112 protein-coding genes and 1 pseudogene (1 of these 113 only partly in view) are annotated in these 108858 nt (G+C 62.7%); 58 read left to right on the top strand and 55 right to left on the bottom strand.

Annotated features, from left to right (window positions below; genetic code table 11):
- The first annotated feature begins 12 nt into the window (after window positions 1–12).
- The 3 genes from AC1DX6_RS10385 (at window position 13) to AC1DX6_RS10375 (ending at window position 2250) form a co-directional block, all read left to right on the top strand.
- Window positions 13–906, top strand: coding sequence for a branched-chain amino acid aminotransferase (locus AC1DX6_RS10385; RefSeq protein WP_477312853.1), 894 nt, complete (start codon window positions 13–15; stop codon window positions 904–906).
- Between the two features lie 145 nt (window positions 907–1051).
- Entirely contained in the window at window positions 1052–1369 is a 318-nt protein-coding gene (locus AC1DX6_RS10380; RefSeq protein ID WP_477312851.1) for a hypothetical protein, read from the top strand.
- 239 nt (window positions 1370–1608) lie between these two features.
- Window positions 1609–2250 (top strand): MBL fold metallo-hydrolase, encoded by a 642-nt coding sequence (locus tag AC1DX6_RS10375; protein ID WP_477312849.1) that lies wholly within the window; start codon window positions 1609–1611, stop codon window positions 2248–2250.
- Between the two features lie 89 nt (window positions 2251–2339).
- On the opposite strand, the gene AC1DX6_RS10370 is transcribed toward AC1DX6_RS10375, so the two are convergent.
- The 3 genes from AC1DX6_RS10370 to AC1DX6_RS10360 all read right to left on the bottom strand — a co-directional run bounded on the left by AC1DX6_RS10370 (window position 2340) and on the right by AC1DX6_RS10360 (window position 3727).
- Window positions 2340–2774 (bottom strand): BA14K family protein, encoded by a 435-nt coding sequence (locus AC1DX6_RS10370; RefSeq protein WP_477312847.1) that lies wholly within the window; start codon window positions 2772–2774, stop codon window positions 2340–2342.
- Window positions 2775–2961: 187 nt separating this feature from the next.
- Entirely contained in the window at window positions 2962–3174 is a 213-nt protein-coding gene (locus AC1DX6_RS10365; protein WP_013530020.1) for a cold-shock protein, read from the bottom strand.
- Window positions 3175–3514: 340 nt separating this feature from the next.
- Window positions 3515–3727: a cold-shock protein gene (locus tag AC1DX6_RS10360; RefSeq protein ID WP_006202520.1), complete on the bottom strand. Its 213-nt coding sequence runs from the start codon at window positions 3725–3727 to the stop codon at window positions 3515–3517.
- Window positions 3728–4221: 494 nt separating this feature from the next.
- Here AC1DX6_RS10360 and AC1DX6_RS10355 point away from each other — a divergent pair, with 494 nt between their 5' ends.
- The gene (locus tag AC1DX6_RS10355) at window positions 4222–4629 is read left to right on the top strand and encodes a Kazal-type serine protease inhibitor family protein (protein WP_477312845.1); all 408 of its coding nucleotides are present in this window, start codon (window positions 4222–4224) and stop codon (window positions 4627–4629) included.
- A gap of 19 nt (window positions 4630–4648) precedes the next feature.
- Here the strand turns inward: AC1DX6_RS10355 and AC1DX6_RS10350 are convergent, their stop codons facing one another.
- From AC1DX6_RS10350 to AC1DX6_RS10335, 4 genes are all read right to left on the bottom strand, one after another.
- The gene (locus AC1DX6_RS10350) at window positions 4649–4864 is read right to left on the bottom strand and encodes a hypothetical protein (protein ID WP_477312843.1); all 216 of its coding nucleotides are present in this window, start codon (window positions 4862–4864) and stop codon (window positions 4649–4651) included.
- 116 nt (window positions 4865–4980) lie between these two features.
- On the bottom strand, window positions 4981–5115 hold the full coding sequence (locus AC1DX6_RS10345; protein WP_477312841.1) for a hypothetical protein: 135 nt from the start codon (window positions 5113–5115) through the stop codon (window positions 4981–4983).
- Window positions 5116–5304: 189 nt separating this feature from the next.
- Entirely contained in the window at window positions 5305–5553 is a 249-nt protein-coding gene (locus AC1DX6_RS10340) for a hypothetical protein (RefSeq protein WP_477272730.1), read from the bottom strand.
- Window positions 5550–5816, bottom strand: coding sequence for a hypothetical protein (locus AC1DX6_RS10335; RefSeq protein ID WP_477312839.1), 267 nt, complete (start codon window positions 5814–5816; stop codon window positions 5550–5552). Before AC1DX6_RS10335 ends, AC1DX6_RS10340 begins: the two co-directional genes overlap by 4 nt.
- Window positions 5817–6184: 368 nt before the next feature.
- Between AC1DX6_RS10335 and AC1DX6_RS10330 the strand changes: the two genes are divergently transcribed.
- Window positions 6185–6367, top strand: a complete 183-nt coding sequence (locus tag AC1DX6_RS10330; RefSeq protein ID WP_477312837.1) for a hypothetical protein — start codon at window positions 6185–6187, stop codon at window positions 6365–6367.
- 174 nt (window positions 6368–6541) lie between these two features.
- A complete protein-coding gene (locus AC1DX6_RS10325; protein WP_477312835.1) occupies window positions 6542–8182 on the top strand; it encodes a tetratricopeptide repeat-containing sulfotransferase family protein in 1641 nt (546 codons plus the stop codon).
- 130 nt (window positions 8183–8312) lie between these two features.
- Here AC1DX6_RS10325 and AC1DX6_RS10320 read toward each other — a convergent pair whose 3' ends face one another.
- Window positions 8313–8666, bottom strand: a complete 354-nt coding sequence (locus tag AC1DX6_RS10320; RefSeq protein WP_477312833.1) for a DUF1428 domain-containing protein — start codon at window positions 8664–8666, stop codon at window positions 8313–8315.
- A 10-nt stretch (window positions 8667–8676) separates the two neighbouring features.
- Complete coding sequence (locus AC1DX6_RS10315) at window positions 8677–9105, bottom strand: VOC family protein (RefSeq protein ID WP_477312831.1); 429 nt, start codon at window positions 9103–9105, stop codon at window positions 8677–8679.
- A gap of 198 nt (window positions 9106–9303) precedes the next feature.
- Here AC1DX6_RS10315 and AC1DX6_RS10310 point away from each other — a divergent pair, with 198 nt between their 5' ends.
- On the top strand, window positions 9304–9918 hold the full coding sequence (locus AC1DX6_RS10310) for a glutathione S-transferase family protein (protein WP_477312829.1): 615 nt from the start codon (window positions 9304–9306) through the stop codon (window positions 9916–9918).
- 49 nt (window positions 9919–9967) lie between these two features.
- Here the strand turns inward: AC1DX6_RS10310 and AC1DX6_RS10305 are convergent, their stop codons facing one another.
- From AC1DX6_RS10305 to AC1DX6_RS10290, 4 genes are all read right to left on the bottom strand, one after another.
- The gene (locus AC1DX6_RS10305; protein ID WP_477312827.1) at window positions 9968–10141 is read right to left on the bottom strand and encodes a hypothetical protein; all 174 of its coding nucleotides are present in this window, start codon (window positions 10139–10141) and stop codon (window positions 9968–9970) included.
- A 152-nt stretch (window positions 10142–10293) separates the two neighbouring features.
- On the bottom strand, window positions 10294–11820 hold the full coding sequence (locus AC1DX6_RS10300) for an ABC-F family ATP-binding cassette domain-containing protein (RefSeq protein WP_477312825.1): 1527 nt from the start codon (window positions 11818–11820) through the stop codon (window positions 10294–10296).
- Between the two features lie 445 nt (window positions 11821–12265).
- Window positions 12266–15289 (bottom strand): excinuclease ABC subunit UvrB, encoded by a 3024-nt coding sequence (gene uvrB / locus AC1DX6_RS10295; protein WP_477312823.1) that lies wholly within the window; start codon window positions 15287–15289, stop codon window positions 12266–12268.
- Window positions 15290–15411: 122 nt separating this feature from the next.
- A complete protein-coding gene (locus AC1DX6_RS10290; RefSeq protein ID WP_477312821.1) occupies window positions 15412–16665 on the bottom strand; it encodes a hypothetical protein in 1254 nt (417 codons plus the stop codon).
- A gap of 161 nt (window positions 16666–16826) precedes the next feature.
- On the opposite strand from AC1DX6_RS10290, the gene AC1DX6_RS10285 reads away from it, so the two are divergent.
- Window positions 16827–17867 (top strand): CapA family protein, encoded by a 1041-nt coding sequence (locus tag AC1DX6_RS10285; protein WP_477312819.1) that lies wholly within the window; start codon window positions 16827–16829, stop codon window positions 17865–17867.
- Window positions 17868–17921: 54 nt separating this feature from the next.
- On the top strand, window positions 17922–18890 hold the full coding sequence (locus tag AC1DX6_RS10280) for a hypothetical protein (protein ID WP_477312817.1): 969 nt from the start codon (window positions 17922–17924) through the stop codon (window positions 18888–18890).
- A 13-nt stretch (window positions 18891–18903) separates the two neighbouring features.
- Here the strand turns inward: AC1DX6_RS10280 and AC1DX6_RS10275 are convergent, their stop codons facing one another.
- Entirely contained in the window at window positions 18904–19398 is a 495-nt protein-coding gene (locus AC1DX6_RS10275) for a YegJ family protein (RefSeq protein WP_477312815.1), read from the bottom strand.
- A 439-nt stretch (window positions 19399–19837) separates the two neighbouring features.
- Between AC1DX6_RS10275 and AC1DX6_RS10270 the strand changes: the two genes are divergently transcribed.
- The 3 genes from AC1DX6_RS10270 (at window position 19838) to AC1DX6_RS10260 (ending at window position 22525) form a co-directional block, all read left to right on the top strand.
- Window positions 19838–20080 (top strand): DUF1344 domain-containing protein, encoded by a 243-nt coding sequence (locus AC1DX6_RS10270; RefSeq protein ID WP_477312813.1) that lies wholly within the window; start codon window positions 19838–19840, stop codon window positions 20078–20080.
- 177 nt (window positions 20081–20257) lie between these two features.
- On the top strand, window positions 20258–21880 hold the full coding sequence (locus AC1DX6_RS10265) for an FAD-binding oxidoreductase (protein WP_477312811.1): 1623 nt from the start codon (window positions 20258–20260) through the stop codon (window positions 21878–21880).
- Window positions 21881–21919: 39 nt separating this feature from the next.
- Window positions 21920–22525: a hypothetical protein gene (locus AC1DX6_RS10260; protein ID WP_477312809.1), complete on the top strand. Its 606-nt coding sequence runs from the start codon at window positions 21920–21922 to the stop codon at window positions 22523–22525.
- Between the two features lie 13 nt (window positions 22526–22538).
- Here AC1DX6_RS10260 and AC1DX6_RS10255 read toward each other — a convergent pair whose 3' ends face one another.
- The 3 genes from AC1DX6_RS10255 to AC1DX6_RS10245 form a co-directional block, all read right to left on the bottom strand.
- Window positions 22539–23060 carry a hypothetical protein gene (locus AC1DX6_RS10255; RefSeq protein ID WP_477312807.1) on the bottom strand — a complete coding sequence of 174 codons (522 nt, stop codon included), beginning with the start codon at window positions 23058–23060 and terminating at the stop codon, window positions 22539–22541.
- A gap of 136 nt (window positions 23061–23196) precedes the next feature.
- Window positions 23197–24327 (bottom strand): hypothetical protein, encoded by a 1131-nt coding sequence (locus AC1DX6_RS10250; RefSeq protein ID WP_477312805.1) that lies wholly within the window; start codon window positions 24325–24327, stop codon window positions 23197–23199.
- A gap of 5 nt (window positions 24328–24332) precedes the next feature.
- The gene (locus AC1DX6_RS10245; RefSeq protein WP_477312803.1) at window positions 24333–24767 is read right to left on the bottom strand and encodes a hypothetical protein; all 435 of its coding nucleotides are present in this window, start codon (window positions 24765–24767) and stop codon (window positions 24333–24335) included.
- A gap of 712 nt (window positions 24768–25479) precedes the next feature.
- Here AC1DX6_RS10245 and AC1DX6_RS10240 point away from each other — a divergent pair.
- On the top strand, window positions 25480–26418 hold the full coding sequence (locus tag AC1DX6_RS10240; RefSeq protein ID WP_477312801.1) for a diacylglycerol/lipid kinase family protein: 939 nt from the start codon (window positions 25480–25482) through the stop codon (window positions 26416–26418).
- Between the two features lie 92 nt (window positions 26419–26510).
- Here AC1DX6_RS10240 and AC1DX6_RS10235 read toward each other — a convergent pair whose 3' ends face one another.
- From AC1DX6_RS10235 to AC1DX6_RS10225, 3 genes are read right to left on the bottom strand one after another with little or no spacing between them, the layout of a single operon-like run.
- Window positions 26511–27428 carry an NAD(P)-dependent oxidoreductase gene (locus AC1DX6_RS10235; RefSeq protein ID WP_477312799.1) on the bottom strand — a complete coding sequence of 306 codons (918 nt, stop codon included), beginning with the start codon at window positions 27426–27428 and terminating at the stop codon, window positions 26511–26513.
- Window positions 27425–28636, bottom strand: a complete 1212-nt coding sequence (locus AC1DX6_RS10230; protein WP_477312797.1) for a mandelate racemase/muconate lactonizing enzyme family protein — start codon at window positions 28634–28636, stop codon at window positions 27425–27427. The genes AC1DX6_RS10235 and AC1DX6_RS10230 overlap by 4 nt, the downstream gene beginning before the upstream one ends.
- Window positions 28633–30249, bottom strand: coding sequence for a GMC family oxidoreductase (locus AC1DX6_RS10225; protein WP_477312795.1), 1617 nt, complete (start codon window positions 30247–30249; stop codon window positions 28633–28635). The genes AC1DX6_RS10230 and AC1DX6_RS10225 overlap by 4 nt, the downstream gene beginning before the upstream one ends.
- Before the next feature lie 214 nt (window positions 30250–30463).
- On the opposite strand from AC1DX6_RS10225, the gene AC1DX6_RS10220 reads away from it, so the two are divergent.
- Together AC1DX6_RS10220 and AC1DX6_RS10215 are read left to right on the top strand one after the other, a co-directional pair.
- Entirely contained in the window at window positions 30464–30859 is a 396-nt protein-coding gene (locus AC1DX6_RS10220; RefSeq protein WP_477245391.1) for an acyl-CoA thioesterase, read from the top strand.
- A gap of 146 nt (window positions 30860–31005) precedes the next feature.
- Window positions 31006–31308 (top strand): hypothetical protein, encoded by a 303-nt coding sequence (locus tag AC1DX6_RS10215; RefSeq protein WP_477312793.1) that lies wholly within the window; start codon window positions 31006–31008, stop codon window positions 31306–31308.
- Between the two features lie 49 nt (window positions 31309–31357).
- Here AC1DX6_RS10215 and AC1DX6_RS10210 read toward each other — a convergent pair whose 3' ends face one another.
- Window positions 31358–31726 carry a winged helix-turn-helix transcriptional regulator gene (locus AC1DX6_RS10210; RefSeq protein WP_477312791.1) on the bottom strand — a complete coding sequence of 123 codons (369 nt, stop codon included), beginning with the start codon at window positions 31724–31726 and terminating at the stop codon, window positions 31358–31360.
- Window positions 31727–31816: 90 nt separating this feature from the next.
- On the opposite strand from AC1DX6_RS10210, the gene AC1DX6_RS10205 reads away from it, so the two are divergent.
- Both AC1DX6_RS10205 and AC1DX6_RS10200 read left to right on the top strand, forming a co-directional pair.
- Entirely contained in the window at window positions 31817–32422 is a 606-nt protein-coding gene (locus AC1DX6_RS10205; protein ID WP_477312789.1) for an NADPH-dependent FMN reductase, read from the top strand.
- 370 nt (window positions 32423–32792) lie between these two features.
- The gene (locus AC1DX6_RS10200) at window positions 32793–36167 is read left to right on the top strand and encodes an AAA family ATPase (RefSeq protein WP_477312787.1); all 3375 of its coding nucleotides are present in this window, start codon (window positions 32793–32795) and stop codon (window positions 36165–36167) included.
- 185 nt (window positions 36168–36352) lie between these two features.
- Here AC1DX6_RS10200 and AC1DX6_RS10195 read toward each other — a convergent pair whose 3' ends face one another.
- Window positions 36353–37663 (bottom strand): hemolysin family protein, encoded by a 1311-nt coding sequence (locus tag AC1DX6_RS10195; RefSeq protein ID WP_477312785.1) that lies wholly within the window; start codon window positions 37661–37663, stop codon window positions 36353–36355.
- 67 nt (window positions 37664–37730) lie between these two features.
- Complete coding sequence (locus AC1DX6_RS10190; protein WP_477312783.1) at window positions 37731–38438, bottom strand: LssY C-terminal domain-containing protein; 708 nt, start codon at window positions 38436–38438, stop codon at window positions 37731–37733.
- 113 nt (window positions 38439–38551) lie between these two features.
- On the opposite strand from AC1DX6_RS10190, the gene AC1DX6_RS10185 reads away from it, so the two are divergent.
- Entirely contained in the window at window positions 38552–39283 is a 732-nt protein-coding gene (locus AC1DX6_RS10185; RefSeq protein WP_477312781.1) for a gamma-glutamylcyclotransferase, read from the top strand.
- Here the strand turns inward: AC1DX6_RS10185 and AC1DX6_RS10180 are convergent.
- The 3 genes from AC1DX6_RS10180 to AC1DX6_RS10170 form a co-directional block, all read right to left on the bottom strand.
- On the bottom strand, window positions 39280–40089 hold the full coding sequence (locus AC1DX6_RS10180) for an extensin-like domain-containing protein (protein ID WP_477312779.1): 810 nt from the start codon (window positions 40087–40089) through the stop codon (window positions 39280–39282). The genes AC1DX6_RS10185 and AC1DX6_RS10180 overlap by 4 nt on opposite strands.
- A 118-nt stretch (window positions 40090–40207) precedes the next feature.
- On the bottom strand, window positions 40208–41347 hold the full coding sequence (locus AC1DX6_RS10175; RefSeq protein WP_477313681.1) for an extensin-like domain-containing protein: 1140 nt from the start codon (window positions 41345–41347) through the stop codon (window positions 40208–40210).
- A gap of 102 nt (window positions 41348–41449) precedes the next feature.
- On the bottom strand, window positions 41450–41875 hold the full coding sequence (locus AC1DX6_RS10170) for a DUF3775 domain-containing protein (protein ID WP_477312777.1): 426 nt from the start codon (window positions 41873–41875) through the stop codon (window positions 41450–41452).
- Window positions 41876–42101: 226 nt separating this feature from the next.
- On the opposite strand from AC1DX6_RS10170, the gene AC1DX6_RS10165 reads away from it, so the two are divergent.
- A complete protein-coding gene (locus AC1DX6_RS10165; RefSeq protein ID WP_477312775.1) occupies window positions 42102–42632 on the top strand; it encodes a tetratricopeptide repeat protein in 531 nt (176 codons plus the stop codon).
- Window position 42633: 1 nt separating this feature from the next.
- Here the strand turns inward: AC1DX6_RS10165 and AC1DX6_RS10160 are convergent, their stop codons facing one another.
- Window positions 42634–42906 (bottom strand): hypothetical protein, encoded by a 273-nt coding sequence (locus AC1DX6_RS10160; protein WP_477312773.1) that lies wholly within the window; start codon window positions 42904–42906, stop codon window positions 42634–42636.
- On the opposite strand from AC1DX6_RS10160, the gene greA reads away from it, so the two are divergent.
- Complete coding sequence (gene greA / locus AC1DX6_RS10155) at window positions 42905–43378, top strand: transcription elongation factor GreA (protein ID WP_095090920.1); 474 nt, start codon at window positions 42905–42907, stop codon at window positions 43376–43378. The two genes, AC1DX6_RS10160 and greA, sit on opposite strands and share 2 nt — an antisense overlap.
- Here the strand turns inward: greA and waaC are convergent.
- Genes waaC through rfaD form a run of 3 tightly spaced genes read right to left on the bottom strand, consistent with a single transcriptional unit; the run spans window position 43371 to window position 46281 of the window.
- The gene (gene waaC, locus AC1DX6_RS10150) at window positions 43371–44354 is read right to left on the bottom strand and encodes a lipopolysaccharide heptosyltransferase I (RefSeq protein WP_477312771.1); all 984 of its coding nucleotides are present in this window, start codon (window positions 44352–44354) and stop codon (window positions 43371–43373) included. The two genes, greA and waaC, sit on opposite strands and share 8 nt — an antisense overlap.
- On the bottom strand, window positions 44351–45358 hold the full coding sequence (gene waaF / locus AC1DX6_RS10145; RefSeq protein WP_477312769.1) for a lipopolysaccharide heptosyltransferase II: 1008 nt from the start codon (window positions 45356–45358) through the stop codon (window positions 44351–44353). Before waaF ends, waaC begins: the two co-directional genes overlap by 4 nt.
- Entirely contained in the window at window positions 45331–46281 is a 951-nt protein-coding gene (rfaD, locus tag AC1DX6_RS10140; RefSeq protein WP_477312767.1) for an ADP-glyceromanno-heptose 6-epimerase, read from the bottom strand. The genes waaF and rfaD overlap by 28 nt, the downstream gene beginning before the upstream one ends.
- 171 nt (window positions 46282–46452) lie before the next feature.
- On the opposite strand from rfaD, the gene AC1DX6_RS10135 reads away from it, so the two are divergent.
- The 4 genes from AC1DX6_RS10135 (at window position 46453) to AC1DX6_RS10120 (ending at window position 49904) form a co-directional block, all read left to right on the top strand.
- Window positions 46453–47085 (top strand): LysE family translocator, encoded by a 633-nt coding sequence (locus tag AC1DX6_RS10135; protein WP_477312765.1) that lies wholly within the window; start codon window positions 46453–46455, stop codon window positions 47083–47085.
- Window positions 47086–47181: 96 nt separating this feature from the next.
- Window positions 47182–48675 (top strand): D-glycero-beta-D-manno-heptose-7-phosphate kinase, encoded by a 1494-nt coding sequence (rfaE1, locus tag AC1DX6_RS10130; RefSeq protein ID WP_477312763.1) that lies wholly within the window; start codon window positions 47182–47184, stop codon window positions 48673–48675.
- A gap of 7 nt (window positions 48676–48682) precedes the next feature.
- A complete protein-coding gene (locus tag AC1DX6_RS10125) occupies window positions 48683–49255 on the top strand; it encodes a D-sedoheptulose-7-phosphate isomerase (RefSeq protein ID WP_477312761.1) in 573 nt (190 codons plus the stop codon).
- A complete protein-coding gene (locus AC1DX6_RS10120) occupies window positions 49248–49904 on the top strand; it encodes a D-glycero-alpha-D-manno-heptose-1,7-bisphosphate 7-phosphatase (protein WP_477312759.1) in 657 nt (218 codons plus the stop codon). Before AC1DX6_RS10125 ends, AC1DX6_RS10120 begins: the two co-directional genes overlap by 8 nt.
- On the opposite strand, the gene AC1DX6_RS10115 is transcribed toward AC1DX6_RS10120, so the two are convergent.
- Entirely contained in the window at window positions 49901–50380 is a 480-nt protein-coding gene (locus AC1DX6_RS10115) for an Lrp/AsnC family transcriptional regulator (protein WP_477312757.1), read from the bottom strand. The two genes, AC1DX6_RS10120 and AC1DX6_RS10115, sit on opposite strands and share 4 nt — an antisense overlap.
- Window positions 50381–50649: 269 nt before the next feature.
- Here AC1DX6_RS10115 and trxB point away from each other — a divergent pair, with 269 nt between their 5' ends.
- From trxB to AC1DX6_RS10100, 3 genes are all read left to right on the top strand, one after another.
- Window positions 50650–51624 carry a thioredoxin-disulfide reductase gene (gene trxB, locus AC1DX6_RS10110; RefSeq protein ID WP_477312755.1) on the top strand — a complete coding sequence of 325 codons (975 nt, stop codon included), beginning with the start codon at window positions 50650–50652 and terminating at the stop codon, window positions 51622–51624.
- A 78-nt stretch (window positions 51625–51702) separates the two neighbouring features.
- Window positions 51703–52599 (top strand): LysR family transcriptional regulator, encoded by an 897-nt coding sequence (locus AC1DX6_RS10105; protein WP_477312753.1) that lies wholly within the window; start codon window positions 51703–51705, stop codon window positions 52597–52599.
- Between the two features lie 198 nt (window positions 52600–52797).
- A complete protein-coding gene (locus AC1DX6_RS10100) occupies window positions 52798–53313 on the top strand; it encodes a hypothetical protein (RefSeq protein WP_477312751.1) in 516 nt (171 codons plus the stop codon).
- A gap of 58 nt (window positions 53314–53371) precedes the next feature.
- Here the strand turns inward: AC1DX6_RS10100 and AC1DX6_RS10095 are convergent, their stop codons facing one another.
- Both AC1DX6_RS10095 and AC1DX6_RS10090 read right to left on the bottom strand, forming a co-directional pair.
- Entirely contained in the window at window positions 53372–53875 is a 504-nt protein-coding gene (locus AC1DX6_RS10095; protein WP_477312749.1) for a methyltransferase family protein, read from the bottom strand.
- A 731-nt stretch (window positions 53876–54606) separates the two neighbouring features.
- Window positions 54607–56658: an elongation factor G gene (locus AC1DX6_RS10090; protein ID WP_477312747.1), complete on the bottom strand. Its 2052-nt coding sequence runs from the start codon at window positions 56656–56658 to the stop codon at window positions 54607–54609.
- A 268-nt stretch (window positions 56659–56926) separates the two neighbouring features.
- On the opposite strand from AC1DX6_RS10090, the gene AC1DX6_RS10085 reads away from it, so the two are divergent.
- Window positions 56927–57322, top strand: a complete 396-nt coding sequence (locus tag AC1DX6_RS10085; RefSeq protein WP_477312745.1) for a (R)-mandelonitrile lyase — start codon at window positions 56927–56929, stop codon at window positions 57320–57322.
- Window positions 57323–57401: 79 nt separating this feature from the next.
- Here the strand turns inward: AC1DX6_RS10085 and AC1DX6_RS10080 are convergent, their stop codons facing one another.
- The gene (locus AC1DX6_RS10080; protein WP_477312743.1) at window positions 57402–58604 is read right to left on the bottom strand and encodes a pyridoxal phosphate-dependent aminotransferase; all 1203 of its coding nucleotides are present in this window, start codon (window positions 58602–58604) and stop codon (window positions 57402–57404) included.
- 200 nt (window positions 58605–58804) lie between these two features.
- Between AC1DX6_RS10080 and AC1DX6_RS10075 the strand changes: the two genes are divergently transcribed.
- The 3 genes from AC1DX6_RS10075 (at window position 58805) to AC1DX6_RS10065 (ending at window position 61256) form a co-directional block, all read left to right on the top strand.
- The gene (locus AC1DX6_RS10075; RefSeq protein ID WP_477312741.1) at window positions 58805–59701 is read left to right on the top strand and encodes an EAL domain-containing protein; all 897 of its coding nucleotides are present in this window, start codon (window positions 58805–58807) and stop codon (window positions 59699–59701) included.
- On the top strand, window positions 59698–60558 hold the full coding sequence (locus AC1DX6_RS10070; protein WP_477312739.1) for an EAL domain-containing protein: 861 nt from the start codon (window positions 59698–59700) through the stop codon (window positions 60556–60558). Before AC1DX6_RS10075 ends, AC1DX6_RS10070 begins: the two co-directional genes overlap by 4 nt.
- An 86-nt stretch (window positions 60559–60644) precedes the next feature.
- The gene (locus tag AC1DX6_RS10065; RefSeq protein ID WP_477312737.1) at window positions 60645–61256 is read left to right on the top strand and encodes a glutathione S-transferase family protein; all 612 of its coding nucleotides are present in this window, start codon (window positions 60645–60647) and stop codon (window positions 61254–61256) included.
- 362 nt (window positions 61257–61618) lie between these two features.
- Here AC1DX6_RS10065 and AC1DX6_RS10060 read toward each other — a convergent pair whose 3' ends face one another.
- Window positions 61619–61831 carry a cold-shock protein gene (locus tag AC1DX6_RS10060; protein ID WP_112396569.1) on the bottom strand — a complete coding sequence of 71 codons (213 nt, stop codon included), beginning with the start codon at window positions 61829–61831 and terminating at the stop codon, window positions 61619–61621.
- A 52-nt stretch (window positions 61832–61883) separates the two neighbouring features.
- Between AC1DX6_RS10060 and AC1DX6_RS10055 the strand changes: the two genes are divergently transcribed.
- Both AC1DX6_RS10055 and AC1DX6_RS10050 read left to right on the top strand, forming a co-directional pair.
- Window positions 61884–62123, top strand: a complete 240-nt coding sequence (locus AC1DX6_RS10055) for a hypothetical protein (RefSeq protein ID WP_477312735.1) — start codon at window positions 61884–61886, stop codon at window positions 62121–62123.
- Entirely contained in the window at window positions 62120–62446 is a 327-nt protein-coding gene (locus AC1DX6_RS10050; RefSeq protein WP_477312733.1) for a hypothetical protein, read from the top strand. The genes AC1DX6_RS10055 and AC1DX6_RS10050 overlap by 4 nt, the downstream gene beginning before the upstream one ends.
- A gap of 48 nt (window positions 62447–62494) precedes the next feature.
- Here AC1DX6_RS10050 and AC1DX6_RS10045 read toward each other — a convergent pair whose 3' ends face one another.
- A complete protein-coding gene (locus AC1DX6_RS10045) occupies window positions 62495–63064 on the bottom strand; it encodes a methylated-DNA--[protein]-cysteine S-methyltransferase (protein WP_477312731.1) in 570 nt (189 codons plus the stop codon).
- Between the two features lie 178 nt (window positions 63065–63242).
- Here AC1DX6_RS10045 and AC1DX6_RS10040 point away from each other — a divergent pair, with 178 nt between their 5' ends.
- Both AC1DX6_RS10040 and AC1DX6_RS10035 read left to right on the top strand, forming a co-directional pair.
- A complete protein-coding gene (locus AC1DX6_RS10040; RefSeq protein WP_477312729.1) occupies window positions 63243–64199 on the top strand; it encodes a transglycosylase SLT domain-containing protein in 957 nt (318 codons plus the stop codon).
- Complete coding sequence (locus AC1DX6_RS10035) at window positions 64192–64680, top strand: GNAT family N-acetyltransferase (protein WP_477312727.1); 489 nt, start codon at window positions 64192–64194, stop codon at window positions 64678–64680. The genes AC1DX6_RS10040 and AC1DX6_RS10035 overlap by 8 nt, the downstream gene beginning before the upstream one ends.
- 244 nt (window positions 64681–64924) lie before the next feature.
- Here AC1DX6_RS10035 and AC1DX6_RS10030 read toward each other — a convergent pair whose 3' ends face one another.
- Window positions 64925–65269 (bottom strand): hypothetical protein, encoded by a 345-nt coding sequence (locus tag AC1DX6_RS10030; RefSeq protein ID WP_477312725.1) that lies wholly within the window; start codon window positions 65267–65269, stop codon window positions 64925–64927.
- A gap of 169 nt (window positions 65270–65438) precedes the next feature.
- Between AC1DX6_RS10030 and AC1DX6_RS10025 the strand changes: the two genes are divergently transcribed.
- From AC1DX6_RS10025 to AC1DX6_RS10005, 5 genes are all read left to right on the top strand, one after another.
- Window positions 65439–66182, top strand: a complete 744-nt coding sequence (locus tag AC1DX6_RS10025; RefSeq protein ID WP_477312723.1) for a DUF899 family protein — start codon at window positions 65439–65441, stop codon at window positions 66180–66182.
- A 326-nt stretch (window positions 66183–66508) separates the two neighbouring features.
- Window positions 66509–66973, top strand: a complete 465-nt coding sequence (locus AC1DX6_RS10020; RefSeq protein ID WP_477312721.1) for a cupin domain-containing protein — start codon at window positions 66509–66511, stop codon at window positions 66971–66973.
- Window positions 66974–67048: 75 nt separating this feature from the next.
- Window positions 67049–67441, top strand: coding sequence for a RidA family protein (locus AC1DX6_RS10015; protein WP_477312719.1), 393 nt, complete (start codon window positions 67049–67051; stop codon window positions 67439–67441).
- A gap of 242 nt (window positions 67442–67683) precedes the next feature.
- Window positions 67684–68076, top strand: a complete 393-nt coding sequence (locus tag AC1DX6_RS10010) for a RidA family protein (protein WP_477312717.1) — start codon at window positions 67684–67686, stop codon at window positions 68074–68076.
- 185 nt (window positions 68077–68261) lie between these two features.
- On the top strand, window positions 68262–69773 hold the full coding sequence (locus tag AC1DX6_RS10005) for an RNA-directed DNA polymerase (protein WP_477312715.1): 1512 nt from the start codon (window positions 68262–68264) through the stop codon (window positions 69771–69773).
- 52 nt (window positions 69774–69825) lie between these two features.
- On the opposite strand, the gene carB is transcribed toward AC1DX6_RS10005, so the two are convergent.
- From carB to AC1DX6_RS09985, 4 genes are all read right to left on the bottom strand, one after another.
- A complete protein-coding gene (gene carB, locus AC1DX6_RS10000; RefSeq protein WP_477312713.1) occupies window positions 69826–73329 on the bottom strand; it encodes a carbamoyl-phosphate synthase large subunit in 3504 nt (1167 codons plus the stop codon).
- Window positions 73330–73694: 365 nt separating this feature from the next.
- On the bottom strand, window positions 73695–74498 hold the full coding sequence (locus AC1DX6_RS09995) for an SH3 domain-containing protein (protein WP_477312711.1): 804 nt from the start codon (window positions 74496–74498) through the stop codon (window positions 73695–73697).
- Window positions 74499–74687: 189 nt separating this feature from the next.
- Entirely contained in the window at window positions 74688–75440 is a 753-nt protein-coding gene (locus AC1DX6_RS09990) for a metallophosphoesterase family protein (protein WP_477312709.1), read from the bottom strand.
- A gap of 28 nt (window positions 75441–75468) precedes the next feature.
- Entirely contained in the window at window positions 75469–75825 is a 357-nt protein-coding gene (locus AC1DX6_RS09985) for an ArsR/SmtB family transcription factor (protein ID WP_477312707.1), read from the bottom strand.
- Between the two features lie 192 nt (window positions 75826–76017).
- Here AC1DX6_RS09985 and AC1DX6_RS09980 point away from each other — a divergent pair, with 192 nt between their 5' ends.
- Window positions 76018–77196 carry an MFS transporter gene (locus tag AC1DX6_RS09980; RefSeq protein ID WP_477312705.1) on the top strand — a complete coding sequence of 393 codons (1179 nt, stop codon included), beginning with the start codon at window positions 76018–76020 and terminating at the stop codon, window positions 77194–77196.
- Window positions 77197–77229: 33 nt separating this feature from the next.
- Here AC1DX6_RS09980 and AC1DX6_RS09975 read toward each other — a convergent pair whose 3' ends face one another.
- Window positions 77230–77694, bottom strand: a complete 465-nt coding sequence (locus tag AC1DX6_RS09975; protein ID WP_477312703.1) for a MarR family winged helix-turn-helix transcriptional regulator — start codon at window positions 77692–77694, stop codon at window positions 77230–77232.
- 184 nt (window positions 77695–77878) lie between these two features.
- Here AC1DX6_RS09975 and AC1DX6_RS09970 point away from each other — a divergent pair, with 184 nt between their 5' ends.
- Window positions 77879–78673: an SDR family NAD(P)-dependent oxidoreductase gene (locus AC1DX6_RS09970; protein ID WP_477312701.1), complete on the top strand. Its 795-nt coding sequence runs from the start codon at window positions 77879–77881 to the stop codon at window positions 78671–78673.
- Window positions 78674–79068: 395 nt separating this feature from the next.
- Here the strand turns inward: AC1DX6_RS09970 and AC1DX6_RS09965 are convergent, their stop codons facing one another.
- Complete coding sequence (locus AC1DX6_RS09965; protein WP_477312699.1) at window positions 79069–79668, bottom strand: LysE family translocator; 600 nt, start codon at window positions 79666–79668, stop codon at window positions 79069–79071.
- 94 nt (window positions 79669–79762) lie between these two features.
- On the opposite strand from AC1DX6_RS09965, the gene AC1DX6_RS09960 reads away from it, so the two are divergent.
- Window positions 79763–80632, top strand: coding sequence for a LysR family transcriptional regulator (locus AC1DX6_RS09960; protein ID WP_477312697.1), 870 nt, complete (start codon window positions 79763–79765; stop codon window positions 80630–80632).
- 66 nt (window positions 80633–80698) lie between these two features.
- On the opposite strand, the gene AC1DX6_RS09955 is transcribed toward AC1DX6_RS09960, so the two are convergent.
- From AC1DX6_RS09955 to AC1DX6_RS09945, 3 genes are all read right to left on the bottom strand, one after another.
- A complete protein-coding gene (locus AC1DX6_RS09955) occupies window positions 80699–81349 on the bottom strand; it encodes a dihydrofolate reductase family protein (protein ID WP_477312695.1) in 651 nt (216 codons plus the stop codon).
- 117 nt (window positions 81350–81466) lie between these two features.
- Window positions 81467–82354, bottom strand: a complete 888-nt coding sequence (locus AC1DX6_RS09950; protein ID WP_477312693.1) for a protein-L-isoaspartate O-methyltransferase family protein — start codon at window positions 82352–82354, stop codon at window positions 81467–81469.
- An 86-nt stretch (window positions 82355–82440) separates the two neighbouring features.
- A complete protein-coding gene (locus AC1DX6_RS09945; protein WP_477312691.1) occupies window positions 82441–83808 on the bottom strand; it encodes an Nramp family divalent metal transporter in 1368 nt (455 codons plus the stop codon).
- Window positions 83809–84050: 242 nt separating this feature from the next.
- On the opposite strand from AC1DX6_RS09945, the gene mntR reads away from it, so the two are divergent.
- Window positions 84051–84503 (top strand): manganese-binding transcriptional regulator MntR, encoded by a 453-nt coding sequence (gene mntR, locus AC1DX6_RS09940; RefSeq protein WP_477313679.1) that lies wholly within the window; start codon window positions 84051–84053, stop codon window positions 84501–84503.
- A gap of 90 nt (window positions 84504–84593) precedes the next feature.
- Window positions 84594–84782 (top strand): hypothetical protein, encoded by a 189-nt coding sequence (locus tag AC1DX6_RS09935; RefSeq protein WP_097572777.1) that lies wholly within the window; start codon window positions 84594–84596, stop codon window positions 84780–84782.
- 16 nt (window positions 84783–84798) lie between these two features.
- On the opposite strand, the gene AC1DX6_RS09930 is transcribed toward AC1DX6_RS09935, so the two are convergent.
- Entirely contained in the window at window positions 84799–86853 is a 2055-nt protein-coding gene (locus AC1DX6_RS09930) for a hypothetical protein (protein WP_477312689.1), read from the bottom strand.
- 192 nt (window positions 86854–87045) lie between these two features.
- On the opposite strand from AC1DX6_RS09930, the gene ypfJ reads away from it, so the two are divergent.
- The 3 genes from ypfJ (at window position 87046) to AC1DX6_RS09915 (ending at window position 90370) form a co-directional block, all read left to right on the top strand.
- On the top strand, window positions 87046–87975 hold the full coding sequence (ypfJ, locus tag AC1DX6_RS09925) for a KPN_02809 family neutral zinc metallopeptidase (RefSeq protein ID WP_477312687.1): 930 nt from the start codon (window positions 87046–87048) through the stop codon (window positions 87973–87975).
- 212 nt (window positions 87976–88187) lie between these two features.
- Window positions 88188–89453: a TCR/Tet family MFS transporter gene (locus tag AC1DX6_RS09920; RefSeq protein WP_477312685.1), complete on the top strand. Its 1266-nt coding sequence runs from the start codon at window positions 88188–88190 to the stop codon at window positions 89451–89453.
- Window positions 89450–90370, top strand: coding sequence for an aldo/keto reductase (locus AC1DX6_RS09915; RefSeq protein ID WP_477312683.1), 921 nt, complete (start codon window positions 89450–89452; stop codon window positions 90368–90370). Before AC1DX6_RS09920 ends, AC1DX6_RS09915 begins: the two co-directional genes overlap by 4 nt.
- Window positions 90371–90373: 3 nt before the next feature.
- Here AC1DX6_RS09915 and carA read toward each other — a convergent pair whose 3' ends face one another.
- Complete coding sequence (carA, locus tag AC1DX6_RS09910) at window positions 90374–91573, bottom strand: glutamine-hydrolyzing carbamoyl-phosphate synthase small subunit (RefSeq protein WP_477312681.1); 1200 nt, start codon at window positions 91571–91573, stop codon at window positions 90374–90376.
- Between the two features lie 252 nt (window positions 91574–91825).
- Between carA and AC1DX6_RS09905 the strand changes: the two genes are divergently transcribed.
- Complete coding sequence (locus tag AC1DX6_RS09905) at window positions 91826–92275, top strand: GatB/YqeY domain-containing protein (protein ID WP_477312679.1); 450 nt, start codon at window positions 91826–91828, stop codon at window positions 92273–92275.
- A 54-nt stretch (window positions 92276–92329) separates the two neighbouring features.
- Here AC1DX6_RS09905 and AC1DX6_RS09900 read toward each other — a convergent pair whose 3' ends face one another.
- From AC1DX6_RS09900 to AC1DX6_RS09890, 3 genes are all read right to left on the bottom strand, one after another.
- Entirely contained in the window at window positions 92330–93511 is a 1182-nt protein-coding gene (locus tag AC1DX6_RS09900; RefSeq protein WP_477313677.1) for an MFS transporter, read from the bottom strand.
- Between the two features lie 128 nt (window positions 93512–93639).
- On the bottom strand, window positions 93640–93849 hold the full coding sequence (locus AC1DX6_RS09895; protein ID WP_477272597.1) for a DUF2061 domain-containing protein: 210 nt from the start codon (window positions 93847–93849) through the stop codon (window positions 93640–93642).
- A 98-nt stretch (window positions 93850–93947) separates the two neighbouring features.
- Window positions 93948–95612, bottom strand: a complete 1665-nt coding sequence (locus AC1DX6_RS09890) for a Na/Pi cotransporter family protein (protein WP_477312677.1) — start codon at window positions 95610–95612, stop codon at window positions 93948–93950.
- A gap of 385 nt (window positions 95613–95997) precedes the next feature.
- Here AC1DX6_RS09890 and AC1DX6_RS09885 point away from each other — a divergent pair, with 385 nt between their 5' ends.
- The 6 genes from AC1DX6_RS09885 to AC1DX6_RS09860 all read left to right on the top strand — a co-directional run bounded on the left by AC1DX6_RS09885 (window position 95998) and on the right by AC1DX6_RS09860 (window position 103051).
- Window positions 95998–96369 carry an RcnB family protein gene (locus AC1DX6_RS09885; RefSeq protein ID WP_477312675.1) on the top strand — a complete coding sequence of 124 codons (372 nt, stop codon included), beginning with the start codon at window positions 95998–96000 and terminating at the stop codon, window positions 96367–96369.
- 137 nt (window positions 96370–96506) lie between these two features.
- A complete protein-coding gene (dnaG, locus tag AC1DX6_RS09880) occupies window positions 96507–98447 on the top strand; it encodes a DNA primase (RefSeq protein WP_477312673.1) in 1941 nt (646 codons plus the stop codon).
- Between the two features lie 378 nt (window positions 98448–98825).
- Window positions 98826–100850, top strand: a complete 2025-nt coding sequence (rpoD, locus tag AC1DX6_RS09875) for an RNA polymerase sigma factor RpoD (protein ID WP_477312671.1) — start codon at window positions 98826–98828, stop codon at window positions 100848–100850.
- A 209-nt stretch (window positions 100851–101059) separates the two neighbouring features.
- Window positions 101060–101353: a GYD domain-containing protein gene (locus AC1DX6_RS09870; protein ID WP_477245259.1), complete on the top strand. Its 294-nt coding sequence runs from the start codon at window positions 101060–101062 to the stop codon at window positions 101351–101353.
- A gap of 249 nt (window positions 101354–101602) precedes the next feature.
- Window positions 101603–102667: a DMT family transporter gene (locus AC1DX6_RS09865; protein ID WP_477312669.1), complete on the top strand. Its 1065-nt coding sequence runs from the start codon at window positions 101603–101605 to the stop codon at window positions 102665–102667.
- 15 nt (window positions 102668–102682) lie between these two features.
- Window positions 102683–103051, top strand: a complete 369-nt coding sequence (locus tag AC1DX6_RS09860) for a thiol-disulfide oxidoreductase DCC family protein (RefSeq protein ID WP_477312667.1) — start codon at window positions 102683–102685, stop codon at window positions 103049–103051.
- Between the two features lie 57 nt (window positions 103052–103108).
- Here the strand turns inward: AC1DX6_RS09860 and AC1DX6_RS09855 are convergent, their stop codons facing one another.
- A complete protein-coding gene (locus AC1DX6_RS09855; protein ID WP_477312665.1) occupies window positions 103109–103366 on the bottom strand; it encodes a DUF2798 domain-containing protein in 258 nt (85 codons plus the stop codon).
- Window positions 103367–103638: 272 nt separating this feature from the next.
- On the opposite strand from AC1DX6_RS09855, the gene AC1DX6_RS09850 reads away from it, so the two are divergent.
- The gene (locus AC1DX6_RS09850; RefSeq protein ID WP_477312663.1) at window positions 103639–104313 is read left to right on the top strand and encodes a PadR family transcriptional regulator; all 675 of its coding nucleotides are present in this window, start codon (window positions 103639–103641) and stop codon (window positions 104311–104313) included.
- A 111-nt stretch (window positions 104314–104424) separates the two neighbouring features.
- Window positions 104425–104721, top strand: coding sequence for an HlyU family transcriptional regulator (locus tag AC1DX6_RS09845; RefSeq protein ID WP_477312661.1), 297 nt, complete (start codon window positions 104425–104427; stop codon window positions 104719–104721).
- 69 nt (window positions 104722–104790) lie between these two features.
- On the opposite strand, the gene AC1DX6_RS09840 is transcribed toward AC1DX6_RS09845, so the two are convergent.
- From AC1DX6_RS09840 to AC1DX6_RS09830, 3 genes and pseudogenes are all read right to left on the bottom strand, one after another.
- Window positions 104791–105822 carry a hypothetical protein gene (locus AC1DX6_RS09840; RefSeq protein ID WP_477312659.1) on the bottom strand — a complete coding sequence of 344 codons (1032 nt, stop codon included), beginning with the start codon at window positions 105820–105822 and terminating at the stop codon, window positions 104791–104793.
- A pseudogene (locus AC1DX6_RS09835) lies at window positions 105812–107469 on the bottom strand (Hsp70 family protein). Before AC1DX6_RS09835 ends, AC1DX6_RS09840 begins: the two are co-directional and overlap by 11 nt.
- Window positions 107470–107791: 322 nt before the next feature.
- Window positions 107792–108427 (bottom strand): FMN-dependent NADH-azoreductase, encoded by a 636-nt coding sequence (locus AC1DX6_RS09830; protein ID WP_477312657.1) that lies wholly within the window; start codon window positions 108425–108427, stop codon window positions 107792–107794.
- Between the two features lie 109 nt (window positions 108428–108536).
- Between AC1DX6_RS09830 and AC1DX6_RS09825 the strand changes: the two genes are divergently transcribed.
- A protein-coding gene (locus AC1DX6_RS09825; RefSeq protein WP_477312655.1) for a LysR family transcriptional regulator crosses the window boundary here: on the top strand, window positions 108537–108858 show its 5' end (the start). 635 nt of this gene lie beyond the right edge of the window; only the first 322 of its 957 coding nucleotides appear in the window; it begins with the start codon at window positions 108537–108539; its stop codon lies off the right edge, out of view.

Below are 108858 nucleotides of genomic sequence, written 5' to 3'. Positions count from 1 at the left end.
CGGGAGGTTTCCATGGCATCCGTTCCCTTCGACCAGTTGGACGGCTTCATCTGGATGAACGGCGAGTTCGTCAAGTGGGGCGACGCCAAGATCCACGTGCTGACTCACGGCCTGCACTATGCCGGCGCCGTGTTCGAGGGCGAGCGCGCCTATGGCGGCGAGATTTTCAAGCTCAACGAGCATACCGAGCGCCTGCATGAATCGGCACACCTGCTCGGCTACAAGATTCCCTACTCGGTGGCCGAGCTCAACGAAGCCTCCACCACGCTTTTGAAGAAGCAGGGGTTCCAGGACGCCTATGTCAGGCCGATCGCCTGGCGCGGCAGCGAGCAGATGGGCGTTGCGGCGCAGAACAATCGGATCAACTGCGCCATCGCCATCTGGCAGTGGCCGAGCTACTTCGATCCGGCGCAGAAGCTCAAAGGCATCCGTCTCGATCTGGCGGAATGGCGCCGGCCCGATCCGCGCACCGCGCCGTCCAAGTCGAAGGCCTCCGGCCTCTACATGATCTGCACCATGTCCAAGCATGCCGCCGAAGCCAAGGGCTATGCCGATGCCATGATGCTTGACTGGCGCGGCCAGGTCGCGGAAGCGACGGGCGCCAACATCTTCTTCGTCAAGGACGGCAAGATCCATACGCCCACGCCCGATTGCTTCCTCGACGGCATCACCCGCCGCACGGTCATCGGCCTTGCCAAGGAGCGTGGCATCGAGGTGATCGAGCGCGCCATCATGCCGGACGAGCTCGAAGGCTTCCAGCAGTGCTTCCTGACCGGGACGGCGGCTGAAGTGACGCCGGTTTCGGAGGTTGGGCCCTACCGATTCGAGGTCGGCGAAATCGCCAAAACACTGATGAACGACTACTCCGCCGCCGTGCAACCTAAGCATGCGATCGCCGCAGAATAGCGTAAGTCACAGCTTTTTAGTCAAGCAGGGGCGGTTTTGAGGCCGCCCCTTTTATTTCAGCATCTCTGCATTTGACTTTCGTTTAATTCAGCGTCTCATGATGGCGTCGGCCCGGGAGGCTGGCAGTCATGGAGGGACTGGAAACATGGACATGAACACGCTTCTTCCGATCATTATTCAGGTGATTACGGGTGTCATCGGTGGTCAGGCGATCGGTGTTGCGCTCAAGAACGCGGCTCTGGGACAGCTGCCCAAAATCCTCGGCGGTGCCATTGGCGGCGTCGGCGGCGCGGCTATCCTCGGCAGCCTGCTGGGCGGCGGTGCGGTCGATCCGGCAGCGGCCGCGGCGGCAACCGGCGGATTGGGCAGCGCGTTGAACCTCAACAACATCGTTGGCGGTGCCGGCGGCGGCGCCATCCTGACCGGCATCATCGGTGCGGTCATGGGTGCGATGAAGAAATAAGCCTAAGGCGTTTCAGGCTTCTCGCATGGGCGGCTCCGGCCGCCCATTTCTATCTTGGGCCACTCGCGGCGCCCTTTGGCGGTGGACGGCTTTCGCCTCTGTCTCTACATCGGAGATGACACAGACCGGTTCATCGTTTCACGGAAACGCCGAACCGCTCTATCTCTTTGTTTTGACGCAATTCCGGACGGAAAACCGTTTCACACTTTTCCTGGAATTGCTCTTGCGAAAGGACGACCATGGGGCAGCTCAATGCCGGCATCGTGCCGGTCACACCCTTCCAGCAGAATTGCACCATCCTGTTCGACATGGATGACAAGCGTGGTGTCGTCGTCGATCCGGGCGGCGATATCGACAAGGTGCTGTCGGTGCTGAAGGACAATGCGATCACGGCGGGCGCGATCTGGATCACGCATGGCCATATCGATCATGCAGGCGGTGCGATGGATCTGAAGGAGGCGCTCGGCGTCGAGATCATCGGCCCGCACGAGGCAGACAAGCCGCTGCTGGCCAATCTCGAGAACCAGGCCAAGCGTTTCGGCATCACTGACCCGGTGCGCGACTGCGTGCCCGACAGGTTCCTCATCGAAGGCGAGACCGTGTCGTTCGGCCAGCATGTGTTCGAGGTCCTTCATTGTCCCGGCCACGCGCCCGGCCATGTCGTCTACTACAACCGCGCAGCGAAGTTCGCCCATGTCGGCGACGTGCTGTTTCGCGGCTCGGTCGGCCGCACCGATCTGCCGGGTGGCGACCATGCCGCGCTGATCGCCTCGATCAAGGAAAAGCTTTTGCCGCTCGGCGACGACATCGGCTTCATCTGTGGCCATGGGCCCGGTGGCCGTTTTGGCGAGGAGCGGCGAACCAATCCGTTCCTGACCTGACGCTTTGGCTTCGACGGCAAAATCAACCGCGGGCATGAAAAAAGCGCTGGCCTTGCGGACAGCGCTTTTTGCTTTGGGGCAGGGATGCCTCAGTTGGCGGTGCAGAAATGCTGCTCGCCGTCATTGCCGGTGAAGGTTCCCGAGCGGGAGTTGAACGTCCGGTAACGATCCGAGCAGTATTCGTACCAGTCGCGGGTCCACGGCTCGGCGTAGCGATCGGAATACACGACACGCGGCTGCGAATAGATGACCCGCGGCTGTGCGTAGTAGCGGCGTACCGGTGCCGGCCGCGCATAACCATCATAGTCGTCATAGCCGGGATCGTAGTAGCGCGGCTGCGGGTTGTTGAGCGCGCCAACGATCAGGGCGCCGGCCGCCAGGCCAAGGACGCCGGCGGCGAGGGCGTCGCCATTGTGGTGATGCCGGTGATGGCGCCACTCATCGGCATTGGCCGCAGGCAAGGTGGCGAGCGTGGTCGCGGCGATGGCTGCGGACAGGATGGTGGTCTTGAGAATGCGATTCATCTTGGTCTCCTTCGTGCCGGCCCGTGCAGTTTTCGGGGGGATGCGGTCCGGCTTTACCAAAGATTAATAGGTGACCGTGGCTGAACGGGGGCTGAACGAAATTTTCAGAGGTTCTATGCGTGCGACAAAAACCGCACGCTCGCAGAGAGCGGACCTCACCCCGTTCGGTCCTGTCTTTCCGGCCGGCTCAGCCGACCGAAAGGTTGACGGCCTTCGGCCCCTTGCCACGCTTGTCCGGCTCGGTGTCGAAGGACACTTTCTGCCCATCCTCAAGACCGGGAAGACCCGACGCCTGCACGGCGGAAATATGGACGAAGACATCCTTCGCGCCATCGTCCGGCGTGATGAAGCCGAAGCCTTTGGCATGATTGAAGAATTTGACGGTGCCGGTCTGCGGCATGGGAAGCTCCCTTTGATCCCATAAAGTCCAGTCTCGGGCCGGCAAATGCCCGAAGGGAAATTTGTCCTTTATTTTAGCGCTATCGGCAAGAGAAAGTTTTGCGGCGGCGGCTAAAGCGCGTCGCGTTGAAGATTCAGGCAACGCACTTTAAGCCTTTGTTTTGATGCATGTCGTTGTCCCAAAACCGCTGCGCACTTTTAGGCGACATGCATTAGGCACGCCGGACACGAAAAAGGCGCGACAAAAACCGTCGCGCCTTCGAAAAATTCAAGCCCGGCTCCGGAAGCCGGCTCAAGGTCTTGCAGCGCCCTTTCGCACGTCCGAACGGACGCGCAATGGTTCAAGCTGCGCGCAGATTGACCGCCTTCGGACCCTTGCCCATGCGGTCGGGCTCGACGTCGAAGGTGACCTTCTGGCCATCGACGAGAGTGCGCAGGCCCGAAGCCTCGATCGCGGAAATGTGGACGAACACATCCTTGGCGCCGCCGTCCGGCGTGATGAAGCCGAAGCCTTTGGTCGCGTTGAAGAATTTAACGGTGCCGGTCTGGGCCATTGGGGAAACTCCTTCACCCGTGTCAGTCTTGTGGTTTGCCCGCCGCCTGGCGCCGTGGGCAAGTCCCGGTGGTTGCTTCGGCAGTCATGCATTTGCGCATGGTCAAACCCCCCGCCGAAAACGGGGCCGTCAGAGATTCACAGTATCGGGGAAAGGTCGTCCAAAACGTTCCGCTCTCCGGGTCGCAAATGCCCGAACACAAAATTTATCGCACGGAAACGTGATGGTTGCAAGATAGGCCCGCGGGGCACCCCGATGGGCGCATCCGACGCAGCGCATCGATAGACCCGGCTCTCTCACCGGTCATCGGCCAGAGCCCGGCCACGCATGGTCCAGCGGCGGAAAGCGGCTACTTCTGAGGTGGCGCCAGTACGTACACCGCGTCGTTTGCCTGTGCAGGCGGTCCGCAAACGGGGGTTGCATTCGCGACCGGAATGACGAGGATTGGCCGGCGCGTTAGCGCCGGGACGGGGGGTCTCGAGGGAGACATATTCATGAGATTTCTTGCGGCTATCTTCTCGCGACAGGGCTTTGCCATCTTGTTCCTGTCGGCAATTCTTGGCGCCTGCACGGTGGTGGTCGACGAGGGGCCAGGACCGCGCCCGCCGAGGCCGGAGCCGCAATTCTGCCCCAAGCACTATGAGCCGGTCTGCGCCCGGCGCGGTGGCGATCGCCAGACCTTCGCCAATGCCTGCCTTGCCGAGCGGGCCGGATATCGCATTCTGCGCGATGGCGAGTGCCGCGACGGTGGTGGCGGTGGCGGTGGCGGCGAGGAGCAGACATTCTGCACCCGTGAATACGCTCCCGTCTGTGCTCGCCGCCATGGCGAACTGCGCACCTTCCCGAACGAATGCGAGGCTCGTGCCGCCGACTATAATGTGGTTGATGATGGGCCGTGCTGAGGCGTGAGCAGGGCGTGTCTCACACCTCTACGGGATACGCCCCATCTGCAGGCCCAGCGTAAAGCTCGCTGCCATCTTCGTCGGAAATGCGCAGGCGGTCGGGGATCTGCGGCATGGCCAAAGTGTGGAAGAGCGCGGTTGCGCCTTGCAAGGCGGCACGCAAATTCGGCGCCTCCAGCGACACCTTGTCGAGCATCGCCTCGTCGGCATCACGACCGATAGAACTCGATGACAAAGTTCAAGCGCGCCTCCGTGTTGGACAGGTGTTTGGCTGTCCTGCCTCGCGGCAGTCATGCCGCGGCGCCTCTCGCCTTCGAGGAACGAGCCGCCCGTTGGCTTCAGTCCGAAATGCTACTTGGACTTCGGCTTCAATCCGCTTTCTGCCTGCTTGACTGCCGAGCCGAAGGGCGAAGCCGGTTTTGCCGCTACCTTGTCCTTCTTGGGCTTGCGTGTCTCGCGGTTGCTGCGCTGTTGACCCTTGGCCATTCTCTGATCCCTCGTTGCGTGTCTGTTGAGGTGCGGACGCGAGCCTGACCCACCCCCGTTGGATCGGGATGGGGCTCTGTCTCGTTGTTCAAGCGCTATGGTCCAAAGCGCGTCGCGAGACGCGCTTTAGATCTTTGTCTTATGCATGTCATTGTCCCAAAATCGCTGCGCACTTTTGGGCGACATGCATTAGACGGCCGGATTGTCGGCCGCTTCGAGATTGTCTTCGGTGGTAACCCGCTCGTGGGTCTCCTGCTCGCTGCGGATGCGGTATTGCGGCGAGCCGTCCTTGACCGGCATCATGCTCTTGATCTGGAACAATTCCGCGGTCTTCTGCACCAGGCCGGTGCGGCTCTTCATGCGGACCGTCTGGCCGATCGCGAAGAGATGTGCGGGCGTGTCGGTGCGCGGGCGTGCATTCTGCTGGAAACGGATCATGCGGCGTTCTCCCGGTCTTGCCGAAGCGCTGTTTCGAGCTCGGCGTGGTCGATGGCGATGAGCTGGCTGGTCGGGCTTTTCACCGTCCTTGCCGGCAGATGGATGAAGGTGGCGACACGGCGCCAGGCAAGCCACGACATGCCGTCGATCAGCTCTTCGTCGTGGTCGATGTCATAGTCGCCGGCCGGCAATTTTCCTTCCAGCCCGCCGAGCACGAAAGGTGCCGTAAAGTGGGCGATGGAATGGGTGGTGCGGCCGGACATTCTAGTGCCTCGATGTTCTATCAATCCGCGCAAGCGGTTTCTTCAAAGAGAGAAATGGTCGCGAGGCGTGGCGCGCCCCTGTATCGGCAATCTGGGTGTCGGCGATCTGGAATGAGATTGACGGGTCGAGAAACTCTGACGCCGCGAGATGCCAAGCCTGACCCAAAAATGACCTCAAATCTTTATTCCGAAATGCGGGACAAATCAAGAAGATTCCCGTAAAGCCCTGATCTTGTCGCAAAAATCGTCCGCTATATCTATCTGTAGAATGCTGATAGGATGCGGACGCATTCTCAAAAATTGTTTGATATTTCGCCGGAACATTTGTCCCGGCATTTGCATTTTATTTAGGCGTAGGAGAAGAAAACATGATTTCTGTAAAAACCCCGGACGGCTCCACAGTGACGATCAAACCGATCGTCAAGCCGATCAAAGTCATCTCGGCGCGGCTGACGATCAGAAGCGACGAGGCCGCAAGGCGGACGATCGCCGACACCGACGGAACGCTGCGGCGCGCGCGCCAGCTTGCCGAAAGCAACCGCCTGATTTGACAGGAGCCGGATCCCTGTCCTTGGTCCGCTCTTGAATCTGCGTCTGTCATGGCTTAGGTCCGGCAAGCGGACAAACACGGCAGGTTTCCCATCACCAGAGATCCAAGAAGCCCGGCAGGCGCGGGCGCCACTTCCGGCTCAGGCGGACAGCCGCCGCTAGGGCTTGACCAGCGCGTGCAGCAGGCGTTGCAGCTGCATCAGGCCGGCCGCCGGCAAGAGGCCGAGATGCTGTACCGGCAAGTGCTGGCGCAAAAGGCCAATCACCCTGCTGCGGCGCATTTCCTCGGGCTGCTGCTGCACCAGACCGGGCGCAGCGCCGAAGGGCTGGAGCTGATCGAGCAGTCGGTGCGTTTGCAGCCGAAGAATCCCGATTTCCTCAACAATCTCGGCACTGTGATGCGCGATCTCGGTCGCGTTGCAGCGGCCGTGGATTTTTTCCGCGGTGCGGTCAATCTCAAGCCCGACCAGCTCGCGGCACGCGATAATCTGGGTTCTGCGTTGAAACAGCTCGGCCAGTTCGAAGAGGCCGAAACGATCTATCGCGGCACAGTCGGGCGCAATCCCTTCCATGTCCGTGCGCGCATCGGGCTTGCCGAAACGCTGCAGGAAGCCGGACGTCTGGATGAGGCATTGGCCGTTTTCCGCGAGGCGCTGACGATCCGTCCGAAGGATGCCGATCTGTTGCATGGGCTCGGCGTCGGGCTGATGGAAAAAGGCAAGCTCGATGAAGCGGCCGACCTGTTCCGGCAAGCGCTAGCGATCACGCCAGGCATGGCCAAAGCGTGGCTGATGCTGACGCAGGTCAAGCGCCAGAAGGAGCGCGACGCGGAACTGACCGGCATGGAAGCGCAGCACGCCAAGGCGCCCGCCGACAGCCTGGCGCGCATGCAGCTATCCTTCGGTCTCGGCAAGGCCAATGACGATCTGAAGGACTACAACAGAGCCTTCGACTATTTCGCCGAAGGCAATGCGATCCGCCGCAAGGGCATCGACTATGATCCGGTCAGGACGCGCGCCGAATTCGAGGCGATGAAGACGGTGTTCGACGCCGGCTTTTTTGAAAAGCATAAGCCAAGCCCGATTGCCGACGACACGCCGATCTTCGTCGTCGGCATGCCGCGTTCGGGCACCACGCTGGTCGAACAGATCATCGCCAGCCATCCGCAGGTCTATGGCGCAGGCGAGCTCAGCATCCTGAAGACCGCGGTTGGCAAGCAGTTCCCGACGACCATGCCCGGCGGGTTCCCTTGGGGACTGGTTGATGTACCCGACGCGAATTTTGCCGAGGCCGGCCGAGCCTATCTCGACATGCTGCACGCCCGCTATCCCGACTTCAGGCATGTCACCGACAAGATGCCCGGCAACTTCCTGCTCATCGGCTTCATCCACATGGCGCTGCCGAATGCCAAGATCATCCATTGCGCGCGCGATGCGGCGGCGACATGCCTTTCGATCTACAAGGTGCATTTCCGCGGCGACAGCCACCGCTATGGCTACGACCTTGGCGAGCTCGCCGATTTCCACAATCTCTACACCGACATCATGGCGCATTGGCGCGCCGTGCTGCCCGGCGTCGTGCATGACGTGCGCTATGAGGATTTCGTCGCCGACCAGGAAGGGCAGACGCGGGCGCTGATCGCCCATCTCGGCCTGCCGTGGAACGATGCCGTGCTGTCGTTCCACGAGACCGACCGTCCCGTGCGCACGGCCTCGGCCGCGCAAGTGCGTCAGCCGATGTACCAGGGCTCGGTCGATCTGTGGAAGCGCTATGGGGACAGGCTGAAGCCGCTGCTGGACAAGCTAGGCCGATATTGAGGTGAGGCCGGCCAGCGAACGGCCGATACCTGCGCTTCCGGTGCTCACGTACTTCAAGTACGCTCCGCTCCGGTTCTCGGTATCAACCGTTCTCGGCTCGGCCTGACCTCAATCTCGACCTAGCTTGGCGTCAAAGCTCCATGAAGGGCTGGAAGCCGCCGAAGATCATGCGCTTCATATCGAAGGGCATTGGCCCCCAATCGGGTGTCAAACGCGGGTCGGCCATCACCTTGGGCATCACCGTGTCGCGGCTCTGCCTGGATTCATAGACCACCCAGGCGAAGACGACGATCTCGTCGTCCTTGGCCTGAACGGCACGTGGAAACGAGGTCAGCTCGCCATAGGGAACGTCGTCGCCGATACATTCGACATAGGCGAGCGCGCCGTGTTCCATCCATATAGGGCCCGCGAGGTTGGCCAGCCTCTTGTAGTCATCGAGATTTGCCTTGGGCACGGCGAGTACGAAACCATCGACATAGGACATGGTGGTTCTCCTATGCCGGCTTCGCCGGCGCGTTCATTGCCCATTCGACACCGAAGGGGTCGCGCATGTTGCCCCACTGGTCGCCCCAGAACATGACCTGGAGTGGAACGGCGACTTCGCAGCCGGCATCGACGGCGCGCTTCCACCAGCCATCGATCTCGTCGGCGCCGAGATGAAGCTGCATGGTGTAGCCCTGTGGCTTGACGGGGGGCATGCCGTTTTCGGGGTAGAAATCGGAAATCATCAGCGTCGAGCCATTGATGTGGAGGTGGATGTGCATGGTGCGGCCCTGATCATCGGGCGGATAGAAGAACACCTGTTCGGCGCCGAAGGCCTTCTTGTAGAATTCGGCGGCCTTGAAGGCGCCGTCCAGTTGCAGATAGGGGGTCAATCCACCGAGAACTTTCGCGGCCGGCTGAACGGGGGTCTGGTCGGTCATGTCTTGCTCCTCTTTGCGTTTCGTCTGGGCGTTTGGTCTGGCCTTGCGAACCTTAGGACGAACGGGGCGGTAGCAATCCTACATGGCCGCTGCGATTTTTTGGCGTGAAATGAACTTGCATCGGGAGCGCCCAATCAGAGCGCAATCCTCGCGACCCGCAGGCTAGAAAAGGGGATTGCTTCCATCCCTGAGGCGACAATGATCCTCTACTACCAGACCCACTCACCGTTCGCGCGCAAGGCGCTCGTCTTCGCGCATGAGGTTGGCATTGCCGATCGGCTCGAGGTCATCCATCACGAGACCAGTCCGACCCTGCGCAATGCGCGCGTCTATGCCGAAAACCCCCTCGGCAAGGTGCCGGTGCTGTTGCGGCCCGATGCGCCGCCGCTCTTCGATTCCGATGTCATCTGCGCCTATCTCGACACGCTGCATGATGGCCGCAAGCTGCTGCCGCAAGACGGCGAGGCGCGCTGGCAGGCGTTGCGGCTGCAAGCGGTCGCCCAGGGCCTGGCGCAGACGGGCATAGGTTTGCGCTGGGAGACCGAAAGGCGGCCCGAACAGCTGCGCTATGCCGCTCTTGCGGAGGGATACCGGGAAAAGATCGAGGCGAGCTACGACTGGCTCGAAAGCGCGCTGGACGACGAGGCGCCGCTCCATGTCGGCCATATTGCGCTTGCCACCACGTTGTCCTGGATGGCGTTTCGCCAGCTTCCGTCGTTTCGCGCGCGAGCACAATTAACCCGCTGGTTCGAGGTTTTTGAAAAGCGCGCATCGATGCAGGCGACGCCGCTGTCGGGCGACACGCATGACTGAGCAACGGTCGCCCCTTGACGGCCGGCATCGATGCTTCTCCCGGGCATGGTCAGGGAGCCCTGCGGATCCGTGGACCGTTTTGCGCGTCGATGACAATTTCCGGCCAGCCGATGTCCTTGCGCAATTCGATCGGCAGGGACAACAGCGCCTGCTCGCTGCGATGGCGGGCGCGGTTCTGTGCGTAGCGCGTGGCGACGCGGCCTATGGATGACAGAATGGACATGATGCTTTCTCCTCGGTTGAAGCCGGCATCATCGTGTCGGCATCCCAAGGACGTGGCGCGTTCAAGCGATCCGACAGAGCGCCGAAAATATTTGCGAGACATGCGAAAACATGGGCCGCAACACCAGGCGGCCCATGCATTCCGGCAGTTCCTCAACCTGTCGCTTCGGCTACCGAGCGGAAGAAATCTTCGGGGTCCTCGACTTCAGTCAGCTTCCGCTTGTCAATCAGCCAGAAGCGGTTGCCGATGGCGCGGATGAAGGAGCGGTCGTGCGAGGCCAGCAGACAGCTTGCCTGATGCGCCAGCAATTCGGTTTCCAGCGCTTCCTGGCCGTCAATGTCGAGATGGTTGGTTGGCTCGTCGAGCAAATAGAAGTTGGGATTGGCGAGCCTGAGCGCCAGCATCATCAGCCGCGCCTTCTGGCCGCCCGACAGCACGCCGATCTTTTTCTCCTGCATCTCGATGACGACGCCGGCGCCGGCAAGCAGCGAGCGGGCGCGCTGCTCGCCGACATCGTAGCGGCGTGAAACCATCGCCAGCGGCGTGTCGTCACCGCTGATACCGGCCAGTGCCTGGTCGCTGTAGCCGAGCACCGTCGACGGCGTCACCTTCACGTTAAGCACCGTTTCCGGCTCGGCGATGGCGTTGCGGATCAAGGTGACGAAGCGCGACTTGCCGACACCATTGCGGCCGAGCAGGACGATACGGTCACCCTGGCAAATATGACGCTTGCCGGTCCGAAACAGCAGGGTTCCGTCGGGCGTTTCGACCGCGGCGTCGTCGAGCGTGATCAGCACCTTGGCGTGGGTGCCGCGATTGGCCAGTCTGATCGCGCCCGCCGATTTCTCGCGGTGTGCCGGTGCAGCGGAGTCTTCGAGGCGCTCTGCGCGCTGGTTGAGCTGCTTGGTCTTGACCACCAAAAGATCGCTGCCCGAATTGATGCCGATGTTGTTGAGCTTGGCGGCCTGCCGGCGCAATTGCTGCGCCACCTTCATGTCGCGCTGGAATTTCCGCTCGGTCGAGGCATCGACTTCGTCCAGCGCCTGCCTTGCCCTGGAGTAGGGCAGCGCAAACACCGGCGACTGTTCCGGGCGCAGGAAAAGCGTTCGGTTGGTGGTGGCGTCGAGGAAGGCGCGGTCGTGGCTGGCGATGACCACCGGCACCTCGCGCGGCAGCGCGTTCAGCCAGCTTTCCAGCTGGCTGATCTTGGCGAGATCGAGATGGTTGGTCGGCTCGTCGAGCAGCAGCACGTCCGGATCGGTGACCCAGACGCGCGCGATCAGCGCCAGCCTTTGCCAGCCGCCGCTCAAGGCCCGCATCGGCCGTTCGCGCATCGGCTCCGGCACATCGAGCGAATCCAGCACCACGTCCACGCGCCACAGCTCGCTGTCGGCCTGCTCGGGCGGCAAGGCATCGGCCACCACCTGATGAAAGCTTCGGCCGAGAAGGGCAGCGGGAACGGACTGCTCGACATGGCCGACGCGCAGGCCGCGGGTGCGGGTGATGTCGCCGGAGGTCGGCTCCATCTCGCCGGTCAGGCATTTGAGCAAGGTCGACTTGCCGCGGCCATTGGCGGCAACGATGCCGAGCCGGTCGCCGGTGCCGATGGTGAGGTCGAGGTTGGAAAACAGCGGCGCACTCATGGTGACGCCGAGGGATTTGAGGCTGATCAGGGCCATGGTGATTTCTCTGGTCTGTCCGGAGACAAACTCCGGTTCGATGCACTTTGACGGTGCGCAGACTGGCCATCAGGCTCGGCGTTGCGGCACCACGAAGGGCAGACCAAAAAAACGAAGCGGGAAAAACCCGTGATGTCCCTGGTCAGCCCTGCAAGCTAGCTCGCAGGGCAGAAATCGGGCCACGCTGACGATGGTGATCGATAAACACGCAGCCCTCCTTTCAAGACGTTCGAGTGTGGGGAATGGCTACACCAGAGAGTGGGCGGATGGCAAGGGGAGCGCACTTTCCTTCTCCCCTTGTGGGAGAAGGTGGCCTCGCGAAGCGAGGTCGGATGAGGGGTGTTCCCGGGAACACCGACGTCTCACCCCGCTGGAACACCCCTCAACCGTCTCGGCGCTGCGCGCCGATCCACCTTCTCCCACAGGGGGAGAAGGGAAGGGCGCCCTATCGGCCCGGTCGACCCGTCTTGGCCGGCCGCCGCTTTTCGCGGCGGGCGTCGGCCGGATCCTCATAGGAACCAATGCCGGCGCGTTCGCGCTTGACCGGTTTGTCGCCTTCGATCGGTGTTTCGGTCCGCCGAACCGTCATCTCGTCCAGCGAGTTCTTCTTGAACAACGGTTTGACCGGCTCGCCGGGAATCCCAAAATCGGAACCATGCGCCTCTTCGGCTGATTGCTTCTTGAACAGCGAGCGCGACACCGCACCGGCCGGTGTTGGCATGTCGGTGCCTGGCCCCATGGCGTCGAGATCAGGTTTGCGGAAGAGGTTGGGCCGAGCCGCCTTGGCCGCCTCTTCTGCAGCCTGTGCCGCGTCGAGCTTGCGGAAACGCTCCTGTTCCTCTGAAGTACGATGTTTGGCCACGCCCTTGTTGTGCTTGCCCTTCTCGCGGCCCGAGACAGGGCTTTCCATGTCGGCGTATTTGGCCAGCGGATCTTCGGAGATGGAGAGTTCCATCTCGCGCAGCCGCTTGATCTCGTCGCGGATGCGCGCCGCCTTCTCGAAATCGAGATTGGTGGCGGCCTCGCGCATCTGCTTGTCCATGGCGTCGAGATGGGCCTTCAGATTGTTGCCCATCATGGCGCCGGCGCTGTCGGTGAACTGCGAGATATCGGCGCGGACGTGGTCCTTCTCATAGACCGAATCCAGAATGTCGGAGATGCGCGACTTGACCGATTCCGGGGTGATGCCGTTGGCCTCGTTCCACTCCATCTGTTTCTCACGGCGGCGGCTGGTCTCGGCCATCGCCCGCTCCATCGAACCGGTGATCTGGTCGGCATAGAGGATGACCTTGCCGTCGACGTTTCGGGCGGCGCGGCCGATGGTCTGGATCAGCGAAGTCTCCGAGCGCAAAAAGCCTTCCTTGTCGGCATCGAGAATGGCGACGAAGCCGCATTCGGGAATGTCGAGACCCTCGCGCAGCAGGTTGATGCCGACCAGCACGTCGAAGGCGCCGAGGCGCAAATCCCTAAGGATCTCGATGCGCTCAAGCGTGTCGATGTCGGAGTGCATGTAGCGGACGCGGACGCCTTGCTCGTGCAGATATTCGGTCAGGTCTTCGGCCATGCGCTTGGTCAGCACGGTGACCAGCGTACGGTAACCGGCCTTGGTGGTGTCACGGATTTCGCCGACGACATCGTCGACCTGGGACTTGGCCGGTCGCACCTCGACCGGCGGATCGATCAGCCCGGTCGGGCGGATGACCTGCTCGGCGAAGACGCCACCGGACTGTTCCATCTCCCAGCCGCCGGGCGTCGCCGAAACCGCGACCGAGAGCGGGCGCATCGCGTCCCATTCCTCGAAGCGCAGCGGCCGGTTGTCCATGCAGGACGGCAGACGGAAGCCATACTCGGCCAGCGTCGCCTTGCGGCGAAAGTCGCCCCGATACATACCGCCGATCTGCGGCACGGTGACGTGGCTCTCGTCGATGAAGACCAGCGCATTGTCAGGGATGTATTCGAACAAGGTCGGGGGCGGATCACCTGGCTGGCGGCCTGTGAGATAGCGCGAATAGTTCTCGATGCCGGCGCAGGAACCGGTGGCTTCCAGCATCTCAAGATCGAAGCGGCAGCGCTGTTCCAGCCGCTGCGCCTCGAGCAGGCGACCGGCGCGTTCCAGTTCCACAAGCCGGTGCTTGAGTTCTTCCTTGATCGACTTGATCGCCTGGTTCAGGGTCGGGCGCGGCGTCACATAGTGCGAGTTGGCGTAGATCTTGACGCTTTTCAACTCACCGGTCTTCTGGCCGGTCAGCGGGTCGAATTCGGTGATCTGCTCGATCTCGTCGCCGAACATCGAAATGCGCCAGGCGCGGTCTTCCAGGTGGGCCGGAAAGATCTCGATCGTATCGCCACGCACGCGGAACGAGCCGCGCACGAAATTGATGTCCTGGCGCTTGTATTGCTGGGCGACGAGGTCGGCGAGCAGCGCGCGCTGGTCCAGCCGGTCGCCGATCTGCATCTGGAAGGTCATCGCCGTATAGGTCTCGACCGAGCCGATACCGTAAATGCAGGACACCGATGCGACGATGATGACGTCGTCGCGCTCGAGCAGCGAGCGCGTCGCCGAATGGCGCATGCGGTCGATCTGCTCGTTGATCGAGGATTCCTTCTCGATGAAGGTGTCGGTGCGCGGGACGTAGGCTTCCGGCTGGTAATAATCGTAGTAGGAGACGAAATACTCGACGGCGTTTTCCGGGAAGAATTTCTTGAACTCGGAATAGAGCTGCGCCGCCAGCGTCTTGTTGGGCGCCAGGATCAGGGCAGGGCGCTGCGTCTCCTCGATCACCTTGGCCATGGTGAAGGTTTTGCCGGAGCCGGTGACGCCGAGCAGCACCTGGGTGCGGTCATTGTCGTTGACGCCCTCGACAAGGTCCTTGATCGCTGTCGGCTGGTCGCCGGCCGGCTCGAAATCCGACACCATCTTGATCGCGATGCCGCCTTCGGATTTTTCCGGACGGGCAGGGCGGTGCGGCGTCCACAGCACGCCGTCCTTGTGCAAGGGATTGCCGGATTCGATCAGCGCCGACAAAGCGGCGACCGTGGCGGTCACACCGCCGGAGGCCATGGTCTCGGCATCTTCCAGCGAAATGTCGAGGCCGGCGACCGGGTTGAGGCCGGCCGCGGTTCGCTCCCGGGCCGAAGCCGCGCCGCCCATCGAGGTACCGCGCGACGAGCGGCCCGGGGCGGCGGAGCGTTCGGGGATCTTTTTCGCCGTCTTCGCCGATCTGCCGCTATCCTTGCCGGAAAGGCGTCCTTCCTTCTCGGCTTCCTGCTCGATCTGCTCGGCCCAGTCGGCGATCGAGCCGGTCAGCGGCGCGCCGGTGAATTCGGCCTGCGGCGCCTCGGCAAAGCCGCCCTTGTGAAGGGGCTCCGATGCATCGAGGAAATCGGTCAGCGGGCTGCGCCGCTTGGGCGGCGAAGCGCTGTTGTCGCCCGCCGGCGGCGGCGTCTTTTTGTCGGAAAGTTTGGCCATGCCGCGAATATGGGCAGAGTCAGCCAAAATGGAAAGAGCCGAGTAGCGGAGGGCCCGGGGCGAAACCATGCTGCTGACACAAGGGTGTCAGCAGCATGTGTCGCCTGAACCGCGTTCTTCCCTCAGTTGAACCACAACGCAAACGTCAGAAACCCGCCGCCGCCGAACTGGCGCTGGATCTGGTTGAATTCCTCGCTGGTGAGGATCTTTCCGCTTTCGAGATAGGGCGCGATTGCTGGGCCGGTGATCGACAGCACGAGGTCGAAGTTTTTCGGTTCGTCGAAGAAGCGCTTCATGTTGATGCCTTTGCCGGTGATGCGGAAATGCGGCAGCAAGGTGCGGCCTTCGAGCAGATCCTCGGCCATGGTCAAGGTGGCGAGCCAGGCCTGGACCTGCTCCTCGCCGACTTCGAGGCCGGTGAGCCGGTTGGTGCCTTTCTGCTGCGGGCCGGGCAGCCATTCGCGATCATTGTCGGTCTCGGCACGGATCGCTTTCCAGTCCTCGCGCGATAGCCGGATCATTTCCAGCAGATGGCGGCGCGCCGCTTGTCGGCGCTCGGGCTCGACCACCGGCCAGTTGATGAGATGCACCAGCGAGATGAAATCGGCCAGGCGCCATTCCGAGGTGAGGATGCCGCCGCCCATGCCGCCGTCCGGCGGCACGAGAATATCCTGCAGCGGCAGCCTGGCGCGCGGGAACAGCATGTGGAACGAACCGTCGAAAGTGTTTTTGAAATCATGCGCCAGCCAGAAATCCGCCTGCGCCATCAGAAACTCGGCATAGCCTTGCAGCCAGAAACCGTCGGCGCGGTCGAAGCGGAAAATGAGCGGGGTGGCATCCGGCGCATCGCCGCTGTTGTTCGACAGCGCCGCCATGATTGCCGCGAGACTTTCCTGCGGCGTGATGTTGCCATCCTCGTCGAGGTCGACGCCGACATGGGCGAGGTCGATGACGATGCCGATATCGGGATCGTCCGGCACCGAGCCCAGCGTTGCCGCGGATTTCTCCAGCCGGTCGCGGAAGGCGACCAGGACGGCGCGAAACTGCTCGTAGGTCAGCGGTTCGGGATTGGGATTGTCCGGCACGGGCAGCCGCATCAGCGGCAGCATGAAGGATTGCGGGCTGTCGAAACCGTGGCGGTGCAGGCCACCGGCGAGGATCTCCAGCGCGGTGAAGAATTCGCCGGCGCCGGCGGCATAGGCCGAGGCCGGATCGGCCGGTGCCGCTGCTTCGAGCGTGGCGAGCGCGGTATCGCGCTCGGCCACGGTTTTCGCCTCGAACAGGGCTGCCGCTGCTTCGGGCGCTGCAGCGAAAGAGGAAGACAGCGGCAGCAGCAGAATGAACGCTGATGCCAGCAGGCTCGAAAGTCGGGTCATCTTGGTCCTCCGATGTGCTGTTCCGCAGCAACCATACACGCATCTGCTGCGCCGCGCCTGTCGGTCCTGATGCGATGCGGGCCCGTATTTCAATTGACCAAGAGTCGACGCTTCAACCATTCCAGCAGACAGTCTACACAAGGCAAACGATTGGGCATTGCGTGTCGAACTATCCGCTCTCCTACAAACTGTCGTGGCTGCCGCGCTTCCTGAAGCCTTCGCTCGGCGGCGCTATCAATGGCTTTGCTCCGGCGGCCGCAACCATGATCGAACCGCCGCCGGCGCGGACGGTGCGGCTGGCCTTCGTCGGCGATATCTCGGCGGTTGCCAATCGTGCCGCGCCCGAATGCGACCCGGCCATCGCAGCGCTGCTTGATTCCGCCGATCTGGTGATCGGCAATTGCGAAAGCCCGGTCGTGGAACGACCAAGCGTTGTCGCCGGCACGCGGCTCGGCACACATCATGCGATGACCGAGCGATTTCTTGCAGACGCGCTGGCGGCCGTCGGCATCTCACACAGGAAGCTCGTGTTGTCGCTGGCCAACAATCATGTGTTCGACCAGGGAGTGGCTGGCTTTGACGAGACGGTTGCCGCGCTCAAGCGCCTCGGTATCCGCAGCATCGGCACCGCTGCCAAAGGTCCGGTCGCGCGGCTTGCGGTTGGGCCGCTGACCATCGGCTTTGCTGCCTTCACGCTGTGGCGCAATGCAGATGCGGCTTTGTTTGCCGGCCGCGTGTCGATGCAAGGCGACCCGACGCGATGGCAGCGCGATGCGGCCAAGGGGGTCGATCTCGTCTGCGCCGTGCCGCATTGGGACTGGGAGTTCCGGCATTTTCCAAGGCCGGCAACACGGGCCCTGGCCAGGCTGATGGCCGGGCATGGGGTGGGCCTGATCGCCGGCCACCACGCCCATGTCGTGCAGCCGGCTGAGTGGCTCGGCAAGACGCTTGTCGCCTATGGGCTTGGCGATTTTCTTGGCACTGCCTTTGCCCGCCAGCCATGGCCCGGCCGCATCGGGTGCATTTTCGTCGCCGATATCAGTGCCGACCTCGGTATGCGGGGTGCTATTGCCGCCTACGGACTGCACCCGTTCATGCGGCTGCGCGCCGGCAATCATGAGCAACTGGTGCCGGTGGAGGCGCTGCAGGGCCGGCTACGCGGCAAGGTCGAGGGTCGGTTGAAAGCGATTTTTGACGGCTGACGACTTTCCCGCAAAAGCGGCTATCATGAGTACAGTCAGGCTTGCGAGGGGGCGATGGAAACAGCGGATTTCATGCCGAGCGAAGCGGTGATCGCCGGCATCAGGACCAATATCGAAACCTATGAGGCCGGACGGGCGTCGGCCTACCGGCAGGTGCGCTGGCGGGTGCCGGTGTTTTTGGGACTGCTGCTGGGCTTTGTCGTGCTGGTGGCCTGGCTGTTCAACAAGGTCGCTGACGCCAACGAACAGTGGTTTTCGACACCGCATGTATTCCTCTATATCGGCGGTTTCTTCGCCGCGCTCCTGCTTTATTTCCAGGCGATCAAGCCGGCGACGCGCATACAGCAATCGTTCCGCGACACGCTGTTGCCGATCATCTTCGGCTTCATCAGAGATGTGCGCTATCAGCAGGGAGTGACGCCGAATTCCTTCGACCGATTGCCACGTGCCGTGGTCGGTCCTTTCAACCGCCAAGCCTTCGACGACATCGTGTCCGGCCGCTACGAGGAATTTCCGTTCGAGCTCTACGAGGCAGAGCTGCGCGCAAGCACGGGCAAAGGCTCGTCGACAACATTCAAAGGCGTCATCGTCGCCTTCGACACCATCGAGACGTTCCCGGGGACTTTGGTGGCGGCGCGGCGGGCCAATGCGGTCGTCGGTTTCTTCCGCAGCATATTCACAGCGAAGATGCAGGAATTGTCTTCCGGCGACGCGGCGCTCGATGCTGCCTACGAATTCCGCACCGACAATATCGAAGCAGCCAGACCGCTGGTGACTGGCCGGCTGGCGCAGGCGCTGAAATGGCTGCACGAAACATGGCCCGATGATCCGGCGCGGGTGGCGCTCAACGGCAGCGACGGTTTTCTGCTGTTGCCGCAGACGAAGAATTTCTTCGAGCTGCCCGCCATCTCGGTGCCGGTCGACTACAAGACCCATGTCGCACCGATGATCGCCGACATGGGCGCGATGCTGGCGACGGTGGCGCTGGTCCGCAAGATCGGCGCGAAGGACGACGCGGGTTAGCCGGGCCGCGCCGTCAGCAGTCGAAGCCGTATTTGTCGCGCGTGTAGTCTGCCTCTTCCTTCGACATTTTCTTGAACATTACGCAGACGGTGAAGCTGCCGATCTGACGCCCGCCGCTTGTGTATCCCCAGTCGGAAATATCGCCCCTGGTGAATTCTATGTTCTGGCCGAGAACGACGTTGTGCACTTCCTCCGGCTGGTTCGCCAATATGCCGACAAATCCGCTCTCGGTGCGGCGGAACGGTATGACCCAGAAGTGTTCGGTGACGTTCCCGTCGCGCACCTTGACCTTCAATTTGAACCTGTCCGTGCCGGAGGGAGGAGCCGCGGACAAAGCCAGGAATTCGTCCAGGCTGGCGAGCGCCTTCGCAGTCGCTGCCGCCATGTCGGGGTCGTCACGAGTGAAGGCAATCGTTTTGTCGTCACCCGGATCCGCGCCCTGTGCGCTGGCCAACCCCGGAGCAAGCGCCAGCACCAAGGATATCATGATCCGGACTGCAAGCTTCATGGAAGGCCCCCTTCATCGTAATGGTCGTCACCATCCTGCATCCACCCCCGATTTGCAACCGGGGCGCGAGTTGCATCCGCTTCGGGGTGGTGGTTTGGCCTCATCCATGAAACAAAATTTGTACCGAGAAACTGGCCAGCAGTCTGTTTCGTGATGCCGACAGAGTTGGATTGCGGCGGCTGCGTGATGGCCGAAAGCCGCCCGCCACGATCGGCCAAGTGACTCTTTTCGCGGGAAGAAGCGCTCTTGCCGAGGAGCCGAAACGGCCGGAAGTCGCGCTGGCAAAAACAATGTGTCAGAATTAAGTAGCTGATTCTGTTTGCGAAATTCACTCAACGTGATTTGCGGCAGGTCGCTTTCCGTACCAGCTTTGGGGTGTTCGGTGGCTGTCGCTTCCAGGAGGCGGCGGTCCCGGCAAACTGAAACGGAGTACCTACCGATGAAGAAAATCCTTGTGACCACCGCCGCCATGCTCGCCTTTGTTGGCACCGCCTATGCCGCGACCGTTCAAGGCACCATCCAGGCGGTCGATCCGACAACCAAGTCGATCACGCTTGACGACGGCAAGATCTACCAGCTGCCGCCGGAAGCGGCGATCGAAAAACTGAAGATCGGCGCCAAGGTGGCGGTGACAGTCGACGACAAGACCGGGCTGGTCACGTCGATCGAAAAAGCTTCGTAGAAATTATCGTCGGCAGCAGCCTGCTGCCAGGAACTTTTTTAACAATGCCCCTGTCCCAGGAGTGGTCGGTCCCGTCCGGGGCCGGCCGCTTTTGATGCAGCCGCGCTGCGGTTTCGCCGTGCCCCGCTATGGTTTTTGCCAAAGCCGCGCGCTATCCCTGAGGCAGCGGGGTGGGGCATGGTCGAAGAGAAAAAAGGGTTTCGCCTGTCTCGGCGGCTGCTGCTTGGTGCTGCCGTGGTCGGCGGTGCTGTGCTGTGGGGCGGGACCACCGTGGCGCGGCTGGCGCGCGGTCCGTCGGGGCAGAAGAATGCCGGACGCATTGCCGATATAGACGGCATCGCCCTGCCGCTGAAGCCGCTGTCGAACGCGCCGGCCTACGACTCTTCGCTGCCATGGCTCAGCAAAGGCGGCGACATCAACGATGCCAGCGGGCTGTCGATGACACCGGTCTACGGTGTGGTCGAGGTGAGCGAGGAAGAGCACATCGTCAAGGCGCTGGCCTTTGCCCGCGCCAATGGTCTGAAAGTGTCGCTGGCCGCCATTCGCCATTCGATGGGCGGCCACGCCTTCGACGACAATGCGCTGGTCCTCGACATGCGCAAGTTCAACAAGGTTACGGTGGACGCCGCTGCAACGACCATGACCTTGCAGCCCGGCGCGCGCTGGCATGACATCCAGAACCTTTTGCATCCGCACTTTGCGGTGAAGGCGATGCAGTCTACCGACATTTTTTCGGTTGGCGGTTCGCTGTCGGTTAATGCGCATGGCATGGACCATCAGGCCGGCTCGGTCGCCGGCTCGATCCGCTCGATGCGGGTGATGCTGGCCGACGGGTCGGTGACGATTTGTTCGCCGACCGAGAATGTCGAGCTGTTTCGCCATGTCGTCGGCGGCTACGGCCTGTTCGGCGTGGTGCTCGAGGCAACGCTCGACATTGTCGACAACGCCGTCTACCGGACGAGCCGCGAAATCATCAAGTCGGACGATTTTCCGAGATACTTCGCCGAGGTGCTGGAGCCCAACAAGGACATCGGCCTGTTCTACGGCCATCTGTCGACGGCGCCGGGCAATTTTCTCGAGGACATGATCGTCTACCGCTATGACAAGGTGGCCGACCAGCCGCCGACCGACCAGCCGGCGATTGGCGAACCCGATGGCGTCGGCCTGAAACGGGTGATCATGAACCTGGCGAAAAAAGGCGCGCTGTTCCAGGAACTGAAATGGTTCACCGAAAAGACGCTGGAGCCGAAATTCGAGAGCTGCACGGTGGCGCGCACGACAGCGATGGCGCAGGGCGAGGCCTGCCTCGTCACCCGCAACAACCCGATGCACGATTCCGTGCCCTATCTGTTCAACGATTTGATGGACGAGACCGACATACTGCACGAGTATTTCATCCCTCGTGCTGCCTACAATTCATTCATCGACGAAGCGCGAGAACTGCTGCGCAACCAGAGCCTGCCGGTGCTCAACGCCTCGGTGCGCATCGTCCACAAGGAAGATGTGGCGCTGACCTATGCGCCGGAACCGGCCTATTCGCTGGTGCTCTACATCAACCAGCCCACCGACGCCGACGGCAATGCCAGGATGCGGGCGCTGACGCGGGCGCTGATCGACGTGACGATCAGGCATGGCGGGCGGTTTTTTCTACCTTACCAGCTGCATTATACGGCCGCGGAATTGCTGGCGTCCTATCCAGAATTGCCGGCGTTCCTCGCCAGCAAGCGGCAATATGATCCGACGGGGCTGTTTTCCTCGACCTTCTATCGTGCGATCAAAGTGCTGAGCGGCGTGGCGTAGCAGACGACTGGAGCAGCAATGCGAATGAGATCAACGGCAATGGCACTGGCTGTTGTGGCGCTTTGCTGCGGTCCGGCAGGATCGCAAGACCTCAAGGCGTTCAAGCTGACGATCGACGGCGTCGCCGTCGATATCGATCCCGGCGAGAGCGTCGACGTCACCTTGCCGGATGGCAAGAAGGCCAGGGCGACGCTGCAGCGCAACGACTTCGCCACCTTTTCAGGCGACAATTTTTCCTTCGTCCATCCAAGCGACGTCCCGGTCAGCAAGACCGATCTGGATGAGCACATCACCCAGTATCTGATGGCGTCGGCGCTTGGAACGATCGTCATCCTGCAGGAATATTCGACGATGAACCCGGTGTCGCTCAACCAGCTGATGCTGCAGGAGATGACCAAGGAATCAGTGCAGGCGGGCGCGACGCTCACCCAGGAGCCGACAACGCGCAAGCTTGCCGATGGCAGGGAGATGACCGGCATCCGTGGCACGGTCAAAACGCGGACCGACAGCGCTGACTACGAGGTGCTCAGCTTCGGCGCGGCCGACCGGGGCGTCATCGTGGTGACGCGCCTTGGCGCTGAAAACGCCAAGGCCGAAGGGCCGCTGATCGACAGATTTTGGCAGAGCCTGCAGATTAAGCTTTAGAGCCCAGTCGAGCCTACAGCCCGTCCGGCATCAACCCCGCCAGCCAGTTCGCCGACCGCTTTGCGATGCCCACAGTCGCCGACGCGGCGCGGCCAAGGTCGGTCTTGACCACGGCGTAGCCGTTTTTCGTGCGATAGAGCACGCCGGTTCCGCCATCGACCACTTGCTCGTAGGCAACGGGCCGGGCGGCGGCCGCTTCCATGGCGGTGGTCTGCGCGCCGACAGGGACGCTCGGCCGATGGCTCAATTCCGGGGGCAGCGGGCTTTCAACCTTAACGACCCTGCTGACAGGCTTCAGCTCTGGGCGCGATGCGGTCGCGGCCAGTTGCGAGGTGGACGACGAGCCCTTCGTGCGGCAGATGCCGGAGACCAGCGGGTAGTTGAAATTTTTCTGGTGCAGTATCTGGCTCTTCATCGCGGCCTGGCAGTCGGCGATGGTTGCCCATTTGGCCGGCGTCTCGCCGATATATTCGCAAAGCTTGGCGTCGCAGTCGCAGCCGACGATGGTCATGGCGACAAGGGCGGTCTTGATCACGGTCTTGTCCCTTCGAGTTGCCTCCCCCAGACGACCCATCGCTGCCGAACAAGGCGGGATTTTGGCCGCAATCAAGGAATGAGCAAGACGAAGCGCAGCAGGACGCCCAAGGGGTATCGGCTGTGACCGAAAAACCTCAGTAGTCGTAGACGTGTTCGAGCTTGGCGCCTGCCTTGATCAGCGCCGGCAGCACCAGATGCAGCTTGCGCACGGCGACGGTCAGGCCGGTGCGGCGTGTGGCCGGGTCGGCCGGAAGCGGATAGCTGAACAGGATGCGGGCGCCTTCCGGCACGGCGACTTCGTTGGCGGACAGCACACTGACCATGATCTCGTCATTGCCGCCGATTTCGACGAAGGAGACGCCCTTGTCGATCAGCCGCGGGATCATCTCCGTGAACACCTGATAGCGCCTGGTGACGAAGATCGTGCCGTCGGCGCCGAAGTCGCGCTCGAGCAAGGTGTCGGGTTCGTCACGTGTCGCTTCGCCGACCGGGCCTTTCGTCCAGACATGGATGTCGAGCAGGGCCGGGTCGGAGGTGGCGGCGAGTGCCTTGGTGATCAGGTCGGCATAGGCTTGCTTGATCGTATCGGCGAGGCCGAAGGCGAGCTTGCGTTCGCTGGTGCGCACGCTGCTGTCGCCCGGCGCCGGTTGCACGGCAAACAGTCCGGCGCGCTTTTCGGCATAGGGAAACTGGTACCACGGCACTTGATCGAGGAAAGCCGCGTATTCGCCCGCCACCTTGGCCTGATAGATGTCGGTTGCGGTGCGCTTGCCTGCGGTCGCCTCGGTGATGCGGCCGATCGTGTTCTCATAGGCCCATTGCAAGACGTGCTCGATCGTGTGGCTGGTGCCGATGACGACCAGCATCTGGTGGTTGTCGAAGTTGAATTTGTAGTTCGCGCTGGCCCGGGTGACCATCGCATAGTCCTGCCAGAAGCGGCCGACATAGGCGAAGTAGGGGAAGCCGCTCGGCTGGTTCTTGGCGACGAAGCCGGCATATTCGCGGGCGGCGTAGACGATCGACCATTCGGGATAGGTTAGGTAGGTCGATTCCTCCGGCCGCTGGTAGCCGGGGATCTCGGCGCGCACCTTGTTGGCCAGCGCCTTCGGTGGCGCGCCATCGGCGGTGCCTGCCAGAGGTGCCGTGTCCAGGGACGACGTGGTCAGGAAGCCATAGCTCAGCCCGACGATCGGGATGAGTATGACAATGACGACCAGCCAGAGGATCGTCTTGATGATGCGCTTTAGCCAGCGGAACAGGAACATTCCGGTCAGGCCGTGGCGAAGTGGTCGTATATGCGCTTCGACAGCCAGAAGCCGACATAGACGGCGAAGCCGCCAATGACGAGATGCGGCAGGTTGGCGAAGAAGCGGGTCGGGAATTCGATGTCGTTGAGTGAGCGGAAGCCGTTGATGAAGATGCCCGCGTCGAGGCAGCCGGAACCGGTGACCAGGCCGAGCACACCGTCGAACAGATAAACCGAACCGAACAGCTTGAAATAGAACACCGCCTGGCGATGCGAGATGAAGGCGGCAGCCAGCGCCCAGACGCCGGAGAAGGCGTGCAGCAGGTCGTCATACCATTGCAAGGAGAACAGGCCGAACAGATTGCCGTCGGCGTCGTTGAAGGCCGGTATATAGCCGATGGCGACAACGCCGAAGAACAGCAAAGCATAGGCGACTGCAAGCTTCTGGATCAGCGTCATGAAGTATCCCCCTTCAAGCGACGCGGCGATAGTAGCCGATTCTGCCGCTGGGTGAAGCGGCACCACGACAGGTTGTGGGGGATTGCCAGAAAGACAGTCGGCGCCGGGATTTCTCCCAGCGCCTCCCTGTCAGATCAGGACACGGTCGCGGCAGCAACTTCCGTAAAGTCATCGCGCCTTGCCGGCCTTGATTTTGACGGTCCTGCCAGTCACCACCCGAGGGCAGCTCCCGTTCCAGACCACGCCGATCTCCACCCTTGCGAGCTTCGCCCAGCGCGCCATCGAAGGTTTTTGCCGTCCTTCATGGCAGCATCGGTCCGCCGTTGGCGTTCGCACGCTTTCCGCGGCCCCGTAGGTCTCGGCATCCGTCCCTCGAACAGGCAAGCCTGCTTTCGCTCCGGGCCGTACGGGCCTCAGGAAATCCGCCTTTTCGCTTTGCCTTTCGGCGTGGCGATCGGTAGCCGCCTGAGATGGGTTTAACGTACGCCGGGGAAGTGGTTTGCGATACTGGCGCGAGCCTGTGGATAGCGGGATTATCGGGGACTGTTCCAGGCAGCGGAGCGATTTTTCGGCCGCACCCGGCGGACAGGCGGGTCCTGTCATTTGTGGTATGCTCAGGACATTCGATCTTGCCCCGCAGTCCGGCGCGGTCTTCAATGCCGGCAAAGGATTCGAGGCGCAAGCGTCTTCGATCTCCCTGGGGAGGGTGTGCTTGAAGGTCGGGGTCATTCTCAATCCGATTGCCGGCGGCGGCCGGCTGAAGCGGCATTGGCCGGAGGTCGCCGCTTCGCTGAAAAAGCACTTTGGCGATTTCGAACTGCGTGAGACGCAAGCCGAAGGCGATGCCGAACGGCTGGCGCTCGATCTGGCGGCAACCGGCTTCGACCTGGTGATCGCGGCTGGCGGCGACGGCACCGCCAGCGAAGTGGCCGATGGGCTGCTGCAGGCGTCTGCCGAAAGCGGCCGGACGACCGAGCTTGGCCTTTTGCCTTGCGGCACCGGCATCGATTTTGCCCGCGGGCTCGGCCTGCCGCGCGACGTCGACGCGACGCTGAAGCAGATCGCCGAGTCCAAGGCCCGCACGGTCGATGCCGGGCGCATCTGCTACATCGACGATCATGGCGCGCTGGCCAGCCGCCACTTCATCAACATCGCCAGCCTGGGCTTGTCCGGTGCCACCGATCGCGCGGTCAATGCCGACAAGCGCAAGGGCAAGATGTCGGCCAAGGCGCTGTTCCTGTGGCGCACCGTGGTCGAGTTTATCCGCTACCGCTTCCAGGACGTCAGGATCACGGTGGACGACGGCACCCCGGTGGAAGCGCGCATGGCACTGGTGGCGGTGGCCAATGGAAAGTTCTTCGGCGGCGGCATGATGATCGCGCCCGACGCCGAACTGGACGACGGCCAGTTCGACATCGTCATCCTGCGGGCAGCGGGCAAGCTGAAGCTGATCTGGGACATCCGCCTGCTTTACGGCGGCCGGCATCGTAACCATCCGGCGATCACAATCTTGCGTGGCAAGAAAGTGGTTGTCGAACCGCTGGGCGATGTGGAAAAGAACGGCGCGCTGGTCGACATAGACGGTGAGTCGCCGGGGCGCATACCGGCCACCTTTGAGATCCTGCCCGGCGCGCTGACGCTCAGATATTGAACCAAGACGTTAAGGGATTGATTCAGGCAGTTGCGGGCTTGATTCCGACCAGCCGCCCAATTCGCTGAAATCGCTTGTAAAATTTAGTCGCCTCAGATTTCCAGCTTGGCCGGAAAACCGGGTGCGCGCAGGTCGGTGCCGACCGCATCTTCGAGCAGCTTGACGATCTGGGTCGACCAGGCGCCGCCGCCATAGGCGGACTTGCCCTGCTCGAAAATCGCGTTGACGCGTGATGCAAGGTCGAGCGGCACGCCGAATTTCTCGCCCATGCCGAGCGCAAAGCCGAGGTCCTTCAGCGCCAGGTCCATGGTGAAGCCGATGTCATAGGAGCCGTTCAGCACCAGCTGGCTTTCGGTCTCGTGGACGAAGCTGTTGCCGGAGGACGCAACGATGGCGTGGTAGGATTGGGCGAGGTCGAGCCCGCCTTGCTTGGCCAGCATCAGCGCTTCGCCGGCCGCGACCAGATGGATGAAGGCCAGCATGTTGGTGATGACCTTGATCACCGCTGCCGAGCCGACCGGCCCCATCAGAAACGATTTTGCGCACATCGCCTCGATGGCCGGCCGGTGGCGTTCGTAGAGCGCCGCATCGCCACCGACCAGCGCGGTGATCTTGCCGACCGCCGCCAGATGCACGCCACCGGTGACCGGGCATTCGAGCGTCTCGATGCCACTTGCCGAAGCCAACGCTGCGAGCCGCAATATCTCGTCGCGGCCGTTGGTCGACATCTCGATCCAGGTGCCGCCCTGGGGCAGGCCTTCGAGCAACCCGCTGGGGCCGGCGAGCACCGCTTCGCTCACCTTGGGCGAGGGCAGGCAAGTGATGGCATTGCCGGCCCGTGCTGCCGCCTCGGCCGGGCTGTCGGCAGCGCTGGCGCCGAGCGCGATGAGTCGCTCGACGGCGGTGGGGTCGCGGTCGAAGACGGTGACGGCAAAGCCGTTGCGGACCAGGCTGGCGGCGAGGTTGCCGCCGAGATGGCCAAGGCCGATGAAAGCGTAGTTTTCGCTCACGGCATCAACGGCGTCTGCATCATCTGCAGATGTAGTTCCTTGCCGGTGTAGGGATGCGCGTCGCAGACGGCTTCGTTGAGCTCGACGCCAAGGCCCGGCTCCTTCGACGGAATGACATTGCCGTCCTGCCACTCGATCTTCTTCTTCAGCAGCGTCGCGTGAAAGCCATCCCACTGTTTCAGCGATTCCAGGATCAGGAAGTTGGGCAAGGTCACCGCCAGCTGGATGTTGGCGGCGCCGACGATCGGCCCGCAATAACAGTGCGGGGCGACCTGGATGTGGTAGGCCTCGGCCATGGCGGCGATCTTCTTGGTCTCGAGAATACCGCCGGAGCGGCCGAGATCGGGCTGCAGGATGGTGGCCGCCCGGTTCTCGATGACGCGGGCGAATTCGAACTTGGTCGTCAGCCGCTCTCCGGTGGCGATCGGGATCGACGTGCCGCGGGCCACCTGCGCCATCACTTCGGGCATGTCCGGCGGCACCGGCTCCTCAAACCAGAGGGGGTCGTAGGGTTCGATGGCGCGGGCCATACGCAATGCGCCTGAAGCAGTGAACTGGCCGTGGGTGCCGAACAGGATATCGGCTCTTGTGCCGACCGCTTCGCGGATCGCCTTGATCATTCGGGTGGAGAGGTCGATGTCGATGAGGCGCGGCTGGTGGCCGTCAAAAGCGGTGTAGGGGCCGGCCGGGTCGAGCTTGACCGCAGTAAAACCCTGCTCCACATATTCGAGAGCACAGGCGGCGGCCAGATCGGGGTCGTTGTAGACGTTCTTGCCGTGCGCATCCTCGGAATGGACGCTACCAGTGTGTGGGTAGAGGTAGGTGTAGGAGCGCAGTGTCTCGTGCACCTGGCCGCCAAGCAATTTGTAGACCGGCTTGTTGGCCTCCTTGCCGATAATGTCCCAGCAGGCCATTTCCAGCGCCGAAAAACAGCCCATGCCGGAAACGTCAGGGCGCTGGGTGAAGCCGGAGGAATAGGCGCGGCGGAAGAAGTTTTCGATGTCGTGCGGGTCGCGTCCCAGGAGATAGCGCTCGGCCATGTCCTCGACCATTTTGGCGGTGACATGGGCGGAGAAGGTAGCGTTGTAGGCCTCACCATAGCCGACGACACCGCCATCGGTGGTGAGCTTGACGAAGATGAAATACTTGCCGCCGATGCCGGGCGGCGGGTTGCCGACAACCCAGGTCTTGACGTCGGTGATTTTCATTTTTGATCCTCCAGGACCAGTTCGGCGCCCTTCCATCCGGTCAGGATAGAGGCGGCGTTGGTGTTACCGGTGATGTTGTCGGGAAAGATCGAGGCGTCAATGACGCGCAGGCCTTCCAGACCGTGCACTTTCAGCCGCGGGTCGACTACGGCGCGCGCGGGATCAGGTCCCATGCGGCAGGTCGACACCGGATGGTAGACGGTGCCGGAACGCTTCCTGAAATCCTGGATCAGATCGGCGTCCGATGTGATCGAAGGACCCGGCAAAACCTCTTCCTCGATGATTTCGGCCATCGCAGGCATCGAGGCGATCTTGCGCACGAACTTCACCGCCGCCAGCATCTCTTCGACATCGGCGTTCGTCGAATAGGCATTGGCGACGATCTTGGGATAGTCGCGCGGGTTGCTGGAGCGGATCATGATCTCGCCACGGCTCGACGGCCGGCAGTTGGACAGGCCGATGGAAAAGCCCGGCCACGGATCGGGCGTCAGGATCGGCCGCTCGCCGCTTTTCGGAATGAGGGTCGAAAAGGCCTGGAAATAGAGCTGCATGTTGGGCCGCGTCGCCGCCGGGTCGGTGCGGAAGAAGCCGCCGGCATGGTTCATCGACAGCGACAGTGGACCGGAACGGGTCAGGATGTATTGCATGCCGACCAGCAACTTGCCCCACCATGGCCGCAGGATCTGGTTGAGCGTCGGCACCTTGCCCTTGAAGGTGTAGTTGATGCCAACATGGTCCTGCAGGTTCGCCCCGACATTCTCGTTGGCGTGGACGACGGGTATGCCGAGGCTGCCGAGCAGCGCCTGGGGGCCAATGCCGGACAACTGCAGCAGTTGCGGCGAGTTGATCGAGCCGCCTGAAAGGATCACTTCACGACCGGCGCGGGCGGTCTTCGTCTCGCCGTTCTGCAGATATTCGATGCCGACGGCGCGTTTGCCCTGAAACAGAATTCTGGTCGCCAGCGCATTCATCTCGACGCGAACATTTTTGCGCTTCATCGCCGGCCGCAGGAAGGCCCGCGCCGCGGACATACGGCGGCCGTTCCTGGTGGTGATCTGGTAGGTGCCGACACCTTCCTGGGCGGCGCCGTTGAAGTCTGGATTGAGCGGCAGGCCGGCCTGCTGGCCGGCGGCGAGATAGCGCCTGGTCAGCGGATGGACGGCGTTGGTCGTGTCGGTGATGTGCAGCGGTCCACCGGTGCCGCGCCATCTGTCGGCGCCTGCCTCATTGTCCTCGAGCGCCTTGAAGCCCGGCAACAGGTCGTCGTAACCCCAGCCGGGATTGCCGGCATCGCGCCAATCGTCGAAATCCTCGCGCGCGCCCCTGATCCAGACCATGGCATTGATCGAGCTTGAGCCGCCAAGCAGTTTGCCGCGCGGCCAATGGTCGACATTGCCGCCAAGGCCGGGGTCCGGTTCCGGCTTGTAGTTCCAGTTGACCGCTGGATCGAAAAAAGTCTTGCCGTAGCCGAGTGGCATCTGCACGTAGAAGCGGCGGTCGGTGCCACCGGCTTCCAGCACCAGCACCGAGAAGCGGCCGGAGGCCGACAGTTTTTCCGCCAAAACCGAACCGGCCGAGCCGGAGCCGACGACGATGAAATCAAAACTCTGCATGATGGGTGCGGGCGGCTCCGGAATTTCAGGCCGCAGCCTAGACGCCGCAGGCTCCGAAAGTCGCCGTGCCATCCGGCATCGGCTGTGAAAAAAGCGACCGCTTCGGAGACGCGCTTTTCGCCTCAACTGGTACTTCCGGCATTTCGAGCGCGTTGACGCGTCGGCGGCATGCCGATACGTGACTTGGGACTGTCGATCGCAAGGGGATTTCCGCATGGTGCAGTACGCTGAAGGACGGCCGATCGGCGATCTGACGCTGCGCACGCTGGCCATGCCTTCGGACGCCAATGCGGCGGGCGACATTTTCGGCGGCTGGGTGATGGCGCAGATGGATCTGGCCTGCGGCATCCGCGCCGCCGAGCGCGCCAAGGGCCGCGTGGTCACCGCGGCGGTGAAGGAAATGTCGTTCGCCAAGGCGATGAAGATCGGCGACACGCTGTGCATCTACACGCATGTCGAACGCGTCGGCCGCACCTCGATGACGCTCAAGGTCGAGGCCTGGGCGCAACGCTACCTCTCCGACCTGATGGAGAAGGTCACCCATGCCGATTTCGTCATGGTGGCGCTGGACGGCGAGGGCAAGCCGAAGGCAGTTCCGGCCGAGAGCTGATCGGCCGTTAGCTTGAAATCAGACAGCTAGGCCGCTCTCGGCCTCCGCATGCAAACAGCCACCCTGTGTGATGTCTTTCATAGTCGCGTTCGCAAGTTTTCGAGACCGTGTCCGAGCGGACCCGGGAGAAGACAATGCGTCAACGATTGCTGAACGGCGCATTGGCAGGCGCGCTTGCAGGCTTGTTCTGCCTGCTGGCCGCGACTGCTTATGAAGAGGTCAAGCAGGACGATTCCGAGGTCGGCTGCGCCTCCGAAAACCCCACCCTCGATCGGCAAGCGGCCAGGTGCGAATTCTGCGTCGTGCCGCCATGCGACAGCAGTGCGATGACCGCGAGCCATTGCGCTGGCGCCGCGAGCTGCATCATCGACGGCAAGGTGGTCAGTCGGGATCCGAAATCGAAGCGGATCGAAAGCCGTCTGCGGACCGGACTGCAGATGCAGCCGTAGAATTCGCCCATGTGCGATGCTTCGTTAAAACCCTTGCAATGCAAGGGTTTCAGGCATGAATCCCGTCGAACTTCGCCCGCGCCGCCTTGACGCGATCGGTGTTGTTGCGGGCCCATTCTCCGAGTGCGCCGACCGGCACCAGCAAGTCACATCCAAGCTGCGTCAGCTCGTAATCGACACGCGGCGGGATGGTCGGAAACACGGTGCGGGTTACGAAACCGTCGCGCTCCAGACCGCGCAAAGTGGTGGTCAGCATCTTCTGCGAAATGCCGCCGACGGCTGCCCGCAATTCATTGAAGCGCAGCGGTCCGTCGCCCAGTTTGCCGACGACCAGGACGGTCCATTTGTCGCCGACGCGCTGCAGGATTTCCGAGATGGCGCGACAGTCCTCGGTGCGGTGCGGGTGCCTAGGTAACAAAAAGGTGCCTCCTTGCGGATCAACTTGGCAGTATCTCATATAGCTCAGGTATCTAAACGATACCAGAGATACCCGCTAGGAGAGCCCCTTATGTCCAAACCCAAAATCGCCATCGTCGTCGGTTCGACCCGCGCCGCACGCTTCGCCGATGTGCCCGCCCAGTGGATCGCCAAGATCGCCAAGTCGCACGCCGACATCGATGTGGAAGTCGTCGATCTCAGGGACTTCCCGCTGCCCTTCTTCGACGAGGTTGCATCCTCCGCCTGGGCGCCGTCGCAGAACGAAGTGGCACAGCGCTGGCAGAAGAAGGTCGCCGGCTTCGACGGCTTCATCTTCACCGCCGCCGAATACAACCACGGCCCGACGGCCGTGCTGAAGAACGCGATCGATTACGCCGCCAATGAATGGAACAAGAAGCCGGCCGGCTTCGTCGGCTATGGCAGCGTCGGTGGCGCTCGCGCTGTCGAGCAACTCCGTCTTCATGCCGTCGAGTTGCAGATGGCGCCGGTCAAGTCGGCGGTCCATATCGCCTGGGGCGACTACCTCGCCGTCAAGCAGGGCGAAAAGAAGCTCGATGAACTCGAACACCTGAATCAGGCGGCGACCGCCCTGGTCAACGACATCGCTTGGTGGGCCAGAGTGCTGAAGGCAGCGCGTCAGGCCGACGCCGTCGCCGAGGAAGTCAAGGCGGCCTGAGCCGTCGGATCGAATTATCCTCCCAAGGGATATGGGGCGGCGCTTGCGCCGCCCTTTTCTATTGGGGACTGCGGTGTGCCCGTGGCGCGGCTGCCTGTCGTGTTGATGGCCGGGATCGTGGTCGATTAATCGCCCACAGGCCGATAGTCGAACCTGTCCGCTTTGCGCCAACTGCCGACGCTCAGAGCTAGACAATGAGCGTCCCGTTTGGGCCCGACCGGTTCTGGTAGGGAACGCGCGAGAATGCAGACATTCAATCCGGTGGGCCGGAAGTCTCGAACTGACCCGAACGGGTAATTCAAAACCCGGTCCTAGACAGGCTGTCTCCCCTGGTGGATCATGCGTGGGTAGGCAAGCCAGGGGCGCCGCCATGGACGTCGGAGGTTGGCTGCGGAGGCTTGGCCTCGAACAGTATGAGGCCTCCTTCCGCGAGAATGAAATTGACGACACGGTCCTGCCCAGGTTGACGGCCGAGGACTTGAAGGATCTTGGCGTCGGATTTGTCGGACATCGTCGTAAGCTGCTCGACGCTATCGCAGCCTTGCGCGCGCAAGTAAGCGCACCAATACCGCTGTTATCGGATGCGCCTCTGGCAATCGACAACGCCGCGAAGGACACCGCCGAGCGCCGCCAGGTCACCGTGATGTTCTCGGACCTTGTCGGCTCGACAGCACTCTCCGCGCGAATGGACCCCGAGGATTTGCGTGAGGTGATTGCGGCCTATCAGAAGTGCGTTGCCGAGGCCGTGCGTCGCTTTGGCGGGTTTGTGGCTAAATACATGGGCGACGGCGTGCTGGTGTATTTTGGCTATCCAAAGGCGCATGAGGACGACGCAGAGCGAGCCGTGCGCGCGGGGCTGGCGCTCGTTGAGTCGATCGCAAGGCTCGCGACCCCGGCACAAGCGGCGCTGGCGATACGTGTCGGCATCGCAACGGGGCTGGTGGTGGTGGGCGATCTCATCGGCGAAGGAGCGGCGCAGGAGGAAGCGGTGGTCGGCGAGTCGCCAAACCTAGCGGCGCGGCTGCAAGCATTGGCGGCGCCCGGCCAGATCGTGATCCCGCTCGCGACGCGCCAACTGCTCGGCGGGCTGTTCGAGTTCGACGACCTGGGCCTGCACGACCTGAAAGGGTTCGACGCCCCAATCCGCGCCTGGCGCGTGCTTCGCGAGAGTGCCGCCGAGACCCGGTTCGAAGCGCGCGCGACGAGCGGCCTCGCCCCCACAGTTGGGCGCGAGCACGAGCTTGCTCTGCTCGCGGAGCTCTGGGGCAAGGCTGCGTCCGGCGAGGGGCAGGTGGTCCTGCTCTCCGGCGAACCCGGCATCGGCAAGTCGCACCTGATTCAGGCGCTCCGCGAGCGCCTGCGGGACCGGCCGCACACCCGCATCCGCTGCCAGTGCTCGCCGTTCCACGCAAATAGCGCCCTTCGCCCGTCGATTATCCAGCTCACCCGCGCGGCTGGCTTCCATTCAGACGATTCGCCGAGCGTAAAACTCGACAAGCTAGAGCGCCTCTTGGCGCGGTCCACAGACAAGGTCCTGGACGTCGCCCCTTTGTTGTCGGCGTTTCTTTCGCTCCCGGTAGGCAGCCGCTACGCACCCCTGAACCTCAGCCCTCAGCGCCAGAAGGAGCTGACCCTCGAGGCTCTGGTCCGGCAGCTTATTGGCTTAGCGGCCCACCAGCCCGTGCTGATGGTTTTCGAGGATATCCACTGGATTGATCCAACTTCGCTAGAGCTTCTCGACCGATTGGTCCAGCAGATCCCCCACCTTGCAGTACTGGCGATCTTCAGTTTCCGCCCTGAGTTCAAGCTGCGGTGGATCGGCCACCCGCAGGTCACCTCGCTCACGCTGAACCGCTTAAGCCGCCGGCAGGGCGCAATCCTGGTGGAACGGTTGACCGGGGGCAAGGCGCTGCCGGGCGGGTTGCTCGAGCAGATGGTGACCAAGACAGACGGCGTGCCCCTGTTCCTCGAGGAGGTGACCAAGGCCGTAATTGAATCTGACGTGCTGACCGATGAAGGCGATCGTTACGCACTCTCAGGCCCGCTCCCACCGTTGGCGATCCCTGCAACCCTGCAAGATTCTCTGCTGGCGCGGCTCGATCGGCTGATGACGCCAGCGCGGGAGGTCGCGCAGATTGGCGCCGCCATCGGCCGCGAATTTTCTTATGAGCTGCTGGCGGCGGTCGCGCAGCGTGAGGAACGGGAACTGCAGGGCGCCCTCGACCAATTAATCAGCGCCGAACTCGTGATCGCGCGCGGTCGGCCGCCGCACGCGACGTGCATCTTCAAGCACGCATTGGTGGGAGATGCCGCCTATTCCACCTTGCTGCGCAGTCGCCGCCAGCAGTTGCACACCCGGATCGCCCACGCGCTCGAGCAGCATTTCGGCGAGGTCGTCGAACACGAGCCCGAGATCCTGGCTCAGCACTATACGGCTGCAGGCCTCTCCCTTCAGGCCATCAGCTATTGGCAGCGCGCGGGAGAGAGCGCCAACGACCGTTCGGCCAACGATGAGGCCCAGAGCCATCTGCAGAAAGCGCTGAACTTAATCGAAACGCTCCCCGCGGGCCCGGAGCGCCAGCGGCGCGAGCTCGCAGCGCTAACGGTGCTGGGCCGTGTGCTCACCGCCAAGAATGGCTACGCAAATGCCGAGGTCGAGCCGATTTATTCTCGCGCGCGCCGCCTTTGCGAGGTGATGCCAGAAGATGCGGTTGTCTTCCCGGTTCTGCTCGGCCTGGCCATCTACTCGGCCACGCGCGCCGAACTCACGGCGGCGCACGAGCTGAGCGGACGGCTTCTCGACCTTGCCCTGCAGAGTAGCGATCCCGTATGGGTGGTCGAAGCCCATTATGCTCGGGGGGTCAGCTGTTCTTGGCGCGGCGACTTCAAGGAGGCACGGAAACATCTAGAGCTGGCCTCCGAAGCGTATCGCCCACAGCGACATCGAGCTCATCTCGCGCTCTACGGCCAGGATCCCGGACCGATTTGCCTATGTCGTGGGTCGGCGGTGCTTTGGCACCTCGGCTACCCCGACCAGGCGCTGACCCTGATGGAAGACGCCCTTGTCTTGGCCGAGCGATTGGCGCACCCCTTCAGCCGCGCTTACGTGCTGGTATGGGCAGCGTGGTTACGAATATTCCGACGCGAGGTGGCCGAAGCCGAGGAGCGGATCGACCGTGCGCTCACGTTCGCGACCGAGCAGGCGTATCCCTTCTGGGTTTCCATGGCCGCCCAACAGAAGGGATGGCTCTCGGCCAAGCAGGGCCAGAGGGAGCGAGCAATCGCCCAAATTGAGGATAGCCTGGCCCGGATGCAGGCCGTCGGAACGCAAGTGACCCAGGCGTACACGATGGGATTCCTCGGGGAGGTGCTCGGGAGTGTCAATCGCGCGTCGGACGGCGTGCGCCTGATCGATCGGGCTCTCGACCAGGTGAGCCGGACCCGCGAGCAGTGGTGCGACGCCGAATTGCTGCGGCTCCGAGGTGCTATATTGGCTGCCGCGGAACCAAGCGATTGCCACGAGGCTGAAATATCGTTCCGCCAAGCGATCGAACGGTCTCGCGAGCAAGGTGCCAAATCCTGGGAGCTCCGCGCCGCCACATCGCTTGCGCGCCTTTTGGCCGAACAGGGCAAGCGCGCCGAGGCGCACGACCTGCTCGCGCCGACCTACGGCTGGTTCACCGAAGGCTTCGACACGCTCGATTTGAAAGAGGCTAAGACCTTGCTCGACAAGCTGGGGGCATGATGACGCACATGCTAGCAATGCAATGTCCGGTCCTGGCGCGACCACGACCTCCAGCGTGGTCAACCGCAATGTCTGCTTCCCGGCGGAGGCAAAGTTCGCCTCTATGGCCGACATGAGGCGCAAAGCTGCCGTTCGCTTCGTGGAGGACGATGTCGGCGCTGGGTCAAAAGCTGACCTTCGAACGGTCAGCGCGCCACCTCCCGATGGCCGCCGGGCAGGCGGGTGGCGATCAGTTTGTCGATGCGACGGCCGTCGAGGTCGACGACTTCGAAGCGCCAGCCTTGGGCGTCGACGCATTCGCCGGTCGCCGGCAGATGGTGCATGTGCGCCAGCACATAGCCGGCGACGGTTTCGTAGTCGCGGTTTTCCGGCAGGTCGATGCCGAGAACGTCGGCCATCTCGTCGGCCTGCATATAGCCGGCCAGCAGCCACGAGCCGTCCTCGCGCCTGACGGCGTTCTCCTCGTCGCCGGCGTCGGTATCGGCGCGGAAGACGCCGGTGATGGCTTCCAGAATGTCGGCCGGGGTGACGATGCCTTCGAAGTGGCCGTATTCGTCATGGACGAGCGCCATCGGCACGTCGGATTCCTTGAGCTTGGACAGCACGTCCAGCGCGTCGGCCTGATCGTAGACGATGGGTGCGGCGCGCACATGCTTGCGCGGATCGAGCGCGCGGCCGGCGAGCATGGCCGCCAGCACATCGCGCGTCTGGACTACACCGACCATGACATCGACACCGCCGTCACCGGCAGGCAGGCGCGAATGCTGGGTCTCCATCAGCAATTTTCGGATCGCCGCTTCGTCGGACTGCAAATTGATCCAGTCGACTTCCGTGCGCGGCGTCATCACGGCACGCACGGCGCGGTCGCCGAGCCGCATGACGCCGGCGATCATGCGCCGCTCGTCGGATTCGATGGTGCCGTGATGCTCGGCCTCGGCGACCAGCATCTTGATCTCCTCGTCGGTGACCTTCTCTTCGCTTTCGCCGCGCTGGCCGAGCAGCCACAATATGGCGCGGCCGGACAGGTCGAGCAGGAACACCAGCGGCGCCGAGATGGTGGCAAGGACGGTCATCGCTGGGGCAGCGCGGGCGGCGACGCGCTCGGGATCGCGCAACGCGATCTGCTTGGGCACCAGTTCGCCGACGATCAACGAGAAATAGGTGATGATGGCAACGACGATGCCAACGCCGAGCGGATCGGCGATGGTTTCGCGAATGCCGGTCGAGGCCAGGAACCGGGCCAGCCGCTCACCCAGCGTGGCTCCCGAAAAGGCGCCGGACAGGACGCCGACCAGGGTAATGCCTATCTGCACCGAGGACAGGAACTTGCCGGGATTGGAGCCGAGCGCCAAGGCGCGGCCAGCGCCATTGACGCCGCGGTCGATCATTGCCTTGAGGCGGGCAGGCCGTGACGAGACGATGGCAAGTTCGGACATCGACAGAAGGCCGTTCACGCAGATGAGGACGACCACGATGGCGATTTCAACGTAAAGCATGAGCGGTCAATAGCATTGCGGCGGGGCGATCGAAAAGCCTATGAGCAATCTTCGTCAACGATCGCGGCTATGGCAGTTGCTTCAACACCCCGACCACCGCCTTGCCGTCGGTAAAATAGGGATCGCCGCCGCCATTGCGCCCGGTTTTGGTGGCGCCGATGCCAGGGATCTCGCTGGTCGAGGCCAGCGTGCCGGCGGCGGTCAGATCGTTCATCAGGAAATTGCGCTCGGCGTCGATGTCGGGGCCGATGTGATGCGTGACGGCGCCGGTGTCATGGCTGAGACCGACGCCGCGATCGAAGCTGGCCGAGCCTAGCCACAGCGGGTGGCCATCGTCGCCGGTGGCATTGGTCTGCCAGAAGCGGACGTGGTGACGTTGGTCGGCGCTGTCGCCGACCGGTTTTTCGAAGGCGAGGTCCTGGGAGCGGCCTTCGAACAGCAGCCGGCTGACCGGCGCATCGGGATAGGGACGGCCGAACAAAACACTTTCGCCGATCTCGATCGCGGTCTTCAGCGTGACGGCGTCGGCCGTATCCCATCCGGCTACGGCGAAGGCGTGGACCACCTCGTTCTGCGTGCCGACAAGGCCGACGTTGATCGGATCGCCCGGAATGCCTTGCGGCGTGTGCGTCACCATCTCGAAGCGCTGGGTGCGAAAACCGCGATCGTGAAACGTCCAGAATTCCGGCGCGGCGACATAGGCCAGCGCCAGATAGGCCGCGCAGAGCGCCACCAACCAGGTCAATGCGTGTCGTCGCAGGTTTCGTCGGCTCATCAATGCGGCTCGATCCGTGCGGTATCTGTTGCCTGACAGACCCTGGAAATCAATGGCCAGCGGCGCGAAGCTGTTCTATCGTCGGCCATCGCTTTTTGGCTGGGTGGGCAGGGATGGAGCGGAAGCCGGTAGATCGCAGCTCAATGGCATTGACCGCCGACCTTGTCGCAAGGGTCGAACGTATCGAGCCGGATCCCGGTCCCGAGCCTGGAACAACCGAGCACACCGACTCCGAGTTCGACGGCCTGGTCGAGCGGTTGCTTTCACAGCACCGGCCCGAAGTGTTGTGGGTCTTTGCCTATGGGTCGCTGATCTGGAATCCGGAATTCGTCCATGTCGAGCAGCGCCCGGCCACGGCGCCAGGATGGCACCGCTCGTTCTGCCTGACGCTGACCCGCTGGCGCGGAACCCGCGATTTGCCGGCTTTGATGCTGGCCCTCGATCGAGGCGGCAGCTGCAACGGCATCGTCTATCGGCTGCCTGCGCAAGACCATTTCGGGCAACTTGGCCAGTTGATGCGCCGGGAGATCGATGCCAACCCACCAACCAACGTGCCGTGCTGGATCAAGGTCAAGACCAAGGATGGGCCGCTGCGTGCCTTGGCCTTCGTCGCCGCGCCAGACGGCAGGGCCTATGCCGGCCGGTTGCCATTGGAGCAGGTTGCCGACACGCTGGCGCGGGCTGCCGGGCATTGGGGCTCGTCGGCGCAGTACCTCTTCCGAACCGTCAGCAAACTGGAGGAGAGCGGGATCCGCGACAGGAACCTTTGGCGCATCCAGGATCTGGTGGCTCGGCAAATCATAGCGTCCACCGGCGGCGCCCAGCACGCCCGATCTTCACCTTAACGGCAGGCGCGATAGCCGCTCTTGCGGTTCTTGATGTCGAAATGGAAATGGTTGCGGTGGTCGTAATTGTAGCCGGGGCCGAGCACGGTGGTGAAATACTGGCAGCCGTCGGCGCGCACATTGTTGAGGAAGCCGCGGGTGCGGAAGGCAAACAGGCCAGGCTTGCGCACGTCGATGTCGTCGCCATTGTTGAGCTCGATGCTCATCACGTCGAGCGCATTGCCCTTGCCGTGCTCGGACAGGACACCTTCGCCGGCAATGTTGCGGCAGGAATAACTCGAGCCCTGATGGATGGTCTTGACCCCGGAGAAATAGCGCCAGCGGGCGGAGGGAACCAACTCGTTCTTCGTCCAGCCGGCGAAGGTGGCGGCCATGTCGCAGGTCAGGGTCGCGGCAGGCTTCATCTGAATGCTGCCGATGGCCGAGACCTTGACCGGATAGTCGATGCCGCACTGGCCTTCATGGATCGGCTGGACATCGGTGTAGACGACGCCGAGGCGCCTCAACTCGCTGCGGCAGTCGACCTCGCTGGCCGGCATCTGCTCGGGCTCGGACATTGGCTCGTCCATGCGCGGATAGGCAGCGGTCATGTAGGGGTTGGAGGGGACGAGCGTTTGCATGCCGCTGTATTGCGGTGGCGACACGGCCGACGTCTGGGCGCCGACATCGACCGCCGGCTGCAACGAGAGCACGCTGCCGGTGTTGCAGGCTGAGATCGCCGCGATGGCGAGCCCACCGGCCATCATCGTCAAAGGTTTCGATTGGCGTGCGGCGGCGAAAAAAGCGGCGCGAAATTTGCCGGCCATTGGCGGAGTCCTATCCCCAGATGTCCGGCATTTTAACGATCAAGGGTAAAGGAAAACTCTGCGGTCGCGTTCACGCCTGCGGCTGAATTGCGGCAAGCGGCACGCTGCAACCGCTATGCTACTGGCAGAATGTGCCGCCATGCCGGCGCGGCTCCAGGTCGAGATGGAAATGCAGGGAATGATCCGGGTCAGAGCCTGGTCCGAGCACGGTCTTGAACGGCCCGCAGGCAGCCTTGCGCACGGCGTCGAGGAATCTGCCATCCTTCTCCGGCGGCGTCGGCCCGACTTCGATCTTCCTGCCGTCCGACAGCGTGAAGCTGGCGATGTCGAGCGCGTTGCCAAAGGCATGTTCCGACAGTTTTCTGGTGCCGTGGCGCGGCCGGCAGACAAAGGCCGATGCCTGGCTGATCGACTTCAGATCCGCGCCGAATTCGGCTTTCGCGGCCGGCTGGATGACATCGGCGGCAAAACGCGCGGCGGCTTCGGCCATCTGGCAGTTGAGCTCGGTGCCAGGGCCGATTTCGATGGATTTGCCAAGCGTCTTAAGCACTAGGGGATAGGGGATCGAACAGCCGATTTCGGGATCGCTTTCCGCCTTGTGCGCCTCGAACGCGACGCCAAGCGTCTTCAGCCGTTCGCGGCAAGCGACTTCCTCTTGCGGCATTTTTTCATCCGGCAGATCCGCCGAGCGCGGGTCGGGAAGCATCTTCTTGTCGTCGGTAACAGCTGGTTTTTCGGCTGGCTGTGGGGCAACGGCCGGCGGCTCAACCTCGGGTTCCGCAATGTCGGGCTTCTGTGTCGGCGTCGGCGCCACGGTCGGCGGCTCCGGCTCGCTCTTCGTGTGGTCCGACGGTTCTGGTGCCAGCGGCTCGGGACGTGCCTGCCTTGTCTGATGAGACTTTTCTTCATTCAACCGGTCGTCATTGGACCGGTTGGGCGCACCAGTGGTCTTTTGATCTTGGGTCTTTTGCTCTTCGGTCGTTGCGGCGTCAGTCTTCTCCGCGTCTGCGGGACGTGCCTCCGGCACCGGGACAACGTCACGGGAAGGCTGCGGATCCGGCGTTTTCTCTGGTATCTGGCTCGGCGCGATATGCCTGACACCCCGCGATTTCAGGCGATGCTTGCCCCGTCGTGTCAGCGGCTGGTCGGCCCGCGGCGTCAGCGGCTCCTCCACCCGCATCGTCAGCGGCTTGTGTTGCCTGTGGCGATGTCTGGCGTCGGCCGGCGTCACCAGCAGGCCCGTGACGGCCATGACCAGTACAATCCTGCATGTTCGGGAAAAGACAAAAGACCCCATCGCCATCAACGGCATGAGCGCCCGGAGGTTGCCTGCGGCCCATCACGAACGGTAACCGCACTGTCACGCACCAATCGCTTCCAGTCCTTCCTCCAGCCAATCGGCGAGCAACGGCATGCCAAGCAGATACTTCGCGGTGCGCTTGTTGGCGCGCTCGCGCGCCGCGGCAAGAGCGTCCGTCCATTCCGAGGCGTCGTAGTCGCCGCGGCCGACCCAGGCCAGCGCGACCAGTTCGGCCGCTTCATCGACATTGAGGTCGTTGATCAGTTCGCGCAGTTCCTCCTCGGTCAGGTTTTCGGAGCTTTCCTCGGCCAGGCCGTCATGGTGGTGATTGGCGTGCGCCTCGCCGTCGAGCTCGATCTCGTGCTCGGCGCCATCGGCATAGTCTTCGTTGACGGCGGCGCTCAGCGCCTTGGCCTTGAGAATGAACAGCCGCACGGTGTCGGGACCGATCGAAAGCTCCCATTCCTTCTCAAGGCGCCGTTGCACTGGCCTTCTCCATCCTCCGTTCTCCAGATGATAGCGGATTTAGAGCGCTCGTCACGTCACGTTCGGCTTGCCGCCATCAGCTGTGTCAGAATCCCCGGCGGAGCAGAGCTTTGCCGAATGTCTACGGACGCCGGTCCGAAAATGTTTCGCGGCCACTACTTTTTCCGGGATGAAACGGACTTCGCCCTGCGTTATTGTTGCATTACCCATCCTCAAGGAGGCTTCGATGCATAAAAGAGTGCTGATCCAGGCGGCTGCGGCGCTTGTCGCGCTGCAGTTCTTTGCGGTTCCGGTGTTTGCAGCCGGTAGTGGCGGCAGCGACCAAACCCCCCAGTGCAAGAAGGGCGAGGTTTGGGACAAAAAGCTGAAGAAGTGTGTTACGCCGAAGTATGGAATGCTCGACGACGACAACATCTACGATGCCGGTCATTCGCTGGCGATGGCGGGACGCTATGACGAGGCAATCGCCGTGCTCAGCCTTGCCGCCAACAAGCAGGATCCGCGCATCCTCAACTATCTCGGCTATTCGCACCGCCATTCCGGCCGCGTCACCGTCGGCCTCGGCTATTATGAGGAAGCGCTGCGCATCAACCCTGACTACACGCTTGTGCGCGAATATCTCGGCGAGGCGCATCTGCAGATCGGCGATCTTGCCGGCGCCCGCGAGCAGCTCAGCGAGATCGAAAAGCGCACCGGCAAGGGTTCGCGCGAATACGGCATGCTGTCGGAACAGATCGACCATTTCATGAGAAGCTGATTTACCCCAACGCTTCTCGAACCGGCTGCGAGCAATCGCGGCCGGTTTTTTGTTGGCAAAACTGCATCTGCCGCAACGGCAATTGCATAACCGGCAGATGAATTTTCAAAATCCGATTTTTTGGCGTGAAAAACCCGGGAAGATTGCTATATTCAGCGAAATTGCGGTGAAACGGTTCCGTTAGCCCGAGGCTGGCGGACCGTTTTCTTTTTGTACCCATCGACAAGGCTTTCCCCGAAACGCGGGGGTGGCGGCAGGAAAGGTCAGGCATCATGAACAAGGTCCCGATGACAGGCGAGGGGTTCGCGTCATTGAAGGAAGAGCTGCGCTGGCGTCAGCAGGAAGAGCGGCCGCGCATCATCGAGGCGATCTCCGAGGCGCGCTCGCATGGCGACCTGTCCGAAAATGCCGAATACCACGCCGCGAAAGAGGCGCAGAGCCTCAACGAGGGCCGGGTCAACGAGCTTGAGGACTATATCGCGCGGGCCGAGGTCATCGATGTCAGCAAGCTCAGCGGCGACAAGGTCAAGTTCGGCGCCACCGTGGTGCTGGTCGACGAGGACACCGAGGAAAAGAAGACCTACCGGATCGTCGGCGACCAGGAAGCGGACGTGAAATCGGGCCGCATCTCGATCTCGTCACCAATCGCGCGCGCGCTGATCGGCAAGGAAGTCGGCGACGCCATCGAGGTTAATGCGCCCGGCGGTGCAAGGGGTTACGAGATCGTCCAGGTGCAGTTTATCTAGGACCTTTTGATAATTCTGCTCTGGCGGCCAGCAATCTCTCGGCTTCAGCTACCACCTCGGCGGGCGTGACCTGGCCGCCCGGCGCAGCCAGCAGCGTCGACGAATACGGCCCGCGCGGGCCGGTCAGGCCGGGCTCGGTCGCCAGAAATATCGCGACGGTTGGCAGGCCGAAGGCGCTGGCGAGATGGGTCAGGCCGGTGTCGGCGCCGATGACCAGGGTCGAGCGGCCGAGGATCGCAGCGATTTCTGCAAGCGGTGATTTGGGCACAACGATAGCTTCGGGAACGGTCGCCGCGATGGTTTCGGCGACCGCTTTTTCCTTTGCGTTGGACCAGGTGGTGACCGGCGTCATCTTCCACGCCACCAGGAGGCGGGCGGTTTCGATCCAGTCGCCGACCGGCCATTTCTTGTCTTCGCGGCTGGTGCCGTGCAGCAGGAAGGCGGTTTTGCCTGATATGCCGGTCAGACCGCCAGCCGGCGGCTCAATGCCTGATGCCAGCGTTGAAAAATCAGGCTCGTAGCCGAGCACCAGCCCAAACAGCCGCCGCGTCCGCTCGATGGCATGGAGATCGCGCGGCACGGCGTAGCGGCGGTCGTAGAACAGGGTCGCCGAAGGCTCACGCGCGCTCGACCGATCGAAGCCGGCGATCGGTGCTGCCGCCTGTTTTGCCACCAGGGCCGACTTCAGCAAGCCTTGCGCATCGATGACGAGGTCGTAGCGGCAATCGCGCAAGCTGCGGCGCAATTCTGCCGCTTCCCGCCAGGTGCCGCCATCGACCAGCGCCTTGCGCCAGCGTCTTATCGCAACGGTGTGGATCTTGCCGATCGCCGGCTGCAAGGCAACGATGCCGGCAAAAGCCTCTTCAACGCACCAGTCGAAGGACACATCCGGACGGCGGCGGCGCGCATCCTCGACAGCGGGAAATGTGTGGATGACGTCGCCCATCGAGGAGGTCTTGACGATGAGCACCCTCATACGGCGGCCGGAATTTCCAGCAACCGGTCGGCCGCTGCCGCAACCCGTGCGACGTCCAGCGTCTTCAGGCAATTGAGGTGGCCGAGCGGGCAGATCTTCTTGTGGCAGGGCGAACAGGACAGGCCGAGCCAGACCAGTTCGCGGTGTTCGGCAAGCGGCGGCGTGTTTTGCGGCGACGTCGAGCCGTAGACGGCGACGATCGGCGTGCCGACCGCGGCGGCGACATGCATCAGCCCGCTGTCGTTCGACACCGCCAGTCTTGCCGCCGATATCAGGTCGATGGCGTCCTCCAGCCGCGTCTTGCCGGCGAGGTTGACAACGCCAGGTGCAAGCGTGGCGATTTCCGCCGTCACTTCGGCGTCGTTCTTCGACCCGAGCAGCGCGACCTGAAAACCTTTGGCCATCATGTTGCGCGCAAGGCCGGCGTAACTCTCGCTCGGCCAGCGCTTGGCCGGCCCGAATTCGGCGCCGGGCATAAGGGCGACGAATTTATCCGCTTTCAGCCCAAATCGGCCGAGCAACGCCGCCTGGTTGGCTGCATCGACGGTGAGCTTCGGAGCCCGGAATGCCCCTCCCTGGGCGAGGCCGAAATAGGCTTGCGCCGTGCGCCGTTTCACCGCTTCGGGCAACGGCACGATGTCGGTCAAAAGGCCGTAGCGCATTTCGCGCAAATTGCCGATGCGGCGCGGAATGCGGGCAAAGAACGGGATCAGCGCCGATTTCCAGCTGCCCGGCAGGATATAGGCCATGTCGTAGCGGCCGCGCAGCAGGCGGCCGAAGCGGCGGCGAATGGTGAATTCGAGCGCCCCGGGTTTCAGCGGAAAGTCGATCTGCTGGCGTAGCTCCGGCATGCGCTTGACCAAGGGCGCGGCCCAGGCAGGGGCCAGCACATCGATCGCGGCGTTGGGATGCAGTTCTTTCAGCGCCGAGAACAGGCACTGCGCCATCACCATGTCGCCCACCCAGCGTGGGCCGATCACGAGGATCGTTGGGCTTTCAGCCATTCGACATAGTCTCTGACACCGGTTTCCACTGTCCGGAATTGGCCATTGTAACCGGCCGCGCGTAAACGGGACATATCAGCTTGCGTAAAGCTCTGGTAGCTGCCCTTGAGGTGGTCGGGGAATTCGATGAACTCGATCTCGCCTTTTCCCAGCGTGTCGATCACCGTTTCGGCTATGGCGCGGAACGGCTGGGCGCGGCCGGTGCCGCAGTTGAAGATACCGCTCGAGCCGCGCTTCCACAGCCACAGATTGACGTCGGCGACATCGCCGACATGGATGAAGTCACGGCTTTGCTCGCCGGGCCCGAAACCGTCATAAGCGCCGAACAGCTTTGGGTTCTGGCCTTGCTCGACCTGGTTGAACAGATGGAAGGCGACCGAGGCCATGGCGCCCTTGTGCGCCTCGCGCGGTCCATAGACGTTGAAGTAGCGCAGTCCCGCCACCTGAGAGTGATCGGTGTCGAAGACGGTGCGCCTGATGTAGTCGTCGAAGAGTTTTTTGGAATAGGCATAGACGTTGAGCGGGCGCTCGCATTGCGGCTCTTCGCGAAACTCGGAGCCGCCGCCATATACCGAGGCCGAGGAGGCATAGAGGAAGGGCACGCGCAGCGCCTGGCAGGCATGCAGCAGACGTTTCGAATAGGCGTAATTCACCTCCATCATGAACTTGCCGTTCCACTCGGTGGTGGTCGAGCAGGCACCCTGATGGAACACCGCCTCGATGCGGCCAAGCGCGCCTGCTTCGAACTGTGTCAGGAATTCGTCCTTGTCGAGATAATCGGCGATCTCAAGGTCGGCGAGATTGGTGATCTTGTGGCCGTTGGTGAGGTCGTCGACGACGAGGATGTCGCTATGGCCTTCGGCGTTGAGAGCGGCGACGATGTTGGAGCCGATCATGCCGGCGCCGCCCGTGACGATGATCATGATGGCCTCTGGTTTGCCTTGCCGATTCCGGCCCTTATAGGGGAGGCTGGCTGGCCTGTCGATAAAGCAGGCTATTGAGAAGGGCGCGCCGGCCAGCCACAGTGGCGCCGCAAATCTCCCGCTTCAGTCGGCACGGGCCGACCCGTCGGGACGCGCGACAGGAGCAAGACAATGCCGTCGACCGAATTGCTGATTGCCTTTTTCGCCACCACGGCGATTTTCGCCTATATTCCCGGTCCGGCCATGCTCTATGCCGCCGCGCAGACGATGGCGCGCGGCCGCTGGTCGGGGCTGACGGCGGCGCTCGGCATTCATCTTGGCGGCTATGTGCATGTCATCGCCGCCGCGACGGGGCTGTCGGTGCTTTTTCACGCCGTGCCGACGCTTTACATGGCGGTCAAGCTGGTCGGTGCGCTGTATCTGATCTGGCTCGGCGTCTCGCTGTTTCGCGCCAAAGCACAAGGCGACGCGGTTCTGCCGGGTATCGAACCGAAATCGGCCCGTCGGGCGTTTTTCGAGAGCATTACCGTCGAGGTGCTCAATCCCAAGACGGCGATCTTCTTCATGGCGTTCCTGCCGCAATTCATCGATGCGTCGGCGGCGTTTCCGGTCTGGCTGCAGTTCGTCGTGCTGGGCACCATCGTCAATCTGATGTTTTCCTCTGCCGATATCATGTGCGTGTTCCTGGCAGGTGCCGTCATCGGTAGGCTGCGGCGCTCGAGCCGTGCGCAGCGGCTGATGCAGCGTGCCGGCGGCACGGTGCTGGTCGGACTGGGCGTGCATGTCGCCTTGCAGAAGGCCTGACCGGTTGAGCCGTTGCGGCCATCTCCTGCCGTTGCGCTGCGCGGAATTGCGGTATATCGGCTTCGCCGAGCCCTTTTCCCGCGCGTTGCAGATGACATGATCAAGCACAATCCGCCTTCTTCCGAACCCTTGCACCGCGCCATTGCGCGGTTCGGCAATGCTACCGTGCTGGTGGTCGGAGATTTCATCCTCGACCGTTTCGTCAACGGCGTCATCGAGCGGATCTCGCCGGAAGCACCGATCCCGGTGCTGCATGGGCGCGGCGAAACGTCGGCGATGGGCGGCGCCGGCAACGTCATCGCCAACATCGTTTCGCTTGGCGCTGCCGCCATACCGGTGTCGGCGATCGGCGCCGACACGGCCGGAAACACGCTGGTGCGCATGCTGGGCGAGCTGGGTGTCGACACCAGCGGTCTGGCGCAGGATGGCGATCGCATGACCTCGTCGAAAAGCCGCTTCAGCGCGCTCAACCAGCAGGTGCTGCGCTTCGACGAAGAAGAGATCAAGCCGCTCGGCGACGCGGAGCGGGCGACGCTGATCCGGCATTTCCGCGCAGCGCTCAAACAGGCCGACATCGTCATCCTGTCCGACTACGGCAAGGGCATATTGCTCGACGGCGTTGCCGGCGAGCTGATCTCGATCTGCCGCGAGGCGGGAAAGCCGGTGCTGGTCGACCCAAAGGGGCGCGACTATGCGCGCTATGCCGGAGCAACCGCGATCACGCCCAACCGCAAGGAATTGGGCGAGGCCGTCGGCCGCGCGGTGTTTGTCGACGAGGAGATCGTGGCGGCCGCGCGGGAACTGATCTCGGCGCACGATTTCGATTTCGTCGTGGCGACGCGCAGCGAAAAAGGCATGAGCGTCATCGGCCCTGACGATGCCCGCCACATCGCCACTCAAGCGCGCGAGGTGTTCGACGTCTCGGGCGCCGGCGACACGGTGATCGCAACGTTTGCGCTGGCGCTTGCCGGCGGCGCCGACCGCGTCATGGCGGCCTCCATCGCCAACGCCGCCGGCGGCGTGGTGGTGGGCAAGCGCGGCACTGCCCGGCTGACGGTCGAGGAATTGACCGGCGCGCTGTTTCGCTCGCACGGACCGACCGCCCACAAGGATGCGATCCTCGATGCCACAGCAGCCGCGCGGATGGTGGCGGCGTGGAAGGAGGAGGGCCTGAGCGTCGGCTTCACCAATGGCTGCTTCGACATCCTGCATGCCGGCCATGTCAGCCTTTTGCACGCCGCGCGCAGCCAGTGCGACCGGCTGGTTCTGGGTCTCAACAGCGATGCCTCGGTGCGCCGGCTGAAGGGTGCCGGGCGTCCAGTCAACGACCAGCATGACCGCGCCTGCGTGCTGGCGGCACTTGCCTCGGTCGACGCGGTCGTGGTTTTCGAGGAAGACACGCCGCTGGCGTTGATCGAAGCGCTTCTGCCCGACATTCTGGTCAAGGGCGCCGACTACACGGTCGAAACCGTGGTCGGCGCCGACGTGGTGCAGAAGGCGGGCGGGCGCGTCGTACTCGTCGATCTCGTCGCCGGCAAAAGCACGACCGGCACCATCGGCAAATTGCGTGCCGGCAGCACTACCAACTGAGGTTTTCATGTCTGAGCTAAACGACTACCTGGTCCGCTCGGCGGCCGCGATCAACGCAATGGTCGAGCGCGACCTCACGGCTGAGATGGAGCGAGCGGTGACGTCGGTCGTCGCGGCTCTTTCCCAGGGCAAGGCGCTGCTGATCGCCGGCAATGGCGGTTCGGCCAGCGACGCCATCCACATCGCCGGCGAGCTGGTCGGCCGCTTCCTGAAGGAGCGCAAGGCCTACAATGTCATCGCACTGCCGGCCAATGCCGCGGTGCTGACCGCCTGGGGCAATGATTACGGCTTCGACACGGTGTTTTCGCGCCAGGTCGAGGCGCATGGTTCGGCCGGCGGCGTGCTGCTCGCCATCTCGACCAGCGGCAATTCGCCGAGCATCCTCGCGGCCGCCGAACAGGCACGGATGATGGGCATGACGGTGATCAGCCTGACCGGCGACACCGGTGGCAAGCTGAAGCCGCTCTCGGACATCCTGCTCAACGTGCCCTCGACTTCGACGCCGATCATCCAGCAGGGGCATCTGTGCCTCTATCATCATCTGTGCGAAGTGGTCGAAGCGCACCTGAGCAATGGCTGACGGGACGCCGCCGGTGAAGCCGAACCCGTATCCGCTCGAAGAGCCGGGGCTGTGGGTCGAGCGGATCGGCACAAGGGTTTTCGCCCTGGGAACACCGGCGTTGTTCCTCGATCGCGATGGTACCATCAACATCGACACCGACTATCCCAGCGATCCCACCGACATCGTCTTGCGTGGTGACATCGTGCCGGTGATCGAGGCCGCCAACCGGGGCAAGATCCCTGTCGTCGTGGTCACCAACCAGTCCGGTATCGCGCGCGGCTATTTCGGCTGGGGCGCGTTCGCCGCCGTCAACGGCCGCGTGCTCGATCTGCTCCGAGAAAGAAACGTGTTCGTCGATATGGTCGTCGCCTGCGCCTATCACGAGGCGGGTAAGGGGCCGCTCGCCATCGCCGACCATCCGATGCGTAAGCCCAATCCAGGCATGCTGCTTGAGGCAGCAATTCGTCTCGGGCTCGATCTCGAACGCTCGCTGATCGTCGGCGACAAGGTGGCGGACATGGAAGCGGGGCAGCGCGCTGGCCTGGCGCGTGGCTGGCTGGTCGACGGCGAGGCCTCCGAAGAGATCGGTTTCAAGGTGATGCGCCTGCACGACCGCAACGATCTCGCCGGCCTGGTGGCGGCGATCGAGGGGCTGGCTCGCTACTAGGGCGTGCTGAACGCCACCAAGCCTTCATCCTTGACGCGGCGGATGGTGAGCGCGGTGCGCACCGTGTCGACATTCGGCGCCGAGGCCAGTTGCTCGATGACGAAGGTCTGGAAGGTGCCGAGGTCGCTCGCCACGCAATGCAGCAGGAAATCGGATTCACCCGACACCATCCAGGCATCGCGCACGATCGGCCAGCCGCGCGTGCGCTCGGCGAAGGTCTTTAGTTCAGCATCGGCCTGGTGGTGCAGGCCGATCAGGCAGAAGGCGACGACGTCCATGCCGAGCGCCGGTGCATTGAGCAGCGCGCGATAGCCGCGGATGATGCCGGTTTCCTCCAGCCGCCTGACGCGGCGCAGGCAAGGTGGCGCCGAAATGCCGACGCGGCTCGACAGTTCGACATTGGTCATGCGCCCGTCGCCCTGGAGTTCGCGCAGGATCTTCCAGTCGATGGCGTCGAGGTCGGCTTTGAGCGGCATGGGCGGCTTTCGTACGGCGCGAAAGAATCTTTCGTGATTTTGTAATTAAACGAGTTCACTGTCCATTCCATCCCCGCCTCTGAAGGATTTTCCCGGGCCTCTGAAGGATTTCTCGGGCTGTCGACACAGCGACAGCCCTTGGCGCGGAAGCTTTCCGGGGACGAATGCCAACTCGCCTTGCTGGCGTGGCGGGCAGCACTTACATTACGCGCGATATCAAACGAGATTTCCATGCCACAATCGCTGGCTGCTCTCCGCAGAGGCTTTAGATGACCACCAAGCACGCGCCTGTTCTTATCATTGGCTCCGGCCCCGCCGGCTATACGGCGGCGGTCTACGCTGCCCGCGCCATGCTGAAGCCGATGCTGGTCGCCGGCTTGCAGCAAGGCGGCCAGCTGATGATCACCACCGATGTCGAAAACTATCCCGGCTTCGCCGATCCGATCCAGGGTCCTTGGCTGATGGAGCAGATGCTCAAGCAGGCCGAGCATGTCGGCACCGACATCATCAACGACATCATCACCGAGGTCGATCTCAATGTGCGGCCGTTCCGCGCCAAGGGCGATTCCGGCACCACCTACACTGCCGACGCGCTGATCATCGCCACCGGCGCGCAGGCGAAATGGCTGGGCATTCCGACCGAGCAGACCTTCATGGGTTTTGGCGTCTCGGCCTGCGCCACCTGCGACGGCTTCTTCTATCGCGGCAAGGATGTCGCGGTGATCGGCGGCGGCAATTCGGCGGTCGAGGAAGCGCTCTATCTCTCCAACCTCGCCAAGAGTGTTACGGTCATTCACCGACGCAACGATTTCCGTGCCGAGCGCATCCTGCGCGAGCGGTTGTTCAAGAAGGAAAATGTCCGCGTCATCTGGGACACGATCGTTGACGAGATCACCGGCCGGCCCGGCGTGAAACCGCTGCCGCCCTCGGTCGAAGGGCTGAAGCTGCGCAACGCGGTGACCGGCGAGGAAACGCATCTGAAGGTCGATGGCGTGTTCGTGGCGATCGGCCATGCGCCTGCGGTCGAACTGTTCGCCGGCAAGCTGAAGCAGAAGCCCAATGGCTATCTGTGGACGGCACCGGATTCGACCCGCACCGACGTGCCCGGCGTGTTCGCCGCCGGCGACGTCACCGACGACATCTACCGTCAGGCGGTGACGGCGGCGGGGCTCGGCTGCATGGCCGCACTTGAGGCGGAAAAGTACCTGGCCGGCATCGAGGTTCATCGCGAAGCGGCGGAATAAGTTTATCAAAGCGGCGGGGCAAGCCGCTCAAAAGCCTGATTTTTCATTCAGACGCCAAAAAACAGAACGAGGGGAATCATGGCGTTGGACTGGGACAAGCTACGCGTGTTTCACGCCGCGGCGGAGGCTGGGTCCTTCACCCATGCGGCTGAGACGCTGCATCTGTCGCAATCGGCGATTTCGCGGCAGGTCAGCGCGCTCGAACATGACGTCGGCGTGCCGCTGTTCAACCGCCACGCCCGCGGCCTGGTGCTGACCGAACAGGGCGAGATGCTGTTTCGCACGGCGCATGACGTGCTGATGAAGCTGGAGACGATCAAGTCGCGGCTGACCGAGGCCAAGGACCGGCCATCCGGCGTGCTGCGGGTGACGACGACGGTGGGCCTGGGCGCCGGCTGGCTGACCGAGCGGGTGCAGGAATTCATCGAACTCTATCCTGAGATCAGCCTGCAGCTGATCCTGGCCAATGAGGAACTCGACCTCACCATGCGCCAGGCGGATTGCGCGATCAGGCTGCGCCAGCCGCAGCAGCCGGACCTCATCCAGCGCCGCCTGTTCACCGTGCATTTCCACCTCTATGCCTCGCCGGCCTATGTCAACAAACATGGCAAGCCGGCTTCGGTCGCCGAGCTGAAGAACCATCGGATCGTCACCTTCGGCGTTCCGGTGCCCTCGCATCTGTCGGAGTTGAACTGGCTGGAAACGATCGGCGATTTCGAAGGCGGGCAAAGGGTGCCGACGCTGCAGATCAACGACATCCTGTCGATCAAGCGCGCCGTTCAGGGCGGCGCCGGTATCGCCATGCTGCCCGACTATGTGATCAACAAGGAGTCTGGTCTGGTGCAGTTGCTGCCGGAGACCGAAGTGCCGTCCTTCGACACCTATTTCGCCTATCCGGATGCGATGAAGAACCAGGCGAAGCTGCATGTGTTTCGCGATTTCATCATCGCCAAGGCGCGAAGCTGGTCTTTCTAAATCACCCTGATCGGGAGTGCCTCTGGCCAGCAGCTTGATGTTCATCGGCGCGGCAACCGGCGCATGGCTGTTGTCGATAAGCAATGTCGCTATTGTGTTCTCCGCGACTTTGGCAATTCTCGTGCTAGTGTGCGCGGGCATGTTGCGAATGCGGCATTCCATTGCATTCCTGGACCAAATCAATCAGCGGAGAGTGCCATGACCTGGGGAATTCCAACGGCTGCATTCGTCACGATCCACGTCGTCCTCAGCCTTATCGGCATCGCAGCAGGCGTCGTTGCGCTCGCCGGATTGTTGACAGGAAAAACGTTCGGCAGGTGGACGATGCTGTTTCTTGCCGCAACCATCCTGACGAGCGTCACGGGGTTTCCGTTGCCGCCCCTGGGGATCGATCCGCCGCGCATTGTCGGCGGGATTTCGCTGGTGTTGCTCGGTCTCGCCGTGATCGCACTGTACCTCTTCAGGCTGGCTGGGGCCTGGCGTTGGATCTACACAAGCTGCGCGATTGCCGCGCTTTACCTGAACGTCTTTGTCGGCGTGGTGCAGGCATTTCAGAAGCTACCGTTTCTTCAGCCGCTGGCGCCGACACAGTCAGAACCGCCATTTCTGGTCACACAGTTGGTCGTGCTCTTGATCTTCATCGGTCTGGGTATCCGAACCGCCATGGTGTTTCATCCAGAGCTGGGTCGAAGCGGGACTAACCCCACGATGTAAAGCCGGGAAGTTCGATGACGCGAGCCTGGCGCCGCCTTCGTCTTGATGATGGTACTAGCTAGTTGCCTCCCCGCCAGGGCGTCAGCCGCGGCAGCCAGCCGGGGACGTTGCGGCGGTAGGTTTCGTATTCGGCGCCGTAGCGGCGGGCCAGCGTCGGCTCCTCGTAGAGCCTGACGAAGGATCCCATGACAATCGTGCCGATGGCGGCATAGGCGACAAGCGTCCAGCTCGAGAACAGCAGCGCCTGGCCGAGAATGATCGACAGCACGGCGACATACATCGGGTTGCGGACATGGCGATAGATGCCGCCGACGACCAGTCTTTCGGTCGGCGCCACCGGGGCGGGGGTGCCCAGGCCTTCGAGGGCAAAGCGGGCGAAGGCATGCAGCAACAAGGCCGCGGCCGCGACAATGAGGATCGTGCCGACCACGACAAAGCCGGGCATGCTCGACAATGGCAGACCATAGCGATCCGTCAGCAGCCAGGGCACCAGTCCCGCGACGACGCATGGTGCGGCGATGAAGAACAGCGCGCTGCCGGCGATTGCCTGAGGTGTTCGCATCGAGGTCTTCCTGCAAGCTCACGGCCTGGTGCCGTAAAAATAAACGCCGGCTGCCCGATTCAGCATCATTCGGCGTTTTGCGAATTTCGGCAACAGAATCGGTTCAGATCGGCGGTTTCGCAATGGCTTTGGTGCCGGGCGCGCCCATTTCGGCGGGTTTTTCTGGTCCTATCGGGTCCGAAAATGGGTTGGACCACAGACTGCGTCTTTTTGCATGCGTGTGTTGCAAAATAGATGCTTGTTTCTTGGGCATGATGAGCACATATATAGTTCATCTCCTGGGCGCGTTCTCCTCCCATTAGCGCCCGCGAGTGTTCCCCTCTGGAGGTTAGCCTTAACAGGCACTTCCAATCAAACTCAGCCGGATCTTTATTGATCCGGCTTTTTTGTTGCCCGAACCCTGCTGGGGTTGACGGAAAATTGATCAGCATTGCCGCGTAACAGTGACATGTAACCCCAGGTAACATGTCGCGGACGCACTCTATGGATTAAGTAGAGCATAGGACGCGGTTGGTTCGTTCGGGAGATGGGGGCATCACTCGAACGGTCCGGGCTCAGGCGGCTACCGCGTCCGAACCTTTTCTCTGCCGGCCAACACGGCGGAAATCGTGCGGCGGACCTGCCGTTTTTACCTCCCACGAAGACGGTCCGCAAAACGGCGTCCGGTTGTCCGGGCGCCGTTTTCATGTCGGCGGCGATGGCGAAGCAAGCCGCCACCGCAAGCGTCTGCTTCAGGCAGCCTTGCCGTTGGAGTTCATCGCCTCATCGGCGAGACGCCCGGTCAGCTCGGCCATGTGATCGAAGACGCTGCGGTAGGTGGCAACGCCTGCGGTCGCCGAGCGCAATTCGATGATCAGGTCGCCGATCTCCGCTTGCGGCATGGTCGCCTCGACGACATCCCATCCCGGCCAATCGGGCCGCGCGTCGTAGCCGAGGATCTGGCCGCGCCGCTGCGGGATGAGCGCAATGATCTTCGAGGTGGCGTCGGACGGCGTGACGATCTCGACCTTCATCACCGGCTCAAGCAGCACCGGCGAGCAGGCGGCCATGCCTTCCTTCATCGCCAGCTTGGCCGCCATCTGGAAGGCCATGTCCGAGGAATCGACGGCATGGTAGGAGCCATCGGAGAGGTTGACGGCGACATCGACCACCGCAAAGCCAAGCGGGCCGGATTTCAGATAGTCGCGCACGCCTGTTTCAACCGACTGGATGTAGGTTTTCGGTACAACGCCGCCGGTGATGGTGTCCGAGAACTGGAAACCGGAGCCGCGCGGCAGCGGCTTGATCTCGATCACCACGTCGCCGAACTGGCCATGGCCGCCCGACTGCTTCTTGTGGCGGCCGCGCTGCTGGACGGACTTGCGGATCGTCTCGCGGTAGGGGACCGCCGGAGCGTGGCCCTCGACCGGAATCTGGTTCTTGCCCTCCAGCCTTTCGCGCACGACGCGCAGATGCATCTCGCCATGCCCGGACAGCACGGTTTCTGCCGAATCCTGGTTGTGGCGCAGGCTGAGCGAGGGATCCTCCTCGGCCAGGCGCTGGATGGCCGCCGACATCTTGACCTCGTCCTTGCGTTCCTTCGGACGCAGCGCGAAGGCGAAGACCGGTTGCGGCGGTGCCAGGGCGACAAGTGGCTTGATGCCACCTTTGGCCGAGCTCAGCGTCTGGCCGGTCTTGACGTCGTCAAGCTTGCCGAGCGCGACGGTATCGCCTGCTTTGGCGGAGGTCAGTTTCGACTGGTCCTTGCCCAGCATCTTGTAGATGCCGGAGACTTTTGCCGTCTCGCCGTTCGGGAGGTAGAGCTCCGAGGCATCGGCAAGCTGGCCGGAGAGGATGCGCGATACCGAAAGCTTGCCGCCATGCGCCGTGTGAATGGTCTTCATCACCTGGACCACGGCCGCGTTGCCGTCGGGCGCGCCGAGGCGCTTGCGGGTCGCTTCGACATCGGGCGCATCATGGCGGATTGCCTTCAAGAGGCGCAGCACGCCATTGCCCTTTTCGGCGGTGCCGATCAGCACCGGCGTCACAATGCCGGCGCGCAGGTCGGCTGAGAGGTCATCGAAGATCTCGTCCTTCGGCGGCTCGATCTCCTCCAGCAACTGCTCCATCAACTGGTCGTCATGGTCGGCGAGCGTTTCCAGCATGGAGAAACGCGCTTCCAGTTCGCGCGCCTTGTCGTCGCCGGGGATCTGGGCGACTTCGCTTTCGGTATATTCGCGATAGATGTAGGCGCGCTCCAGCGCGAGATCGATCGAGCCGATGACGACGCCGTCCTTGCGCAGCGGAATCTGACGCAGCAGCAGCGGCACCGAGCTGGCCGGCTGCAGCATCTTCAGCGTGTCGCGCACGCCGGCGATTGCCTTGTCGACCTTGTTGAGGAACAGGATGCGCGGCACGCCGAGATCGTCGAGCTTGCGCATGATCAGCTGCAAAGCGGGGATCTTCTTCTCGTCGGCTTCGGCGACGACCACAGCGAGGTCGCAAGCGGCCAGCACCGGCTCGGCCTCGAAGGAGAATTCGATCGAGCCGGGACAGTCGACGAAGGTGATCTGCTCGCCCATGAATTCGGTAGTGGCGACGGTCGCCTCGACGCTCATGGCGTGGGCGCGCGCCTCGGGCGAATGATCGGAAACGGTGTTTCCCGATGAGACGGGATTTTGGCGGGGAATGGCGCCCGTACGGGCGAGTATGGCTTCGAGAAGTGTCGTCTTACCGCTTGCAAAGGGACCGACTATGGCAATGCATTTCGGTCCCGTGCGTCGTCCTCCGGCGCGAGTACCCATGACTGACCTCCACTCAGGCGTTTCCCTGGGAGCGGCGGCCGGCCTGTCGACCGTCGCGGGCGGGGTTCTTTTCGTTTGCCACCTGCCCAAATGTATCGTCCCACGGGTTAGCCGGCAGGGCAAGGAAAATAGGATCCGTGCTTTTCCATCGGTCACGCGATTGCACCGCGCCGGATATCGGACGAAACTGTTGAGCGCCCCTGACGACAGAGAGAAGCAGGCGGCTTCCGTTGGCCGCCATCAGCCGACCAGATTAAGGATTGCTGTCATGAAGATCATTGCCTGCGGCAGCGTCGCAACCATCATCGCGCCGGAAAAGTACTTTACCGGCCGTGTGTTGCAGACGCCGGTCATCGAGAAAGAGGCGCCGGCGCGGCTACGCGCCACCATGGTCAGCTTCGAGCCCGGCGCTCGCACCCACTGGCACACGCATCCGCTTGGCCAGACGCTGTATGTCACCGCGGGCGCCGGCCGCGCGCAGAGCTGGGGTGGGCCGATCCAGGAGATCAAGGCTGGCGACGTCGTCTCGTTTGAACCAGGCGAAAAGCACTGGCATGGCGCTGGGTCGAAATCGGCGATGACGCATATGGCGATGCAGGAAGCGCTCGAAGGCTCCCACGCCGACTGGATGGAGCAGGTCACCGACGAGCAGTACGGCGGCTGAGGCCACAAAGGCTCTGTTGGGCCGACATGAAAAACCCGGCCGCGCGGCCGGGTTTTTCATGATCTCGTCGATGTGCCGATCAGGTCAGCGATGCGGTAAAGCGCTGGATGCGCGTGCAGGCTTCCTCGAGCAACGTCTCCGACGTGGCGTAGGAGATGCGGAAGTTCGGCCCGAGGCCAAAGGCCGAACCGAACACGACCGCTACGCCTTCGGCCTCGAGCAGCTCCGAGCAAAAGGTTTCGTCGGTGTCGATCACCTTGCCGGCTTTGGTCTTCTTGCCGATCAGCTGGGCGCAGGATGGATAGACGTAGAAGGCGCCCTCCGGCGACGGGCAAGAAATGCCGCGCGCCTGGTTGAGCATCGAGACGACGAGGTCGCGCCGGCCTTGGAAGATAGCCTTGTTCTTGGCGATGAAATCCTGCGGGCCGTTCAGCGCCTCGACCGAGGCCCATTGGGCGATGGTGCAGGCACCGGAGGTCTGCTGGCCCTGGATCATGTCCATCGCCTTGATCAGCGCCACCGGCCCGGCCGCATAGCCGATGCGCCAGCCGGTCATGGCATAGGCCTTCGACACGCCGTTCATGGTCAGCGTACGCTCGTAGAGTTTCGGCTCGACCTCGGCGATGGTCTTGAAGACGAAGTCGCCATAGGTCAGGTGCTCGTACATGTCGTCGGTCAGCACCCAGACATGCGGATGCTTCAACAGCACGTCGGCCAGCGCCCTGAGTTCGGCTTCCGTGTAGGCAGCGCCCGACGGGTTGGACGGCGAGTTCATCAGCAGCCATTTGGTCTTTGGCGTGATCGCCTTTTCCAGCACTGCCGCCGTCAGCTTGAAGCCGTTGTCGATGGAGGTGTCGGCAAAGGCCGAGGTGCCGCCGCAGATCGCCACCATTTCGGGATAGCTGACCCAATAGGGACGCGGGATGATGACCTCGTCACCGGGGTTCAGCGTCGCCATGAAGGCGTTGAACAGGATCTGCTTGCCGCCGGTCCCGACAATGGTCTGCTCCGGTCTGTAGTCGAGATTGTTCTCGCGCTTGAACTTTTTCGCGATCGCTTCGCGCAGCGGCGCGATGCCCGAAACCGGCGGATATTTGGTCTCGCCACGGCGGATGGCTTCGATCGCCGCATTCTTGATGTTGTCGGGCGTGTCGAAATCCGGCTCGCCGGCGCCCAGGCCGATAATGTCACGGCCGGCGTTTTTCAGCTCGCGCGCTTTCTGCGTCACCGCGATGGTCGCGGAAGGCTTTACGCGGGAAAGGGCGTCGGCAAGAAAGGCCATGACCAGGTGTCTCCAGAGACGATAGGCGCGGCCAACAGCGGCCGCGGCGCTTCTCATGTCGCATCATTTAGCCAAGCGCAAGCATTGTCGGGTGAGCCAGGGCTCAAATCCTCGGCAACACAAAATTCATTAACGAGGGGTAGACCCTTTGCATGGCAGGATCGCGGTCCAATTCCGCCAATCTTGCGGAGCGAGGAACCGTGTCGAGCAGCATCGGGCTTGCCCACCACATCATTCGCCAGAATGACGGCACCTCCACCGGTGTCTGGGGCATCTATACGCTGCAGAGCGCCTTCCAGCCGATCTTCGCCTTCAGGGGTGGCAAGCTGTCGGCCGTCGCCTTCGAGGGGCTTATCCGGCCGTTTCGCGACGGCGAGCCGCTGTCGCCGATGAGCTTTTTCAACAACTGTCCGGCGGGCGACCGCCTGCATATCGAGGCGCTGACGCGGACACTTCACCTTCTCAACGCCGGCGCCTGCTTGCCGGAAGAGGCGTCCATCTTCATCAATTTCGACCCCTCGGTGTTCACTGATCGTGCCATCTCCGACCATGCGCTGCGCGACATGCGGCTGGTGCTGCAGGAGGCCGGCATCGATCCGCGCCGCGTCGTCTGCGAGGTGACCGAGCAGAAATCGGCATCGCAGGAAACCCTGCACAGTTTCGTCGCGGCGCTCAAGGCCAATGGATTTCGCATCGCCGTCGACGATTACGGCGCCGACGAGTCCGACATCAACCGCATCAAGGAACTCAAGCCTGATATCGTCAAGTTCGATGCGCACTGGATCACGCAGCTGATGGAGTCCGGTGCCGGCTTTGCCCTGCTGACCGCCATGGTGACGAGCTTCGAACAGCAAGGAATTCGCACCGTGTTCGAGGGCATCGAGGAAGGCTGGCAGCTTGAGCTGGCCGAAAAGTCGGGAGCCTCCATGGTGCAGGGCTTCGTGATGGCGCGACCGGAACTGGCGCCGACCAGTTTTCGTACATTCGGCAAGGACACGCAGCCATCGGGCGCGGCAGCCGATGCGGGGGCTTCCAGCCCAACCGCGGCGCCGTCGGCACGCCCGGTGAAAGCATTCGGGCGCAGGAAAGCGCCATGATCCGACCAGGCGACAGGCGGCGCAATGCCGGCGAGGCGATCTTTGCCGACGAGATCGGAATCGAATACGGCATCTATGGCGAATTCCGGCTGAAGAGCGCCTATCAGCCGATCTTCATGCCGCGCAGCAGGACATTGACGGCGGTCGCCGTCGAGGCGCTGGTCGAGCCGCACCGCGCCGGCAGGCCGGTTGCGCCACCGGTGTTTTTCGACGGCGTGCCAGTAGAGGATCGTCTGCTGGTCGAGACCATGTGCCGGATGCTGCATCTGAGGAATTTCCGCAATATCGGCGTCGACGGACTTAATCTGTTCTTCAACTACAACCCGCTGATCAACGATCATCACGGACGGGCGCTGGCCGAAATCCGGCTGATGACCAGGCATCTCGGCGAGCTCGGCCTGCATCCGGCGATGCTGGTCTGCGAGATCACCGAGCAGGCGGCCGATGACAAGGTGCTCATTAGCCTGGTGCGGGAGATGCGGCGTGACGGCTTCCGCATCGCCATCGACGACTTTGGCACCGGCCACTCGACGGAAGAGCGGATAAGCCTTCTGCAGCCCGACATCGTCAAGATCGACGGCGCCTGGTTTGCGGAATTCTGCCGCCATGCCGCCGCCGAACGGTTTTTTCGGCCGCTCGTCTCCATGCTGCATGACCGCGGCGCCAAGGTGCTGGTCGAGGGGATCGAGCAGTCCGTGCACCTTCGCGTCGCGCTGGAGGGTGGTGTCGACCTGCTGCAGGGTTTTCTCTTGGCGCGGCCCGCGCTGGCCGGCACGATCTTCAATGAAGAGCCGCTGCGCATCGACACGCTGCTCGGCACCGACAACAAGGTCATCCCCTTGCATCAGCGCCGCTGATGGACGCGCCAAAACAAATCACTGGTTGACGCCGTTCCCGTCGCGATAATTGCCCAGCCAGGGAGCGCAGCCCCAAGGGAGCGGCAATGACCATACTTTACGGGATGATCGACAGCGGCAATTGCTACAAGCCGCGCCTGTTGATGGCCAAGCTCGGCATCGCCTTCACCAATATCGAGGTGAGTTCGCACACCGGTGAGACGCGCAAGGCCGACTATGTCGCCAAGAACCCCAATGCCATGGTGCCGCTGCTGGAACTCGACGATGGGCGGCGGCTTGCCGAATCCAACGCCATCCTGCTCTATCTCGCCGAAGGCACGCGTTTCCTGCCGACCGACAGCTATGAGCGGGGGCTGGCCTATCAGTGGCTGTTCTTCGAGCAGTACAGCCACGAGCCCTACATAGCGGTGCGCAAGGCGCTGCTGACCTTTCCTGAAAGAGCCAAGGACGCGACGCCGGAGCGGCTGGCGGTGACGCTGGAGCGCGGCAACAAGGCGCTCGGCGTGATGAACAGGCAGCTGCAAGGCAGGGCGTTCTTCGCTGGTGATGCCCTGAGCGTCGCCGACATCGCGCTCTATGCCTATACGCATACGGCGGAGCAGGGCGGCTTCCAGCTTGATGACTTTCCGGCGGTGGCGGCCTGGCTGAAGCGGGTCGAGGCGGATCCGGGGCACGTGCCGATGGAATGGCTGGGTTGAGACCTTTTGATAATTCTACTCCGGCGGCCAGCTGGCGCGGCTTTCTGCGCTTCCGGTGCTCACGTACATTAAGTACGCTCCGCTCCGGTTCTCGAAAGCCACGCCATCTGACTCACCGGAGCGAATTCTCAATAAGGTCTCAGACGGCGCTGCATCCGGAATCCAGACAAATAAAAAGGCGGGATAAATCCCGCCTTCCCATTTCCGGTAGCCTGATCGGGAGCGTTGGTCCGGGCTGGCAGCTATCTGCTGATCCAGCTTGTCGGGTCTTTTCGCTCCGGTACGCTTCTCGCGCGACCGTCAGTACATCCGTGACTTGCCGCGCGCCCCGAGCTGTCGCCCGGCGCGCGCCATTCGCAAAATCAGGCCGCCTTGCTCAGAGAACCAGCGGACGACTTGCCAGTGCGGCGGTCCTGCTCGATCTCGAAGTTGATCTTCTGGCCTTCGACCAGGGTCGACAGCCCAGCGCGCTCGACAGCGGAGATGTGAACGAAAACGTCCGCGCCGCCATTGTCAGGCTGGATGAAGCCGAAGCCCTTGGTGGAGTTAAACCACTTGACCGTACCAGTTGCCATTTAGATAGTCCTTCAACATTTGCTTTAGTTTGACCGAACCGAAGTCCAGCCGGTGTGCATCGAGATTTTGGAGATAGACGTCAGCAAACGCGAAGATCGCGAGGCCCGGATCGATCGGCCGAAATATCAATGGGACGCATATAGTCTGGTTTTGCACCAAAAACAAGATGGTGCGGAAAAACCCGTCACCGCGGCACCGCCCAACGGCCGCCCCAATCGCGTGAAAGCGTTGCAAAATTGGGAAGATCGTACCGCCCTCTGGCGTTGGTCCGGTTTTGGGAGAAGACCATGAAAACCATTCTGCTCGCCGCCTGCCTGACGCTGGTCGCCGCCGAGGCGCAGGCGATCTCGCGCTATGACCCGACCCATATGAGTTGCGGCAAGGTGCAGGCGACGATCGCCAGGCAAGGCGCGGTCATCTTGCGCTACCAGTCGACGCGCGTGCCGGGACTGCCGCTCTACGATCGCTATGTGCAAAGCGAGCAATTCTGCACCATGGGCGAGGTCAGGAAACGCGCCTATGTGCCGAGCGCCGACACGAAATCCTGCCCGGTCTACATCTGCAAACGGGTGGATTCGGAGCGGCGTTTCCGCCGGCGACTTCTCCCGGACTAGAGTTTTCCAGGCGTTATCCCGAAACAGGGTCGGGCTTACGTGCCGGCCTCAGAATCCGAACGATACCTGTGCCGGCGGCGGCGGGCCGACGCGCACGCCTTCCATCGCCAGCATCTTTTCCTTGGTGGCAGAACCGCCCGGCGCGGAAAACCCGCCGATCTTGCCGCCTGCGGCAAGAATGCGATGGCACGGGATGACCAGCGGCACCGGGTTGGCGCCAAGCGCTGCGCCGGTTTCGCGCGGCAGGCCGGCATGGCCGGCGCGTTTGGCCAGTTCGCCATAGGTGGTGGTTTCGCCATAGCTGAGTTTCCGCGCCGCGTCATAGATGGCGAGACGGAAATCGTCGACGCCGGCGAGATCGACCGGCACGCCGGAGAAATCGACATCCTCGCCCGCGGCATAGGCCTTGATCGAGGCGATCAGCTCGACCACCCATTGCGGCTGGTCGGCCGAGGTGGAAACACCGGCATGGCGAAACAGTCGGCGCTCCACCGCCTCGCGGCTGCGCTCGGGCAGGCAAAGCCGGATCAGCCCTGTCTCGCTCCAGGCAATGCCCATGAAGCCGATCACTGTTTCTAACACTGCGTGGCCGGCTGTGATCGGGGAGGTGGTTTCCATGGCGGACTCCTTTGCGCAAAAGGCCAAGAAACGGGTACGTGTCTGGTACAGATAGGGAACAATATCGCAGCTTGCACTCGGTCTCGCCACCCGAAAACCACCTGATGGCCCTGATTGCCGCCGGAAAAGCGCTGGTGTAAGGACTTCTTAACAACCCGACAAACTGGACCCCCGCGGCTTGCCAGCGAAAATCATCATCACCGCAATCGGCGTGCTCGTTGCAGCGGCCGGCCTCAGCGGCTGCACCACGACATCGCAGACCAAGGCTACGCCGGCGCTTGCCGCGGCCGCCACGCCTGCGGACGATACGCCGACGGTTGCGCTGCCTGAAACCGTGGCCGTGCTGCCGGAACCGTCCGGCCTTGCCCAGGTTCAGACGGCGGCGCTGACCGGCGAGACCGTCGCTGGGGCGACGCCAAGCGCGCCGGCGACGCTAGGCGCGCTGCCGGCGCCGGCGCAACCTGGCGAAGTGCTGGCCCAGCCGGCCGCCTTTGCCGGCTCGACACCTGTCGCCGGACAGTTTCCGCCGCCGCCGGCGGTGATGGCCGGCACGTCGCCGACAAGCCCCGGCTCCATCAAGGCCGCGCCCGTCTATGCCACCGCGGCCGTCGCCATGCCGCTCACTGGCCAGACGGTCAAGACGGCCGAGATGCCGGGCGTTCAACAAGTCGCCTATGTCGTGCCGCAGAATCCTGCCGCCCTTGTACAAGCCCCGCTCAGCCCACCGGTGGAACCCGCCACCGGACCGCGCGGCGAGATCGAGCGGCTGATCGAGAAATACGCCGCGCTCTATCAGGTGCCGGTGGATCTGGTGCGTCATGTCGTCAACCGCGAGAGCACCTTCAACCCGAAAGCCTACAATCACGGCCATTGGGGGCTGATGCAGATCAAGCACGCGACGGCGCGCGGCATGGGCTATCTCGGACCGGCAAGCGGCCTGTTCGACGCCGAGACCAATCTGAAATACGCGGTCAAGTATCTGCGCGGCGCCTGGCTGGTCTCCGACGGCAATGAAAAGCGCGCCGACCGGCTCTACCAGACCGGCTATTACTACGACGCCAAGCGCAAGGGCCTGCTGGAAGAAACCGGCCTTGGCCGTGACCGTTCGCGCCGCCGCCTGCAGCCCGATGCCTGAGCCGCGTCCGCCGGCGCTCAACGACATCCGGCTGCGCAAGATCCTCGACGACACACTTGTTGCGCCGCGCTGGCCCGAGGGCTTTGTTATGCGCGGCTTTGCGACCACTGACGCGCTCGCCTTGCACACGCTGCTGAGCGAAGTGTTCGACGATGGCAGCGACGGTCCGTTCGACGAATGGTGGCCGCGCATTGCAAATGACGCCGAATTCGATCCGGCTTTGTGCTTCCTGGTCATCGACGGCAAGGGCCGGCTGGCGGGGGCGGCGCTGTGCTGGACGCGGGCCTTCGTCAAGGACCTTGCCGTCCACCCCGAGGCGCGCGGCAAGGGTATTGCCGAGGCGCTGATGTGGCACGCCTTCGCCGTCTTTCATGCGCGCGGTGCCGCCTATGTCGACCTGAAGACCAACACGGTCGAGAACGCCGCCGCCGTCAGGCTCTATGAGCGTCTCGGCATGACGCCGGTCGCCTGGGAAGGGTAAGGCGGTTTCTGCCGTTGGGGAAAGCGTTCGCTTTGTGAACTGCTTCACATAGGCCGCTGCAGGCAAATGTTAACCACATATCCACGCCGCTCGACCGGTCAGGGATCTGCGAGAGGCGAGATATCGGAGTGGGCTGCGCCGGCATGTGTCGGTCCCTCCCGGGCGGGTCTCAGGCGGGGGTTTGGGACCCGCCTGTTCTTGGTGGGTATCTTCACGCCGACATGTTCAGCCTGACACCACCCGCTCAGATGTCGGGTGCGTTGCCGATCTTCCGCTTCAGCTCGAGCGCCCAGGCGCGACCCTCGTCGCCACCCCACAGCAGCCAGGCGATGGTGCCGGCCGACGGGTTCGCCTCATTGCCATAGTTCTTGCCGCGCTTGTCGACCTCGTGACGGGCGAAAAAGCTGACCATGCGGCGGATGGTGGAGGGTGCGAGTTTTTCGCGATTCATCAGTTCGGTGGCCCGCGCCACACCGATCTCGGTGCCGCCGCGACCGAATTTTTCGCGCAGCCGCAGACCCTTGGCGGCGTTGTCGGCAACGATCTGCGGACAGCGCAGGTCGATCTCGTCATCGTCGGCTTCGTGCATTTCTTCTCCCCGGATCCCGCAAGCTCTAGCCGATGGGAAGAATGCGGGGAAGCAGGACAGGTTCCACAGCGGCGGCGCGCAAAAATGTCGGAACCGATCCCGGCGAAGCGTCCTTGGTTTGCAGAGCAACCGCGCCGGGACCCAGGCGCGACGAACCAGGGAGCCCATCATGATCACCTTTCCCAACGAATCCGCGAAATACCGCGCCGCCCGCGAAAGACTGCTGAAGAAGGAAATCGAGCTGCGCCGCGTCATGGAAGACGTCGCCGTGGCGCGGCGCGCGCTGCCGCCGGGCGGGCTGGTGCCGCAGGATTATGTGTTCGACGGGCTCGACGCAGATGGCCGGCCTGCCAAGGTCAAATTGTCGGAGCTGTTTGCGCCGGGCAAGGACACGCTGATCCTCTACAGCATGATGTTTCCGCGCCATCCCAAGGAAACGCGCGATGTGGCAACCAGCGGCGGCACGGCGAAGCTCGCGCGGCCGGACCAGCCGTGCCCGTCCTGCACCGGCCTGCTCGACCAGTTCGACGGCGCCATCGGCCATCTCGAGGCCGCCGGCCTCAATTTCGCCGTGGTCGGCAAGACCACCCTCGAAAACCTGCTCACGCTTGGCCGCGATCGGGGCTGGCGCAACATGCGGCTACTGTCGTCGGCCGGCAACAGCTTCAAGCGCGACTACAATGCGGAAGCCGCCGATGGCGCGCAACTGCCGCTGCTGTCGGTGTTCCACCGCGATGCCGATGGTGTCAGGCATTTCTGGAGTTCCGAGCTAGACTTCGCGCCGTCAGAACCCGGCCAGGATGCGCGCGCCATCGGCACTTGCGAGATCCTGTGGAACCTGATGGATTTTACCCCCGAAGGCCGGCCGGACTGGCACGAGCAATTGCAGTATGGCGAGGCGTGTTGTCGTTGAGGGGGAGGGCGGTAGTGCCTTTGGGGTGATTCAAAATCAGCGCTCTACGGCGCCCCCCTCTGTCCTGCCGGACATCTCCCCCACAGGTGGGGAGATCAGCAGCTTTGGCGCCGGCTTTCTTCTCTGCAACGTTGACAATTGGCGAAGGCAGCGGTGACGGCCGATCTCCCCCCGAGTGGGGGAGATGTCCGGCAGGACAGAGGGGGGCGCCGTAGAGCGCCACGGCGGGAGCTTCAACGCGCTTGGTGAACCGAGTGCCGTAAGGTGGCTCTGTGCCTCCGAGCACCGTGAATTAGACTGCCGTCATCAAATCGAGGGAGAACCCCATGCCCAAGATCGACCTGTCCGCCGTGCCCGCCCGCAACGGCTCGGGCTATCCCAAGCCTTTCGATGCACCCTGCGCCACCCGGACGCGCCGGCGCCTCGGCGATGCCGGCGGCCTCACCGATTTCGGCGTCAACCTGATGACCTTGCCATCCGGCGGCTGGTCGAGCCAGCGCCACTGGCACAGCCATGAGGACGAGTTCGTCTATGTGCTGGAAGGCGAACTGGCGCTGGTCGAAGACGGCGGCGAGACGCTGCTCAAGGCCGGCGACTGCGCGACCTTTGCCAGGAACAGCGGCAATGGCCACCATTTGATCAACCGGTCCGCCGCCACGGCGCTCTATCTGGAGGTCGGCTCGCGCAATCCCGACGATGTCATCACGTGCTCGGACATCGACATGATGAGCCCCAGTTCCGACGGACGGTTTTTGCACAAGGATGGCACGCCGTATCCGGGGCAGGGGTGAGTTCTGGACCATGCATGAGCGCTGGCGTTCACCGGGCGGCGCGATAAGCTCCCGGCAAACCCAGGGAGGATTGTCATGAAGAAGGAAATCATCGAGGTGCCGGTGCTGTCGGCGGCCGTGCGCGCGCTGGGCCTGCCACTGTCGCTGGTGACCAAAGCTGCGGGGCTGGTCTTCGTGTCCGGCACGCCGCCGCTCGATATCTCGACCGGCAGACTGGTCAAGGGCGACATCGAAACGCAGACCGAGGCGTCGCTGAAGGCGCTGAAACATTGCCTGGAAGCGGCTGATACCTCGCTGGACAATGTCGTGATGGTGCGCATCTACGCCGTCAATTCCGGCTTCTACAACGCCATCAACCGCGTCTATGCCCGGTATTTTCCCGAAAATCCGCCGTCGCGGACCTTCGTTCCGGTGGCATCTTGGCCGATGGAGTTCGATATCGAGATCGAGTGTGTGGCGACGGCTTGAGCCCTGGACCATGCGTCGGCGCCGGCGTTCCGCCAGTGCCGGGATAAGCTCCCTGAAACAATAGGGTTGTCGCAGAAGACCCCCTCATCCGGCCGCTTCGCGGCCACCTTCTCCCCGAAGGGAGAAGAGGTTGCCGTTGGCGCTGAAAGGCTCCTCTCCCCTCGGGGAGAGGTCAGCCGAGCGAAGCGGAGGCTGGGTGAGGGGGCCTTTGCGCCAGTGTGACCAACAAATGGAGGATCACCATGAAAAAAGAAGTCATCGAAGTGCCGGTCATGTCGAACAAGGTGCGGGCGCTCGGCCTGCCGTGTTCGACTGCGGTCAGGGCCAACGGCTTCGTGTTCATCTCGGCGACGCCGCCGGTGGATATGGTGACCGGCGAGATGGTGCGCGGCGACATCGAAACGCAGACCGAGGCGTCGCTGAAGGCGCTGAAGCACTGCTTGGAAGCGGCGGGAACCTCGCTCGACAACGTGGTGATGGTGCGCATCTACGCCGTCAATTCCGGCTTCTACAACGCCATCAACCGGGTTTATGCCAAGTACTTCAGCGTCAACCCGCCGGCGCGGAGTTTTGTGCCGGTGGCATCATGGCCGATGGAGTTTGACATCGAGATCGAGTGTGTGGCGGTGGCGTGATGGTGAGAAGCGGTTCGTCTAGCGGACGAAAAGTCAATTGCTTGGCATTTTGATTTTCAAACGCGAAAGCGTAACCGTATATAGCGTGAGTTTTTTACTTGTCTTTCAAGTCAACTCGTCCTCAATATCGAATCCATAACGATGTATCTAAATACCTTGCGCTATGAGTTTCTTTGGGGGCCGTTTTGACGAAATTGACCGAAGACAGTCTCGATTTTGCACGCCGTCATCTTGAGCGGTTTGAGGACAGCGATTTCTTTCCTAGGTTGCCGGCATACCAAGCGGTATGGGCTGATTGGGAGAATGTACGTGATCGCCTTATGTCATCTAACGTCAGGAAGCTTCCAATAGTTCCTGCAGATTCGATGCCGGTGGCCAAGGGAAAGTGCTCGTATAGAATTGTTCACCAACTGGATCCGTTGACATGTCTTGCATATACGGCGCTAGCCTATCGAGTCGGCCCGGCAATCGAAGCTGCGAGAGTGCCGGCTAGCCAAGAGGTCGCGTTCTCTAATCGATTTTCACCGTCAGATGGTGCGTTCTTCTCGGCGGGCACCGGTTATGATGCATACAAAGAGAAGTCACGGCAGCTCGCTAACGATCACGGTTTTGCTGCAACCGCTGATATTTCCGACTTTTTCAACCAGATTTATTCCCACCGTGTGCGCGGCTCAATAGAGGCTGCCGATCCGCATCTGGATGAGGTGGCGCAGGATTTTGAGTCCGTTATCCATTCGATAAATGCTGGCGCCTCAAAAGGAATACCTGTTGGACCAAATGCCAGCAATTTGATTTCTGAAGCGGTCTTAATTGATGTCGATCAACTTTTGATACGCAATGGATTTAAGCATGTTAGATACGTAGACGACATTCGTATTTTTGACAACGACAGAAATTCTTTACAATATGCAATAGAACTATTGTCGATCTATCTTTATGAAAATCACCGACTTAATCTCAACGGCAGAAAAACAAATATATACTCTCGTGAAGAATTCTCGGAGAAAGTCCTTCAAGATCACATGGATACTGAAACCAAGGCCGCGATGCAGAGAATGTCGGCACTTGACCCTTATGGTGAGCATGCCGGCGAAGAAATCGGACCGGCAATAAATGCCGAAATTCTTGATGAAATTGGACGGACAATCCGAGAAAAATTTACTTCGGATGGCTATGTCGATCTTAATTTGATCAAGGCGTATATTAGGAGGGCCCGTTCCAGCAACTCTCATCAGTTTATCGAGGTCGCGGGCGCTTCCCTTGATGCTTTCCTTCCCGTATTTCATGAGCTGGCGAAGGCACTAGACAGTGTAATTCAGTCTGGAGGCCATGAACATGCCTTGCCGCTAATCAGACAGATCGCAGTGTCTGGATACTATCGACGACAGGCTGTGCGCCGTTGGTGGGATTGGATCTGTGCCGGCAGTGCGAATCTTTTGCAGATCAGGCCGATCCAAAGCGCTGTGTTCTCGGGAGAGATTCGCTCGCAAGCGAGAGCGGCTGTTTGTCTTAAGGACTTGGCTTGGGTACGTTCTCACCGTTCGAGTTTCATGCAGTTTGCTCCGATGGATCGGGCAGCCGTGGTGGGGGCAATGGAAATACTCGGGCGTGATGAAAGAAGAGCAATACTTAATCAGATCGACGACACACATGCCTCTCCAATTGACCTGGCTATGAAAAGGTTTGTCCTTAGGTAAAGCCTAACCTCTGCCGGCCATCTCCCCCTCGCGGTGGGAGATCAGCTAATCCTCAGGCAAAATACTCCTGCAGCGGCCTGACCTCGAGGCTTCCCGCCTTCAGCGCTGCAATCGCCTCGGCCACCGCAGCCGCACCTGACAGCGTCGTGTAATACGGCACCTTCTGCATCAGCGTGGCGCGGCGCAGCGACTTCGAGTCCGACACCGCCTTCTGGCCATCCGTGGTGTTGAAGACGATCTGCACCTGGCGGTTGCGGATGGCGTCTTCGATGTGGGGGCGGCCTTCCAGCACCTTGTTGATCTTTTGCGCGTCGACTCCGTTTTCGGCGAGGAAGCGCTGCGTGCCTGAGGTTGCCAGCACCTTGAAGCCGAGGCCGGCGAGGCGCTTGACCGCCGGCAAGATGCCCTTCTTGTCCTCGTCGCGCACCGAGACGAACAGCGTGCCGGAGCGCGGCAGGTCGACGCCGGCGCCCAACTGGCTCTTGGCGAAGGCCAGCGCAAAGTCGCGGTCGAGGCCCATGACCTCGCCGGTCGAGCGCATTTCCGGTCCGAGCAGGATGTCGACGCCGGGGAAGCGGGCGAAGGGAAAGACGGCTTCCTTGACCGCAATGTGACCTGGGTTTCTGGGGTCGGGCATGGCGCCGTAATGGGCGAAGGCGTCTTCCAGTTTTTCGCCGGCCATGATGCGGGCGGCAATTTTTGCGATCGGCCGGCCAATGGTCTTGGCGACGAAGGGCACGGTGCGCGATGCCCGTGGGTTGACCTCCAGCACATAGACCGTGCCGTCCTTGATCGCGTACTGCACGTTCATCAGGCCGCCGACATTGAGCGCGCGGGCAAGTGCTGCCGTCTGCCGCTCCAGCTCATCCACCAGTTCCGAGGGCAGCGAATGCACCGGCAGCGAGCAGGCGCTGTCGCCCGAATGGATGCCGGCCTCTTCGATGTGCTCCAATATGCCGGACACGAAGGTCGCCTTGCCGTCGCAGAGACAATCGACATCGACCTCGATGGCGCCCGAGAGATAGGTGTCGAACAGCAGCGGGTTCTTGCCCAAGAGCGTGTTGATCTGGCCGGTCTTGTCGTTGGGGTATTTCTGCTTGATGTCCTCCGGCACCAGGCCGGGCACGGTGTCGAGCAGGTAGCTCTGCAGCATGCTCTCGTCATGGATGATCTGCATGGCGCGGCCACCCAGCACATAGGACGGGCGCACCACCAGGGGGAAGCCGAGTTCGCCGGCGACGAGGCGGGCCTGCTCGACCGAATAGGCGATGCCGTTCTTCGGCTGGGTGAGGTTCAGCTTGTGCAGCAGCTTCTGGAAACGGTCGCGGTCTTCGGCGAGATCGATCATGTCGGGCGACGTGCCGAGGATCGGGATGCCGGCCTTCTCCAGCGCATCCGCCAGCTTCAGCGGCGTCTGGCCGCCGAACTGGACGATGACGCCGACCAGTTCGCCCGAGGCCTGTTCGGCGCGCAGGATCTCCAGCACGTCCTCGGCCGTCAGCGGCTCGAAATAGAGCCGGTCGGAGGTGTCGTAGTCGGTCGACACGGTTTCCGGATTGCAGTTGATCATGATCGCCTCGAAGCCGGCGTCGCGCAGCGCAAAGGCGGCATGGCAGCAGCAATAGTCGAACTCGATGCCCTGGCCGATGCGGTTGGGGCCGCCGCCGAGGATGACCACCTTCTTGCGCGACGAGACCTGCGCCTCGTTGGCGAGCGCGCCGGCGAAGGGCACTTCGTAGGTCGAATACATGTAGGCGGTGGGCGAGGCGAACTCGGCTGCGCAAGTGTCGATGCGCTTGTAAACCGGATGAACGTCGAGCTTTTGGCGAATCTTCGCAACCACTTCGGCGTCGGTCTTCGTCAATGAGGCGAGGCGGGCATCGGAGAAGCCCATCGCCTTCAACATGCGCAGATTGACGGCGTCCTCGGGGATGCCGTGCTCGCGGATGCGGGCTTCCATATCGAGGATGCCGGCGATCTGTTCGAGGAACCACGGGTCGATCTTGCACATGGCGTGCACGTCTTCGAGCGAGGTGCCCATGCGGATCGCCTGCGCCACCATGCGCAGCCGGTCGGGCGTCGGCGTGCCCAGTGCGGCGCGGATGGCGTTGCGGTCGTCGGCGTGATTGGCGACAGCGGCGCCGTGGCCGAGGCCGGGGATCTCGATCTCGTCGAGACCGGTCAGGCCGGTTTCGAGCCCACGCAAAGCCTTCTGCAGCGATTCCTGAAAGGTGCGGCCGATGGCCATGACTTCGCCAACCGACTTCATCGAGGTCGTCAGCACCGGCTCGGCGCCGGGGAATTTCTCGAAGGCAAAGCGCGGGATTTTGGTGACGACGTAGTCGATCGACGGCTCGAACGAAGCGGGCGTGGCGCCGCCGGTGATGTCGTTCTCCAGCTCGTCCAGCGTGTAGCCGACGGCGAGTTTTGCCGCGATCTTGGCGATCGGGAAGCCGGTCGCCTTGGAGGCAAGCGCCGACGAGCGCGAGACGCGCGGGTTCATCTCGATGACGACGAGACGGCCGTCGGCCGGGTTGACGGCGAACTGCACGTTGGAGCCGCCGGTCTCGACGCCGATCTCCCTGAGCACCGCGATCGAGGCGTTGCGCATCATCTGGTATTCTTTGTCGGTGAGCGTCAGGGCAGGGGCAACGGTGATCGAATCGCCGGTGTGCACGCCCATCGGGTCGATGTTCTCGATCGAGCAGACGATGATGCAATTGTCCGCCTTGTCGCGGACAACCTCCATCTCATACTCCTTCCAGCCGAGCACGCTTTCCTCGATCAGCACTTCGGTGGTCGGCGAGGCATCGAGGCCGGACTGGACGATCTCGTAGAATTCGGCGCGGTTGTAGGCGATGCCGCCGCCGGTGCCGCCCATGGTGAAGGACGGGCGGATGATGGCGGGCAGGCCGACATGGTCGAGCGCCTGGGCGGCAATCGCCATGCCGTGGCTGATGTAGCGCTGCTTGCGGTCGCCTTCGCCGAGGTTCCAGCGGGTTTCCAGCGCGTCAAGCGCGGCGTCGAGATTGTCGGGCTTCTCGGCCTTGAGCGCGGCGCGCTCGGCCTCATGCGTCTTGCGGTCGGTGTTCTTGACGTCGGTGGCGTTGGCCAGCATCGACTTTGGCGTTTCGAGGCCGATCTTCTGCATCGCCTCGCGGAACAGCGCGCGGTCCTCGGCCTTGTCGATGGCATGCGCGTCGGCGCCGATCATCTCGACATTGTAGCGGTCGAGCACGCCCATGCGGCGCAGCGACAAAGCGGTGTTGAGCGCGGTCTGGCCGCCCATGGTCGGCAGCAGCGCGTCCGGCCGTTCCTTGGCGATGATCTTGGCGACGACTTCCGGGGTGATCGGCTCGATATAGGTGGCGTCGGCCAGTTCCGGGTCGGTCATGATGGTGGCCGGATTGGAATTGACCAGGATGACGCGAAAACCCTCTTCCTTCAGCGCCTTGCAGGCCTGGGTGCCGGAATAGTCGAACTCGCAGGCCTGGCCGATGACGATGGGACCGGCCCCGATGATCAGGATCGACTTGATGTCAGTGCGTCTTGGCATGTCATAGGTCCGTTCGGCGGGCGGCTTGCACAAAAAACCGGGACGGGAAGACCCGGCCGGTTGTGCTCGCGATTCTGGTATCAGGCTAGGAGGGCCTTATAGGGAAGAGTTTTGGCGGATGTAACCCCGAAAATGAGGGTTCTTATGGGCCGCCCCCAAGAAGCACCGCGTTCCTTCGCGCCCCCCTCTGCCCTGCCGGGCATCTCCCCCACGAGGGGGGAGATTGGACGTCGCGACCGCTTCGCCAATTTTCAACGATGAAGGGAGGTGGAGGCGCCGGAACTGCCAATCTCCCCCCGTGTGGGGGAGATGTCCGGCAGGACAGAGGGGGGCGCTGTCCCGCCAGCGTTCAAAGTGAGATCTGCCTAATCCCCAAACGCCAGCGCATCCGTAATCTCGAACCGCTCCGATACCCCGACACGGACGATGCTCAGGCTGCCCTCGCGGGTGAAGCGGAATTCGCCGGAGGCGTTCGAACCGGCCGGCAGACCGGCGGAAAAGCTGATGACACGCGTGCCGCCATCGGGCCAGGTCACGGTCACGTCGGCCTTGCCGCCGTCCATGCGGACAACGCTTGCCGCGCAGCCTGTCATCGGCTGGCCGATATAGCGGGCGCACGGAAGCTCGCCGGTGGCAGTGGGCGTGTTTGCCGCCGGCGCTTCTACCTCCCCGGCCGAGGGGTCGGCCGCGAACGCCATTGTGTAGGCATCCTCGATGGCGGTCTTGCCGATGATCTCAGCGGGCGTCTGCGCGGTTTCAGGGTCGCCCAGCCGCGTTGTCAGGCCGGGCGGCGGCTGGTCCGCTGTGGTGGGACTTGCGCCGGTCACCTCGGTGTCCGGAACGGCCACCGGGTTCTCCGGGTTCAAATAGCGCGCGGGCGCCCATCCGCTCATTTGCGAATTGTCCATCGCTTCGACCTTGCACCAGCGATGCCCGTTGACGTCGTTGCAGCCTAGGTTCTTCAGGCTCGAACCACTGGGCAGGCGCGCTTCGGTCTTGCCGATCGGCGACGGCGTGGCGCGGACGTTGAGGAGATCGCCGGGGGCGAGGTTGGTGACGATGGAGACGATCATCGCCGCCTCCTCCGCGCGGGAAGGCAGCGCCGCAAGCAGCAGCGGAGCGACAATCAATGCGGCCAGCATCGTTCGGAGGGAAAGTGTGCGCCTCATGTAAGCCCGAAATTCCGCCGACCATGGTGCTGAGAGGACGGGAGAAATCCTGCTGCTCCTTTCGAAGCCTCAGCGATCCCCTCGCGAAGTCTATCCTTCCGACCTCGCTGAGAGAATTCATTACCTAGCTCTCGCAGCGGCTCGGTGCAAGTTTGTGGATCGCGATCCGGGCCGGGCAGCCAACGAGGCTCAGGGCATATACCCAGTCAGCAGCGCGTGGGCCCATTCCGGTCGTCCCGCCTGCTCGGCCTGCCGTGCCGCCGCCCCGTGGTCGTAATCGACGGCGATGGTTTCGAAGATGTCGGGTCCGCTGTCACCCAGTGTGACGATGCCGTAGCGCGCATGCGGCGAGCCTTGCTCCGAGACATGCGCCGGCGGTGTCGAATCGTCATAAGCGGGGCAGCCGATGCTGCCGGGATTGAAGATGACGGGACCGTCGGGAATGTGGATCAATTCGCTCCGGTGGCTGTGGCCGCACAGCGCGATGCGGCATGCGGGGTCGAGGGCCTTCAGCCGTCGCTTGATCGCGGCCAGCGGCGCGCGCACCAACTGGCCGTCGGTGATCGCGTCGGCCAGATATTTCTCGTCATGGTCGGGCCGGGCATGGAAGGCGATCACGCCGGGCGCGACCTCCAGCGTCAGCGGTTGGGCGAACAGCACCTCGCGCTGCGCCACGGTCAGCCGCTCCTGCGCATAGCGGTCGGACGCCCACATCGTGTCGTCGGCTGGGTCGCGGGCGACGCGGCGATCATGATTGCCGCGCACCGTCGGCAGGTTGAGCGCTTCCAGCCGCGCAAAAGTCTCGCGCGGCCACAGCGGACCGGAGACGCTGTCGCCGAGATTGACGGTGAGGTCGGCGCCGCCGCGCCGCTTCAAATCGCCGAGCACTGCGTCGAGGGCGAGGACATTGCCGTGGATGTCTGCGAGGACGGCGATGCGCATGAGGAGGCTCCGGTGGTGAGGAACACCCTCAGGCGGTGATTTCAATCTCGTGGCCGCCAACCGCGGGCAGGGCCGTATCCTCGCCGGCGGCGGCAATGACGCTGTCGAGCAGGCCGGGGAAGCGGGCGTCGAGGTCGTCGCGGCGCAGCGTGATCAGCCGGCTGGTGCCGACCACTTCGGCGCGGGTGACGCCGGCTTCGCGCAGTTTGGCCAGGTGATAGCTGAGATTGGTTTTCGAGCCGAGATCGAGGAACTGGCTGCAGTTCAGCGGCACGCCTTCCTTGCTGGCGAGATAGCGCACGATGGCGAGCCGCGTCGGGTCGCCAAGCACTGCAAGCACGATCGGCAGGCTGATCTGTTCGATGTTGGGGTGGGGCAAGGTCATGCCGCAGAATTAAGCACAATCGGGGCCGATTTCAACGCATCTCCTCCTTTGGCCGGGGCGCACGGTTTCTCGTTTCGCGATCCGTCCTGACACAGGGCTGTCAGCAGGGTTGGACTATTTATGCTCCCGGACATTGACATGATGGCATCTTATGTCCAATTGTTCAATAACTTTTGAACTAAGGACATCGCCATGGACAAGCGCCTTTTCTGGCTTGCGCTCGGGTCGTTCACGATCTCGACCGAAGGCTTCGTCATTTCCAGCCTGCTGCCCGATATCGCCAGGGATGCCGGCATCTCCATTCCGCTCGCCGGCACGCTGATCACCGCCTTCGCACTCGCCTATGCGGTCGGCACGCCGATCCTGGCGACGCTGACCGGCGAATGGGACCGGCGCCGCGTCATCCTGTGGACGCTGGTGTTTTTCGTTCTCGGCAATCTGGCGGCCGCGTTGAGTTCCTCCTTCGAATTGCTGCTGATCGCCCGCATCGTCATGGCGCTGTCTTCCGGCCTGTTCGCGGCCACCGCGCAAGGCACGGCCGTGGCGCTGGTCGATAGCCATCACCGCGCACGCGCCATCGCCGTCGTCGTTGGCGGCACCACGGTGGCGGTTGCGGTCGGCGCGCCGCTTGGCGCGCTGGTCGCGGCCTTCGCCGGCTGGCGCGGCACCTTCTACGCCATTGCCGGGCTCGGCGCGCTCGCCGGCGCGATCCTGTGGTACCGGTTGCCGCGCGGCATCATCGGCACCAAGCTGCCGCTTAGGCGCAGGCTTGCCGCAGCACTGCGTCCCGGCGTGATGCCGATCCTGTTGACGACGCTGCTGGCGCTGACCGGCGCCTTCACCGTGTTTGCCTATGTCGCGCCGTTGGCCATTCAAGGCGGTGGGCTGAGCCCGATCGCGCTGCCCGGCATGCTGCTCGCCTTCGGTATCGGCGCGGTCATCGGCAACATTGCCGGCGGCCAAGCCGCCGACCGTTTTGGCGCGACGCGCACTGTCGGCTGGTCGCTGGGGTTGAGCGCGGCCATGCTGGTCATGCTGTCGGTCATCCCGACCTTCCTGCCGCCGCATATCGCCGGACCGGCGCTGATGGCGATGATGGTGCCGTGGGGCATCGTCGGCTGGGCGTTCCCGCCGGCGCAGGCCAGCCGCATCATCAAGCTGGCGCCCGACGCGGCACCGATCGTGCTGTCGCTCAACGGGTCGGCGCTCTATCTCGGCGTGGCGCTGGGCGCCGTGGTCGGTGGCGGCGTGCTGCGCTACGGCGCGCCGGCCGATCTCGGCCTGATCGCGGCGGTGTTCCCGATCGTGGGACTGGGCATCGTGCTGGCCGGCCGCTGGGCGGCGCGGCCGGTGGCCATGCCGGCCGAATAGCACGATTTCCAGAGCTGATTGCCGGCCGCTCTTTCAGGTTGAAAGGGCGGCCGGCGGCACTTCGTAGTCCAGCGCGGCGACTTCGTCGAGCAAGGCGCGCAGATCTGCCGCCCGTTGCTGGCCGACCATGGCCTCGAAGCGCCGCTGGGCAATGCTCCATAGTTTCGTGGCCTCGTCTAGCTTGGCGAGGCCTTGTGGCGTCAACCGCACCCGCTTGACACGGCGATCGTCCTCGTCGGCGAAGGTTTCGACATAGCCGTCTCGGACCAGCGGCTTCAGCGTGTGGCCGAGCGCCGACAAATCCATCACCATCGCTTCTGCGATCGTGCCCATCGCGGGCTCGCTGCTGACATAGATCTGGTAGAGCAGACCGTATTGCGTGCCCTTCAGGCCCGAAGGCGAGATCACATCGTCATAGAAGCGACCGAGCTTGCGCGCCGCGCGCCGCAGCGTGGCGTTGTTGCAAGGGCTAAATCCCGGCATCGCGGTCTTTGTCATTACGACTCCTCGCCGGCAAAAAGCTTCGCCGGCCTATCGCAAAAATAGTTTCTGTCGCCTCCGTTGACAAGATAGTGGCATATACCTACTTCCCAGAAAGTGGCATATGCCACTAATTAGAAATCAGGCGGCGGGCGAGGAACATCGGCCTGTTCCGCCGGGCAGCAACAGAAGGAACAGGACAATGAGTGTAGAAAACAACAAGGGCACGGCGGTCGTCACCGGCGCCTCGTCGGGCATTGGCGCGGTCTATGCGGACCGGCTCGCCGGCCAGGGTTACGATCTAGTGCTGGTGGCGCGGCGCGCCGACCGGCTGGAGGAACTGGCCGAGAAGCTGCGCTATGCCTACAACCGCAAGGTCAGTGTCATCAGCGCCGATCTTGCCGACGACAACGACGTTCGCCGGGTCGAACAGGCTGTAACAGCCGACGACAGCGTGATGCTGCTGGTCAACAATGCCGGCCTCGGCGGCGCGCAAGTGGTGGCGACCGCGGACGCCGATGTGGCCGAGCGCATGATCAAGGTCAATGTCGTCGCCTTGACGCGGCTGACCCGTGCCGTGCTGCCGGGCCTGATCGCGCGCAACCGCGGCGCCATCGTCAACATCGCCTCGGTGCTCGCCTTCGACACGTCGTTCGGCGGCATCTACAGCGGCACCAAGGCCTATGTCGTCAACTTCACCGAAGCCCTGCAGCGCGAAGTCGCCGATACCGAAGTGAAGGTGCAGGTGGTGCTGCCGGGCGCGACCCGGACCGATTTCTGGGAACTTGCCGGCGGCGATATCGACCAGCTTCCGAAGGAGATCGTCATGAGCGCCGACGATCTGGTCGATGCCGCACTTGTCGGCCTCGCCAGGGGCGAAGCCGTCACCGCCCCGGCGCTTGCCGATGCAGCCAAGCTGGATGCGTTCCTCGGTGCCCGGCAAGCCTTCTACGGCAGCCTGCACGCCAACAAGCCTGCGGCGCGCTACGCAGCTTGATGGCCACCTCTGTCCCCACTCTGGCGCTACGCTAAGCACACATCTTCTGTGACTGGCGAGACTGATCGGCGCGAGGCTTGATTGCCAGGTGGTTCCCCCAATCCGTCGCTGCTTCGCAGCGCCACCTTTCCCCCCTCCGGAGGGAAAGGAAGGGAGCGTTGCTGGACGAGCATTGACGGCAAAAAGCTTGGCGCCTTTCCTCTACCCCGTCGATCGGGGGAGAGGTGGCTCGGCGAAGCCGAGACGGAGTGGGGGTCGACCAGCGCAGAATAAGACAATGAATGCGCCACGCTGCCATGCTCGCTATCGAGAGAGACCAGCCGCTTGAAAATGCGTGCATGCCCGTAGTGCTCGGACGGGGGCGAGGAACCCAGGTTCTGAAAGGCTGCCGCGCCTCACGCTGCTCGCCACATCGGAATGATCGAGGCGGCGAGCAACAGGCCGAGCGCGATGTTGAGTACGCGCCACTGCCGCTCGGTTCTAAGCAACCGGGCGAGCAGCGTGCCCGCCACGCACCACAGCGACAGCGACAATGCAGCGGCGAGGCCAAAGACCGCGCCAAGCAAAAGGGCAAGTTGCAGTGGTCCGTTGGCGAGAGCCGCAAACGATGCAGCGGCGCCCAGCCCCATCGCCCAGCCCTTGGGGTTCATCCATTGCAGGCCGGCGCCGCCGAGAAAGCTGTTCGGCCTGGCCATCGCCACCTCGAGATTGGGCGGTCCGCTGCGGCCGATCTTGAGGGCTAGCCAGATGAGATAAAGCGAGCCGGCGATCTTCATTGCCAGCTGCAGGGAAGGGACGGCCGCCAGCAGGCCGGCGAGCCCGGCCGCACCGGCAGCAGCCACGGTGGCGAGACCAGCCGCGCTGCCGGCCATCAGCGGCACGGAGCGGCGAAAGCCGAACTGCGCGCCGGACGCCGTCGACAAGGTCGTCGCCATGCCTGGCGTGGAGGTGGCGACCAGCGCGAACAGGACGAGAGGAAGGATGGCCTCAAACATGCGGTTTCTCTCCTGGGAAGCCGCATGCTAGGCGCCATCTCGCATGAGTAAATGCAATGTTTGCGATGGTTAGCATTAGAGATTATGATGTCGCATGATCCGCAATCTCGACACGGCCCTGATCCGCACCTTCGTCACCGTCGCCGACAAGGCCAGTATGACGGCGGCCGCCAACGCTTTGCATCTGACACAGGGCGCCGTCAGCCAGCAGATCAAGCGGCTGGAGGAGGCTCTGGGATGCAGTCTGTTTGAGCGCGACCGGCGCGGGCTGAGGCTGACGCACTCCGGCGAGCGGCTGTTCGGCAAGGGCAAACGCCTGCTCAGCCTCAATGACGAGATCTGGGCCGAGATGGCGGGCAATGCGGTCGCGGGTGAGGTGCGGCTTGGCGTGCCCTACGACCTTGTCGGCACCTTGCTGGCGCCGATTTTGAAGAGCTATGCCGAGACCTATCCGCAGGTGGAGATCTCGCTGGTCTGCGCCTCGTCGCCGGAACTCGCCGCGGCATTGGCGACCGGCACGATAGACCTCGCCGTCATCGAGGAGCGGGTCGGCCTGTCCGCCGGCGAATGCCTCATCATCGACCGGCTGGTCTGGGTCGGCGCCAAGGGCGGTGTCGCGGGCCGCAAACGACCATTGCCGGTGTCGATGGTCGCCGATACCTGCGCGTTTCGGCCAGCGGTGCTGTCGGCGCTCAATGAGCATGGGCTGGAGTGGCGCACCGTGTTCGAAAACGGCAACATCGACGCGACGACGGCCACAGTGCGCTCGGACCTCGCCGTCACCACCTGGCTGGCGTCGACCGTGCCGGCCGATCTCAACATTCTGCCTGCCGATTCCGAGCTGCCGGCCTTGCCGAATTTTTCGATTAACCTGCACCTGCCGCAGCATGGTGTCGGGCCGGCGGCGCAGGAGTTTGCACGCCACATCCGCGATGGGCTGGCGCGGCGGGCGGTGGCGGCTTGAGGCCAAGCAGAACTCGGTTTCCTCTCCCCCCTCCGGAGGGAGAGGAAAGGTGCCAAGACCGTCCCGCTACTTCCAGTTCTTGCGCCGTTCGAGCTCGGCGTGGGACGGCTCTTGCGTGACAAACGACCCGACCTTGATCTCACCTGATAGTTCGTAGGTCGCCACAATGACGCCGGTGGTCGTGGCCTGCGACTTCACGAGCTTGAAGGCGGCCGGCATCGCACTATCGCCGAACAGCCGCTTGCCCTTGCCCAGTAGCAGCGGGAAGGTCATCAGCCGGATCTCGTCGATCAGCCCGTTGGCGAGCAAAGTCTGGATCAGCTCGCCCGAGCCCTGGATGAGAAGGTCAGGTCCATCCTCCTTTTTGAGGTTGCGCAACGTCGCGACGATATCGTCGCCAAGCCATTGCGTGTTCTCCCAGGTCAGGCTGTCCGGCCGGTGCGTCGCCACATATTTGGTCGCAGGGTTGAAGGCATCTCCGATCGGATCTTTCTGGTAAGGCCAGTATGCCGCGAAGATGTCGTAGGTTCTGCGGCCGAGCAGCAGGGCGAAGGGTTTGGAGAAAAGTTCCTCCATGGCCACGCCCGCCACCTCGTCAAAGTAGTGGAACGTCCAGCCGCCATATTCGAAGCCGCTGACCGGATCTTCCTCCGGCCCGCCGGGCGCCTGCATGACGCCGTCGAGGCTGACGAATGTTGCTGCGGTGATCTTCCTCATTGGGGTGCTCCTTTTTTATCATCCCGCCGGCGGGGCCGGACTTCGATCCAAGGACGGATGATCAGGCGTCTGCCCGACAGCAGCCTGAGAAATTCCGGCATTCGGGACCCTCGGAGATCACAAGGCGGTCTTGCGCTTGGTCCGTGAAGTCCGCGGTCGGTTCTCAAGGCTCTGTGACGAAAACCAGACATTGCCGATGATGGCGGTCGCGGTCCCGTCCGGGGGCCTGTCTGATGTCAGCCAGATCGAGCGGCTGCGCGCGGCCTGTTCGCTGTCGGGGATTTTCGCTGCCGGGCTTGCGACCGACGCGCCGACGCAAGGGATGAACCACGAGCGCATGAACGGGTCGCAGGCAAAGCCCTGTGAGGTGCGGGTCACCAGCACCGCCAGGGCGACACGCTCGGCCGGACGCCAGGGGAAGATCAAGCGGCCGCCCGGCCTCAGCGCCTTCAACCATCCAGCCGGTGGTGCGGCTACGCCGGCATTGACATAGATGACATCTGACGGTGGCAGCGTCGTGGTAACCGCGTCGCCGTGGACGACCGTCACATTGTGATAGGTTTCGAGATTCTTTGTCGCGCGGTCGGCGAGATCGGCCTCCAATTCGAAGGCGGTAACAGCGCCGCCAGGCGAAACCAGCCGCGCCAGCAAGGCGGTGTAGTAGCCGGTGCCGGCGCCGACATGGGTGACGGCCTCGCCCGGTTTGGGCGCGACCTTGCCGATCCACATGGCGTGCAGGGAGGGCTCGCCATTGTTGATGCCCTTGTCGGCATCGAGCGCCACCAGCACGTCCTGATAGATGTGAACTGGATCGGCGCTTGGGGTCACGACCTTGCCGTTGCCGGCTGTGACCATCCTGCCAACGATAACCGTCCATGGTCCTGGACCGAGAAAGGCTTCGCGCGGCACCGTGGCGAAAGCCTCTTCGAGACGCGGATCGGCCGAGCCGGAATTGGCAGCCATCAGCCGCGCGTAGAATTTTCGAGCTTCCGCAAGGACGGTCATCGTCCGTCAAGATAGCGCAGACAGCCGATTTGTCTCACCGGTTTGTCGGACAAGCCGGGTGAGGGAGCAATTGGACTGTTCGTTGTTCAGCCGACGCCGAAGACGGTGTCGTAGAGCAGCTTGAAGTTGAGCACCAGGATGATGGCGGCGACCACCCAAGCGAGCGCGGCGACGCTGCGTGGTATCGCGAGATTGCCCATCTTCTTCTTGTCGGAGACGAACTGCACCAGCGGGACCACCGCGAAGGGCAGTTGCATCGACAGGATCACCTGGCTGAAGACGAGCAGCTGCCCAGTTCCCTTCTCGCCGTAGAGCGCGGTGACGATCACCACGGGAACGATGGCGATGCCGCGCGTCACCAGGCGGCGTGCCCATTGCGGGATGCGCAGGCGCAGGAAACCTTCCATGACGATCTGGCCGGCGAGTGTCGCCGTCACCGTCGAGTTCAGGCCTGAGGCAAGCAGCGCTACGGCAAACAGGGTGGAGGCGATGCCGAGGCCAAGCAGGGGCGACAGCAGTTCAAAGGCCTGGCCGATCTCGGCCACGTCCTGATGACCGGTGCCGTGGAAGGCCACCGCCGACACGATCAGGATGGAGGCGTTGATGAACAGCGCCAACATCAGGGCGATGGTCGAGTCGGTTGTTGCCCATTTGATGGCGTCGCGCTTGCCTTTCTCGGTGCGCTCATAGGCACGCGTCTGCACGATCGAAGAGTGCAGGTAGAGATTGTGCGGCATCACGGTGGCGCCGATGATGCCGATGGCGATGTACAGCATCGCCGGGTTGGTGACGATCTCGGACGACGGCACGAACATGGCGTGCAGGACCGAGCCAACCGGGGGAGAGGCAGCAAAGATCTGGACGGCGAAGCAGCCGAAGATGATGATCAAAAGCGCGATGATGAAGGCTTCTAGGAAGCGAAACCCCTTGTTCATCAGCAGAAGCAGCAGGAAGGCGTCGAGCGCGGTGATGAGGGCGCCGCCGATCAGCGGAATGCCGAACAAAAGCTGCAGCGCAATCGCCGTGCCGATGACCTCGGCCAGGTCGCAGGCGATGATGGCCAGTTCGCAGGCGATCCACAGCACGAAATTGACCGGCCGCGGGTAATAGGCGCGGCAGGCCTGGGCGAGGTCGCGGCCGGTGGCGATGCCGAGCCGCGCTGCGAGCGCCTGCAGCAGGATGGCCATCAGGTTCGACAGCAAAATGATGAAGAGCAGCGTGTAGCCGAACTGGGCGCCACCGGCGAGGTCGGTCGCCCAGTTGCCGGGGTCCATGTAGCCGACCGAGACCATGTAGCCTGGACCCATGAAGGCGAACAGCCGACGAAACCAGACGCCCGAGCTCGGCACGGCGATCGAGGAATTGACTTCGCGCAGGCTGGGCTGGTCGTCCTCTTCAGGCCGGGCAAATCGCCACATGGATCGGGATTCAGAGGTGGCTTGGGCGTCCGACATGAAGGGGATTTCCGCTGGGCTTGGTGGATGTTGCCGCCAATCTATGCCACGGCTGAACATTATGCAATATGCTATATTTCATTGTATGTGCTTTTTAAGGGCACCTTGTCAGAGAGCAGGGGGTAATCGGGGGAACCCTGTTGCGCGCGCCGAGGAATGCAAATAAACGGCCAGAACATTTCAAGCCCGTGCTATGAATGTTCAATGTCGGGACATCCGCCGACGGCCACAAGGAGCGCATATTGGCGCTGAAGAACAGACCCGTCCCGCGCGAACCGCTGCCGGATGCCGACGTCCATTCGGAGGGATTCCGGCATACACGCGAAGCGCGCCGCAGCGCGCTGGTCGAGGATTATGTCGAACTCATCGCCGACTTGATCGAGGACGGCAACGAGGCGCGGCAGGTCGACATCGCGGCGAGGCTCGGCGTTGCCCAGCCGACCGTGGCCAAGATGCTGACGCGGCTGTGCACCGATGGGCTGGTGTCCAGGAAGCCCTATCGCGGCGTGTTCCTGACCGATGCCGGTCGCAAGGTCGCCGAGGAGAGCCGCATCCGCCACCAGACCGTTGAAGCTTTCCTGCGCTCGCTCGGCGTCAGCGCCGAAACGGCGCGCATCGATGCCGAGGGCATCGAGCACCATGTCAGTGCCGAGACGCTCGAAGCCTTTCGCAAGGCGATGACCGCGCCGCGCTAATACCCTTGCCGACAGGCCTGCCGGAACCGCTGCATCACGGATGCGTTGAGGGGCATGCCGCGCGATTGGCGCGAGGCCGAGGAGGACATCATGGGCGTTGAACAGGCACCGACCGCGAAGGGCAAGCAGGCGGCAAAGGGATTGAGGCAAGCAGCGGCGAAGGACGAGCGCAAGACCGAAGCCGAAACCGGTCGGCCGCTGAAAAAGGGCGCTGCCCGTTTCGAGGAGCGTTCGAAAAGCTCGGACGGCAAGAGCGCCGGCGCCAAGCAGAAGAGTTGAGATTTGCCGCGGGCGTCTACTCCTGCGTGTCCTGCACCCAGCTTCTGGGATGGCCGTCGACGCGGAACTGGAAGATGAAATAGGGCGGGATGCAGGTGCCCTTGCCGGGCTTTGCCTCTGCCAGATCATCGTAGCCGGCGGTGCAGATATAGTCCTCGCGGCAGGGATGCGCCTTGTCGCAGGCACGCAGTCCGGCGGTCTTGGTGAACTCCTTGGTGCAGAACTTATGGTCCTTGCCCGAGGCGATGCAGTCGTTGAAGCCGGTCTTGGCAAGCCGTCCGCACGTCGCCTCGTCGGGCAGTTTTTCGCAGCTCGCCTTGCGCAGCATGCCGCCTGGAAAGCCGCCGGTCTTCTGCTCGGGATTGTCGTAGCGCTGGCGCGCCGCGCCGTAGCCGGCCAGTTTGATCGGCGGTTTCTTGTCTCTTGCGGGGTCAATGGCGCAGGCCTTTGCGGTTGCCGGTGAGAGGCGGCAATATTTGTCGTCGCCCCATTTCGACATCTTGATCTCGCCGAACTCGACGGGATCGCCGACTGCGGTTCCCGCTTCGCTGACGCAGGTGCCGAAGCCGGGATGGATGGCGCTTTCATGCACGCCGGCGCAGCGCAGGCCCTCGCCGCAGGTCCAGTCCTTGAAGCTTAAATCCTCGCCGCGATAGCAGATCGAGCCCCAGCCATTGTAGAGATCGGTGCCTTTCAGCGCCTCGGCGTATTTGGCGTCCGGCCGGGCAACGAAGCCGCGAGAAAAATCCGGGTGGCCGCCGGCGGCAAATTCCTCGACGATGGCGCGGCGGCGCGGCAGGTCGGCGAAGAACACCGCGGAGCCCGGTACGAAGACCGCGTTGCGGCGCGGTTCGCTGGCCGGATCGGCGCCGGTGTAGTGGAAGCCGGCAATGCCGTGCGTCTGGTGGCAGCCGGTGCAGCTCATCTCGTTGAGCCGCAGATTGAAGCCGGCCACCGACTTCACGGTTTTCAGCTCGTTGCCCCTGGCGACATAGTCCTTCAGCGCCTTGTCGATGGCGTCGTCGTCGAGCAGCCCATAGGCGAGATTGTTCTGCGACCGGCTCATGCCGCCCGGCGACACCGAGACGGCGCTGGTCGCCAGGAATTTCTCGTCGATGACCAGCCGGCCGCGGTCGAGGTCGTAGATGTTGCGGTCGGTGAGCAGCCATTTGGCGAAGGCCGGCCTGTCGGCCAGCACCACTTTGCGATCGATCTCGTTCTCCATCTTCGATTCCTGAAAGGTGGAGGTGGCCGGATCCCATTTGAAGATCTTCAGCAGGTATTCCGCGTGGCCGCCGAAATCGCGGCGGGTCGAGGCCGACAGCCGCAAAACCTGCATGTTGAGCTCGAGCCGCATGATCTGCGAGGAATTCAGCATGGCGTTCGAAAGCGGACCCTCGTCCGAGCGCAGCCATGCCGCCAGCTGTTCGGGCTCGAGGTCCTTTTGCCCGGCGGCAAGCCAGCGTTTGGCGACATCCGCACAGGAGGCGCCAGTGGCGCTTGGGCGGTCTTTCGAGGCACGGGCCTGCGCCTCGGTGGGCCTGGCGTTGAAGACCAGGCTCATGGTCAGCGGCAGGCGCGACGAGATGCGCTGGCCGGGTGTCTCCTCGACCGAATAATGAAAGCGGTAGATCAGCCTGATCTCGCCGCATTGGGTGTGGCCCAGATAGCCGCGATCCATGCGGTTGACGACGCCGGTGAGGTCGAGCGTCGAGCCGTCGTCGTCGATGTATCTGGGGTTGAATTTCTGGCTGGTATCCTTCGATTTGGCCAGTGCGGCAACATAGGGGTCGGGGCTGTTGCCGGGCTCGTCCACGATCTGCTGCTTGACGGCGTTGCGGACTGGGGTCAGCGCGCGCACCGAAAACAGCCCATGGTTGTCGACATCGCGCGTCAGGCCAAGCGCCGGTCCAAGCAGGCGGCTGATTGACAGGCCGCCCCGTTCGAGCGCCTGCAAGGTGGCGGGGTCTGTGACGGCAACGCTCGAATCGAGCGTGACGGCGCGGGCCGGCCAGGGGCCGCCGAGGCAAAGCAGCGCCGCCAACAACAAGAATCGGCCGATCGTCTGCAAGCGCCCTCACACCCCTGTTCAAGCTGGATGCTACAGCGCCTGTGCCGTCTCGGCCAGAGCGGCAAAGCGGCGACGCCAGCGGCGAAAAATACTGTGACTTGGTGCAACCATTGGGATAATTGTTTGTTGGGTCGGACCAGGCCATGACATCGGCAGGTCAATCAATCGAAACGTGCATCACGGGGAGTTGCCATGCTCTGGAAGGGCCGTCGTCAAAGTGACAATGTCGAGGACGAGCGCAGTGACAGCGGTGGCGGCGGGATCGGCGGCGGCGGCCCCGGCCAGTTCCGCATCCCGATCGGCGGACGTGCCGGCGGTGGTTCGAGCCTCTTTATTATCGTCCTGGTTGTCCTTGCCGGGTGGTACTTCGGCTTCGATCCTTCACAGATTCTGGGCGGCGACAGCGGCGGTTTGCTGCCGGGTGGCGGCGGTCAGATTACCGACAACAGCGGCGGGCAGGACGGTGGCACCGGTGCGCCGGCCTCCGACGAGATGAAGCAGTTCGTTTCGACGGTGCTGGCCGAAACGGAGGACACCTGGAAAGGTATTTTCCAGGCCAACGGCAAGACCTATGAGGATCCGAAACTGGTCCTGTTCAGCGGCCAGATCCGCTCGGCCTGCGGTGCCGCCTCGACCGCGGCTGGACCGTTCTATTGTCCCGGCGACCACAAGGTCTATCTCGACACCAGCTTCTTCCAACAGCTCGACCAGCAGTTCGGCGCCTCGGGTGACTTCGCCCAGGCCTACGTCATCGCGCATGAGGTTGGCCATCACGTGCAGAACCTCACCGGCATCCTGCCCAAGTTCAACCAGATGCGGCAGGGCATGAGCGAGGCCGACGCCAACCACATGTCGGTGCAGGTCGAACTCCAGGCCGATTGCTTCGCCGGCATCTGGGCGCACTTCACCGCGCAGAAGGGCATTCTGGAACAGGGTGACATCGAGGAAGCACTGAACGCGGCCCAGAAGATCGGCGACGACACACTGCAGAAGAAGATGCAGGGCTATGTCGTGCCGGAAAGCTTCAACCATGGCACGTCGCAGCAGCGGCAGACCTGGCTGGCGCGGGGCTACAAGAGCGGCAAGCTTTCGGACTGCGACACGTTCAACAATCCGATCTGAGGCTCTGGCCGACCTGAGTCTGGCCCATCTGAGACGCTGGAATTTTTCTGGAAAACCGACGCATCCAACGATGTGGCGCGGACAGCATCCATCATGGCAAGTGATGTCAGGATGAGAATATCTGACCCGTTCCCTTATTGTTCCCGGCGGCGGGCTCGCCTATAAGGTGCGTCCGCCTGCGCCCCAGGGTGGTAAGAGGAGTTTGACCCATCATGATCGACCCCAAAACCGCAAGGCGGGGCCTCGCGCTCGTTTTCACCACGCTGCTGCTCGACATCATCGGCTTTGGCATGATCATGCCGGTGCTGCCGGCCTATCTCAGGGAATTGACCGGCGTCAGCATCAGCGGTGCGGCGATCGAAGGCGGCTGGCTGTTCTTCGTCTATGCGGCCATGCAGTTCTTTTTCGCGCCCATCATGGGCGGCCTGAGCGACCGCTTCGGCCGGCGGCCGATCCTGCTCGCCTCGGTGCTGACCTTCTCTATCGACAATCTGATCTGCGCAGTCGCCTGGTCCTATCCGATGCTGTTCATCGGCCGTGTGCTGGCCGGCATTTCGGGCGCCAGCTATTCGACGACGTCGGCCTTCATCGCCGACATCTCCAACGATGAGAACCGTGCCAAGAATTTCGGCCTGCTCGGCATTGCCTTCGGTGTCGGCTTCGTCATCGGCCCGGTGTTGGGCGGATTGCTCGGCACGTTCGGACCGCGCGTGCCGTTCTATTTCGCCGCCGGGCTTGCCTTCGTGAACTTCCTGATCGCGATGTTCTTCCTGCCGGAAACGCTGGATGAAAAGCACCGCCGCCGCTTCGAGTGGAAACGCGCCAACCCTGTGGGAACGCTCCTCCAGATGCGCCAATACAAAGGCATTGGCTGGGTCGGGCTTGTCTTCTTCCTGATGACGCTCGGGCACATGATGTACCCGGCGGTGTGGTCGTTCGTTTCCACGTACCGTTATGGTTGGAGCCAACAGCAGATCGGCTTTTCGCTCGGTGCCTTCGGCCTGTGCGGAGCGATCGTCATGGCGACTGTCCTGCCGCGGGTGATCCCCAGGCTTGGTGAGTGGAAGACTGCGGCAATCGGTCTTGCGTTCACGGCGCTCAGCGCCTTCGGCTATGCCTTCGCGTCGCAAGGCTGGATGATCTATGCAGTCATCGTCGTCGGTTGTCTCGAAGCGTTGGCCGACCCACCGCTGAGGAGTCTCGCTGCCGCCAAGGTGCCCCCTTCGGCGCAAGGCGAACTCCAGGGCGCGATGACCTCGATCTTCTCGATCACCTCGATCATCACGCCGCTGCTCTATACGGCGATCTTTTCCTGGTTCACCGGGCCGAACGCGCCGGTGACCTTCGGCGGCGCGCCCTATCTGGTTGGCGGGTTGTTCATGACGCTGGCGCTCATCGTCTTTGTCACCAAAGTGGCGAGGCCCGCGGCACTTGGAAAGGTCACGAGCGACGTCGCGGAAGATGGGGCCAAGATATGAGCCATGCGCGCCGCATCGTCCTGACCAAGGATGGGCTGTCGCTGTCGCGCCTCGTCTTCGGCGCCTGGCGCCTGCTCGACGGTGATGCTCGGCCGGATGCGGAAGCCGTCGCCCGGCTGATCGGCACGGCGGTCGATCTCGGCCTGACCAGCTTCGACCATGCCGACATCTACGGGAACTATGAGGTGGAAGCGGCCTTTGGCACCGGGCTGGCGCGCTGGACGGGCAAGCGCGACAGCATCGAGCTGATCTCCAAATGCGACATCATGCTGAAGTCGGCCAACCGGCCGGGCAACAAATTGAAGCACTACGACACCAGCGCTGCTCACATCGTTGCGTCGGTGGAGCGCTCGCTGACCAATCTCGGCACCGACTATCTCGACCTTCTGCTGCTGCACCGGCCGGACCCGTTGATGGATGCCGATGAGACGGCAGGGGCACTGGCCGGGCTGGTCACATCGGGCAAGGTGCGTGCGCTCGGTGTTTCCAACTTCACGCCGTCGCAGTTCGACCTGCTGGCCTCACGGCTGCCTTTTGCACTGGTCACCAACCAGATCGAGATGTCGGTGCTGAAAACGACAGCGCTGACGGACGGCAGCCTCGACCATGCGCAGCGGCTTGCCTATGCGCCGATGATCTGGTCGCCGCTTGGCGGCGGCTCGCTGTTTATCGGCAAAGGGGAACGCGAGGCGCGGGTGCGTGCAGCACTTGCCGCCGTGGCGGCGGAAACCGGAGTTGCCGATCTCGCTGCGATCGCCATTGCCTGGCTGCTGCGCCATCCCGCCCGGCTGCTGCCGGTGCTGGGCACGATGAAACCGGAGCGATTGGCCGGCATGGTCAAAGCGCTGGATATCAGCCTCGACCGCCAACAATGGTTTGCCATCCTGGAGGCCAGCGAAGGCCGTCCGGTGGCGTAAGCATCAGGCGCGCTCGGCCAGCAATTCTTCGCCGCGCTTCTCGCGAATGAGATTGACGAAGCGGCGGAACAGATAGTGCGAGTCTTGGGGGCCCGGCGAGGCTTCGGGATGATGCTGGACCGAGAACACCGGCCTTCCGGTCAGCGCGATGCCGCAGTTCGAGCCGTCGAACAGCGAGACATGGGTTTCCTCGACGCCCTCGGGCAGCGAGTCGGCATCGACGGCAAAGCCGTGGTTCATCGAGACAATCTCGACCTTGCCTGTCGTGTGGTCCTTGACCGGATGGTTGGCGCCGTGATGGCCCTGATGCATCTTTGCGGTCTTGCCGCCCAGCGCCAGCGCCAGCATCTGGTGGCCGAGGCAGATGCCGAACACCGGGATATCGGTCTTCAAAAGATCCTGGATGACCGGCACGGCATAGTCGCCGGTGGCTTCCGGGTCGCCGGGGCCGTTGGAGAGAAAGATGCCGTCCGGCTGCATGGCCAGGATCTCTTCGGCGCCGGTGCTGGCCGGCACCACGGTCACCTTGGCGCCGAGACCGGCAAGCAGCCGCAAGATGTTGCGCTTGACGCCATAGTCGATGGCGACGACATGCATGGACGGATCGACCTGTTCGCCAAAGCCTTCGTTCCACACCCATTGCGTCTCGTGCCAGACCGAGGACTGGCCGGAGGTGACCTCCTTGGCCAGATCAAGCCCGATCAGGCCGGACCATGCGGCAGCGCGCCGCTTCAGATCATCAATGTCGAAGACGCCGTCGGGCGCGTGCGCGATGACGGCATTGGGCATGCCCTTTTCGCGGATCAGCGCGGTCAGCGCTCGGGTGTCGATACCCGACAGGGCGACGATGCCGCGCTTCTTCAGCCATTGGTCGAGACCGGTTCCGGCGCGGTAGTTGGACGGATTGGTGACATCGGCCTTGAACACGGCGCCGACGGCGCCTGAGCGTGCCACCGGATTGAGATCCTCGATGTCCTCGTCATTGGTGCCGATGTTGCCAATATGCGGGAAGGTGAAGGTGACGATCTGGCCGGCATAGGACGGGTCGGTGAGGATTTCCTGGTAGCCGGTGAGCGCGGTGTTGAAGCAGACTTCGGCGACGGCGGAGCCGGTGGCGCCCAGCCCCCGACCCTCGATGACGGTGCCGTCGGCCAGCACCAGCAGAGCGGTCGGCTTCTCGGTGGCCCAAGGGGTCGTTGCCATCGCGGCGCTCCTATCAAGCTGCTTTGCGATTGCCGCGCACAGCATTCGGCGTGGCGGCGATTTATCGAGCCCGCTCACGTCAATCCATTGTCTTATGCAAGGCCGAGTACATAGGGGAAGGCGCCAGAGCGGTCAATCATGCCGTGCCAAAACGGTGGGCATTTGTTTCGTCAAACAATATCAGGGACTTGGCGCGTTTGCTTTACGAGTTCGCCGCGGTTATTGTCCGCGCCGTTCGAAGGAGAAAGCATCATGCGCGCAAAAATCGCCGAATCCCTGAAGAGTGCGATGAAGGCGCAGGACAAGCGCCGGCTGCCGACGCTGCGGCTGATCCAGGCCGCCATCCACGACCGCGACATCCTCAATCGCGGTTCGGCCAAGGAGCCGGCCAGCGACGACGAGATCCTGCAGATCCTGGCCAAGATGGTGAAGCAGCGCGAAGAGTCGGCCAAGGCCTTTGACGATGGCAAGCGGCCGGAGCTTGCCGCGCAGGAGCGCGACGAGATGGCCATCATCCGCGATTTTCTGCCGACGCAGCTGGACGACGCCGCGGTGACGGCGGCCGCGCGCGAGGCGATCGCTGCCACCGGTGCCGCCAGCCAGAAGGACATGGGCAAGGTGATTGCTGCGCTGAAGCAGAAATATGCCGGCCAGATGGATTTCGGCAAGGCAAGCGGCATCGTCAAGGGGCTGTTGCAGTAGGGATTTTCCCGAGGCCACCTTTCGGGTGTGAGCTGACGCCGGCTTTGGCCGTGCCTATTCGGCAGCGGCGGGGACAGGCGGCGTTGCGTTGCTGCGTCCCTCCGAAATGTAGGAAACGGCAGCGACCGCCACCGCGACCAGCATGGCCAGCGCGCCGACGACCGGCAGGCTGCGATAGCCGTAGCCGGCATTGAGCATGGCGGCACCCAGCGATGCGGCGAGCGCGATGCCGACATTGAAGCCGGAGGGGATGAGCGAGGAGGCGAGGTTGGAGGCGTCTGCCGTCCAGGCCAGGATGCGGGTCTGGATCGGCGTGCCGATGGAGAAGTTGAGGCCGCCCCAGACGACGATCGCCACGACCATAGGCAGCGGATAGGGGCTGACGGCATAGATCACCGCGAGCGTGACCGCTTGCAAGCAGAGCAAGGTGATGAGCGACGGCATCAGCTTCCAGTCGGAGAGCTTGCCGCCGACGAAGACACCGATCGTGGCGCCGACGCCATTGAGCAGAAGCACCCAGGGCACCAGGCTCTTGTCGAGGCCGGTAACTTCAAGCAGCGTCGGCGTGATGTAGGTGAACAGGGTAAACTGGCCGATCATCAACATCAGCATCAGGATCAGCGAGGTCCAGACCTGCTGGCGGGCCAGCACGCGCACCTCGCGGGCAAAGCCTGCCTGCTGGTTCGTCGCGCCTGCCGTGCGCGGCAAAAGCGCCAGCATGGCCAAGGTCGCGACCACGCCCAGTGCGCACATCACCCAGAAGGTGGCGCGCCAGCCCCACAGCGTGCCGATGGCGGTTCCGGCGGGAACACCGATGACGTTGGAGACGGTGAGGCCGGACAGGATGACCGCCACCGCCATGCCGCGCTTGTCCTCGGGGACGAGGCCGACCGCGACCACCATGGCGACGCCGAAATAGGCGCCGTGCGCCACGGCCACGGCGATCCGCAACGCCAACATCGACGCAAAGTCGGGTGCCAGCGCGCAGGCGGCCTGGCCGATGGTGAAAGCTATCGAAAGGCCAAGCAACAGGGCCTTTCGCGAAAAGCCTTTTGTGGCGAGCGTCAGCAGTGGGCCGCCAATGGCGATTCCGCAGGCGTAGCCCGAGACGAGATAGCCTGAGGTGGGGATCGAAACGCCAAGGCCATCCGCCACCTGCGGCAGCACGCCGGCAATGACGAACTCGGTGGTGCCGAAGGCGAAGGCGGCAAAGAACAGGGCGAAAAGCGGCAGCATGGCGCGGAAGCGATCCTCAGACAAGGTCGCCTCAAATCATGGATGGAGCTTGCCGGCAATGCAGAAATTGTCGCCGACGCTTTAGGTTTTCTTGATCATCTCGCCTTGGCGATGTGCTGCCAGCAAGGTTACGCGGCCGTTTTCCGACCGTAAGGAATCTTCAGCCACGCCCGTTCATGAAAATAGTAGAGCAGCGATTTGGTGACGACTTCGGTCAGGCCGATGGTAGCGGCGAGTTTGATGCTGCCGGTCACGACGAGCGAGATGATGATCGTGTCGATGGTGCCGGTGACGCGCCAGGAGAGCGCCTTGGCGAAACTGCGCGAATGCGTATCCATCGATTTTCCTCCCGGTGGACTTTGATCGATCCTTAGCCGACGGACAGGAGGTGGCGCAAAGGTATTATTGGGCCCGGCTGCTGAACTTGGGAGACCGCTCAGCTCGCCTTCAACCGCGAGCCGGTGAGCAGGCCGCGTTCCTCGAGCACGGGATAGGCCATCGACGCCAGCAGCGAGTTGATCTGCTTGAGGTCGCGGATGGTGTCGAGATGGATCGAGCTGGTCTCGACGCTCTTGGCGGTGCCGTCGCGCAGGCGCACGAAATGGCTGGCGCTGGTTTCCTTCTCGCGGTCGCGCAGCCGGTCCTTTTCCAGCACCAGCTGGCGGGCGGTCTCGGGATCGCGCGACACCAGAACATTGAAGGCGAGCCGCGCATTGGCAAGCACCGAGGCGTGGAAGGCGCAAAGCTCGCGCCAGCCCTCGGGCGTGAATTCCAGTCCGCGCTCGAGCTTCTTCTTCACATGCACCAGCATGTTGCGCACGATGATGTCGCCGACCTGTTCGAGCTTGACGCAGGCGCCGATCAGTTCCTGGCAGCGCAAGGCCTCGTCTTCGGTCAGCGGGTTCCTGGTAAGCTTGGCCAGGTAGAGCTTGATCGCCGCGTGCTTGCGGTCGACGCGGTCATCGAGCGCTGCCAGCGCCTTTATCTTGTCGGCGTCGGCACTTTCATAGAGCTCGATGATGCGCTTCAGCATGATCTCGACCGTCTCGCAGACCCGCACCACCTCACGCGCGGCGTTGGCCAATGCCTGGCTCGGCATGTCGAGCGCGCTGTCGTTGAGCGCCGACAACTCCACGACATCGAGCGCATTGGCCGGCACCGGCGGGGTGCCGAGCGCTACGATTTTTTCCGAAGCGCGATAGACGAGACCCGCCAGCGGCAGGCCGGCGAGCAGGATCAGGACATTGAACAGGATGTGGGCGTTGACGATCTGGTCGGGCACGGTGGCGCCGAGAAAGGCGACCGGTGGCTTGAAGGTCATGAACAGGATCAGCATGACCAGCGAGCCCATGCCGCGCATCAAGAGGTTGCCGATCGGCACGACACGAACGCCGGGCTCGGCATTGCGGGTCAGCAGCGGGGCGATGATCGACGAGCCGAGATTGACGCCGAGCACCAGCACGATGCCGAGTTCCGGTGGGATGAAGCCGCGGCCGGCCAGCGTCACCATCAGCAGCACTGCTGCGATCGAGGAATGGAACAGCCAGGTGATGAGCGCCGCCAGCAGATAGGCGGTCACGGGATCGCCGGAGAAGTAGTTGACGATCATCGGCATCAGCGTGCTCTGGCGCAGTGGCTCCGACGCCTGGCCGATCATTTCCAGCGACAGAAGCAACAGGCCGATGCCGACCAGGATGCGGCCGAACTGGCGCCAGTCGCGCCGCTCGGTGGCCATGAACATGACGGTGCCGGCGGCGAGGCAGATCGGCACCAGCAGCGACAGGTCGAAGGTCAAAAGCTTGACGACCAGGGCCGAGCCGATCTCGGCCCCGCGCACGGCAAGCTGCCCCGATATCCCTGAGACGATGCCGGCGCCGGCGAAGGAACCGACCAGCAGAGTGACGGCGGTGGAGCTCTGCAGCGCGATCGACAGGCCGCAACCGGCCAGCACCGCCATAACAGGGTTGCGCATGGTGGCGCGCAATTTGTGGCGCAGCACGTCACCATAGGCGCGCTCGACGCCGGTCTTGACCATGCGGGTGGCAAACAGCATCAGCGCCACGGCGCCGGCCAGATGCAGGAGGACGACGGAGCCGCTCATCTTGGGGTGTGCATGCGAGCAGGGGCCGTCACGCGGACAGCGTGGCGAGCGGGGTGAAGAACAAGGGTACGAATCATGTTCATGGCAGCGACCGATAATAGTCCGAATATTTTAGCCGGGTAATAAAATCTTGTCGATTTCAGGGACCGTTGCGGCACGACAGGCGGTGTCGGAAAAGGGACGGATGTGGAAACGGGCGCGTTGCCAGGTGGCGGTGGTGTGGCGGATCGGCTGAGCGCGCCGCACTGCAGGCCTGCCTTTGGGATAGTGTTCAATTCTCTTGTGTAAGCAAAGGAATTCATTACATAATTGTAATGCGCGCGTTCAGTTTCAGTTCATCGCCCGGCCGCTACTCCTTGGGCATCGACAACCAAGGAGATTTCTTATGAAACGCATTATCCTTTCTGCCCTCGCTGTCTCGATGCTGGTCGCGACGTCGCTGCAGGGCCAGGCCGCGCCGCTGAATGCGCCGGTCGTACCGCAGTCGAACTACGCGCAGGTCGACTGGCAGCAGCCCGGCAAGCATGTCGACGTCAGGAAGCGCGTCATCGTCAAGAAGCGCGTCGTGGTGAAAAACAACCACTGGAGGCAAGGCCAGAAATATTCCAGCTGGAAGCGCCACCAGCCGATCCGCGACTATGGCCGCTATGGCCTGCATCGCCCCGGCCGCGGCCAGGAGTGGATCCGGGTCGGCAACGACTATGTGCTGGTCAGCATCCTCTCGGGCATCATCTTCGGCGCCATCGCGGCGCACTGATCCGCGCAAGCCGGATCTTGAAGGAGGCGGTCAGCGATGGCCGCCTTCTGTTTTGCCCTGTGGAAACCGGGTATGGTCGGTATTAGGGGTCGTCGGCCCCGGCAAGCGTGATTATATGGACGGGAAAAGAGTTCCCCATGCGCTTTCCACCCGCCTTCCTCGACGAGATACGCGACCGCGTGCCGATCTCCCAGGTGATCGGCCAACGCGTCGCGTGGGACCGGAAGAAGACCAACGCGTCGCGCGGCGACTATTGGGCCTGTTGTCCGTTCCATGGCGAGAAGAGCCCGTCCTTCCACTGCGAGGACAAGAAGGGCCGCTACCATTGTTTCGGCTGCTCGGTTTCGGGCGACCATTTCAAGTTCCTGACCGAACTCGAGGGATTGAGTTTTCCCGAAGCGGTCGAGAAGATCGCCGATATGGCCGGCGTGCCGATGCCGGTTCGCGACGCCCAGGAGGAGCGGCGCGAGAAGGAACGCGCCAGCCTGACCGATGTCATGGAAATGGCGACCGCCTTCTTCCAGGAGCGGCTGCAAGGGCCGGAGGGTGCAAAAGCCCGCGCCTATCTCAGGGACCGCGGGCTGACGCCGGCCACACAGCAGTCGTTCCGCCTCGGCTTCGCGCCGGACAGCCGCAATGCGTTGAAGGAGCATCTTGCCGCCAAGGGCGTGCCCAAGGCCGATATCGAGGCCTGCGGGCTGGTGCGCCATGGCGACGACATTCCGGTGTCCTATGACTGGTTCCGCGATCGCATCATGTTCCCGATCCCGGATTCGAGGGGCAAGATCATCGCCTTTGGCGGCCGGGCGCTGGCGCCCGATGCGCTGGCCAAATACATGAACTCGCCCGACACCGAGCTCTTCCACAAGGGCAATGTGCTCTACAATTTCGCCCGTGCCCGCAAGGCGCTGGCCAAGGGCGGCACGGTCATCGCCGTCGAAGGCTATATGGACGTGATCGCCCTGGCGCAGGCCGGTTTTGAGAATGCCGTGGCGCCGCTCGGCACCGCGCTGACCGAAAACCAGCTCGAACTGTTGTGGCGCATGGCGCCGGAACCGATGCTGTGCTTCGACGGCGACCAGGCGGGGCTGAAGGCGGCGTGGCGCGCCGCCGACATGGCGCTGCCGGCGGTCCAGGCCGGCCGTTCGGTGCGCTTTGCGCTGCTGCCGGAGGGCAAGGATCCAGACGATCTGGTCAAGGCGGAAGGACCGGACGCGTTTCGTGTCGTGCTGGCGGAAGCGCGGCCGCTCGCCGATTTGTTGTGGATGCGCGAGACGGCGGGCGGTGTCTTCGACACGCCGGAGCGGCGGGCGGGGCTAACAAAGACGCTACGCGAACTGACCAGCCGCATCCGCGATGAGAGCCAGCGCTACCACTACCAGCAGTGGATGCGTGAGCGGGAGCAGAACTTCTTCAGCGCCCAGCGCAATGTTCGGCAAGATCGTCAGGATTGGAAACCGGGGCGGGGCAAGACGCCCCCACCTGGCGGACAGTTCGCGAAAGGTAGCGGCGTCGGCGCGCGGGCCGCGATCACCGAAAGCCTTGGCCGCTCCGCCATGGTCAAGCGCGGCGGCGAGATGATGTCGGTGCGCGAGGCGACGATCATTGTCGCGCTGATCAATCATCCGGCGCTGATCGACGAGAACTTCGCCCATGTCGAGTTCCTCGACCTCGCCAACACCGATCTGAAGCGACTGCACGCCGCTATCCTCGACGCCATGGCGCATGACATGGCTAATGACCGCCACGCCGTGATCGCGACAATTGAGCGCGCCGGCTGCAGCGACATCTGGGCGCGCTCGGTGGCGCTGATCAAGCGTGCCAGGCAGTGGCCAGCGCTGGAAACCGCGGCGCTCGACGATGCCCGCGACGCCTTCAACCAGGCGCTGCACTTGCAGCGCAGCGCGCGCACCTTACATAGAGAGCTGAAACAGGCGCAAGCGGCGCTCGATGCGGATCCCTCGGACGAAAATTTCCGGCATCTGGTCGAGATTCAGGCGCAATTCAATGATGTGCAAGCGACGGAAGCGTTGATCGAAGGGTTTGGCGTGTCTTCAGGGCGTGCCGGGCGCGTGTAGGTCAAAGCCTGCGTCGAAGTGAAAGAGCAAGAACGTGCTTACGCGTCGAATTGGGCGCGCGGCGCTCTAAGTCGGGTAATTGATTCGCTTTTTTCATGCGAATCATGCGAGAGGCGCTTGACCTTCTGGCAGAATGGCGGAATCAGGACGATTCGAAACGTTAACCCGCACCCGGCGTCGATGGGTAATGCAACGATGTGAGGTACTGGTCACTGGACAGGCAAGCTGCCTGCCACAGATATCAGGGTTAATCTGGACTTAACGAGAGATGCAGTTACTGGCCCCGGTGAAGCGCGTTTGACAACGAGCGCATCCAATTTGACCGGTCCGGCAGCATACGCGGCTTTGATGTTCAGCCGCTAGGAGAAAACAAAGACTATGGCGACAAAGGAAAAGGAAGAGGTCGAAACCGAACGCGAAGGCGCCACCGATGGGCCTCTGCTCGACCTTTCCGATGATGCTGTCAAGAAGATGATCAAGGCCGCCAAGAAGCGCGGCTATGTCACCATGGACGAGCTGAATTCGGTGCTGCCCTCGGAGGAAGTCACCTCCGAGCAGATCGAGGACACGATGGCGATGCTGTCCGACATGGGCATCAACGTGGTCGAGGACGACGAGCAGGGCGAGGAGCCCGAAGCCACTGATACGGCCGCCGACGCCGAGGAAGACGCCAACGAGCTCGCGGAGCAGACCGGCACCGCCGTTGCCGCCACGACCACCAAGAAGGAGCCGACCGACCGCACCGACGATCCGGTTCGCATGTATCTGCGCGAGATGGGCTCGGTCGAGCTTTTGTCGCGCGAAGGCGAAATCGCCATTGCCAAGCGCATCGAGGCCGGCCGCGAGACGATGATTGCGGGCCTGTGCGAAAGCCCGCTGACCTTCCAGGCCATCATCATCTGGCGCGACGAGCTCAACGAATCCAAGATCCTGCTGCGCGAGATCATCGATCTCGAGGCGACCTATGCCGGACCCGAAGCCAAGCAGGCGCCGGTGGTCGAGCGCATCGAGGAAACCCCGAAGCCCGAGGAAAAGTCGCGCCGTTCGCGCGACGAGGAAGAAGACGTCACCAATGTCGGCGCCGACACGCGCGGACTGGTCGATGACGACGAGGAAGACGAAGACGAGGCCAGCCTGTCGCTGGCGGCGATGGAAGCGGAACTGCGCCCGCAGGTGATGGAGACGCTCGACGTCATCGCCGACACCTACAAGAAGCTCAGGAAGCTGCAGGATCAGCAGGTCGAAAACCGGCTGGCTGCCGCCGGCACGTTGTCGCCCAGCCAGGATCGCCGGCTGAAGGAGTTGAAGGACCAACTGATCAAGGCGGTGAAGTCGCTGTCTCTCAACACGGCGCGCATCGAGGCGCTGGTCGAGCAGCTGTACGACATCAACAAGCGCCTGGTGCAGAACGAAGGCAAGCTGCTGCGCCTGGCCGAAAGCTACGGCGTGCGCCGCGAGGAGTTCCTGAAGGAATATCAGGGCTCGGAACTTGACCCGAACTGGACGCGCTCGATCGGCAATTTGACCTCGCGCGGCTGGAAGGAATTCACCAAGAACGAGAAGGACGCGATCCGCGACCTGCGCGCCGAGATCCAGAACCTCGCCACCGAAACGGCGATCTCGATCCTGGAATTCCGCAAGATCGTCAATCAGGTGCAGAAGGGCGAGCGCGAAGCCGCGATCGCCAAGAAGGAAATGGTCGAGGCCAATCTGCGCCTCGTTATCTCCATCGCCAAGAAATACACCAATCGCGGCCTGCAGTTCCTCGACCTGATCCAGGAAGGCAATATCGGCCTGATGAAGGCGGTCGACAAATTCGAATACCGCCGCGGTTACAAGTTCTCGACCTACGCGACATGGTGGATCCGGCAGGCGATCACCCGTTCGATCGCCGACCAGGCGCGCACCATCCGCATTCCGGTGCACATGATCGAGACGATCAACAAGATCGTGCGCACCTCGCGCCAGATGCTGCACGAGATAGGCCGCGAGCCGACGCCGGAGGAACTGGCCGAAAAACTCGCCATGCCGCTGGAAAAGGTGCGCAAGGTGCTGAAGATCGCCAAGGAGCCGATCTCGCTCGAAACGCCGGTCGGAGACGAGGAGGATTCGCATCTGGGCGATTTCATCGAGGACAAGATGGCGATCCTGCCGATCGACGCGGCGATCCAGGCCAATCTGCGCGAAACCACGACGCGCGTGCTGGCTTCGCTGACGCCGCGCGAGGAGCGCGTGCTCAGAATGCGCTTTGGCATCGGCATGAACACCGATCACACGCTGGAAGAAGTCGGCCAGCAGTTCTCGGTCACCCGCGAGCGTATCCGCCAGATCGAAGCCAAGGCGCTGCGCAAGCTGAAGCACCCGAGCCGCAGCAGAAAGCTGCGCAGCTTCCTGGACAGCTGAGGCCCGCCACGGGTACGAGCATTTCAAAAGGGCGCCGATGGCGCCCTTTTTCGTTGGTGACACAGGGATCGGGTTGCCAAACGCGCGGCTCTTGCGGCCCGTCTGTTTCGGGCAGATAGTTTCCAAGTCGGATGCATTTTCTGGGCGACAACCCGGATGCCCGCCCCGGCGGTGACGCCGTGCTCCGTGGCCCCGGAGGGAGGTGTGCCATGACGACTTACATCGTGCTTATCAACTGGACGGAGCAGGGCGCTAAGAATGTGCGCGACTCGCCAAAGCGGCTCGATGCCGCCAGGAAGATGCTGGGGGACATGGGCGGGTCGTTCAAGGCGTTTTATCTCACCATGGGCGAATGCGACATGGTGGCGGTGGTCGAGGCGCCCGACGATGCGGTGCTCGCCCGCTTCTCGCTGATGCTGGCGAGTGGCGGCAACGTCAAGACGCGAACGCTGAAGGCTTTCCCGGAGGTTGCCTATCGCGAGATCATCGCATCACTTGGATAGATACGGTCCAGATTCGAGCGACGAGCGGTAAGACCAAATAACTTTCTCGATCGCCCATGGTCAGGCGCCGCTTGACGGCGCCTGATGGCGCTTCCCAGGGCGAACATCAACGCGCCCTTTGACTCGCACGCACTATGAAGACGAGGCCAAAAGCATCGTTCGACGGCTCTATCTCAGAGCTTCGGCTACGAATTCTGATTCCGGGCGCGCAACGGGAAGACGCGACGCGACGTCGTGGTAGGATAGGCCATGTCTGAACCGCATTCACATTCGCATCTGTGGCCCGGTGTGCCGCTTGCTCTCGGCTCTGCCGCCTTGTTTGGTGCGGCACCGCCGCTTTCCAAGCTGCTGCTTGATACCGTCAACCCCTTCATGCTGGCCGGCCTGCTCTATCTCGGCGCCGGTGTGGGGCTGGCCGTATTTCGTCTGCTCCGAGGCGCGGAAGCACGGGCCGGCGAAGCACAGCTGGCGCGCAAGGACCTACCATGGCTGGTGCTGGCCATCGGCATGGGCGGCATCGTCGCGCCGGTGCTTTTGATGTTCGGCCTCACACTGAATACGGCATCCAGCTCCGCGCTGCTGCTCAATCTCGAAGGGCTGGCGACGATGGCGATCGCCTGGCTCATCTATCGCGAGAATGTCGACCGGCGTTTGCTTTTCGGTGCCTTCGCCATTCTTGCCGGCGCGGTTCTGTTGTCATGGGAGGGCAAGGGTGTTGCCTTCAACCTCGGCGCCCTGCTGGTTGCCGGAGCCTGCCTGGCATGGGGGCTGGACAACAATTTCACCCGCAAGATCTCGGCCACCGACCCGGTGGTCATCGCCATGCTCAAGGGCCTTGTGGCGGGCATCGTCAATGTCGGGCTCGGCTTCATTGCCGGTGCATCATTTCCCGCCGCGTCCTTTGTCGCCGCCGCGGCCGCTGTCGGCTTCTTTGGCATCGGCGTCAGCCTGGTGATGTTCATCCTGGCGCTGCGCCATCTCGGCACGGCACGCACAGGAGCCTATTACTCGCTGGCGCCGTTTATCGGTGCGCTGCTTGCCATCGCTGTCGTCGGCGATCCCATGACGCTGAAGCTGGCGATTGCGGGACTTTTGATGGGCGTTGGCCTGTGGTTGCATCTTTCCGAGCGTCACGACCACGAGCATGATCACGAGGCTCTTGAGCATGAGCACAGCCATGTGCATGATGAGCACCATCAGCACCATCATGACGGGCCGGTAACAGAGCCGCATTCGCACCCACACCGGCATGCCCCGATGCGCCATGCGCATGCGCACTATCCCGATCTGCATCACCGGCATGACCACGGCTAACATGGGTCCAAGCCCTTGCTGACCGTCTGGTACAACACGCGCTGTCCGGTCTGCGATGCAGGCATCAGCCGGCAGAAGCGGCGGCTGATCGAGGCGATCAAGGCCGGGCGGATCGCGTTTCGCGACATCAATGCCGAGCCGGCGGCACTGGTCAAATACAATATCTCGCTGGAAGACATCCGCCGCCGACTGCACGCCACCGACGCCGAGGACAAGCTTCTGGTCGGCGCCGATGTCGCAATTGCGGTGTGGAGGGCGACGCCGGGCGAGGGTTGGCTGGCTTCGCTGTTCGGCAACCGCCTCGCACTGCCGCTGACGCATCTTGGCTATGATCGCTTCGCCGATCTTCTCTATGCCTGGAACCGGCGCAAGGGCCGCTGGTAGTTGGCATTCTTGCAGGTTGAAAGGCCCGGAAGCATTTCCGGGCCTTCCCGGGGGCTTCTATCGGGCCGCGGGTTCGCACAGCCAGCCGACGATGCGGCGCACCATCGGCAGCACCAGCAGCAGCGTCGGAAACGCTACCAGCCAGGACAGGCCCCAGGCGGTGAGCCAGATGGCTGGCAGGCCGGGCTGGAAGCCGAGGCTTTTCAGCGTCGAGATGAACGAGACGATGAAGGTCATCAACAGCGACAGCACCAACGGGCTGACGATCGTCGCATAGCGCGCAGGCAGCTTCCTGCGTCGGGTTTTCATGGTCATTGGGATTTTCCCTGAAGTATCCGGTCCGTCGCATTGGCATCCGTTCGCCGGTTCTCCGGCGCAACTGCCCGGAAAGACCGGGGTTGGATGCGTTGCTTGACGTCAGACGCTTACGGAGCAGCCCGAGGCGCTCAAGCGGCCTTCTAGCTGCCGGTTCTGGCGAAGGCAAGCCTCTGGCGCCAGTCTTAGATACATCGTAAGATATATCTTGACTCGACCGACGTGTGCGCCTACTTAAGATATATCGTAAGATAGAACTCAAGGAGCAAACAATGCACAGACATCATCCCTTTGGCGAGCGCGCCGAGCGCGCTTTCATGCACATGGCCGGCAAGTTCAGCGGTCGCGGCGGCGGTTTCGGTCCGTTCGGACATGGCGGTCGTGGCGGTGGCCGTGGCGGGCCAGGCGACATGTTTCGCGCCGGACGCATGCTGGCCGACGGCGATCTCAAGCTGATCACGCTGTCGCTGCTGGCGCAGGCGCCGCGCCACGGCTACGACATCATCAAGGCGCTGGAAGAGCGCACCAGCGGCATCTACAGCCCGAGCCCGGGCGTCGTTTATCCGACGCTGACCTTCCTGGAAGAGGCCGGCTATGCCGCCTCCGCAGCCGATGGCAACAAGAAGGTGTTTTCGATCACCGAGGAAGGGCAGGCGCATCTCAACGAAAATCGCGAGATGATCGACGGCGTGCTCGAGCATCTCGAGCGCTTCGGCCGCAAGATGGCCAAGGCGCGCGACTGGTTCGGCTGGAATGACGACGGCGAGGAAGGCGGGCGGCGCGGTGGGCGTGGTCGCTCGGATGCCCGCGATGAATTCCGCGCCGTGCGCCATCGGCTGCGTGCTGCGCTCGGCGACTTCGTCGATGCGCCGGCCGAAAAGCAGGCCGAGGCGATTGCTGTGCTGGAGGCTGCAGCCGACGCCCTGGAAGCGCTGTCGCGCGGCTGAGCTCTGCAGCGGCCTCAAGCGGCCCTTGCCCGTTCGGTCGAGGAACGGTACTGAAAATCATCCTGCACCCGCGAGACGCGGTGCAGGATGATTGCCGTTGGAGGAAGCCCCATGTCTTTTCTGAAGCGTCTTTTCGGTGGTGGTGGCGGTGAGGCGGGCGCGCCCAAGAGCGCCGCACCGGCAAAGCAGGTCGAGCACAAGGGATTTTTGATCAGTGCCACGCCCTACAAGGCGGAGGGCGGCCAGTACCAGACCTGCGGCGTGGTTTCCAAGGAAGTCGGCGGCGTCATGAAGGAACACAAATTCATCCGCGCCGATCGCTTTGCCGGACTGGACGATGCTGTCGATATCTCGATCAAGAAGGGCATGCAGCTGGTCGACGAGCAAGGCGAGAGGATGTTCGGGTAGGACCCGCGGTGGCCAACGTTGCTCCGGTTGTTTATCTTTTCCCCCGATTTCCGTTCGATAATTTTCGGCCTATGGCTCCGGTATCCCACTCATCTTCTTGAAACATTCGTCAAACGACAGATTACGACAGAGGCCGGGAGGAATGCCTGCGGGCACTTGTGTGGCATCGGGCCGTGGGAATGTTTTCGCCGGCTCATTTGAGCCCGAAAGAACGGCGGCAAGTTTAACAAGCACAAAAAAGATCACAAACCATGCCCACCCGGTAATGGGTGATCGACGCGCCGAACCGGCGGTTTGGATCGATGGTGCGATCGTTTCGGGCTCAGGGTCCTGTCGCGGCGTGGACGCCATACGATATTGAGGTGCCGTCTCAGGATCGATTAGCGCGTGCAACCAGTCAAGCTGTTGACTCTCCCAATAGTTTGATCCGCGATTGCGTGTCCAGCCAAAGCGTTCGTCAAGCAAGTCAAGCAAGCGCTGAATCATCCAGGGCTTGGCCAACGGACGCTGCCGCTCGCCGAAGCCTGATTGCTCGCAAACATAGGTCCGCATGCGGGTTTCAAACTCTCGAATGTCGTCAATCGTCTGTAGAAGTTCGCCATCCAGAATTGCCAGCCAGCTGTCTATTGCCTGCCATTTCTGTGGTTCGGTGATAAGCGACTCGACAGCTTTCATGGCGCGCAGGGCAGGCGCTTCGATGGCAATTGAAGTCGTGCGGGCAGGAGCCGCTTCTTTTGGTGCATCTGGTTCGATGTTTTCGACAAGGAGCGTCTCGATATCATCTTCCATGGCCCGCAAAGCGTGTGCTTCGAGGATAACGGGAACTGCACTCTCGTTGGATAATGGCACGTTCTTCAAAGCGCGCGCGTCGGTGTCTTCGGCAATTTGTGTCTCGTCAGGGGAAGTAATTTTGTCGAAATACTCCCGCCTGTTGACCTGATCGCGCGCCTTCTCGAATGCCTGACGCAATGCAATGAAGCTGTCGCGATCCTCATTGATGTTGATCAGTTTGAGCTTTGTAGCGTAGGCGCGCTTGATCTCGCGTTCGGTGACGTCTTCCCTGTCGGATATTCCGAGCACGGAAAACGCATCAATAAACATCGTACTTCTCTAACGCTTCGAGTTCTTCCGTGATTTGGGATCGCACGGCGGCGATTTCCTTGGGATATTGCCGGGCAAGGATCGCCTCGAATTCCCCAAGCCGTGCCGACAACACCTTGCGTTGCGGCCCCAAGGCATTCTCAAAAGCTTTCGTGATACGCGCGACGAGCGCCGCGTTAACCGCTTCTTCGCGTGGATGGACCTTGATCCGATCAAGTTCCGCCAGGCGTTGCAGAACGTCTTTTTGCGAAAGAGCGCCCGGATTGCCTTCTATGATAAGTCGATGAGCCTTGCCATTGGTGACGACCGTTGCGATGACTTCGAGCACTCCGGACGTATCGTAGGTAAAGCGAACATCGACTGCTTCATTTGCGTTGCGGTTGACGGGAACAGGAACGCTCAATGTGCCTATCTTGACATTGTCGCGTACCAGCGGCGCCTCGCCCTGAAACACATTGAGTTCCACTTTCTGCTGGCCAGGAACTACAGTATTGAAACGCTCAACTCGGCTCGCTGGAATAACCGTGTTGCGCTCAATGATTGGAGCAAAATATCCGGGCAGGGTTTGGCCGTTCGGTCCGACGTGATGGTTTGTCTCGATACCCAAGGTGAAGGGTGAAACATCGGTCATGACGATGTCGTCGAGTGCCTGATGCCGGGAAGCAAGGCCGGCCTGCACTGCCGCGCCCAGGGCCACGACATGATCGGGGTCGAGATCATGTTCCGGAAAACGCTTGAAAAGCTTGGTTATTGCAGACTTGATGATTGGCATTCTCGTTGCACCGCCAACGAGTATGATCCGGTCGATCTGGTCGTTGCCCAGGTTTGCGTCGCGCATCGCGCGCTGTAAAGGGGCCTTCATCCGGTTGACTAACTGCGTCGTTGCCTCCTCAAAACGATCTGCAGAGATAGAAAGATGCTTCTGTTCGCCGTTCAGAACATATCGGATATCGGCGTCTTTGCTGATTGAAAGCTTGTGCTTTGCTTCGTCAGCTAGCGCACGCAGCCGCGACAGATCTCCCTTTCCCAAATCATCACGGCCAAGATCCTTACCCAGCAACGCCACAAGGATATCCGTGAAGTCTTCTCCGCCAAGAAATGCGTCCCCGGCCGACGCCCGCACCTCCATGACGCCAGAAAACATCTCCAGAATTGAAACGTCGAATGTGCCGCCGCCAAGATCCACGACAAGAAAGGTGCTTTCATCGTCCTTGCGATGCAGGCCATAAGCCAAGGCCGCCGCAGTCGGTTCATTGATCAGCCGGCTTACCTTAAGGCCCGCGAGTTGTGCGGCCGCGATCGTTGCCTTGCGTGCACGTCGTTGAAGTAGGCCGGCACGGAAATAACCGCATCGTCAATAGGCTGCTGGAGATGCGCCTCGGCGTCCGCTTTCAAGGAGCGCAGAATGAACGCGGACAACTCTTCCGGGCGAAATGTCTTGCGGCCGAGATGAACCATGTGGTCCGTGCCCATATAACGCTTGAATCGTGCCGTGCTTATATCGGGATTGGACACGAGCCTGTCCTTGGCTGCCTGGCCGACCAGCAAGTCACCACTGTCGCTAAGCCCCACGGCGGAAGGCGTCAGAAAGGCGCCCATAGCATTGGGGATCAATATGGGACCTTCTGCGGTAAAATGAGCTACCAACGAATTGGTCGTGCCAAGGTCAATGCCGAGAATTGGGAACTCAGACAAACAAGTCTCCGTGGGAGGTTTTGAGGTGGCTTGTCATTTATGACGTGTGTGACTTGCACATACTGTACTTGGCATAAAACTCAAAATTGAACTTATCTGAATAATCAAACACGTGTGAAGAGGATTCGCCCGACAACGCGCACACGGTTACGTGGCGATCTCGCGGCGCGTTTCACTACACGCGCTGCTCCGTTTCGGTCGACGTTCGTGGAACAACAAAAAGGCAGGCGCCGGAGCACCTGCCTTTTTCATTCGGGTCGGGAATGGCCTGCGGTTACGCCGCTGCGGCAACCTGCTGGGTCGCGGCCACCACGGCGTCAACCTTGGCCGTCGCCTTGGCGAGTGCGGCGGTTACCGCGTCCGGACCCATGCCGACGCCTTCAATGCGGATGACGTCGACGTCGGTCATGCCGAGGAAACCGAGCACGCCGCGCAGATAGGGGATGGCGTGGTCGAACTGCACGGCCGCACCTTCGGAATAGATGCCGCCCGAGGCCAGCACGATATAGACCTTCTTGCCGGTGACGAGGCCCTTGGGGCCGCCCTCGCCGTAGGAGAAGCTCTTGCCGGAGCGGGCGATGTGGTCGACCCAGGACTTCAGGGTCGACGAGATGCCGAAGTTGATGAAGCCGGTGGCGAGGATGATGGTGTCGGCCGCGAACAGCTCGTCGAGCGCAGCGTCGGAAACGCCGACCACTTCGGCCTGGCGCTCAGTGCGGGCTTCGACAGGCGTGTAGATGCCGGTCGAATAATCGGCGTCAATGTGCGGCAGCGGATTGGCGACGAGGTCGCGCACGACAAGCGTCGCCGACGGATCGGCGGCAAGCAGCTTTTCAGCGAATTCAGTGGCGATGCGGGTCGAGTGCGAGGCAGCGCCGCGCGGGCTGGACGTAACGAGAAGGATGGACATGGGGGCTCTCCAGGGTTGGAATGAATTGTCCAGCCAGATATGGGGCCGCCGACCCATTTGAAAAACTGGTATATTTTGTATAGTATCCATCTACAATCTGGATAAGACGATGCAACCCAACCCGACGCTGGACCAGCTTCAGATCCTTGTGGCCGTTGCCGACACCGGCAGTTTCTCGGCCGCCGGCCGCAAGCTCAACCGCGCGCAATCCGTCATCAGCTATGGCATCGCCAATCTCGAGGCACAGCTTGGCCTGAAACTGTTCGAGCGTGAGGGTACGCGCGAGCCGCAACTGACCGAAGTCGGCCGCGCGACGCTGGAAGATGCGCGGCGCATGGTCGGCGTGCTGCAGCGCATCCGCTCGCGCGTCGACGGCTACCGGCAAGGACTTGAGGCCGAGGTCGTCCTGTCGGTCGACATGGCGCTGCCTT

The organism is Mesorhizobium sp. P2_C4, assembly GCF_056404575.1.
This window is presented reverse-complemented; position numbering and strand designations above follow the sequence as displayed.

Coding starts and splice junctions, on each gene's coding strand:
- AC1DX6_RS10385 (WP_477312853.1), top strand. CDS start 13: ATGGCATCCGTTCCCTTCGACCAGTTGGACGGCTTCATCTGGATGAAC.
- AC1DX6_RS10380 (WP_477312851.1), top strand. CDS start 1,052: ATGGACATGAACACGCTTCTTCCGATCATTATTCAGGTGATTACGGGT.
- AC1DX6_RS10375 (WP_477312849.1), top strand. CDS start 1,609: ATGGGGCAGCTCAATGCCGGCATCGTGCCGGTCACACCCTTCCAGCAG.
- AC1DX6_RS10370 (WP_477312847.1), bottom strand. CDS start 2,774: ATGAATCGCATTCTCAAGACCACCATCCTGTCCGCAGCCATCGCCGCG.
- AC1DX6_RS10365 (WP_013530020.1), bottom strand. CDS start 3,174: ATGCCGCAGACCGGCACCGTCAAATTCTTCAATCATGCCAAAGGCTTC.
- AC1DX6_RS10360 (WP_006202520.1), bottom strand. CDS start 3,727: ATGGCCCAGACCGGCACCGTTAAATTCTTCAACGCGACCAAAGGCTTC.
- AC1DX6_RS10355 (WP_477312845.1), top strand. CDS start 4,222: ATGAGATTTCTTGCGGCTATCTTCTCGCGACAGGGCTTTGCCATCTTG.
- AC1DX6_RS10345 (WP_477312841.1), bottom strand. CDS start 5,115: ATGGCCAAGGGTCAACAGCGCAGCAACCGCGAGACACGCAAGCCCAAG.
- AC1DX6_RS10340 (WP_477272730.1), bottom strand. CDS start 5,553: ATGATCCGTTTCCAGCAGAATGCACGCCCGCGCACCGACACGCCCGCA.
- AC1DX6_RS10335 (WP_477312839.1), bottom strand. CDS start 5,816: ATGTCCGGCCGCACCACCCATTCCATCGCCCACTTTACGGCACCTTTC.
- AC1DX6_RS10330 (WP_477312837.1), top strand. CDS start 6,185: ATGATTTCTGTAAAAACCCCGGACGGCTCCACAGTGACGATCAAACCG.
- AC1DX6_RS10320 (WP_477312833.1), bottom strand. CDS start 8,666: ATGTCCTATGTCGATGGTTTCGTACTCGCCGTGCCCAAGGCAAATCTC.
- AC1DX6_RS10315 (WP_477312831.1), bottom strand. CDS start 9,105: ATGACCGACCAGACCCCCGTTCAGCCGGCCGCGAAAGTTCTCGGTGGA.
- AC1DX6_RS10310 (WP_477312829.1), top strand. CDS start 9,304: ATGATCCTCTACTACCAGACCCACTCACCGTTCGCGCGCAAGGCGCTC.
- AC1DX6_RS10305 (WP_477312827.1), bottom strand. CDS start 10,141: ATGTCCATTCTGTCATCCATAGGCCGCGTCGCCACGCGCTACGCACAG.
- AC1DX6_RS10300 (WP_477312825.1), bottom strand. CDS start 11,820: ATGGCCCTGATCAGCCTCAAATCCCTCGGCGTCACCATGAGTGCGCCG.
- uvrB (WP_477312823.1), bottom strand. CDS start 15,289: ATGGCCAAACTTTCCGACAAAAAGACGCCGCCGCCGGCGGGCGACAAC.
- AC1DX6_RS10290 (WP_477312821.1), bottom strand. CDS start 16,665: ATGACCCGACTTTCGAGCCTGCTGGCATCAGCGTTCATTCTGCTGCTG.
- AC1DX6_RS10280 (WP_477312817.1), top strand. CDS start 17,922: ATGGAAACAGCGGATTTCATGCCGAGCGAAGCGGTGATCGCCGGCATC.
- AC1DX6_RS10275 (WP_477312815.1), bottom strand. CDS start 19,398: ATGAAGCTTGCAGTCCGGATCATGATATCCTTGGTGCTGGCGCTTGCT.
- AC1DX6_RS10270 (WP_477312813.1), top strand. CDS start 19,838: ATGAAGAAAATCCTTGTGACCACCGCCGCCATGCTCGCCTTTGTTGGC.
- AC1DX6_RS10265 (WP_477312811.1), top strand. CDS start 20,258: ATGGTCGAAGAGAAAAAAGGGTTTCGCCTGTCTCGGCGGCTGCTGCTT.
- AC1DX6_RS10260 (WP_477312809.1), top strand. CDS start 21,920: ATGGCACTGGCTGTTGTGGCGCTTTGCTGCGGTCCGGCAGGATCGCAA.
- AC1DX6_RS10250 (WP_477312805.1), bottom strand. CDS start 24,327: ATGTTCCTGTTCCGCTGGCTAAAGCGCATCATCAAGACGATCCTCTGG.
- AC1DX6_RS10245 (WP_477312803.1), bottom strand. CDS start 24,767: ATGACGCTGATCCAGAAGCTTGCAGTCGCCTATGCTTTGCTGTTCTTC.
- AC1DX6_RS10230 (WP_477312797.1), bottom strand. CDS start 28,636: ATGAAAATCACCGACGTCAAGACCTGGGTTGTCGGCAACCCGCCGCCC.
- AC1DX6_RS10225 (WP_477312795.1), bottom strand. CDS start 30,249: ATGCAGAGTTTTGATTTCATCGTCGTCGGCTCCGGCTCGGCCGGTTCG.
- AC1DX6_RS10220 (WP_477245391.1), top strand. CDS start 30,464: ATGGTGCAGTACGCTGAAGGACGGCCGATCGGCGATCTGACGCTGCGC.
- AC1DX6_RS10205 (WP_477312789.1), top strand. CDS start 31,817: ATGTCCAAACCCAAAATCGCCATCGTCGTCGGTTCGACCCGCGCCGCA.
- AC1DX6_RS10200 (WP_477312787.1), top strand. CDS start 32,793: ATGGACGTCGGAGGTTGGCTGCGGAGGCTTGGCCTCGAACAGTATGAG.
- AC1DX6_RS10195 (WP_477312785.1), bottom strand. CDS start 37,663: ATGCTTTACGTTGAAATCGCCATCGTGGTCGTCCTCATCTGCGTGAAC.
- AC1DX6_RS10190 (WP_477312783.1), bottom strand. CDS start 38,438: ATGAGCCGACGAAACCTGCGACGACACGCATTGACCTGGTTGGTGGCG.
- AC1DX6_RS10185 (WP_477312781.1), top strand. CDS start 38,552: ATGGAGCGGAAGCCGGTAGATCGCAGCTCAATGGCATTGACCGCCGAC.
- AC1DX6_RS10180 (WP_477312779.1), bottom strand. CDS start 40,089: ATGGCCGGCAAATTTCGCGCCGCTTTTTTCGCCGCCGCACGCCAATCG.
- AC1DX6_RS10165 (WP_477312775.1), top strand. CDS start 42,102: ATGCATAAAAGAGTGCTGATCCAGGCGGCTGCGGCGCTTGTCGCGCTG.
- greA (WP_095090920.1), top strand. CDS start 42,905: ATGAACAAGGTCCCGATGACAGGCGAGGGGTTCGCGTCATTGAAGGAA.
- AC1DX6_RS10160 (WP_477312773.1), bottom strand. CDS start 42,906: ATGATGCCTGACCTTTCCTGCCGCCACCCCCGCGTTTCGGGGAAAGCC.
- waaC (WP_477312771.1), bottom strand. CDS start 44,354: ATGAGGGTGCTCATCGTCAAGACCTCCTCGATGGGCGACGTCATCCAC.
- waaF (WP_477312769.1), bottom strand. CDS start 45,358: ATGGCTGAAAGCCCAACGATCCTCGTGATCGGCCCACGCTGGGTGGGC.
- rfaD (WP_477312767.1), bottom strand. CDS start 46,281: ATGATCATCGTCACGGGCGGCGCCGGCATGATCGGCTCCAACATCGTC.
- AC1DX6_RS10135 (WP_477312765.1), top strand. CDS start 46,453: ATGCCGTCGACCGAATTGCTGATTGCCTTTTTCGCCACCACGGCGATT.
- rfaE1 (WP_477312763.1), top strand. CDS start 47,182: ATGATCAAGCACAATCCGCCTTCTTCCGAACCCTTGCACCGCGCCATT.
- AC1DX6_RS10125 (WP_477312761.1), top strand. CDS start 48,683: ATGTCTGAGCTAAACGACTACCTGGTCCGCTCGGCGGCCGCGATCAAC.
- AC1DX6_RS10120 (WP_477312759.1), top strand. CDS start 49,248: ATGGCTGACGGGACGCCGCCGGTGAAGCCGAACCCGTATCCGCTCGAA.
- AC1DX6_RS10115 (WP_477312757.1), bottom strand. CDS start 50,380: ATGCCGCTCAAAGCCGACCTCGACGCCATCGACTGGAAGATCCTGCGC.
- trxB (WP_477312755.1), top strand. CDS start 50,650: ATGACCACCAAGCACGCGCCTGTTCTTATCATTGGCTCCGGCCCCGCC.
- AC1DX6_RS10105 (WP_477312753.1), top strand. CDS start 51,703: ATGGCGTTGGACTGGGACAAGCTACGCGTGTTTCACGCCGCGGCGGAG.
- AC1DX6_RS10100 (WP_477312751.1), top strand. CDS start 52,798: ATGACCTGGGGAATTCCAACGGCTGCATTCGTCACGATCCACGTCGTC.
- AC1DX6_RS10095 (WP_477312749.1), bottom strand. CDS start 53,875: ATGCGAACACCTCAGGCAATCGCCGGCAGCGCGCTGTTCTTCATCGCC.
- AC1DX6_RS10090 (WP_477312747.1), bottom strand. CDS start 56,658: ATGGGTACTCGCGCCGGAGGACGACGCACGGGACCGAAATGCATTGCC.
- AC1DX6_RS10085 (WP_477312745.1), top strand. CDS start 56,927: ATGAAGATCATTGCCTGCGGCAGCGTCGCAACCATCATCGCGCCGGAA.
- AC1DX6_RS10080 (WP_477312743.1), bottom strand. CDS start 58,604: ATGGCCTTTCTTGCCGACGCCCTTTCCCGCGTAAAGCCTTCCGCGACC.
- AC1DX6_RS10070 (WP_477312739.1), top strand. CDS start 59,698: ATGATCCGACCAGGCGACAGGCGGCGCAATGCCGGCGAGGCGATCTTT.
- AC1DX6_RS10065 (WP_477312737.1), top strand. CDS start 60,645: ATGACCATACTTTACGGGATGATCGACAGCGGCAATTGCTACAAGCCG.
- AC1DX6_RS10060 (WP_112396569.1), bottom strand. CDS start 61,831: ATGGCAACTGGTACGGTCAAGTGGTTTAACTCCACCAAGGGCTTCGGC.
- AC1DX6_RS10050 (WP_477312733.1), top strand. CDS start 62,120: ATGAAAACCATTCTGCTCGCCGCCTGCCTGACGCTGGTCGCCGCCGAG.
- AC1DX6_RS10045 (WP_477312731.1), bottom strand. CDS start 63,064: ATGGAAACCACCTCCCCGATCACAGCCGGCCACGCAGTGTTAGAAACA.
- AC1DX6_RS10035 (WP_477312727.1), top strand. CDS start 64,192: ATGCCTGAGCCGCGTCCGCCGGCGCTCAACGACATCCGGCTGCGCAAG.
- AC1DX6_RS10030 (WP_477312725.1), bottom strand. CDS start 65,269: ATGCACGAAGCCGACGATGACGAGATCGACCTGCGCTGTCCGCAGATC.
- AC1DX6_RS10025 (WP_477312723.1), top strand. CDS start 65,439: ATGATCACCTTTCCCAACGAATCCGCGAAATACCGCGCCGCCCGCGAA.
- AC1DX6_RS10020 (WP_477312721.1), top strand. CDS start 66,509: ATGCCCAAGATCGACCTGTCCGCCGTGCCCGCCCGCAACGGCTCGGGC.
- AC1DX6_RS10015 (WP_477312719.1), top strand. CDS start 67,049: ATGAAGAAGGAAATCATCGAGGTGCCGGTGCTGTCGGCGGCCGTGCGC.
- AC1DX6_RS10010 (WP_477312717.1), top strand. CDS start 67,684: ATGAAAAAAGAAGTCATCGAAGTGCCGGTCATGTCGAACAAGGTGCGG.
- carB (WP_477312713.1), bottom strand. CDS start 73,329: ATGCCAAGACGCACTGACATCAAGTCGATCCTGATCATCGGGGCCGGT.
- AC1DX6_RS09995 (WP_477312711.1), bottom strand. CDS start 74,498: ATGAGGCGCACACTTTCCCTCCGAACGATGCTGGCCGCATTGATTGTC.
- AC1DX6_RS09990 (WP_477312709.1), bottom strand. CDS start 75,440: ATGCGCATCGCCGTCCTCGCAGACATCCACGGCAATGTCCTCGCCCTC.
- AC1DX6_RS09985 (WP_477312707.1), bottom strand. CDS start 75,825: ATGACCTTGCCCCACCCCAACATCGAACAGATCAGCCTGCCGATCGTG.
- AC1DX6_RS09980 (WP_477312705.1), top strand. CDS start 76,018: ATGGACAAGCGCCTTTTCTGGCTTGCGCTCGGGTCGTTCACGATCTCG.
- AC1DX6_RS09975 (WP_477312703.1), bottom strand. CDS start 77,694: ATGACAAAGACCGCGATGCCGGGATTTAGCCCTTGCAACAACGCCACG.
- AC1DX6_RS09970 (WP_477312701.1), top strand. CDS start 77,879: ATGAGTGTAGAAAACAACAAGGGCACGGCGGTCGTCACCGGCGCCTCG.
- AC1DX6_RS09965 (WP_477312699.1), bottom strand. CDS start 79,668: ATGTTTGAGGCCATCCTTCCTCTCGTCCTGTTCGCGCTGGTCGCCACC.
- AC1DX6_RS09960 (WP_477312697.1), top strand. CDS start 79,763: ATGATCCGCAATCTCGACACGGCCCTGATCCGCACCTTCGTCACCGTC.
- AC1DX6_RS09955 (WP_477312695.1), bottom strand. CDS start 81,349: ATGAGGAAGATCACCGCAGCAACATTCGTCAGCCTCGACGGCGTCATG.
- AC1DX6_RS09950 (WP_477312693.1), bottom strand. CDS start 82,354: ATGACCGTCCTTGCGGAAGCTCGAAAATTCTACGCGCGGCTGATGGCT.
- AC1DX6_RS09945 (WP_477312691.1), bottom strand. CDS start 83,808: ATGTCGGACGCCCAAGCCACCTCTGAATCCCGATCCATGTGGCGATTT.
- AC1DX6_RS09935 (WP_097572777.1), top strand. CDS start 84,594: ATGGGCGTTGAACAGGCACCGACCGCGAAGGGCAAGCAGGCGGCAAAG.
- ypfJ (WP_477312687.1), top strand. CDS start 87,046: ATGCTCTGGAAGGGCCGTCGTCAAAGTGACAATGTCGAGGACGAGCGC.
- AC1DX6_RS09920 (WP_477312685.1), top strand. CDS start 88,188: ATGATCGACCCCAAAACCGCAAGGCGGGGCCTCGCGCTCGTTTTCACC.
- AC1DX6_RS09915 (WP_477312683.1), top strand. CDS start 89,450: ATGAGCCATGCGCGCCGCATCGTCCTGACCAAGGATGGGCTGTCGCTG.
- carA (WP_477312681.1), bottom strand. CDS start 91,573: ATGGCAACGACCCCTTGGGCCACCGAGAAGCCGACCGCTCTGCTGGTG.
- AC1DX6_RS09905 (WP_477312679.1), top strand. CDS start 91,826: ATGCGCGCAAAAATCGCCGAATCCCTGAAGAGTGCGATGAAGGCGCAG.
- AC1DX6_RS09900 (WP_477313677.1), bottom strand. CDS start 93,511: ATGCTGCCGCTTTTCGCCCTGTTCTTTGCCGCCTTCGCCTTCGGCACC.
- AC1DX6_RS09895 (WP_477272597.1), bottom strand. CDS start 93,849: ATGGATACGCATTCGCGCAGTTTCGCCAAGGCGCTCTCCTGGCGCGTC.
- AC1DX6_RS09890 (WP_477312677.1), bottom strand. CDS start 95,612: ATGAGCGGCTCCGTCGTCCTCCTGCATCTGGCCGGCGCCGTGGCGCTG.
- AC1DX6_RS09885 (WP_477312675.1), top strand. CDS start 95,998: ATGAAACGCATTATCCTTTCTGCCCTCGCTGTCTCGATGCTGGTCGCG.
- dnaG (WP_477312673.1), top strand. CDS start 96,507: ATGCGCTTTCCACCCGCCTTCCTCGACGAGATACGCGACCGCGTGCCG.
- rpoD (WP_477312671.1), top strand. CDS start 98,826: ATGGCGACAAAGGAAAAGGAAGAGGTCGAAACCGAACGCGAAGGCGCC.
- AC1DX6_RS09870 (WP_477245259.1), top strand. CDS start 101,060: ATGACGACTTACATCGTGCTTATCAACTGGACGGAGCAGGGCGCTAAG.
- AC1DX6_RS09865 (WP_477312669.1), top strand. CDS start 101,603: ATGTCTGAACCGCATTCACATTCGCATCTGTGGCCCGGTGTGCCGCTT.
- AC1DX6_RS09855 (WP_477312665.1), bottom strand. CDS start 103,366: ATGACCATGAAAACCCGACGCAGGAAGCTGCCTGCGCGCTATGCGACG.
- AC1DX6_RS09850 (WP_477312663.1), top strand. CDS start 103,639: ATGCACAGACATCATCCCTTTGGCGAGCGCGCCGAGCGCGCTTTCATG.
- AC1DX6_RS09845 (WP_477312661.1), top strand. CDS start 104,425: ATGTCTTTTCTGAAGCGTCTTTTCGGTGGTGGTGGCGGTGAGGCGGGC.
- AC1DX6_RS09840 (WP_477312659.1), bottom strand. CDS start 105,822: ATGTTTATTGATGCGTTTTCCGTGCTCGGAATATCCGACAGGGAAGAC.
- AC1DX6_RS09830 (WP_477312657.1), bottom strand. CDS start 108,427: ATGTCCATCCTTCTCGTTACGTCCAGCCCGCGCGGCGCTGCCTCGCAC.